Annotated in this window: 99 protein-coding genes and 3 pseudogenes (1 of these 102 cut by a window edge); 43 read left to right on the top strand and 59 right to left on the bottom strand. The window is 63.0% G+C overall.

The annotated features are described in order from the left end of the window. A pseudogene (locus tag F6X42_RS12480) lies at nt 1–375 on the top strand (calcium-binding protein); the annotation flags it as partial. 827 nt (nt 376–1202) lie between these two features. Here the strand turns inward: F6X42_RS12480 and pcaC are convergent. From pcaC to F6X42_RS12455, 5 genes are all read right to left on the bottom strand, one after another. Further along, nucleotides 1203–1613: a 4-carboxymuconolactone decarboxylase gene (gene pcaC / locus F6X42_RS12475; RefSeq protein ID WP_187634502.1), complete on the bottom strand. Its 411-nt coding sequence runs from the start codon at nt 1611–1613 to the stop codon at nt 1203–1205. Further along, a complete protein-coding gene (gene pcaD, locus F6X42_RS12470; RefSeq protein WP_187634501.1) occupies nt 1610–2401 on the bottom strand; it encodes a 3-oxoadipate enol-lactonase in 792 nt (263 codons plus the stop codon). Before pcaD ends, pcaC begins: the two co-directional genes overlap by 4 nt. Nucleotides 2402–2406: 5 nt before the next feature. After that, nucleotides 2407–3786, bottom strand: a complete 1380-nt coding sequence (locus F6X42_RS12465; protein ID WP_187634500.1) for a 3-carboxy-cis,cis-muconate cycloisomerase — start codon at nt 3784–3786, stop codon at nt 2407–2409. A 289-nt stretch (nt 3787–4075) separates the two neighbouring features. Beyond that, nucleotides 4076–4735 carry a 3-oxoacid CoA-transferase subunit B gene (locus F6X42_RS12460; RefSeq protein ID WP_187634499.1) on the bottom strand — a complete coding sequence of 220 codons (660 nt, stop codon included), beginning with the start codon at nt 4733–4735 and terminating at the stop codon, nt 4076–4078. A 13-nt stretch (nt 4736–4748) separates the two neighbouring features. Then, the gene (locus tag F6X42_RS12455; RefSeq protein ID WP_187634498.1) at nt 4749–5456 is read right to left on the bottom strand and encodes a 3-oxoacid CoA-transferase subunit A; all 708 of its coding nucleotides are present in this window, start codon (nt 5454–5456) and stop codon (nt 4749–4751) included. Between the two features lie 408 nt (nt 5457–5864). On the opposite strand from F6X42_RS12455, the gene F6X42_RS12450 reads away from it, so the two are divergent. The 3 genes from F6X42_RS12450 (at nt 5865) to F6X42_RS12440 (ending at nt 8945) form a co-directional block, all read left to right on the top strand. Continuing rightward, nucleotides 5865–6794 carry a LysR family transcriptional regulator gene (locus tag F6X42_RS12450; protein ID WP_187634497.1) on the top strand — a complete coding sequence of 310 codons (930 nt, stop codon included), beginning with the start codon at nt 5865–5867 and terminating at the stop codon, nt 6792–6794. Between the two features lie 138 nt (nt 6795–6932). Next, nucleotides 6933–7571: a GTP cyclohydrolase I FolE gene (gene folE / locus F6X42_RS12445; protein WP_187634496.1), complete on the top strand. Its 639-nt coding sequence runs from the start codon at nt 6933–6935 to the stop codon at nt 7569–7571. 252 nt (nt 7572–7823) lie between these two features. Then, nucleotides 7824–8945: a VTT domain-containing protein gene (locus tag F6X42_RS12440; RefSeq protein ID WP_187634495.1), complete on the top strand. Its 1122-nt coding sequence runs from the start codon at nt 7824–7826 to the stop codon at nt 8943–8945. Nucleotides 8946–9051: 106 nt separating this feature from the next. Here the strand turns inward: F6X42_RS12440 and F6X42_RS12435 are convergent, their stop codons facing one another. After that, nucleotides 9052–9897 (bottom strand): CHAD domain-containing protein, encoded by an 846-nt coding sequence (locus F6X42_RS12435; protein WP_187634494.1) that lies wholly within the window; start codon nt 9895–9897, stop codon nt 9052–9054. 225 nt (nt 9898–10122) lie between these two features. Between F6X42_RS12435 and F6X42_RS12430 the strand changes: the two genes are divergently transcribed. Then, the gene (locus tag F6X42_RS12430) at nt 10123–10716 is read left to right on the top strand and encodes a short chain dehydrogenase (protein ID WP_187634493.1); all 594 of its coding nucleotides are present in this window, start codon (nt 10123–10125) and stop codon (nt 10714–10716) included. Between the two features lie 238 nt (nt 10717–10954). Further along, nucleotides 10955–12541, top strand: coding sequence for an inorganic phosphate transporter (locus F6X42_RS12425; RefSeq protein ID WP_187634492.1), 1587 nt, complete (start codon nt 10955–10957; stop codon nt 12539–12541). A gap of 98 nt (nt 12542–12639) precedes the next feature. Here F6X42_RS12425 and ppk2 read toward each other — a convergent pair whose 3' ends face one another. Next, nucleotides 12640–13566, bottom strand: a complete 927-nt coding sequence (ppk2, locus tag F6X42_RS12420; RefSeq protein WP_187634491.1) for a polyphosphate kinase 2 — start codon at nt 13564–13566, stop codon at nt 12640–12642. A 163-nt stretch (nt 13567–13729) separates the two neighbouring features. Further along, complete coding sequence (locus tag F6X42_RS12415; RefSeq protein WP_187634490.1) at nt 13730–14128, bottom strand: VOC family protein; 399 nt, start codon at nt 14126–14128, stop codon at nt 13730–13732. Between the two features lie 170 nt (nt 14129–14298). On the opposite strand from F6X42_RS12415, the gene F6X42_RS12410 reads away from it, so the two are divergent. Continuing rightward, the gene (locus tag F6X42_RS12410) at nt 14299–15348 is read left to right on the top strand and encodes a S1C family serine protease (RefSeq protein ID WP_187634489.1); all 1050 of its coding nucleotides are present in this window, start codon (nt 14299–14301) and stop codon (nt 15346–15348) included. Nucleotides 15349–15397: 49 nt separating this feature from the next. Here F6X42_RS12410 and ggt read toward each other — a convergent pair whose 3' ends face one another. Then, nucleotides 15398–17143, bottom strand: a complete 1746-nt coding sequence (ggt, locus tag F6X42_RS12405; protein ID WP_187634488.1) for a gamma-glutamyltransferase — start codon at nt 17141–17143, stop codon at nt 15398–15400. A 38-nt stretch (nt 17144–17181) separates the two neighbouring features. Next, nucleotides 17182–18585, bottom strand: coding sequence for an MFS transporter (locus tag F6X42_RS12400; RefSeq protein ID WP_187634518.1), 1404 nt, complete (start codon nt 18583–18585; stop codon nt 17182–17184). Between F6X42_RS12400 and F6X42_RS12395 the strand changes: the two genes are divergently transcribed. After that, nucleotides 18527–18706 carry a hypothetical protein gene (locus F6X42_RS12395; RefSeq protein ID WP_187634519.1) on the top strand — a complete coding sequence of 60 codons (180 nt, stop codon included), beginning with the start codon at nt 18527–18529 and terminating at the stop codon, nt 18704–18706. The genes F6X42_RS12400 and F6X42_RS12395 overlap by 59 nt on opposite strands. 261 nt (nt 18707–18967) lie before the next feature. Continuing rightward, nucleotides 18968–19399 (top strand): hypothetical protein, encoded by a 432-nt coding sequence (locus F6X42_RS12390; RefSeq protein WP_187634487.1) that lies wholly within the window; start codon nt 18968–18970, stop codon nt 19397–19399. A gap of 6 nt (nt 19400–19405) precedes the next feature. Here F6X42_RS12390 and F6X42_RS12385 read toward each other — a convergent pair whose 3' ends face one another. After that, nucleotides 19406–19942: a hypothetical protein gene (locus F6X42_RS12385; protein WP_187634486.1), complete on the bottom strand. Its 537-nt coding sequence runs from the start codon at nt 19940–19942 to the stop codon at nt 19406–19408. Between the two features lie 693 nt (nt 19943–20635). Here F6X42_RS12385 and F6X42_RS12380 point away from each other — a divergent pair. Together F6X42_RS12380 and F6X42_RS12375 are read left to right on the top strand one after the other, a co-directional pair. Then, the gene (locus F6X42_RS12380; RefSeq protein WP_187634485.1) at nt 20636–20989 is read left to right on the top strand and encodes a hypothetical protein; all 354 of its coding nucleotides are present in this window, start codon (nt 20636–20638) and stop codon (nt 20987–20989) included. 139 nt (nt 20990–21128) lie between these two features. After that, nucleotides 21129–21641 carry a metal-dependent hydrolase gene (locus tag F6X42_RS12375; RefSeq protein ID WP_187634484.1) on the top strand — a complete coding sequence of 171 codons (513 nt, stop codon included), beginning with the start codon at nt 21129–21131 and terminating at the stop codon, nt 21639–21641. Between the two features lie 35 nt (nt 21642–21676). Here the strand turns inward: F6X42_RS12375 and epsC are convergent, their stop codons facing one another. After that, nucleotides 21677–22603 carry a serine O-acetyltransferase EpsC gene (gene epsC, locus F6X42_RS12370; RefSeq protein WP_187634517.1) on the bottom strand — a complete coding sequence of 309 codons (927 nt, stop codon included), beginning with the start codon at nt 22601–22603 and terminating at the stop codon, nt 21677–21679. Between the two features lie 167 nt (nt 22604–22770). After that, nucleotides 22771–23004 carry a hypothetical protein gene (locus tag F6X42_RS12365; RefSeq protein WP_013092363.1) on the bottom strand — a complete coding sequence of 78 codons (234 nt, stop codon included), beginning with the start codon at nt 23002–23004 and terminating at the stop codon, nt 22771–22773. Nucleotides 23005–23337: 333 nt separating this feature from the next. On the opposite strand from F6X42_RS12365, the gene F6X42_RS12360 reads away from it, so the two are divergent. Continuing rightward, nucleotides 23338–23790 carry a DUF3005 domain-containing protein gene (locus F6X42_RS12360; RefSeq protein WP_187634483.1) on the top strand — a complete coding sequence of 151 codons (453 nt, stop codon included), beginning with the start codon at nt 23338–23340 and terminating at the stop codon, nt 23788–23790. 182 nt (nt 23791–23972) lie between these two features. On the opposite strand, the gene araD is transcribed toward F6X42_RS12360, so the two are convergent. The 7 genes from araD to F6X42_RS12325 all read right to left on the bottom strand — a co-directional run bounded on the left by araD (nt 23973) and on the right by F6X42_RS12325 (nt 32165). Beyond that, nucleotides 23973–25709, bottom strand: coding sequence for an L-arabinonate dehydratase (araD, locus tag F6X42_RS12355; RefSeq protein WP_187634482.1), 1737 nt, complete (start codon nt 25707–25709; stop codon nt 23973–23975). A 31-nt stretch (nt 25710–25740) separates the two neighbouring features. Further along, nucleotides 25741–26682 (bottom strand): ABC transporter permease, encoded by a 942-nt coding sequence (locus F6X42_RS12350; protein ID WP_187634481.1) that lies wholly within the window; start codon nt 26680–26682, stop codon nt 25741–25743. Continuing rightward, on the bottom strand, nt 26682–27569 hold the full coding sequence (locus F6X42_RS12345; protein WP_187634480.1) for an ABC transporter permease: 888 nt from the start codon (nt 27567–27569) through the stop codon (nt 26682–26684). The genes F6X42_RS12350 and F6X42_RS12345 overlap by 1 nt, the downstream gene beginning before the upstream one ends. After that, a complete protein-coding gene (locus F6X42_RS12340; protein WP_187634479.1) occupies nt 27566–28645 on the bottom strand; it encodes an ABC transporter ATP-binding protein in 1080 nt (359 codons plus the stop codon). The genes F6X42_RS12345 and F6X42_RS12340 overlap by 4 nt, the downstream gene beginning before the upstream one ends. A 171-nt stretch (nt 28646–28816) precedes the next feature. Beyond that, nucleotides 28817–29986 (bottom strand): extracellular solute-binding protein, encoded by a 1170-nt coding sequence (locus F6X42_RS12335; protein WP_187634478.1) that lies wholly within the window; start codon nt 29984–29986, stop codon nt 28817–28819. 248 nt (nt 29987–30234) lie between these two features. After that, the gene (locus F6X42_RS12330) at nt 30235–31179 is read right to left on the bottom strand and encodes an SMP-30/gluconolactonase/LRE family protein (protein WP_187634477.1); all 945 of its coding nucleotides are present in this window, start codon (nt 31177–31179) and stop codon (nt 30235–30237) included. Next, nucleotides 31176–32165, bottom strand: a complete 990-nt coding sequence (locus F6X42_RS12325; protein ID WP_187634476.1) for a dihydrodipicolinate synthase family protein — start codon at nt 32163–32165, stop codon at nt 31176–31178. Before F6X42_RS12325 ends, F6X42_RS12330 begins: the two co-directional genes overlap by 4 nt. Before the next feature lie 583 nt (nt 32166–32748). Here F6X42_RS12325 and F6X42_RS12320 point away from each other — a divergent pair. Continuing rightward, complete coding sequence (locus F6X42_RS12320) at nt 32749–33453, top strand: helix-turn-helix transcriptional regulator (protein ID WP_187634475.1); 705 nt, start codon at nt 32749–32751, stop codon at nt 33451–33453. Here F6X42_RS12320 and F6X42_RS12315 read toward each other — a convergent pair. Beyond that, nucleotides 33437–33754, bottom strand: coding sequence for a helix-turn-helix domain-containing protein (locus tag F6X42_RS12315; protein WP_187634474.1), 318 nt, complete (start codon nt 33752–33754; stop codon nt 33437–33439). The genes F6X42_RS12320 and F6X42_RS12315 overlap by 17 nt on opposite strands. 154 nt (nt 33755–33908) lie before the next feature. Here F6X42_RS12315 and F6X42_RS12310 point away from each other — a divergent pair, with 154 nt between their 5' ends. Further along, a complete protein-coding gene (locus F6X42_RS12310) occupies nt 33909–34502 on the top strand; it encodes an acyl-homoserine-lactone synthase (RefSeq protein WP_187634473.1) in 594 nt (197 codons plus the stop codon). A 55-nt stretch (nt 34503–34557) separates the two neighbouring features. Here F6X42_RS12310 and F6X42_RS12305 read toward each other — a convergent pair whose 3' ends face one another. Then, nucleotides 34558–35247, bottom strand: a complete 690-nt coding sequence (locus F6X42_RS12305) for a FadR/GntR family transcriptional regulator (RefSeq protein WP_187634472.1) — start codon at nt 35245–35247, stop codon at nt 34558–34560. A gap of 19 nt (nt 35248–35266) precedes the next feature. Continuing rightward, nucleotides 35267–35446 (bottom strand): hypothetical protein, encoded by a 180-nt coding sequence (locus F6X42_RS12300; protein WP_187634471.1) that lies wholly within the window; start codon nt 35444–35446, stop codon nt 35267–35269. 81 nt (nt 35447–35527) lie between these two features. On the opposite strand from F6X42_RS12300, the gene F6X42_RS12295 reads away from it, so the two are divergent. The 9 genes and pseudogenes from F6X42_RS12295 to arsN2 all read left to right on the top strand — a co-directional run bounded on the left by F6X42_RS12295 (nt 35528) and on the right by arsN2 (nt 41616). Continuing rightward, a complete protein-coding gene (locus F6X42_RS12295) occupies nt 35528–35995 on the top strand; it encodes a universal stress protein (RefSeq protein WP_187634470.1) in 468 nt (155 codons plus the stop codon). A 324-nt stretch (nt 35996–36319) separates the two neighbouring features. Beyond that, complete coding sequence (locus tag F6X42_RS12290; RefSeq protein WP_187634469.1) at nt 36320–36976, top strand: helix-turn-helix domain-containing protein; 657 nt, start codon at nt 36320–36322, stop codon at nt 36974–36976. A gap of 125 nt (nt 36977–37101) precedes the next feature. Continuing rightward, nucleotides 37102–38400, top strand: a complete 1299-nt coding sequence (locus F6X42_RS12285; RefSeq protein ID WP_187634468.1) for an SUMF1/EgtB/PvdO family nonheme iron enzyme — start codon at nt 37102–37104, stop codon at nt 38398–38400. A gap of 103 nt (nt 38401–38503) precedes the next feature. Then, entirely contained in the window at nt 38504–38839 is a 336-nt protein-coding gene (locus F6X42_RS12280; protein ID WP_187634467.1) for an ArsR/SmtB family transcription factor, read from the top strand. Then, the gene (locus tag F6X42_RS12275; RefSeq protein ID WP_187634466.1) at nt 38836–39318 is read left to right on the top strand and encodes an ArsI/CadI family heavy metal resistance metalloenzyme; all 483 of its coding nucleotides are present in this window, start codon (nt 38836–38838) and stop codon (nt 39316–39318) included. The genes F6X42_RS12280 and F6X42_RS12275 overlap by 4 nt, the downstream gene beginning before the upstream one ends. A gap of 28 nt (nt 39319–39346) precedes the next feature. Beyond that, a complete protein-coding gene (locus F6X42_RS12270; protein WP_187634465.1) occupies nt 39347–39841 on the top strand; it encodes an arsenate reductase ArsC in 495 nt (164 codons plus the stop codon). Between the two features lie 23 nt (nt 39842–39864). Beyond that, a complete protein-coding gene (gene arsB, locus F6X42_RS12265; RefSeq protein WP_187634464.1) occupies nt 39865–40935 on the top strand; it encodes an ACR3 family arsenite efflux transporter in 1071 nt (356 codons plus the stop codon). 20 nt (nt 40936–40955) lie between these two features. After that, nucleotides 40956–41176, top strand: a pseudogene (locus tag F6X42_RS43985) (ArsC/Spx/MgsR family protein); the annotation flags it as partial. 2 nt (nt 41177–41178) lie between these two features. Further along, the gene (gene arsN2 / locus F6X42_RS12260) at nt 41179–41616 is read left to right on the top strand and encodes an arsenic resistance N-acetyltransferase ArsN2 (RefSeq protein ID WP_187634463.1); all 438 of its coding nucleotides are present in this window, start codon (nt 41179–41181) and stop codon (nt 41614–41616) included. A 155-nt stretch (nt 41617–41771) separates the two neighbouring features. Here arsN2 and F6X42_RS12255 read toward each other — a convergent pair whose 3' ends face one another. Both F6X42_RS12255 and F6X42_RS12250 read right to left on the bottom strand, forming a co-directional pair. Further along, on the bottom strand, nt 41772–42083 hold the full coding sequence (locus F6X42_RS12255; RefSeq protein ID WP_187634462.1) for a DUF4148 domain-containing protein: 312 nt from the start codon (nt 42081–42083) through the stop codon (nt 41772–41774). Nucleotides 42084–42317: 234 nt separating this feature from the next. Next, a complete protein-coding gene (locus F6X42_RS12250; RefSeq protein WP_187634461.1) occupies nt 42318–43172 on the bottom strand; it encodes a PA4780 family RIO1-like protein kinase in 855 nt (284 codons plus the stop codon). Nucleotides 43173–43887: 715 nt separating this feature from the next. Between F6X42_RS12250 and F6X42_RS12245 the strand changes: the two genes are divergently transcribed. Genes F6X42_RS12245 through F6X42_RS12230 form a run of 4 tightly spaced genes read left to right on the top strand, consistent with a single transcriptional unit; the run spans nt 43888 to nt 48505 of the window. After that, complete coding sequence (locus F6X42_RS12245; protein ID WP_222945562.1) at nt 43888–44487, top strand: hypothetical protein; 600 nt, start codon at nt 43888–43890, stop codon at nt 44485–44487. Nucleotide 44488: 1 nt separating this feature from the next. Next, on the top strand, nt 44489–45154 hold the full coding sequence (locus F6X42_RS12240) for an ABC transporter ATP-binding protein (RefSeq protein WP_187634460.1): 666 nt from the start codon (nt 44489–44491) through the stop codon (nt 45152–45154). Beyond that, nucleotides 45147–45842, top strand: coding sequence for an ABC transporter ATP-binding protein (locus F6X42_RS12235; RefSeq protein WP_187634459.1), 696 nt, complete (start codon nt 45147–45149; stop codon nt 45840–45842). The genes F6X42_RS12240 and F6X42_RS12235 overlap by 8 nt, the downstream gene beginning before the upstream one ends. Next, nucleotides 45839–48505 carry an ABC transporter permease gene (locus tag F6X42_RS12230; RefSeq protein WP_187634458.1) on the top strand — a complete coding sequence of 889 codons (2667 nt, stop codon included), beginning with the start codon at nt 45839–45841 and terminating at the stop codon, nt 48503–48505. The genes F6X42_RS12235 and F6X42_RS12230 overlap by 4 nt, the downstream gene beginning before the upstream one ends. Nucleotides 48506–49293: 788 nt before the next feature. Here F6X42_RS12230 and F6X42_RS12225 read toward each other — a convergent pair. The 3 genes from F6X42_RS12225 to F6X42_RS12215 form a co-directional block, all read right to left on the bottom strand. After that, the gene (locus F6X42_RS12225; protein ID WP_187634457.1) at nt 49294–50388 is read right to left on the bottom strand and encodes a phosphoserine transaminase; all 1095 of its coding nucleotides are present in this window, start codon (nt 50386–50388) and stop codon (nt 49294–49296) included. Between the two features lie 29 nt (nt 50389–50417). Further along, the gene (locus tag F6X42_RS12220; protein WP_187634456.1) at nt 50418–51656 is read right to left on the bottom strand and encodes an ATP-grasp domain-containing protein; all 1239 of its coding nucleotides are present in this window, start codon (nt 51654–51656) and stop codon (nt 50418–50420) included. Between the two features lie 81 nt (nt 51657–51737). Further along, nucleotides 51738–51935, bottom strand: a complete 198-nt coding sequence (locus F6X42_RS12215) for a hypothetical protein (protein WP_187634455.1) — start codon at nt 51933–51935, stop codon at nt 51738–51740. Between the two features lie 595 nt (nt 51936–52530). On the opposite strand from F6X42_RS12215, the gene F6X42_RS12210 reads away from it, so the two are divergent. Next, complete coding sequence (locus tag F6X42_RS12210) at nt 52531–52980, top strand: hypothetical protein (protein WP_187634454.1); 450 nt, start codon at nt 52531–52533, stop codon at nt 52978–52980. Nucleotides 52981–53202: 222 nt separating this feature from the next. Here the strand turns inward: F6X42_RS12210 and F6X42_RS45285 are convergent, their stop codons facing one another. The 3 genes and pseudogenes from F6X42_RS45285 to F6X42_RS12200 all read right to left on the bottom strand — a co-directional run. Next, nucleotides 53203–53466, bottom strand: coding sequence for a heme-binding protein (locus F6X42_RS45285; protein WP_312892645.1), 264 nt, complete (start codon nt 53464–53466; stop codon nt 53203–53205). Between the two features lie 71 nt (nt 53467–53537). Continuing rightward, on the bottom strand, nt 53538–53927 hold the full coding sequence (locus F6X42_RS45280) for a heme-binding protein (RefSeq protein WP_281393957.1): 390 nt from the start codon (nt 53925–53927) through the stop codon (nt 53538–53540). 383 nt (nt 53928–54310) lie between these two features. Beyond that, nucleotides 54311–54710: pseudogene (locus F6X42_RS12200) on the bottom strand (DDE-type integrase/transposase/recombinase); the annotation flags it as partial. A 111-nt stretch (nt 54711–54821) separates the two neighbouring features. Between F6X42_RS12200 and F6X42_RS12195 the strand changes: the two are divergent. Next, nucleotides 54822–55172, top strand: a complete 351-nt coding sequence (locus F6X42_RS12195; RefSeq protein ID WP_246530063.1) for a helix-turn-helix domain-containing protein — start codon at nt 54822–54824, stop codon at nt 55170–55172. Nucleotides 55173–55276: 104 nt separating this feature from the next. Here the strand turns inward: F6X42_RS12195 and F6X42_RS12190 are convergent, their stop codons facing one another. The 8 genes from F6X42_RS12190 to F6X42_RS12155 all read right to left on the bottom strand — a co-directional run bounded on the left by F6X42_RS12190 (nt 55277) and on the right by F6X42_RS12155 (nt 64854). Continuing rightward, nucleotides 55277–56278, bottom strand: a complete 1002-nt coding sequence (locus tag F6X42_RS12190; protein ID WP_187634515.1) for a LysR substrate-binding domain-containing protein — start codon at nt 56276–56278, stop codon at nt 55277–55279. A gap of 240 nt (nt 56279–56518) precedes the next feature. Next, a complete protein-coding gene (locus F6X42_RS12185) occupies nt 56519–58012 on the bottom strand; it encodes an aldehyde dehydrogenase (RefSeq protein WP_187634453.1) in 1494 nt (497 codons plus the stop codon). A gap of 17 nt (nt 58013–58029) precedes the next feature. Beyond that, a complete protein-coding gene (locus tag F6X42_RS12180; protein WP_187634452.1) occupies nt 58030–59361 on the bottom strand; it encodes an NAD(P)/FAD-dependent oxidoreductase in 1332 nt (443 codons plus the stop codon). A gap of 8 nt (nt 59362–59369) precedes the next feature. Continuing rightward, on the bottom strand, nt 59370–60257 hold the full coding sequence (locus tag F6X42_RS12175) for a dihydrodipicolinate synthase family protein (protein ID WP_187634514.1): 888 nt from the start codon (nt 60255–60257) through the stop codon (nt 59370–59372). A gap of 73 nt (nt 60258–60330) precedes the next feature. Continuing rightward, on the bottom strand, nt 60331–61626 hold the full coding sequence (gene glyA / locus F6X42_RS12170) for a serine hydroxymethyltransferase (RefSeq protein WP_187634451.1): 1296 nt from the start codon (nt 61624–61626) through the stop codon (nt 60331–60333). Between the two features lie 100 nt (nt 61627–61726). Beyond that, entirely contained in the window at nt 61727–62608 is an 882-nt protein-coding gene (locus F6X42_RS12165; protein WP_187634450.1) for a glycine betaine ABC transporter substrate-binding protein, read from the bottom strand. A gap of 78 nt (nt 62609–62686) precedes the next feature. After that, a complete protein-coding gene (locus F6X42_RS12160) occupies nt 62687–63568 on the bottom strand; it encodes an ABC transporter permease (RefSeq protein WP_187634449.1) in 882 nt (293 codons plus the stop codon). Continuing rightward, the gene (locus F6X42_RS12155) at nt 63565–64854 is read right to left on the bottom strand and encodes a quaternary amine ABC transporter ATP-binding protein (RefSeq protein WP_187634448.1); all 1290 of its coding nucleotides are present in this window, start codon (nt 64852–64854) and stop codon (nt 63565–63567) included. Before F6X42_RS12155 ends, F6X42_RS12160 begins: the two co-directional genes overlap by 4 nt. Nucleotides 64855–65376: 522 nt before the next feature. On the opposite strand from F6X42_RS12155, the gene F6X42_RS12150 reads away from it, so the two are divergent. The 3 genes from F6X42_RS12150 to F6X42_RS12140 all read left to right on the top strand — a co-directional run bounded on the left by F6X42_RS12150 (nt 65377) and on the right by F6X42_RS12140 (nt 68108). Continuing rightward, on the top strand, nt 65377–65967 hold the full coding sequence (locus F6X42_RS12150) for a dimethylsulfonioproprionate lyase family protein (RefSeq protein WP_187634447.1): 591 nt from the start codon (nt 65377–65379) through the stop codon (nt 65965–65967). Nucleotides 65968–66138: 171 nt separating this feature from the next. Beyond that, complete coding sequence (locus F6X42_RS12145; RefSeq protein WP_187634446.1) at nt 66139–67338, top strand: GGDEF domain-containing protein; 1200 nt, start codon at nt 66139–66141, stop codon at nt 67336–67338. A 77-nt stretch (nt 67339–67415) separates the two neighbouring features. Continuing rightward, nucleotides 67416–68108, top strand: a complete 693-nt coding sequence (locus tag F6X42_RS12140; protein ID WP_187634445.1) for a cytochrome b/b6 domain-containing protein — start codon at nt 67416–67418, stop codon at nt 68106–68108. Between the two features lie 44 nt (nt 68109–68152). Here F6X42_RS12140 and F6X42_RS12135 read toward each other — a convergent pair whose 3' ends face one another. Both F6X42_RS12135 and ilvD read right to left on the bottom strand, forming a co-directional pair. After that, nucleotides 68153–68614 carry a CHRD domain-containing protein gene (locus F6X42_RS12135; RefSeq protein WP_187634444.1) on the bottom strand — a complete coding sequence of 154 codons (462 nt, stop codon included), beginning with the start codon at nt 68612–68614 and terminating at the stop codon, nt 68153–68155. A gap of 438 nt (nt 68615–69052) precedes the next feature. Then, a complete protein-coding gene (ilvD, locus tag F6X42_RS12130; RefSeq protein ID WP_187634443.1) occupies nt 69053–70915 on the bottom strand; it encodes a dihydroxy-acid dehydratase in 1863 nt (620 codons plus the stop codon). 330 nt (nt 70916–71245) lie between these two features. Between ilvD and F6X42_RS12125 the strand changes: the two genes are divergently transcribed. Further along, entirely contained in the window at nt 71246–72637 is a 1392-nt protein-coding gene (locus F6X42_RS12125; protein WP_187634442.1) for a short-chain fatty acid transporter, read from the top strand. Between the two features lie 67 nt (nt 72638–72704). Here the strand turns inward: F6X42_RS12125 and F6X42_RS12120 are convergent, their stop codons facing one another. Both F6X42_RS12120 and F6X42_RS12115 read right to left on the bottom strand, forming a co-directional pair. Then, nucleotides 72705–73685, bottom strand: a complete 981-nt coding sequence (locus F6X42_RS12120; RefSeq protein ID WP_187634441.1) for a substrate-binding domain-containing protein — start codon at nt 73683–73685, stop codon at nt 72705–72707. Next, a complete protein-coding gene (locus F6X42_RS12115; protein ID WP_187634440.1) occupies nt 73682–75079 on the bottom strand; it encodes a leucine-rich repeat-containing protein kinase family protein in 1398 nt (465 codons plus the stop codon). Before F6X42_RS12115 ends, F6X42_RS12120 begins: the two co-directional genes overlap by 4 nt. Nucleotides 75080–75380: 301 nt before the next feature. Between F6X42_RS12115 and F6X42_RS12110 the strand changes: the two genes are divergently transcribed. After that, the gene (locus tag F6X42_RS12110; RefSeq protein ID WP_187634439.1) at nt 75381–76004 is read left to right on the top strand and encodes a methylated-DNA--[protein]-cysteine S-methyltransferase; all 624 of its coding nucleotides are present in this window, start codon (nt 75381–75383) and stop codon (nt 76002–76004) included. A 134-nt stretch (nt 76005–76138) separates the two neighbouring features. Next, the gene (locus F6X42_RS12105) at nt 76139–76444 is read left to right on the top strand and encodes a panthothenate synthetase (protein ID WP_187614207.1); all 306 of its coding nucleotides are present in this window, start codon (nt 76139–76141) and stop codon (nt 76442–76444) included. 8 nt (nt 76445–76452) lie between these two features. Here the strand turns inward: F6X42_RS12105 and F6X42_RS12100 are convergent, their stop codons facing one another. The 3 genes from F6X42_RS12100 to F6X42_RS12090 are packed head-to-tail and all read right to left on the bottom strand — an operon-like array spanning nt 76453 to nt 78606. Continuing rightward, the gene (locus tag F6X42_RS12100; protein WP_187634438.1) at nt 76453–77694 is read right to left on the bottom strand and encodes a Zn-dependent hydrolase; all 1242 of its coding nucleotides are present in this window, start codon (nt 77692–77694) and stop codon (nt 76453–76455) included. 4 nt (nt 77695–77698) lie between these two features. Then, nucleotides 77699–77890, bottom strand: a complete 192-nt coding sequence (locus F6X42_RS45870; RefSeq protein WP_376776363.1) for a hypothetical protein — start codon at nt 77888–77890, stop codon at nt 77699–77701. 8 nt (nt 77891–77898) lie between these two features. Then, on the bottom strand, nt 77899–78606 hold the full coding sequence (locus F6X42_RS12090) for a dienelactone hydrolase family protein (RefSeq protein ID WP_187634437.1): 708 nt from the start codon (nt 78604–78606) through the stop codon (nt 77899–77901). Between the two features lie 775 nt (nt 78607–79381). Between F6X42_RS12090 and F6X42_RS12085 the strand changes: the two genes are divergently transcribed. Then, on the top strand, nt 79382–80890 hold the full coding sequence (locus F6X42_RS12085; RefSeq protein WP_187634513.1) for an MFS transporter: 1509 nt from the start codon (nt 79382–79384) through the stop codon (nt 80888–80890). Nucleotides 80891–80939: 49 nt separating this feature from the next. Here F6X42_RS12085 and F6X42_RS12080 read toward each other — a convergent pair whose 3' ends face one another. The 4 genes from F6X42_RS12080 to F6X42_RS12065 form a co-directional block, all read right to left on the bottom strand. Further along, nucleotides 80940–81737, bottom strand: a complete 798-nt coding sequence (locus F6X42_RS12080; RefSeq protein WP_187634436.1) for a peptidylprolyl isomerase — start codon at nt 81735–81737, stop codon at nt 80940–80942. A 137-nt stretch (nt 81738–81874) separates the two neighbouring features. After that, nucleotides 81875–84148 carry a beta-glucosidase family protein gene (locus F6X42_RS12075; RefSeq protein ID WP_246530062.1) on the bottom strand — a complete coding sequence of 758 codons (2274 nt, stop codon included), beginning with the start codon at nt 84146–84148 and terminating at the stop codon, nt 81875–81877. A 512-nt stretch (nt 84149–84660) separates the two neighbouring features. Further along, on the bottom strand, nt 84661–86010 hold the full coding sequence (gene gudD / locus F6X42_RS12070) for a glucarate dehydratase (RefSeq protein WP_187634434.1): 1350 nt from the start codon (nt 86008–86010) through the stop codon (nt 84661–84663). 130 nt (nt 86011–86140) lie between these two features. Next, nucleotides 86141–87472: an MFS transporter gene (locus F6X42_RS12065; protein ID WP_187634433.1), complete on the bottom strand. Its 1332-nt coding sequence runs from the start codon at nt 87470–87472 to the stop codon at nt 86141–86143. A 413-nt stretch (nt 87473–87885) separates the two neighbouring features. Between F6X42_RS12065 and F6X42_RS12060 the strand changes: the two genes are divergently transcribed. Then, on the top strand, nt 87886–88596 hold the full coding sequence (locus F6X42_RS12060) for a FadR/GntR family transcriptional regulator (RefSeq protein ID WP_187634432.1): 711 nt from the start codon (nt 87886–87888) through the stop codon (nt 88594–88596). 57 nt (nt 88597–88653) lie between these two features. Here the strand turns inward: F6X42_RS12060 and F6X42_RS12055 are convergent, their stop codons facing one another. The 3 genes from F6X42_RS12055 to F6X42_RS12045 are packed head-to-tail and all read right to left on the bottom strand — an operon-like array spanning nt 88654 to nt 91649. After that, nucleotides 88654–88959 carry an AtuA-related protein gene (locus tag F6X42_RS12055; protein WP_187634431.1) on the bottom strand — a complete coding sequence of 102 codons (306 nt, stop codon included), beginning with the start codon at nt 88957–88959 and terminating at the stop codon, nt 88654–88656. A 1-nt stretch (nt 88960) separates the two neighbouring features. Next, nucleotides 88961–90319: an acyclic terpene utilization AtuA family protein gene (locus tag F6X42_RS12050; protein ID WP_187634430.1), complete on the bottom strand. Its 1359-nt coding sequence runs from the start codon at nt 90317–90319 to the stop codon at nt 88961–88963. Nucleotides 90320–90344: 25 nt separating this feature from the next. After that, nucleotides 90345–91649: a CitMHS family transporter gene (locus F6X42_RS12045; protein WP_187634429.1), complete on the bottom strand. Its 1305-nt coding sequence runs from the start codon at nt 91647–91649 to the stop codon at nt 90345–90347. 98 nt (nt 91650–91747) lie between these two features. Between F6X42_RS12045 and F6X42_RS12040 the strand changes: the two genes are divergently transcribed. Continuing rightward, the gene (locus F6X42_RS12040; RefSeq protein WP_187634428.1) at nt 91748–92644 is read left to right on the top strand and encodes a LysR family transcriptional regulator; all 897 of its coding nucleotides are present in this window, start codon (nt 91748–91750) and stop codon (nt 92642–92644) included. 361 nt (nt 92645–93005) lie between these two features. Beyond that, nucleotides 93006–93233, top strand: coding sequence for a hypothetical protein (locus F6X42_RS12035; protein WP_187634427.1), 228 nt, complete (start codon nt 93006–93008; stop codon nt 93231–93233). A 175-nt stretch (nt 93234–93408) separates the two neighbouring features. Here F6X42_RS12035 and F6X42_RS12030 read toward each other — a convergent pair whose 3' ends face one another. From F6X42_RS12030 to F6X42_RS12005, 6 genes are all read right to left on the bottom strand, one after another. Further along, nucleotides 93409–95637: an NADP-dependent isocitrate dehydrogenase gene (locus tag F6X42_RS12030; RefSeq protein ID WP_187634426.1), complete on the bottom strand. Its 2229-nt coding sequence runs from the start codon at nt 95635–95637 to the stop codon at nt 93409–93411. 336 nt (nt 95638–95973) lie between these two features. Next, on the bottom strand, nt 95974–96669 hold the full coding sequence (locus tag F6X42_RS12025) for a response regulator transcription factor (RefSeq protein WP_187634425.1): 696 nt from the start codon (nt 96667–96669) through the stop codon (nt 95974–95976). A gap of 31 nt (nt 96670–96700) precedes the next feature. Continuing rightward, nucleotides 96701–98083 (bottom strand): sensor histidine kinase, encoded by a 1383-nt coding sequence (locus F6X42_RS12020; RefSeq protein ID WP_187634424.1) that lies wholly within the window; start codon nt 98081–98083, stop codon nt 96701–96703. Nucleotides 98084–98133: 50 nt separating this feature from the next. After that, on the bottom strand, nt 98134–99174 hold the full coding sequence (locus F6X42_RS12015; protein ID WP_187634423.1) for an ABC transporter substrate-binding protein: 1041 nt from the start codon (nt 99172–99174) through the stop codon (nt 98134–98136). Between the two features lie 124 nt (nt 99175–99298). Then, entirely contained in the window at nt 99299–100684 is a 1386-nt protein-coding gene (locus F6X42_RS12010) for a sensor histidine kinase (protein WP_187634422.1), read from the bottom strand. 2 nt (nt 100685–100686) lie between these two features. After that, on the bottom strand, nt 100687–101364 hold the full coding sequence (locus tag F6X42_RS12005) for a response regulator (RefSeq protein WP_187634421.1): 678 nt from the start codon (nt 101362–101364) through the stop codon (nt 100687–100689). A gap of 292 nt (nt 101365–101656) precedes the next feature. Here F6X42_RS12005 and F6X42_RS12000 point away from each other — a divergent pair, with 292 nt between their 5' ends. The 4 genes from F6X42_RS12000 to F6X42_RS11985 all read left to right on the top strand — a co-directional run. Next, nucleotides 101657–102676 carry an ABC transporter substrate-binding protein gene (locus tag F6X42_RS12000; RefSeq protein ID WP_187634420.1) on the top strand — a complete coding sequence of 340 codons (1020 nt, stop codon included), beginning with the start codon at nt 101657–101659 and terminating at the stop codon, nt 102674–102676. A 43-nt stretch (nt 102677–102719) separates the two neighbouring features. Continuing rightward, nucleotides 102720–103514 carry an ABC transporter ATP-binding protein gene (locus tag F6X42_RS11995; RefSeq protein ID WP_187634419.1) on the top strand — a complete coding sequence of 265 codons (795 nt, stop codon included), beginning with the start codon at nt 102720–102722 and terminating at the stop codon, nt 103512–103514. Between the two features lie 16 nt (nt 103515–103530). Next, complete coding sequence (locus tag F6X42_RS11990; protein ID WP_187634418.1) at nt 103531–104394, top strand: ABC transporter permease; 864 nt, start codon at nt 103531–103533, stop codon at nt 104392–104394. A gap of 285 nt (nt 104395–104679) precedes the next feature. Further along, nucleotides 104680–105370: the 5' portion of a tetratricopeptide repeat protein gene (locus tag F6X42_RS11985; protein ID WP_187634417.1), read on the top strand. The gene runs 785 nt beyond the window's last position; 691 of the gene's 1476 nt are visible here — the first part of the coding sequence; it begins with the start codon at nt 104680–104682; its stop codon lies beyond the right edge, outside the window.

Below are 105370 nucleotides of genomic sequence, written 5' to 3'. Positions count from 1 at the left end.
CGTGGTACTGCTATCTGGAAGAGCAGCTCTCGTTTCCATTCGAGGCCGGCATTCGCCAGGCAATGGCCTCTTCACCACTGCACCCGGGTGAACACGTCTCGGTCACCGGACTCGCTCATGAAGACCTGTGTCGGGTTGGCATCTTCGTCTGGGCGCGGTAGGGCCAACGTGACGTGGTGGCACCCCTGGCTCAGATCGTCCCGGTGAACAGCGATAAACCGACACGACTCGCCGTCGCTGACTGGCACTACTGGCACGATCAAGGTTACGCGTTCTGACATCCAGAGAGCCGTCGCACTGTCGCAGCGGGATCTCGCTCACCTCGTCCTGATCTCTCGCGGCGTTGTTGGTCTCGTACTATATTCCAACTTCTGACGGGTTACGCTGACGGATACGCTGTCCCTTCCCGCATTATGCCTGGCGGAACCCGGATCATACCCGCCATGCGGCGACGAGTTTCCGGCCTATGTGGCCCAGATGGCGCTAAGAAAAACTGACATCCTCTCGCTGGATTTCGACGCCACGAAAACCAGGGCGGTGCGACTCGCGTTCGAGAAGATCGGCAAATATGAGGATGGCGAACCAATGTGGCGCGGGGTCTATCAGATTACCTTTGAGGAGCGAAACGGAAATAAGATCAAGGTGGTTGCCTGCGAGCGGCGCGTCGTAGAGCCCCTGCCTCGCTCTGCTTCAGTCATTACACACCTTGCCCGCGCGGCTTGTACGTCGGGTTCAGGTCTATCTGTAGGCTTCGACGCGATAGTCGCCAGGGCGGGCAATCGATCCGATACCGCTTCCGGCGCGAAAGCGCGTTGCGGGCCGCATGTAACCATCGCCCTCCCAGACTTCGCACGAGTCGGGTACGGCCTGCTGCGTGGTGCGGAAGTGTCTGGCTGCCTCCCGCACGGTCGGATACGAGCTGGCGGCTGGGCATTGCACGCGCCACCTACCCGCAACTGAAAACCACCACCCTGAAAACCGTGCGCGACTGGATGCCGTCCTCGCTCGGGGACATCAAGCTCGCCGCGCCGATGGAAGTGCCGTTCAGATTCTCGCTGGCGGACGGCGCGCGGGTGCAGTTTGAACTGCTGTTGGTCGCGCTTGAGGATGAGCGCGACACCATGCGCGTCGACGGCCTCAGCGCGACGAAGACGTCCGTCGCGCGTTTGCTGAATGAAGCGGAAAACTACAGCGCCCGGTCTTTACGACTTCGCCGCCGCCGCGGCCGCGGCCGCCGCATCATCCTCGCGGAACAGCTTGTCGGCCAGGTGGAACGCGGAGTTAGCCGCCGGCACGCCGCAGTAAATCGCGGTCTGCATCAGCACTTCCTTAATCTGCTCGCGCGTCACGCCGTTGTTTTTGGCGGCGCGCAGGTGCAGCGCAAGTTCTTCGCTGCGATTGAGCGCAACCATCATCGCGATCGTCAGCAGGCTGCGCGTATGACGCGGCAGACCTTCACGCGTCCAGATCTCGCCCCACGCATAGCGCGTGATCAGGTTCTGGAACTCCTCGGTCAGCTCGGTGCGGTTCGCGAGCGAACGGTCGACGTGCGCGTTGCCCAGCACCGCGCGACGCACCCCCATGCCGGCTTCGTAACGATCTTCGTCGTTCATTTTTGCTCCGTCAGGAAGTCGAGCACGGTCTTCGTGAACTCGCCGACCTTTTCGATGTTGGAAATATGCGAGGCGTCGAGTTCGACGTAGCGCGCGCCCGGAATCGCCTGGGCGAGTTCGCGGCCTTGCGCGGCCGTGGCGGCCAGATCGTGCGTGCCGCTGATCACCAGCGTCGGCAGCTTGATGCCCGGCGCTTCGGGGCGCAGATCAGCGGCGTCGATCGCGTCGCAGTTCGATGCGTAGCCTTCCTTGTCGGTGTGCACGAACACGTCGCGGATCATCGCCAGCACGACCGGCTCACGCTCGATGAAGTCCGCGGTGAACCAGCGCGGCAGCACCGCGTTGGCGAGCGCGAACATGCCTTCGCTGCGCGCCTTCGCGGCACGCGGCACCCACACTTCCGGCGAGCCGATGCGCGCGGCCGTGTTGGACAGCACGACGCGCTCGAAGCGGTCGCCGTGACGCGCGGCGAGCGCGATGCCGGTCAGCCCACCCATCGAGATACCGCAAAAATTCGCGCGCGCGATCTTCAGCGTATCCATCAGGCCGAGCACGTCGCCGCTCAGTTGCTCGATCGTGTACGGACCCTTCGGCGCTTCCGAATGACCGTGGCCGCGCGTGTCGTAGCGCAGCACGCGGAAGTGCTTCGACAACGCCGCGACCTGCGGCGTCCACATGGACATATCGCAGCCGAGCGAATTCGACAGCACGAGCCACGGCGCGTGGCCGTGACGATCGCCGTCGATGCGATAGTGAAGCTCGGTGCCGTTGACTGCGGCGTAGGGCATGCCGGTTACTCCTTGGAATGGGCGCGCTGCGCGCGCGTGGTGTGAAGCGCCAGCGCGGCGTCGACATATGCGTGCGCCTGGCCGACGTATTGAGCGGGATCGAGCAGTTGCTTCAGTCGCTCGAGCGGAACATGTTCGGTGACGGCCGCGTCGGCGGCGAGCACGTCGTACAGCGACTTGCCGTCGCGGATCGCCCCCTTCGACGCGCGCTCGACCAGATGATGCGCGTCGAGCCGGCCGATGCTGTCGCCGAGCGCGAGCATCACCGCTTCGCCGAGGATCAGGCCGTGCGTGACGTCGAGATTCGCGGCGAGGCGCGCTTCGTTGACGTTCAGGCCCGCGGCGATCTGTTCGATGTTCGCGAGCGCGCCGCCCGCGAGGCGCGCGAGATCCGGCAGCGCGTCCCATTCGGCCTGCCAGCCGCCGAGCGCGCGCTCGTGCTCCTGCACCATGCCGGCGAACACGGTCGCGACAAGCCCGGGCGCGCGGGTCGCCGCCGTCAGCACCGCCGCGCAGCCGACCGGGTTGCGCTTGTGCGGCATCGTCGATGAACCGCCCTTGCCGGCCGCGGCAGGTTCGGCGAGTTCGTCGATTTCGGTTTGCATCTGCAGCGAAACATCGCGCGCGATCTTGCCGAGCGTGCCGATCAGCATGCCGAACAGCGACGCCGTTTCGGCGATGCGATCGCGCTGCGTATGCCACGGCAAGGTCGGCACCGCGAGGCCGAGTTCCTTGGCGAGCGACTGCGTGACCTGCGGCGCCGCCTCGCGCAGACTCGCGAGCGTGCCGGCCGCGCCGCCGAATTGCAGCACTAGCACGCGCGCGCGCAACGCATCGAGCCGCTCGCGATGACGCAACAGCGCGTCGAGCCATTGCGCGAACTTCAAACCGAGCGTGATCGGCAGCGCCTGTTGCAGCCACGTGCGGCCGATCATCGGCGTCGCGCGATGGGTGGTCGCGAGTTTCGCGATCGCGTCGCAGGTGGCTTGCAGGCCGCTGTCGAGCAGGTCGAACGTGTCGCGCAGTTGCAGCACCGTCGCGGTGTCGATGATGTCCTGGCTCGTCGCGCCCCAATGCACGTATTTGGCCGCTTCGGCATCGGCGGCTTTGACGCGTGCAGTCAGTTGCTTGACGAGCGGAATCGCGAGGTTGCCGCCGAGCGCGGCCTCGCGTGCGAGCGCGTCGGCGTCGAGCTGATCGGCCTGGCAGGCGGCTTCGATCGCGGGGACGGCGGTTTCAGGAATGACATGGTGCGCGGCCGAAGCGCGCGCGAGCGCGGCTTCGACGTCGAGCATCCGCTGCAGCGTGGCACGCGACGCCCAGATGTCGTTCATCGGCTGCGTGCCGCAAAGAAGGCCAGTCAGGCGGGCGCTGGAGTCGAGCATGGTGACGTCGATGTTCGAGGGAATCGGAAGTGAAGTAGCGGCGCGGCGTGCGGCGGCTCGAAGCAGGCGACGCGGCGGCGCAGTGCCCTGCTTGTGCCTCGTTTATGCCGCAGTAGGTGCCGGGGTATTTTGCGCCAAACGCGGCCCGAGCGTCGCTGAAGTTGTCAGGCCAGCGCTGACGAGGGGTCTGCCGCGTCGGCGCTGGCCCGTTCGCGTGATGCCGCCTTCACACGGGAGACCTTCGGCGCGGCCGCAACGCAGACCGCCGCGGCGACGCCTCAATCAACCATCAGGCCGTGCGCGCAGACTGCGTGCCGTCGGTCATCGGCACACCGGTCAGCTTCAGCAGTTCGTCAAAGCCGATGTCCGAGAAAATCTCGCGCACGACGAGGCCTTCCTGCGTGACGTCGATCATCGCGAGGTCCGTATAGATGCGGTCCACGCACCCGATACCGGTGACCGGGTACGAGCACTCGGCGGCGATCTTGCTTTCGCCGTGCTTGGTCAGGTGCTCCATCATCACGTAGACCTGCTTCGCGCCGATCGCGAGATCCATCGCGCCGCCGACCGCCGGAATCGCGTCGGGCGCGCCGGTGTGCCAGTTCGCGAGGTCGCCCTTCGCCGACACCTGGAACGCGCCGAGCACGCAGAAGTCCAGATGGCCGCCGCGCATCATCGCGAACGAATCCGCGTGATGGAAGTAGGCGCCACCCGTCAGCAGCGTGACATGCTGCTTGCCGGCGTTGATCAGTTCGTCGTCTTCCTGGCCCTTCGCCGGTGCCGGGCCCATGCCGAGCAGACCGTTTTCGCTGTGCAGGAAGATTTCCTTGTCGGCGGCCAGGTGGTTCGCCACCAGCGTCGGCACGCCGATGCCGAGGTTCACGTAAGCGCCTTCAGGGATGTCCTGGGCAACGCGCTTGGCCATTTCATCGCGGGTCAGTTTCTTCATGTCAGTCTCCGGGTCAGGCAGCAGCGTCGTGAGGATTGGGCGTCGGCGCATGCGCCGCTTGCGGCACCGCGATCACGCGTTGCACGAAAATGCCGGGCGTGACGATTTCTTCCGGATCGAGGCCGCCGAGCGGCACCACTTCCGACACCTGCACGATCGCGGTCTTCGCGGCGCTCGCCATGATCGGCCCGAAGTTACGCGCGGTTTTGCGATAGATCAGGTTGCCCCAGCGGTCGCCCTTGTACGCCTTGATCAGCGCGAAGTCCGCATGCAGCGGCGCTTCGAGCACGTAGTGACGGCCGTCGATCAGGCGCGTTTCCTTGCCTTCGGCGAGCCTGGTGCCGTACGCGGTCGGCGTGAAGAAGCCGCCGATGCCGGCGCCCGCCGCGCGGATGCGCTCGGCGAGATTGCCTTGCGGCACCAGTTCGAGTTCGATTTCGCCGGCGCGATAGAGCGCGTCGAACACATAGGAGTCGGTCTGGCGCGGGAACGAGCAGATGATCTTGCGCACGCGCTTGGCCTTCAGCAGCGCCGCGAGGCCGATGTCGCCGTTACCTGCGTTGTTGTTGACGATGGTCAGCTCGCGCGAGCCCTGCTCGATCAGCGCGTCGATCAGCTCGGATGGCATGCCGGCCGTGCCGAAGCCGCCGATCATGACGGTCGCGCCGTCGTGGACATCGGCGACCGCCGATTGAAGTGTCTCGAAAATCTTGTTGATCATGTCGAATTTCCTTTGGGGGCGCTATGTGCCGCTGGGCTGACAGCCGTAACCGGCAAGGCTCGCGCGGAAACAGTCTCCGGGCATGCTGGCGACGGCTCGCGAGGGGGAGAGCGGGCTGGCGCCTTCGATTGCTTCGCTGCTGAATTGTTCGTTGCGTGAACAGTGATTCGTTTAGCGAACGCTTCGGCGATTATGGTTGTCCGGTGGGCGGATTGTCAAGGCAGGGAAACCCCCTTCATCATAGGTCGCCGCGCGCGGCGGCGAAGGTCTGAGTCGCGTTCGCGCTGCGCGCGAAAAAGCCGGCCGCGCAAAATCCCACTATGCTTACGGGCGATTTTTCAACTAGGCTCTATAGCGATACGGCATAGACACCGCATCGCCCCGCCCGACCCGCAACCCATAACGAGCATGGCCGACACACAACTGGATCTGAACCTGATCCCCTATCTGGTCGCAATGGAAGACACGCGCAACGTGAGCCGCGCCGCCGAGCAGCTCGGCGTGAGCCAGCCGCGCGTGAGCACCGCACTTGGCCGCCTGCGCGAATACTTCGACGATCCGCTGTTCGTGCGTACGTCGAAAGGCATGGAGCCGACACCGCGCGCGCTCGCGATCCTGCCCGCCGCGCGCGACGCGCTGCTGCGCATCGAGAAAGGCATGCTCGACGTGCAGGATTTCGATCCCGCGACGAGCACGCACACGTTCTCGATCGCGCTGTCCGACGTCGGCGAGATCGTGTTTCTGCCGCGTCTTTTGCAGATGTTCGCCGAGCGCGCGCCGTCCGCGAATCTGCGCTCGGTCACGCTGTCGCCGTCGCAGGTGGAACGCGGGCTCGAATCGGGCGACGTCGATCTCGCCGTCGGTTATTTTCCAGACCTGGCGGGCAACAACTTCTTCCAGCAGCGGCTCTTCACGCATCGCTTCATCTGCCTGATGCGCAGCGGACATCCGCTGTCGAAGGGGCCGCTCACGCTCGAGCAATACGTGGCGTCCGGGCATGCGGTCGTGCGCGCCGAGGGACGCAGCCAGGAAGTGCTCGAGCAGTACCTCGAAAAGAAACGCATCAAGCGACGCGCGGTGCTTGAAACGCCGCACTTCATGAGCCTGCCGTTCATCCTGGCGCGCACCGATCTGCTCGCGACCGTGCCGCATGCGATCGGCTTTGCGTACGTGTCGGAGCATGCGTCGATCATGCTCGTCGAGCCGCCGCTGCCGCTGCCGCGCTTCGACCTGCGCCAGCACTGGCACCGCAAGTTTCACAACGATCCGCGCGGCAGTTGGCTGCGCGGCGTGGTCGCCGAGCTATTCAACGATGCGATGGACGAATGGCCGAAGTAGCCGTGCGCAGCACGCCCGCGACTGCCCCGGCCGCGAAAGGGGCATCGGCATCTTCGGCGCAAAACATGGAACAATGACCTCAGTTACTGACCCCGCGCGCGCCGCGCAGCGTCGACGCGCGATCCAGGAGAGCGACGCATGACCAGCAGCAAGGCAAAGAAGACCAAACCCGGAGCGGCCGCCGAACGCCCGAGCCGCGAAGAAGCTGAGGCGGCCGTGCGCGTGCTGCTGCGCTGGGCCGGCGACGATCCGCAGCGCGAAGGCCTGATCGACACGCCGGCACGCGTGACGCGCGCTTACGAGGAGTTCTTCGCCGGCTACCAGGTCGATCCGCGTGAAATCCTCGCGCGTACCTTCTCCGAAGTGGACGGCTACGACGAACTGATCGTGCTGAAGGACATCCGCTTCGAAAGCTATTGCGAGCACCATATGGTGCCGATCATCGGGCGCGCGCACGTCGCGTATCTACCGAATCATCGGGTGGTCGGCATTTCGAAGCTCGCGCGTCTCGTCGATGCATTCGCGAAACGACTGCAGATCCAGGAAAAGATGACGGTGCAGATCGCCGATACGCTGAACGACGTGCTGCAGCCGGCCGGCGTCGGCGTCATTCTCGAAGCCGCGCATCAGTGCATGTCGACGCGTGGCGTGCATAAGGCGGGCGTCACGATGGTCACGTCGCGCATGCTCGGCACGTTCCGCACCGATCCGTCGACGCGGCGGGAGTTTCTGTCGATCGTCGGGAATCCGGGCGTGATGACAGTGCCCAATAGCTGACGCGGTACACATAGCCGGGGCGGGTTGCGGTTCCGTGGCGATGCCGCCCCTTCCCCTGCCGCTGCGAAGCCGGCGTGCGGCCCCCGCGCGCAATTTCTTCGACGTCGCCCGCAACGTTGCGGTAGGCTCGCGGGGTTGGCTGTTAGTTGCGTATTAGAGATTTAGGCGAACGCCACCGCAGGCGCACATCCACGCAAGGCCGCGCACGCATGCTGGCCAACAGCAGCAACAGGAGCAACAGGAGCGCCTCAATTGGTCGAGTTTCCGTTGTCGGCGGTTTCAACCTGGGGCAGCGCGATCGTGTTCGTCAACGTCCTGCTGACGCGACTCGGCGTACCGATTCCGGCCGTGCCGATGCTGCTATTCGCGGGCTCCGCGATCGCCGCGGGCACGCTGTCGTTCTGGCCGATCCTCGGCGCGGCAGTGCTAGGCGCCTTGATCGGCGACGGCACCTGGTTCGCGGCCGGCCGGCTGTATGGCCGCAAGCTGCTCGCGTGGCTTGGCCGCCTGTCGCCCATCGTCGATACAAGGCTCGAAACGGCGCGCTCGCTGTTCGAACGCTATGGCGTGCCGCTCGTGTCGATTTCGAAGTTCGTGCCGGGACTCGGCCTGATCACGCCGCCGCTAATGGGCACGACTGCCGTCGACATCCGCATCTACGCGCTGTGGGAACTCGCCAGCGTGATCGCGTGGGCGGCCTTCTGGCTGCTCGGCGGGGCGGCGGTGGAACGCGAGTTGCACATGCTGCGCGCGTTCGTCGAGCAGCGCGGCGGCACACTCGCCGACATGCTTCTTGCGGTGGCGCTCGTCTATCTGCTCTACCGGCTGTCTCTGCGATATCACGAACGGCGCCGGTTCGCGCGGGCCGCGTCGGCCTCAGCCACGCCGATGCCGGCCGCGCCGACGCACGCTTCACCGACGAGCGCCGCGTCGAGAATGCTGTGGCGCTGGCGACGCTCGGCTCGCATGGGCCGCATGGCGCCGTCCCGCGTGCTCGATGCGCGGCCCGGCGCGCCGCTGCTCGATCTGCGACGCCAGATTCCCGACGCGCTCGCGCTCGATCCGCATTCGCCCGAGCAGATCGACCGCGCGCTGCGCACGCACGACATGGTCATCTATTGCATCTGCCCGGACAGCGCGACCGCGCTCGAAGTCTCGCTACATATGCGCAACAACGGCTACACGCGGATTCGCGCACTGCGCGGCGGGCTCGATGCCTGGCAGCGGCGCGGCTTTCCGGTGGGCTTGCTGGCTTATGCGGACGGTTCGGCGGACGGTTCGGCTGCCGATCAGCCGCGCTCAGCGTGGCAGGGCGAAACATCAGCGGCGGTGACGTTGCGCGGTTTCGCGCCGCGCAGCGCGGAGCGCGTCTGAATCGCGCCGCGTCGCGACACTATGAGCCGCGAAAGCGCTCATCTGAACATCTGGCGCCAAAGCGCCGCCCCCTTGCGCGACGCTAGCAAGGATCGCACGCGCACGATCAGCCGAGTAGCTGCGACGCCGCGCGCAAGCGCCGTTTGCGTTTCCTGTCGAGCCAATCCAGCGTGGACTCGATGTGATCCGCGTCGGCAAGCGACGCGGCATTGTCGCGCAACAGCGCTTCGCTGGCGACGGCATCGTTGAGCATGCCGAAGCGCTTCTGAATTTTTTTCAACCGCTTGAGCGTGCGCTTATGGCCGCCTTGAAGCACCGGCCCGAAAAACTCGAACAGATAGCGCAGTTTCTTGCCCCCTTTTCTGACATCGTGAAAGGCTGCGTAATTCGACCGTTTCGCACGGCGTGCGCGTTTGATGCGCTTTTTCAACGAGCGCTCAGATGCCCCGATGCGCCGAGCGGCAAATTTGCGTAGCGCAACATCGGATTCGTGCGCGGCGTGCAGTTCCGCGGAAGTCGTGGCCAACGCATCGCGCAGCAGATGTTTGACGTCGGCATTCACTAACGTCGCCCGGCTGGTCGCCTGTGTGTCGCGGCGCGCCTGCTCGAGCTTCGGCATCAACGCTTGCGCGCCGCTGTCGTCTTGCCTGAGCAACCCGATCAGGATGTCCCAGTCGCGCGTTTTACCCGCCGCGGTGGCGAGAAACTTGAAGACCGCGCGTTGGCGGGTGTTTTCGCCCTTGTCGACCAGCGGCGCGAACGCCCACCACAACGACCGCAAGCGCCGCAGCGACACGCGCAGTTTGTGCAGCGCTTCGGGGGATGCGTCGTCGTGAACGCCTTTGGCTAGTCCGATCGCCTGATCGACCAGCGGCGCGGCGTACGACTTGAAGGCCTGCTGCGCCGGTGCTTCGCCTACCGGCTCGTTGACTGTCTCGCTCGCCTGCTTCATCGACGCTCCCTCGAAACGTGACCTTGGTTCCAGCGCAGCAAAGATGATGCCCAACGGCGATTCGCGGCGCATCCCAGCCCGCCGTCCGGTCACGCGTTGGCGCGTCGCGTCCGCAACGTCTATCCTCGACCGTAGGGCCGCGTATCGCGTGATGCGGCGAATGCTGTGGATTGACGATGCAATGTGCAGCGCGGCAAATGCCACCAACAGACCGTAGGAGGATGTATGCGAATACTCGTTGTCGGTGCGACGGGCCTGCTCGGCTCGCACATCGTGAAGCTGCTCGCCACCGAGCATGACGTGGTCGGAGCGAGCCGCAAGGGCTCCGAACTGCACGTCGACCTGTCGGACAAACGCAGCATCGAAGCGATGTATGCGCAAGCCGGCAGCTTCGACGCGATCATCTGCGCGGCGGGCGCGGCAAAATTCGCGCCGCTCGCGGCGCTTCGCGACGAAGACTTTTCTTTTAGTCTTGCCAACAAACTGATGGGCCAGGTCAATCTGGTGCGCTGCGGCGCCGGGCATGTTTCGCAAGGTGGCTCGTTCACGTTGACGAGCGGCGTGCTCGCGCAACAGCCGATGGAAGGCAGTGCCGCGGTCAGCATCGTCAATGCGGGTGTCGAAGCGTTCGCGCGCTCGGCCGCGCTCGAGTTGCGCGGCAAGTCACGCGTCAATGTGGTTAGTCCGGGATGGGTCGCGGAAACGCTCGAATCGATGGGCCGCGATCCGGCGCAAGGCGTACCGGCCGAGATCGTCGCGCAAGCCTATAAACGCTCCCTCGGCGGCAGCGCGAGCGGCGAAGTGATCAGCGCATCCTGAGGGCAACCGCTGCGCGGTCGCCGACCCCGTTTTAGTCATCGACTTGTCTAGTCCGCTTCGGACATCCTACCGCCCCCGACCGCCAGCCGGCGTAGTATTGACCGGCTGGAGCGGCGTAGCATAGGCCGCGCCGCGTCTTGTTTATGCGCCCCAATGCCGTCACGCAGTTGTCATCATTGCGACACGTGACGAAAGCAGCATCGAAAACTCTGCGACCTACTTTTTTGGGGCTCACGTCATGCCGGAACTTTCGTATCCGCAACCAGGCGCTACCAGCAGCAAAGGGCGGAATGCCGGCCTGTTCATTTTCGTCGCCCTGCTCATCGCCGGCGTCGTTTACTGCGGCGTGCACCTGATAGACGATCTGCAGCCTGTGCGCGAAAGCTCGGTGCTGCCTTATCTGTTGCTCGGCGTCGCACTGCTGATCGCGCTCGGTTTCGAGTTCGTCAACGGCTTTCACGATACCGCCAACGCGGTCGCCACCGTAATCTATACCCACTCGCTGACGCCGAATATCGCTGTGGTTTGGTCCGGCGCGTGGAATTTTCTCGGCGTGCTGACGTCGACCGGAGCGGTCGCCTTCGGGGTGCTGCAACTGCTGCCCGTCGAGCTGATCCTGCAAGTTGGCAGCCGCGCCGGCTTCGCGATGGTGTTCGCGCTGCTGATCGCCGCGATCATCTGGAATCTCGGCACGTGGTCTTTGGGCCTGCCGTCGTCGAGTTCGCACACGCTGATCGGCTCGATCATCGGCGTAGGGCTGATGAATCAGATGATGCATGGTTCGAACGGCACGAGCGGCGTCGACTGGAATCAGGCGCTCGGCGTCGGCAAGTCGCTGCTGTTTTCGCCGATCGTGGGCTTTTTGCTCGCAGGCTTGCTGCTGCTGATCCTGAAGGCCGTCGTGCGCGTGCCCGCGCTGTATGCCGAGCCGAAGGGCAAGGAGCCGCCGCCGTTCTGGATTCGCTGCCTGCTGATTCTGACCTGCACGGGCGTGTCGTTCGCGCATGGCTCGAACGACGGCCAGAAAGGCATGGGCCTGATCATGCTGATCCTGATCGGTACGGTGCCCACCGCCTATGCGTTGAACAAGGCGGTCACGCCGGCGCAAACACAGAACTTCGTCGCGGTCGCGCATCAAACCGTGGCGACGCTGTCGCGTTACACGCAGGGCGCAGCGCCCTCCGCGGATCCGCGCGCCGACGTCGAGGCATTCGTGCGCACCCGTCAGCTGACGCCCGCCACGCTGCCGGCGCTGCAGCAACTGGCCGAGCAGATCGGTCGCCAGGTCGGCGAATCGGGCTCGATGGCCGCGGTGCCGCAAGGCATCGTCGATAACGTGCGCAACAACATGTACGTCACGTCCGAGGCGATCCGTCTGATGCAGAAGTCCAATCAGCCGCAGTTCTCACCCGAAGACGCGAAGGTCATCGCCAACTTCAGAACGCAGATCGATCACGCGACCAAGTTCATCCCGCCGTGGGTCAAGGTGGCGGTCGCGATCGCGCTGGGTCTCGGCACGATGGTCGGCTGGAAGCGCATCGTCATTACCGTGGGCGAGAAGATCGGCAAGCAGCATCTGACGTACGGCCAGGGCGCGGCGGCGGAACTCGTGGCGATGGTCACGATCGGTGCCGCCGACGTCTACGGTCTGCCGGTGTCGACGACGCACGTGCTCTCTTCCGGCGTGGCCGGCACGATGGCGGCCAACGGCTCGGGCCTGCAATGGGCCACGGTGCGCAGCCTGATCCTCGCATGGGTGCTGACGCTGCCCGCGTCGATCGCGCTCGCCGGCGGCCTGTACTGGGTATTCCGCTCAGTATTCTGAGTTCGCTGATCGGGCGGAGCGAAGTATAAAAAAAGCGCGGTACGTTCATGGACGTACCGCGCTTATTCGTTGGCCAGCTATTTCCTACGCTCCGCTCTTTAATAGACCTCAGGCACGATCATCGACTGAGGCACTGGCTGGCGGCTATAGTCCTCGTGATAGACACGCGGCGGCAATTCGATATGCGGATGCTCGATCTCGTGATACGGCATCTGGCTCAGCAGATGGCGAATGCAGTTCAGGCGCGCGCGTTTCTTGTCGACGGCCTGCACGACCCACCAGGGCGCCTCGGGGATATGTGAGCGCTGCAGCATCACTTCCTTTGCCAGCGTATACGCTTCCCAGCGGCGCCGGCTTTCCAGATCCATCGGACTCAGCTTCCACTGCTTGAGCGGATCGTGAATGCGGTTCTGGAAGCGGATTTCCTGCTCTTCGTCGGTGATCGAAAACCAGTACTTGAGGATCTGCACGCCACTGCGCGCCAGCATCTTTTCGAATTCCGGCACCGAGCGGAAAAACTCTTCGTACTCATCGTCAGTGCAAAAGTTCATCACGCGCTCGACGCCCGCGCGGTTGTACCAGCTGCGATCGAACAGCACCATCTCGCCGCCCGCCGGCAGATGCGATACATAGCGTTGGAAATACCATTGCGTGCGCTCGCGATTGTTCGGCGCGGGCAACGCGGCCACGCGGCACACGCGCGGATTCAGCCGCTGCGTGATGCGCTTGATCGCGCCGCCCTTGCCGGCCGCGTCGCGCCCCTCGAAGATCACGACGAGCCGGTGCCCGGTCGCGACGATCCAGTCCTGCAGTTTGACCAGTTCTCCCTGCAGCCGGAACAGTTCGCGGAAGTATTGCTTGCGCGCCTCGCGATGCTCGGGCGTAAAGCCGGTCGGGCCGTCGATGATGCGGTCATCGACTTCCATTTCGAGCTCTTCGTCATAGGCGTCGATCAGGTCTTCCTCGAAACGGCGTTGCCGCTCCGCCATCAGTTCGGTATCGGTTCTCGGGTCCGGCTCTTTCATTGCGGCTCTCCTCGCAACTGGAATGGGATGGCGCGCGGCGGCTAGCGCGACGCGGTCGCGTTCGATTATCAAAGCGCGAGGTGTCACCCGTGTTACCGCGCGGGCGGCCGCTGCACTTGCATGGCAATCCCCATGATAGCGAGTTTTGTCCGGTCGTCCGCCGCTAGCGCAGCGGCCGCGCGAAGCTCAGTTCGTGGCCGTCCGGATCGGTGATATGGAAATAGCGCTCGCCCCACGGCGCATCCGACGGCGCGCACGACGGCTGCAGACCCGCCGCCAGCGCCTTGTCGTAGATCGCATCGACGTCCGAGACGTAGAGGATCACGCGCCCCCACCAGTTGACCGGCGCGCGGGCATCGGCGATCAGGTTCAGATACGAGCCGCCGAACTCGAATGACGTGAAGGCCTCGCGCGGACCACCGAACTTCAGCGGGAAGCCGAGGGCTTGATAGAACGCGACGGCGCGCTGCATGTCGCTGGTGGCGAGCGTGATCGCGCTGAGGGATTCGATGCGGGGATCCGGCCGCGGGGGTTGCGGCGCTGAAGCTGTCGATGCGGACATGAAGGGGGCTCCGTGGCGCGAGCGAGCGACGGCTCGCGTGGGAAAGTGTCTCACACGCGGGCGCCACCAGTTTGGCGTCGGCGGGCGGAACGCCGCCGACGCCCCCCGGGTGGCCTTGAAAACCCGCGCGGCGCCCCGCATCTCGCAGCCCGTCTATCCGGAGCATCGTTATGGGAAGCCGCCCACGCTTCATCGATGACCTGTCGAGCGCCGCATCCGACGCCCCCGGGCCCCAATCCACCGACCTTTTGACTCTCGACGACGACGCGCTGCTCGACGCCTACTCCCGCACCGTGATCGGCGCACTGGAGCGGGTGCAGCAGGCGGTCGCGTTTATTGCCGTCGAACGCCGGCAGCCCGGCGAAGCGTCCGCGCACGGGCGCGGCGCGCGCGGCGGCACCGGCTCGGGCTTCCTGTTCACGCCCGACGGCTACCTGCTGACCAATAGTCACGTCGTACATGGCGCGACGCATATCCAGGTGACGCTAGCCGACGGCGCGAAGTTCGACGCCGATCTGGTCGGCGACGATCCCGGCAGCGATCTCGCGGTGCTGCGCATCGGTTCGCCCGAGCCGCTGCCGCATGTCGAACTCGGCGAATCGTCGAAGCTGCGCGTCGGGCAGATCGCCATTGCGGTCGGCAATCCGCTCGGGCTGCAGCAGACCGTGACGACCGGCGTCGTTTCGGCGCTCGGCCGTTCACTACGCTCGAACTCCGGCCGCATGATCTACGACGTGATCCAGACCGACGCGGCTCTGAATCCGGGCAACTCGGGTGGGCCGCTGATCAATTCGGCGGGTCAGGTGATCGGCGTGAATACCGCGATCATTCCTGGCGCGCAGGCCATCTGTTTCGCGACCGCGATCGATACCGCGAAGTGGGTCATCATGCAGATCTTCGCGCACGGCCGCGTGCGACGCGCGTATATCGGCGTGGCCGGCACGACCTCGCCGCTGCCGCGGCGCGTGCAGCGCTACTTCGGGCTCAGCGTGCAAAGTGGCGTGCACGTGATGGAGATCGTCAAAGGCAGTCCGGCCGCGCTCGGCGGCTTGCGCACCGACGACACGATCGTCGCGATCGACGCGCAGCCGGTGCAGGATGTGGATGGTCTGCAACGCACGCTCGACGCTTCACGTATCGACAGGCCAGTCAGCGTGACGGTGTTGCGCGGCGCGCAGCGGGTGGAGTTGACGGTGACGCCGGTGGAGCAGGCGGGGTGATGGAGGACGTCGCGTTGGATAGCCATGCGTGGAGGCCCAACGCGAAACCCTACCGAACCAGCCGCGTCGTCCCTCGCCCACGCGGATCGGCCGCCGGCTCCGGCGTGTCCCCGTCGATCCTGATGACTTGAACATCACCGGTGAAATCCTGCCTTTCCAGCTTGTAGCCCTTCGCCTCGAGCTGCTGCGCGAGTTCGCCCTCGATCGGCTTGTACGGCTCCGAATAGATCGTATTCGGCGGCAATAGCTGGTGATGGAAACGCATCGCGGCGAGCGCATCCGGCAGTGGCATGCCGTAGTCGTAGATATTGTTGATCACCTGGAAGATCGACGTGAAGATGCGCGATCCGCCCGGCGTACCGATCACGAGCGCGACCCTGCCGTCTTTCGTCAAAATCGTCGGCGCCATCGACGACAACGGGCGCTTCTTCGGCTCAATCGCGTTCGCGTCGCTGCCGACCACGCCGAACATGTTTGCGGCGCCCGGCTTCGCGGAGAAGTCGTCCATCTCGTCGTTCAGCACGATGCCGGCCCGATCCACGACGACGCCCGAGCCGAACGCGCCGTTCAGCGTGTACGTGTTCGACACCGCGTTGCCCCATTTGTCGACCACCGAAAAATGCGTGGTCTGCGCCTTCTCCGGCATCGATGTTCCGAGTCCAGGTTGAATGCTCCGTGTGTCCGACGGCACATTCAGATCGATTTCTGCCGCGCGCTTCGCCAGATACGGGTCGTCGATCAGTTGCGCGACCGGCACCTTGTAGAAATCCGGGTCGCCGAGATACTGCGCGCGGTCCGCGAACACGCGCTTTTCGAGCTCCGCGATCAGATGCACGTATTGCGCGGAATTGAGCGGCACGTCCTTGAAGTCGGGCGCGAGATCGGCCTTCATCTTCAGCAGTTGCACGAGCCCGACGCCACCCGAACTCGGCGGCGGCGCGGTGATCACGCGATAGCCGTTCCAGTCCGCCTGCACCGGTTCGCGCCACACGGCCTTGTACTGCGCGAGATCGGCCTTCGTCATCAGGCCGTGGCCGCGCATCGAAGCGGCGATCAGATCCGCGGTCTTGCCCGTGTAGAAATCTTTCGCGCCCTGGTCGGAAATGCGCTGCAATACCGCGGCAAGGTCAGGCTGTTTGAAGGTGACGCCCTGCTTAAGATTGCCGAAGTAGGTGTCGAAATTGGTCTTGCCCGCGAAGTCCCTTGCCGCATCGTCGCGCAGCTTCTGCAGTTGCGGGGCGACCACGAAGCCGTCGCGCGCATAGTGAATAGCCGGCGCGAGCACCTGCTGCCACTTCAGTTTGCCGAAACGGCGCTGCGCTTGCCACATGCCGTCGACGGTGCCCGGCACGCCCACCGCGCGATAGCCGATCAGGCTCATGTCCTTGATGACCTCGCCCTTGTCGTCGAGATACATGTTCTTCGTCGCGGCGAGCGGCGCGCGCTCGCGATAGTCGAGGAAATACGGCTTGCCGCCGACATACAGCGTCATGAACCCGCCGCCGCCGATGTTGCCCGCATCCGGGAGCGTGACCGCAAGCGTGAAGGCGATCGCGGTGGCCGCATCGACGGCATTGCCGCCCTCGTTGAAGATCTGCTCGGCGGCATCGGCGCTGTACGAGTCGGGCACCGCGATCGCCGAATCGGCAAGCACGACCGGTTGCGTCTTCGCGGGCGCTTTCGCGACGGCAGGCACCGGTTCGAGAAAAGCGGTCGAAATGCAGACGAGCGCGATCAGTGCGAAACCGCTGATCGAAGCGCTGGCTGAAGCTTTGACGTTGCGGAACAAGTTCATGTCCTCCTTATCGATGACGCCTGCATCCGTACCATTGCTTACGCTCTCCCGCGGCTGCCGCGCGCAATCTCATCACCCGCGTCTCGTGGCAGGCGCCGCGTAATCGGGATCGACAGGCACGAGAATAGACCGACGACGACAAACGCCGGCCAGAAATCGGAGAACACGATGGTCGGATGCCCTTGCACCTGATGCGAAATCTGCAGCACGATGCCCGAGATGGTCACGCCGAGGCCGAGCGACATCTGCTGGATGACGCTCGCGACACTCGTCGCGCGACCGACGTCGCTGCCCGGAATATCCGCATAGGCAAGCGTATTGAGCGACGTGAATTGCAGAGACGGAAAGAAGCCGCCCACCAGCACGATGCACCAGATCACCCAATGCGGCGTACCGGGAAAGAACAGTCCGTACACAGCGATCGCGAGACCCGCGCACGCGGCGTTGACCATCAGCACCGTACGAAAGCCGAAGCGCTCGAGAATGCGCGACGCCATCGTCTTCATGAATATCGAGCCGAACGCGGACGCGCACGTGATCGCGCCCGCTCTGAATGCGGTCATGCCGAGCCCTTCCTGCAACGCGAGCGGCAACAGGAACGGCACGGCGCCTAGACCGATACGGAACAGCGAACCGCCGATGACGCTCGCATGAAAACTCGGAATACGGAGCAGACGCAGGTCGAGCACCGGCAGCGCGACGCGGCTCGCATACAGCACATAAACCACCAGCAGCACGATGCCGGTCACGCACATGCCGACCGATTCTCGCGTCGACACGAGTTCGCCGCCGACCAGCGAGAGCCCGAGCATGAACAGCGAAGCTCCGCTCGCCGAAAGCACGAAACCGAGCCAGTCGAGCCGGCCCGGATGCGGCTCGCGTGTATTGGCGATGTACTTGTTGGTCAGCCAGATGCCGAGCAGGCCGATCGGCACGTTGATCACGAAGATCAAACGCCAGTGCAGATAGGTTGTGATAAAGCCGCCGAGCGGCGGCCCGACCACCGGACCGAGCAACGCCGGCACCGTCAGATAGTTCATCGCGCGAATGAACTCCGACTTCGGCAGCGAACGGAAGATGATGATGCGGCCCACCGGCACCATCAGCGCGCCGCCGATGCCCTGCACGAAGCGCGCGAGCACGAAGGTACCGAGCGAAGTGGAGGCCGCGCACATCAGCGAGCCCGCCATGAAGACGCCGATGGCCGTGCGGAACACGGTGCGAGAACCAAAGCGGTCGGCGACCCAGCCGCAGATCGGGATGAACACGCCAAGGCCGATCACATACGCGGTGACCGCAAGCTTCAGCGTGATCGGATCGTGACCGAGGTCGCGTGCCAGAACCGGCAGCGACGTCACGATGACCGTGCCGTCCACGTTTTCCATGAACATCGCGCACGCGACGATCAGCGGAACGATGAAAGCGCTTGGAGCAAGCAGCATTGTCATGGCGACGGGCGGCCAGCCATCAATGGAAAGCGTCGATTATGGCATCGCGGCGGCAACAAATGTTGTCGCGCGAGCGGATTTTGCCGTGCGCCGCCGTGCATCGGCGGCACGTTGATTGGAGGTCCGGGTTGCGAACTCATAGGGCGCAAAATATACGGGATTCTGAAAGCTTGCTTTCATACCGCAGGCTTTTTGCAGCTTGAAATGCCGTTCGCGTTTCCGTCACAGAGCGCAACTCGCTGAATCGCTGTACAGTGCGAATCCAGTTGCGCCAGTCACTCGGAATCTTTCGATGTGCGGCACCGCTCGCGCCCTCCGAGGGATGGCGCGGTGGTTGCTAATCCACGACATCGATTGTGGACGCCCGCCTACGCTCATGAACCGTCTTGTTGCCCCACTGCTGTTTGCCGCAGTCGCCGCGCTGCCGTTGTCTTCGTTCGCCGTGGAGCTCGGCGCGCCACTGGTATGCAATGAGAGCGGCCACCAGTTCATTGCTGATCTGATGCAGCAGCAGTTGATCAACCCGAAGCCGACGCACGTCGAAAGCAACTCGATCAACGCGTTCTCGCCGATGCCTGACGCGCATCTGACCGCGTTCGGTTTCCGCGTATTCGCGGTGGTGGGATTCGAAAAGGACGACCCGATATTCCGGGTCGGCGACGGTGAACCGGTCGCGCAGTCCGCGTATGGGGTCGTCGTGTTCGGCAGCGACGACAACGTGAAAAGCGCGCTCGCGAACGCCGGCAGTACGGCGATCGTGCATCACGTCGCGCCGCTGATCACCGCGATTTTTTGCAAGCGCAGCTAACCCGGTTCATCCCGGTCGACGAAATTCGTTCGCCACCCACGCCGCGGCGCTCGCGTTGCTGAGCTTGAACGTCGGCGCAACCTGTACTTGCGCGATCTGCTCGCCGAAAACATCGAGCGCGCTCAACAGTGCGTACGGCTCGTCTTCGTCGGGAATGATATCGAGAGTGATGTCGAGTTCGTCGTTGCCGTCCGCGCTCGTCACGCGCACCGCCTTATGCAGCTGCGCGCGCAGCTGCTGCTCGTGACGACGCAGCACTTCCGCCGCCGTTTTTACGAGCGTGTTGAACGCCGCTACGTCGAGCGGCTTTGGGTCCTTCTTGTTGCGGCCCATCGTCCACGGTCCGACGAGCGCCGGCTCCGCCTCGCCGTCCTTGATCATTTCGACGGCCCAGCCCTCGTCGTCTTCGTTCTTGACGATGCGCGCGGTCCAGCCGTTGTCGCGCCACAGACGCGCTTCATGCACGCTGTCTTCCGGTCCGGAAGAATCGTCGGTCAAGAACTCGGCAGGGGTGTCGGACGAGGAAAAGGGCATGTCGTTCATCACAGGGTCACTCACTTCGCGGGGCGCACAAACAGATTTTGAACCTGCGATTCTACCTGCCCTGCCCGCTTCGCCCTGCTCGCTCTGACGAACGGACAAGGCGCGTTCGGAACGGCGAAGCACGGTCAGCGGGCGAAAAGTTTGACTTGCCCGTATGCGACGATCTGTAAATCGGCTTCGAAAATCACATAAAAAAACGCGGCCCGAAAGCCGCGTGTAAAAATGAAAAAGACTCCCTTTGGTCAAAGGGGTCTATCGAAATTATAAGTGGCATTTCACCGCGATTTGAGGCTTTCTCTGGAAGACTGCATTGCGCAAAACAGAGGGAATCAGCGCACACGGCGCCATCCGCGTCCCCTTGCACGGGTCCCGAAAGCCTTTATCGGATTTAACAGCGCATCTACCCATTCATCTTAAAAATAATTTCCTTTTCCAGACCTCCACTTACGCGATTAATTCACATAATCCGGAATTTGAAAAATGGATTGCTGTAGCGCGTAATTAAATATCGAATGAACGCATGGCCGCGCCAGTGACGACGTCGACGCATGCTCGGTATACTGCCCCGGCCGCCGTGCGACGCCGCGAAATCGCGTCGCCCGCACAGCGGCTTCGTCGCGAAGCATCGCGCTGTACGCCAGCGCTTCGCCCGCGCCTCACCTTCCCATGAACGGGACCGCCGACGATCTGATCATGAAAAGACCTCTGCTGCTTGCCACCGCTGTCGCCTTCACTGCCACCCTCACCGCTTGCGGTTCGTCGGGCGGCCCCGCGCGCGATGCGTCCGCGCCGCTCGTGTATGTCTCGTCGTCACGCACGCCTGCCTCCATCGCCGCCTGTCTTGAAGAACGTCTGCCGCGCGTGCGTACGTCGCACGCCGGTGCCGCGACCGAACTCGCGGTCGGCTCCGATTCGCATAATTCGTATTTCGTCACGCTGACGCCGCTCAACGGCAGCACGGTCATCAAGGTCATGCGTCCGGCCGATGCGCCCGACGATCCACCCGAAGAGGAGATGCGCTTCGATGTCGCGCGCTGCGCGACCTGAGCGGCACGCCGCACGTGAACGCGATGTGCCAAGGCTGATGCGCGAATTTTTATCGCGCGCATCGGCTATTTTTTTATCCGCTCATCTGCGAACATGGCCGCCCTTTGTTTTTCGCGCGGCACGCGTGCCGCGAGTTTCGATGGCATCCAGCAAAGCGCATCATGCGACCGGTTTCGCAGCCGGCATCATCGCGGCGGCGATCGTCGCGCGCAGCGGCGGCGGTCCGTTTCATCCGGCCGTGTTGCTCAGCTTCATCGCCGGCGTGGCCGGCAGCACCGCGCCGGACTGGCTCGAAGTCGCATGGTGGTCGCGCGCGCGGCGGCTGTGGATCACCCATCGCACGTTGACGCATTGGGGCATCGGCTGGCTCGCGCTGCTCGCGGTGTCGTATCACACGCTCGGACATTCGATCTACGCCGCGCCCGCGTTCGGCTTCGCGTGCGGCGGCCTGATGCATCTGCTCGCCGACTGGCCGAATCCGCTCGGCGTGCCGTGGATCGCCGGGCGGCATTCGTTGAATCTATGGAATAGCGGGCACTGCGATCTGATCGTCGTCGCGGCGTCGTGGGCGGCCGCATGGTTGATCGGCGAGCATGTGTGGCTGCACAGCATGCATGCGTTGCCATGGTTGCGCCATTGGCCGATCAGCTAGGCGCGGCGATGCATCCGGCCGCCGCTAGCTGTGTGTCACTGCCGCCCGTTGTCGGTGCGCTCTCCTTCGCGGACCTTGCCTTGCGATACGCTGCTGCCAGGCGGCACGCTATGCGTGAGCCACACGTTGCCGCCGATCACCGAACCGCGCCCGATCGTCACGCGTCCGAGGATCGTCGCGCCCGCGTAGATCACGACGTCGTCCTCGACGATCGGATGCCGCGCGTTGCCCTTGATCAGCGTGCCGTCCTCGTCGGCCGCGAAGCTCTTCGCGCCGAGCGTGACCGCCTGGTATACGCGCACGCGCTCGCCGATGATCGCGGTCTCGCCGATCACCACGCCGGTGCCATGATCGATGAAGAAGCTCGGCCCGATCGTCGCGCCCGGGTGAATGTCGATGCCGGTCGCCGAGTGCGCGATCTCGTTGATGAAGCGCGCGAGCAGCGGTACGCCGAGCCGGTGCAACGCATGCGCGAGACGGTGATGCGTCATCGCCCACACGCCCGGATAGCACAGCAGGATTTCGGTGATGTGCTGCGCGGCGGGGTCGCCGGTGAACGCCGCCTGGATGTCGCTGACGAGCAGCGCGCGGATGCCCGCCAGTTGCGTCGCGAACTCGCGCGCCACCGCGAACGCGCGCTCCCGCAATTCGGCGTCAGGCGTCGCGCCGAACTCGGGCAGAAAGCGCAGCGCGCGGCGAATCTGTTCGGCGAGCAGGCGCAAGGTGCTTTCGAGCGTATGGCCGACGTAGTAGTCGACCGTCTCGTCGGTTAGATCGGGCGCGCCGTAATGCGTCGGAAACATCGCGGCGCGCAGGCCAGCCACGATATTGACCACCGCTTCACGCGATGGCAACTCGCGAATGCCGAGCGGATGCCGCGTGCGATGCAATTGTTCGCGCGAGGCGCGCAGATCGGCGACGATCTGTTCAAGGCCCCAGTTGTGGGAAGGCACGTTGGGCATAAGGGACGGCGCCATGCGGCGCTTGCGGTTCAAAGTGGGGATGCAGCAGAGATTACCGCGTTTTAACGCCGCCCGCGCGGCAGCGCGGAGGTCGGCTCGAATTGACTGCGTCGCCTTGCCTTGACTCGCGTTCGCTTGCGGCGGAACGCACGCACCGTTCCCTGATTTCAGATAGTCAGACTGCTCGCGTCGATCCAGCGCACGGCCCAATCGCGCGCGTGCGCGATCGCGGCGGCTTCGTCGGAGAAGCGCAGTTCCGTGGGGAAGAAACGGTTGGCGACCAGTTCGCCGTCGCTCGAGCGCGAGATCACCACATACGGTTGCCAGGAGCCGTCGCCCGAGCGCGCCGGTTCGCAATTCAGAAGATAGCCGCGATGTGTGAATGCAGCATCGAAGTGCATGAGTCACCCGCCCCTGAAGCCCCGTAACATTTTCTCAGTCGCGCGACCATTTGTTTGTTCGCTTTTTCCGACCATGCTGAAACAGCCGAAGTATTGCCGCCAATTTAACCGCGCATCGCTCGCAGGAGTAAGATGATACTCTGTAGAAAATACGCGTCCATTAAAAAAAAACGAAGTGAATCGCGGAGTTCATCGCCACTCAATCGCGAGGCAACGCCACTCGCATCGGAGTATGGCGGAGAACGCATCGCGAAGCCCGCGCATAGCGGCGCCGTGCCAATCGGAACGGCTTTTGCTCCCTTCTTCGACCATGTCCTCCCAGGAGAATGCACGATGAACAGCGCGATTAGCAAACCGGAAAACGCCGGTACGAAACCGGACCCGAAGGACCCACGAAGCACGGACGTGCACAACGACCGCACTCACGACAGCACGGTCGACACCGACGGCAAGAACCGCGAAGCGGCCCGTCTCGCGGGCCACGGCGCGATCTCGCCCGACGCGATCACGACCAGCAATGCGACGCTCGAGAACAGCGTGCCCGAGTCGCTCGACGGCATGGCCGGTTTCGACAGCCGGGTCGGCGGCAATCATCTGCTGCTCGCGCTCGAGCCGGGCTACGCGGTCATCGACAAGGGCATGGCCGAGCCGGTTGGCGACTACTCGGCCGACCATCAGTACGACGACCCGCGTCCGGTCGGACAGCGCCAGGAGCGTGGCCGCATTCACTACGCGCTCAATCATTTGCGGCCCGCGCGCGTGATCGAATTACATCGGGTGAAATAGGCGGGTGTGCGTATCATCCCTTTATACGCGCGCGTTCGACGTTCGAGAATCACCGTGCATATTCCGATTAATCAGGCAATGACGTGGCACGCACCGTTTAATTCTGGTGCGTGCCTTGCTTTGTTTAATATCGGTTCGCTTAACGGAGTTGCGGATGAAAATATCGCGTGAGGTACTGAGCGTCAGTGAATCTCCGGCTCGCCAGAGCCATCGGGACTCGCGCCGACGCGCCGCAGGAAGTCGAAATCGCAGCCTTGATCAGCCTGCATCACGTGCGCCTGGTGCAGGGCGCCATAGCCGCGCTCGAAGCGCGCCGCCGGTTTGACCCACGCGGCCTTGCGGCGCGCGAGTTCTTCATCCGATACCAGCACGTTCAGCCTGCGGCGCGGCACATCGAGTTCGATCAGATCGCCGCTTTCCACCAACGCGAGCGGTCCGCCGACGAACGCCTCGGGCGCCACGTGCAGCACGCACGCGCCATAGCTCGTGCCGCTCATCCGCGCATCGGAGATACGCACCATGTCGCGTACGCCTTTTTGCAGCAGCTTGCGCGGAATCGGCAGTTGGCCCCACTCCGGCATGCCCGCGCCGACCGGCCCCGCGTGCCGCAGCACGAGCACGCAGCTTGCGTCGATGTCGAGCGAGTCGTCGTCGATGCGCGCGGCCATATCGTTGTAGTCGTTGAACACGACTGCGCGGCCCGTATGCACGAGCAGATGCGGCTCGGCCGCGCCGGGCTTGATCACGGCGCCGTCGGGCGCGAGATTGCCGCGCAGCACCGCGAGGCTACTGTCACGCAGCACCGGATTCGCGCGGCGGCGAATCACGTCGTCGTTGAAAATGCGCGCGCCAGCAAGGTTCTCGCCGAGCGTGCTGCCGTTCACGGTTTTCTGCGAGCCGTCGATCAGTTCGCCCAGTTCCGCGAGCAGCCCACGCAAACCGCCCGCGTAGAAAAAGTCCTCCATCAGGTAAGCGCCGGTCGGCCGGATGTTCGCGAGCACGGGCGTACGGCGCGCGATCTCGTCGAAGCGATCGAGCGTCAACTCGATGCCCGCGCGCCGCGCCAGCGCGATCATATGCACGACCGAATTGGTCGATCCGGACAGCGCGACGCAAGTCGTTACCGCGTTATCGACCGATGCCGCCGTGATCAGGTCCGACGGCTTCAGATCCTCCCACACCATCTCGACGATACGCATGCCGGTTTTCGCGGCCATCTGCGCATGACGCGAATCGGGCGCGGGAATCGACGCGAAGCCGGGCAGCGTGAAGCCCAGCGCTTCGGCCGCGCTCGTCATCGTCGACGCGGTGCCCATCGTCATGCAGTGCCCCGGCGAACGCGCGATGCCACCCTCGACGCCCTGCCAGTCATCCGGCGTCAGCGTGCCCGCTCGCAGTTCGGCCCAGTACCGCCATGAATCGGAACCCGAGCCGAGCGTCACGCCGTTCCAGTTGCCGCGCAGCATCGGTCCGGCGGGCAGAAAGATGGCCGGCAGATCCATCGAGATCGCACCCATCAGCAACGCGGGCGTGGTCTTGTCGCAGCCGCCCATCAACACCACTCCATCGGCGGGATAGGAGCGCAGCATCTCCTCGGCTTCCATCGCGAGGAAATTGCGGTACAGCATCGTGGTGGGCTTCTGGAACGGCTCGGACAGCGTATGCACCGGCAGTTCGATCGGGAAGCCGCCAGCCTGCCAGATGCCGCGCTTCACTTCCTCGACGCGCTGCTTGAAATGCGTATGGCACGGATTGATCTCGCTCCACGTGTTCAGAATCGCGATGACCGGCTTGCCCGCGTATTCGTCGCGGTCGTAGCCCATCTGCGCCGTGCGCGAGCGGTGGCCGAACGAACGCAGATCGTTCGCGCCGTACCAGCGATGACTGCGCAATTCCTCGGGGGTCTTTCTCTTCGTCAACGTCTACTCCACGATTGCCGCCGACCATGGGTCAGCGCCTCTGTTCTTTCACGCGGGACACGATCTGCGTCGGGCTCACGAATTGAAGTGCGATCAGCACCCAGATCAACGTGATCGCCATATAGATCATCGCCATCGCATCGATCGATTGCGGCGCTCGCACGCCGGTGGAAAACACTGCGTAATACAACGCGACCACTAGCGTTTGCGTCGCCGGACCGGCCGTAAAAAACGTCAGCTCGAACATGCCGATCGTGCGCACCAGCACGAGCAGGCCTGCCGCCAGCATACCCGGCACGAGCAGCGGCAGCAGCACATAACGGAAATAGCGGAACGTGTTCGCGCCGAAAATGCGCGCGGCCGCCTCGAGATTCGGATCGATCTGCTCGATGAACGGCGTCATCACGAGAATCACGAACGGCAGCGCCGGTACCAGATTCGCGAGAATCACGCCCCATAACGTGCCGGCGAGTCCGACCTTGTACATCACGGTCGCCATCGGAATGCCGTAGGTGACGGGCGGCACCATCAACGGCAGCAGAAAGATCAGCATCGCGAGGCGCTTGCCTGTGAATTGCACGCGCGCGAGCGCATACGCGGCAGGCACGCCGAGCAGCACCGACAGCAGCACGACCGCGCCGACCACCTGCACGGTCACCCACAGCACGCTCGCGAGCTGAAAGTCGCTCCACGCCTGCGCATACCAGTGCAGCGTGAAGCCTTGCGGCAACGCGGTGCCGAACCAGCGCGTCGCGATCGAATTCACCGCGACGGTCGCGATCAGCAGCACGACGTTGATCAGGAAGAACGCCATCACGGCCCACACCAGCGCCTGCCAGATACGGCCCGGCAGGTTCGCGCGCTGACGGGCGTGCTGCGCGGGCTCGCGCGCGCCGTCGCCCGGCTGAGGCGCGGCGGAAGCGGAGGTTGACGCGGACCAGTCGGGCTGCGTCGCGCGGCGATCGGTCGTCATCAGCCTTTGCCTCCCGTTGCGGGACCACGATAGAACCAGCGACGCGCGCCGAGCAGCGCGGCGACCACCAGCAGTTGCACGAAGCCCATCACCATCGCGATCGCCGACGCAAGCGAATAGTCGTAGCTCTCGAACGCGGCTTCGGCCGCGGCAATCGACATCACGCGTGTCGGACCCGCGGGCGCGCCGAGCAGCACCGCGGACGGAAACACCGAGAACGCCTGCACGAACGACAGACACGCGGCCATCGTAAGCCCCGGCACGAGCAGCGGCAGATAGATGCGGCGAAACTGCTGCCAAGGACTCGCGCCGAGCGTCGCGGCCGCGCTCGCGAGCGTGGGATCGATGCCGGTCACGTACGACAGGGTCAGCAGAAACGCGAACGGAAAGCCCGACACGATCAGCGACAGCAGCACGCCCGTGAAGTTGTGCGTGAGCCGCACTTCGCGCGTGTACAGATGCAGCGCCTGCAACGCCTGCGGCAACCAGCCGTGCGGACCGAAGTACGTGAGCATGCCGTCGGCGATCAGCACAGTGCCGAGCGTCACCGGAATCACCAGCAGCGTCGTGACGATCTTCTGATAACGCGAGTAGCGGCGCAGCGCGAACGCGACCGGCACCGACACGCCGACGTTGATCAGCGTGGCCGGTACCGACAGCTTCAGCGTGACGAGGATCGTCGGCCACATCGACATGTCGGTGAAGAACGTCAGATAGTTGGCCCATACCCCGCCGCCGTTCATCGGCCGGAACGACAGCGCGAGACCATACGCGAACGGATAGATGAACAGCGCGACGATAAAGAGCAGCGCGGGCGCGACGAGCCAGGCCTTGGCATCGCGCGGCGCGCGGGACCTAAGCGGGGGGACAAGCGTCGGCGTGTTCATGCGGCCTCGGCGTCGTAGACGAGCACGCACGACGGCCGCACGCGCAGCGTGATGCGCTCGCCCTCCGCGCATTCGCCGGTCACGCGCGCCCACACGTCGCCGAACGCGGTCTTCGCGCGCAGCAGCGAATCGTGGCCGCCGTATTCGACCGCGTCGATCAGCGCATCGAACGCGTTGTCGGCGCCGGGCTCGGCGCGCTCCATGTCTTCGGGACGCAGCGCGACACTGACGCGTTTGCCGTCGAAGCCCGCCATCGGCGTGCCGAGGAGCCGCACGCCGTCCGCACTGACCGCGACACCATCGCCTTGCGTGCCCTCCAGCGTGAACTCGGCCACATTGCGATAGCCCATGAAGCGCGCGACGTGCAGATTGCGCGGCCGCGTATAGACCTCCTTCGGCGTCGCGACCTGCTGCACGACGCCCTCCCTCATCACGACGATGCGATCGGCCATCGACAGCGCTTCGTCCTGATCATGCGTCACGTACAGCGTCGCGCGTTCGAGTTGGGTATGGATGCGGCGAATCTCCGCGCGCATTTCGATGCGCAGCTTCGTATCGAGATTCGACAGCGGCTCGTCCATCAGGATCAGCGGCGGCTCGATCACGATCGCACGCGCGATCGCGACTCGCTGTTGCTGGCCACCGGACAATTGGCCGGGCAGCTTGTGCTCATGACCGGTCAGTTGCACCAGTTGCAGGGCCTCGCGTGCACGGCGCGCGATCTCGCTTCTGCCGACGCCGCGCATCTTGAGCCCGAAGCCGACGTTGTCCAGCACGCTCATGTGCGGGAACAGCGCGTAGTTCTGGAACACCATGCCGAAGCCGCGCTTTTCCGGCGGCAGCACGTCGATGCGCCGCGCGTCGAGCCAGATGCCGCCGCCGGTGAGCGGCTGCAATCCGGCGATGCAGTTCAACGCCGTCGATTTGCCACAACCCGACGGCCCCAGCAGCGCGATGAATTCGCCACGCCGGATCGTCAGATCCAGACCCTGCAGCGCGGCGATCGCGTGGCCTTGCGCGTTCGTGAAACTGCGGCTCACCGAATCGAGCCGCAACTGCTCAAAGTGATGCTTCATGGCGTTTCCTGGTTCGCGTGGGGCGACGGATGTCGCGAGTGCCGCGCTTGCGGTACGCGCGGCACATCAGGCAGTCAAGCCGAGGCGCGCGTGATCGCTGAAAACACGCAGCGCGGCGGGACCTCACGCCGCGCTGCGTTTCGCCTCGTTTTCCGTCGCAATGGTGAAGGCCTAACGGGTCTTCTGCGCGCCGATGTCGCTATCCCACTTCCTGAAGGCGGCGACCATCGCCGCTGCGTTCAGCGGCAAAGCATGCGGACGATCGGCCAACATCTTCGCGTATTCGGGCCGGCCATACTTTTGCAGTACCTCCTGGCTATGCGCGGGCGCCTGCTCGACGGTGACGCCCTTGATCGCCGGACCCGGATAGAAGTAGCCGTCGTCGTAGGTCAGCGCCTGCTGCGCGGGCTCCAGCATAAAGTTCATCATCTTGTACAGCACGTCGAGCTTTTCCTTCGGCACGCCCTTCGGGACCACCATGTAGTGCGCGTCGTTGACCCACGTCATGTTGTCGAACGGCTGTACGCGGAATTCGGCCGGCACGATGCCGAGCGCGCGCGGATTGATGTCCCAGCCGGTCACGGTCACGGTCATGTCGCGCGTGCCTTCGCCCAGTTCCTTCATCACCGCCGAGGTGCCGCCTGGATAGTACGGAATGCAGTCGTTCAACTGCTTGAGGAACGCCCACGTCTTGTCCCAGCCATGCACCGGGTCCTGCGGGTCCTTGTCGCCAAGCACGTAGGGCAAGCCCATCAGGAACGTGCGGCCAGGACCGGAATTGGCCGGGCGCGCGTAGATCAGCTTGTCGGGGTGGGCCTTGCACCATTGCAACAGTTGCTCGGGCGTCTTCGGCGGATCGCTGACCTTGGCCGGGTTGTATTCGAGCAGCGGACCGGCCGGCATATACGCGACCACGAGCCCATAGCCTTGCGCGAGGTCCTGCATCTTGCGGGGGCCCGGCGCGTACTTGTCGAGCGCACCCGGGAACTGCGCCGCGTTGTCGGGCAGCAGCTTGATCCACAGGTTCTGTTCGATGCCCGCCGCGAGCGCGTCGGTGCCAGTCAGCACGAGGTCGATGTCCGAGCGGCCCGCGGCCTGCATCGCCTTGATCTTGCCGGGCAATTGCGGCGCGGGCGCGTTCGTGAACGTGGTGTTCGCGACGAGATTCGGATACTTCGCCTTGAACGCCTCGAAGCCCTTCTGCGTGAGTTGAAGATCGCCGGCTACGTCGACGATATTGATCGTGACCGGATCGGCCGCGTGCGCGGCAACGGAGTACACCGCGCTCGCGGCGATACATACGGATACCAGCTTGAACGACAACCTGCGCGAAACAGTCATTGCGTCTCCTCGCTTCTTGGTATGGAAGCCCACCGGTCGATGCGGTGCGGGCGGTGTCTTTCTACCAATGGAACATAGCGAAGCGCAACAGCCGATGTCAAGCAAATAGTCGAGCGTGCGGGTGGTGCGCGAAAACGGCTTGTTTTACGTGAAATCCTTGCTGCTCAACGCCTGGCAACGCGCGTTAAGGGCAAACCCGAGCACCCGCCGCAGTTGCAACACAGGTTGTTTGGTAAGCGGACAACTGCTCAGCCGCCGCGCACGCCCTGGGTATTCACGAACAGCGAATACAAGCCGTGACTTGCCGCCATGAACAGACGGTTGCGATGCCGTCCGCCGAAGCACACGTTCGCGCAACGCTCCGGCAGCGCGATATGGCCGAGCGGTTCGCCCCGCGCGGTGAACACGCGCACGCCGTCCAGCTCGTCGGTGCCCATGCCCCAGCCGCACCACAAGTTGCCGTGCACGTCGACACGAAAACCGTCGGGTGTGCCCGGACCCGCGTCGATCAGCACGCGGTTGTTCGACAGCGTCGTGCCTTTGCCATCGGCCTCGACATCGAATACGCGGATCTTGCGCGGCTCGCCGCGCGATTGGACCACGTACAGCAGCGATTCGTCCGGTGAAAACGCGAGACCGTTCGGACCGAGCACGTCGTCGATGACCATCGACACCTCACCCGACTGGCCGTCGATCCGATACACGCATGCTTTCAGCTCCGACTGCTGCTGCTCGCCCTCGTAGAAACCGTCGATGCCGAAGCTCGGGTCGGTGAACCAGATCGAGCCGTCCGACTTCACGACCACGTCGTTCGGCGAATTGAAGCGCTTGCCCTGATAGCGATCGGCGAGCACGGTGATCGAGCCGTCGTACTCGGTGCGCGTCACACGCCGCGTCAGGTGCTCGCAACTGACGAGACGCCCTTCGCGATCGCGCGTATGGCCGTTCGCATTGTTCGACGATTGACGGAACGTGCTGACCGCGCCCGTCGTTTCGTCCCAGCGCAGGATGCGGTCGTTCGGGATGTCGCTCCACAGCAGATAGCGTCCATCGCCGAACCACACCGGTCCCTCCGACCAGCGCGTGCCCTGATACAAGCATTCGACCGACGCCGACGCGAGGATCAGCGACTTGAAGCGCGAATCGAACACGCGGATGGAGGGATCGGGATAACGTCGGCTGTGGTCGGTCATGCGGTGGTCTGCCTGTCGGAGCGGTTCGATTGGGTGCGCGCGAACTCGCGCTCGAGCGCGAGTAGCGTGCCTGCGGTCTGCGCGATCTTCGCATGATGCTCGCGCGGTGTCGAACTGAGCAGCGGCAGCAGCGGCCCCATGTCGGCGAGGCCCGTGAACGAGATCGCATCGTGCAACACGCGGATTAGCGAGATGTCGTTGCGCAGGGTTTCGAGCGGCATGAACGCATCGTACAGACGTTCGGCGGTGTTGTTGTCAGCGCGACCGGCGCTCTGCCCGCTCTGGCCGCTCTGCACCGCGCGCAGCAGCGCCATCACCATGCTCGGCGCGATGCAGCCGCTACCGGTCGTCCAGGCGGCGAGTCCAAACTCGCGCAGATGCACGAGCGCCGGCCGCTCGCCCATGCCCGACACGATCTTCGTGGCCGGCACGCGTTGCAGCAGCCGGCGCAGATACGGATCGTCAGCGGGATTGTCGCGCGGGATCGCATATTTGACGGCGCTCAACGTACCGCGCTCGACGAGCCGCGCGAGCGTATCGACATCGACGTAGTTTTCGCTTTTGAGATACACCGTGAGCGGCATGCCGGCCGTGTCGGCGACCCGCGTGAGGCCGGTCTCGACCCCCTCGAACGTGGTAAAGCCGCCGAGCGGCAGCACCATCGCGGTGCGGTAACGCGTCTGCGCGAGGATGCGCGCCTGATCGAGCATCTTGCCGTAGTCGGGACCGAGCGCCGGAATCACGCGAGTCCCGGGGCTCGCTGCGTCGGCGAGCAGCTCCAGCAGCTCGCGGTATTCGCTGAGCGCGACGTGATAGAGGTTCGCGTTGCCGCCATACAGTAGCGTGCGCACGCCGCCCGCTTCGATGTGGCGGATCAGCGCGAGATTCTGAACCGGGTCGAGCGTGTAGTCGGCGCGCCGCGCGAGCGGCGGCACGGCCATGACCGACGCGGCGAACTCGGCGTCGCGAAGCGGGGATTCGTTCATGATGGTCGACGCGGAAACGTACAAGGCGGAGGTTTCACGGTAGCATCGGCATCACAATGTTGTCAAACAACTTGCGCGTAACGATAGCCCGTCGTGGCGGCCGGCGTCGAATTGCCCGGCGCAGATCACCAAATTTCCTTTTGTATAACAATGGAGCCGGCCGGCACGCCGTGTGGCATCGGCGCCGCAGCCTCTTTTTGCGCGAGCAGGACGCGCGGCGAGCAATAACCCGCTTTCCCAGATAATCGGGTAAATGGGATTAATTCAAAGAGTGTGACGGAAATAATGCTGTCAATCGAACACCTTAAAATGCGATCGCGGGGCGCCGATTAGCCGCACTATTCGCCCGGAATCCCGGGCGGGCTAAAGATTATTTCAATCAGCATAATGATGGGCAACGCCGCCGTTCCTGTCACGCGGCGGCTATCGTTTACCCCGCAGAGCGTCGGCGCATTGCGCCCCGGTTTTTAGTGATAGATTATGCGGACCAAAAGAGCGGACCGCAGTGCCCGCCAATAACCGCGAACGAGATGTTTGCGAGCCCGAGAGAGCCAAAAAATTGTCGCTACACTTTATCGAGCAGATGGCACCGCTACTGGACGCCGCCGACGAGGCGGAATGGTTCGGCGCGATTTCGGGCCTCGCCGAAACGTGGGGCTTCGACAGGATTCTGGTCGCAATGCTGCCGCGGCCGACCATGCGTCTCGAGGACGCTTACCTGCGCAGCACTTACGCGCCGGCATGGCGCCAAGCGTATGACGAGCAAGGCATGGTGCATATCGACCCGACGGTCGCGCACTGCCTGTCACGCTCCGCGCCGCTGATCTGGACGCCAGAGATTTTCGCCACCCCGGCACAGCAATCCCTGTACGAGGAAGCTCGCTCGTTTGGCCTGGGCGCCGGCGTGACGCTGCCGATTCACGGGCCGAATCAGGAAGCCGGCATGATGTGCTTCGTCAATGACGACAACCCGTCTGACGGGTTCAGGCGTCATGTGAACGCCGCCTTGCCGAACCTCGTGCTGTTGCGTGACCTGGTGATCGACACCAGCAAACAGCATCTGAATTCGCACGCACAGACCCTGATGCCGAAGCTCACGCCGCGCGAGCGCGAATGTCTGAAATGGACCGCACGCGGCAAATCCACCTGGGAGATATCCCACATCCTGAGTTGCTCGGAAGCCGTCGTGAACTTCCATATGAAGAACATCAGGGCGAAATTCGGCGTGAATTCGCGGCGCGCGGCAGCCGTGATCGCCGCGCAGCTAGGGCTTATTGACCCGGGTTGAGCAGCGCGGCCGCATCGCGGCTGTACATCACGCGCTCAGCGCGGCCCAGATCGGCGTCCGACACGGTCTTGGTGAAGTACAGGCCAAGCAGGATCGACACCGGCGCCGGGATCTCAGCGCCCGACTCGAAGCGGCTGCCGCGCGACTGCGTGACGCCGAAGCGAGCCCAGAATCGGCGCTGGCTCTCTTTTTTCTTCTTCCGGTAGGCAATGATCAGAACGCGATCCACTGCCGAAGAGACCTCCGAAGGACGCGCCTGGAGGTGGGTTTGCGGTTGCCAGTGATTGTCGAGGAATTCCATTTCGGAGCCTTGTAGGTTGGGGGCGGATACGTGTTTGAATTTTGCGATACCCGATAAGCATCCACACCTATCCAGGTAGGTAGGTGGCACAAAGATTCAGAATGCATAAGTTTTCCTGCGTAACTGGCACCCCCAACACGTACAGGAGAGCGTCATGCAAACCACGATCCGAATTGGACTCCGGCAGGAATTCGACAATCAGCTGATCAATGAGATGTACCGCCTGCGAGCCCGGGTCTTTCACGGCCGGCTCGGTTGGGAAATTCCGACCATCGCGGGGATGGAGATAGACGGCTACGACGCGCTCGGGCCGTACTACATGCTGATTCAGGGCGAAGATCAACGGTTGCGCGGGTGCTGGCGCCTGATGCCGACCGAAGGTCCGAACATGCTGAAAGACACCTTCCCGCAGCTGCTGCATGGCGCGGCCGCGCCGGTCGGGCGGCACATCTGGGAGCTGAGCCGCTGGGCGATCGAAACCGGCGGTGAGGAACAGTCGTTTGGTTTCACGGATATGACGATCCGTGCAATTCAGGAAGTGATGCGCTTCGCGCAGCGCATGGGCATCACGCATTACGTCACGGTCACCACCACGCCGATCGAGCGGATGCTGCGCCGAGCCGGCCTCGACATCAGCCGGCTCGGGCCGCCGCTGCAGATCGGCGTCGAGCGGGCCGTCGCGCTCGACGTCGCGGTGAGCGCCAAGACACTGACCTCGCTGTTCGGGCCGGTCGCCGTCGCGGCTTGAACGGCGCCGGAGCGCGGCCTCACGAAAGTCGCGATGCGCTGACCCGCGCGCGGGCTCAGGAGCCGAACATCCGTTCCAGCGCGTTCTCGAGATGCGCGCGCATCGCGGCACCCGCGGCCGCCGCGTCCTTGCGGCGGATCGCGTCGAGTACCGCCATGTGCTCGGCCTGCACCAGCCTCTGCCGTTCCACCGTTTTGACGAGCGACAGATTGCGCGACAGGTTCATGCTGAACAGGATCTGTTCCTCGATGAACGACATCACCGTGATGAAAAACGGATTCTTCGACGCGCGCGCGACCGCCTGGTGGAACAGGAAGTCGTCCTTGGCGCCGATCCCCTGCGCCTCGATGATGCGCTCGAGTTCGTCCCACGCATGCTGGATCGCCGCGATGTCGTCGGCATCGGCCTTCAGCGCCGCCTGCGCGGCCGCGCCCGCCTCGGTCACGATGCGAAATTCATAGCAGCGGCGAATATCGGACAGCGTCTCCAGCGGCGCGAAGCGGCGCACATCCGGATCGGGCCGCCGCTCGACGGTCGTGCCCGAGCCGTGCCGCGTCGAGATAATGCCGTCGGCCCGCAATCGCGCAAGCGCTTCGCGCACGGTCGGCCGGGACGTGGCGAAACGTTCGGCCAGCGCGTGCTCGGTCGGCAATCGCTCGCCTTCCTTGTACTCGCCTTCGAGGATGCGGTTGAGAATGTCGCCGTAGATCTGGTCGGGTAAGCCCTTAGTTTTTCGATCGTTCATCAGCGGACTGGCCAACTTGTCAAATATGGCCTGATTGTAAGGCCAACCCTGTTTCGGCTTCAGCAAAGTTGTGCGGTTGTAAGCAAACGAGGCCGCTCGCGCGCGCCGCCGCCGCGCCCGCCAGTTTGGCGGCGGGCGCGGAATATTTGGCAAATGTTTGATTTACATCCTGGTGCGGTGCATCTTTTCCGGCCATCATCTAAGCTTCATTGGTATAAAACATCAATAATTCCTGCCGCGGCTAGCAAAGTGGCAGACGCATTTTTGACGCGGAGCCGATATGTACACACGCATCCTTGTAGCGGTCGACGGCAGCAATACCTCGCGCCGTGCGTTCGCAGCGGCGCTCGATCTCGCCAAATCGAATGGCGCGGTGTTGCGGCCATATTATGTCGTCGAAAATACGCCGATGTATTTCGAGGCGCCCGGCTACGACCCGTCGATCCTGCGCAACCGTCTGATCGAGGAAGGCCAGGAGTTGCGCGCCGAGTTTTCGAAAGCAATGGCCGAGCAAGGTGTGCAAGGTGACCCGGGGGTCTCCGAGGCTTCGTCGCTCGGCGATGTCGCCGACATCGTGCTGCAGGCCGCGGCCGAATTCAACGCCGACCTGCTCGTGATGGGCACGCACGGCCGACGTGGCTTTCAGCGGCTGATTCTCGGCAGCGTCGCCGAACGCTGCGTGCGCCAGGCCACGCTGCCGGTTCTGCTGATACCGTCCGCCGCGGGCACCGACAAGGAACCCGCCTGACTCTTTCATCATGCGCAGGGCGGCGCGCCACTCATCGACGCGAGCCGTCGTCTTCACCCACGGCGACTCACCTTCCCACTTTCGCAAGAGCACGTGCCGTCGCTCGGGACATCCGAGCACCGCAAGCGTCACTTTGCCGCCAGCTGCGTGTCATAGCCGGTGGGACAATTTCACTACTACGATAAGCGCGCGCAGAAGATGCCGACTCCTACTGCTGTTACCCGTTCCTCGACCCGCTCCGCCGGCAACGCCGAGCGCGGCAGCCGCGAGGCCGTGGCGTCACGCGCAACCGCACGCACCGCCGCGCGCTGCTCGAGCTGTTCGATGCGTCAGATCTGCATGCCGCAGGGGCTGTCGGCGGAGGAACTGCCGAAGCTCGAAACGCTGATCTGCTCGGCGCGCTCGGTGCCGCGCGGCGAAGCGCTGTATCGCAGCGGCGAGCGCTTCGACAATATCTACGCGGTGCGTTCGGGTTCGATGAAGACCGTGATGATCCATCGCGACGGCCGCGAACAAGTCACCGGGTTGCGTCTCGCCGGCGAGCCGCTCGGGCTCGACGGCATCAGCGCGGACGTCCATGCATGCAGCGCCGTCGCGCTGGAAGACAGCACGGTGTGCATCGTCCCCTATAGCGCGCTGAAGCTGCTGTGCCGCGAAATCGGTTCGATCCAGGAGCGCATGCACAAGCTGCTGGGCGCGCAGATCGTCAGCGAGGCCGCGCAGATGATGGTGCTCGGCTCGCTGTCCGCCGACGAACGCGTCGCAGCCTTCCTGCTGGACGTGTCACAGCGCAATGCGCAGCGCGGCTACTCGTGGTCGGAATTCAATCTGCGCATGACTCGCGAAGACATGGGCAGCTATCTCGGCATGACGCTTGAAACCGTCAGCCGCACCCTGTCAAGATTTCAAAAGCGCGGCCTGATCGACACGCAGGGCAAACATATTCGCATCGTCGATCTCGAAGGGTTGCGGCAGGTCTGAGCGAGCGGGCTGGCGGGCTGGCTGGCTGAGCGGTTGTGCCGTTCGTCTTGGCACGCCGCCTGCGAGGGGGTACAGTTTTCCGATCGTTCCCCCACGGCAACCGTGTTGCATGGAGACCCGGCCCAATGAATCGCGACCCTGTCCCGCATCATCCGCTCGTGCAGCGCCTGCTCGACGCGCGCCAAGTCACCGACGACCTGTTTGCGATCGTCAAACCCGACTACCTCTATGAACGGCCGATCCGCGAGCGTCACCGCGTCGTGTTCTACATCGGCCATCTCGAAGCGTTCGATCGCAATCTGCTCGACCAGCGTCTGTTCGATCTGCCGGCTTTCGCGCCGGAACTCGACCAGCTGTTCGCCTTCGGCATCGATCCGGTAGACGGCGGCTTTCCCACGGATCAACCCGGCGATTGGCCGTCGCTCGACCGCGTGCGCGAGTATGCGACGCGCGCGCGACGGCAAATCGACGCCGCGCTCGGCGAATCCGGCAACCCGGCGCGCGACGAGGCGGCCGTGCAGTTGCTGAACGTCGCGATCGAGCATCGGTTGATGCATGCTGAAACGCTCGCCTACATGCTCCATCAGTTGCCGCTCGCGCAGAAGAACACCGCGTTGCGCGAGCCGGTAGTGACACGCGCGGAGCGGCGCGACGCGTTGTCGTCGATGGTCAGCGTGCCAGCCGGCAAAACGGTGCTCGGCATGCCACGCGAGGCCGGCCGCTTCGGCTGGGACAATGAGTTCGGCGAATTGGGCGTGGACGTGCCCGCGTTCGAGATCGATCGATACATGGTCACCAACGGTGCGTTCCTCGAATTCCTCGAAGACGGCGGTTACCGCGAGCCGAAGTGGTGGTCGCCGAAGGACTGGGCGTGGAAGGAAGCGGAACACATCGAACACCCTGCCGGCTGGTCGCAACGCACGGCGCAGGACGGTCGCGCCGCATGGACGCTGCGCACGATGTTCGACGACGTGCCCTTGCCGCTCGACTGGCCGGTCTACGTGAGCCACGCCGAAGCGAGCGCCTATGCGCGCTGGGCCGGCAAAGCGCTGCCGACGGAGGCGCAATGGCAACGCGCGGCGCACGGTGCGCCGCAAGCGACATCGGGGAATTTCGATTTCCGCAGTTGGGATCCACGGCCCGTCGACGCGCATCCGGACAACGTCAGCGCGTTCGGCGCGGAAGGTCAGTTCGGCAACGGCTGGGAATGGACCTCCACGCTATTCGAAGCGCTGCCGGGCTTCGAAGCGTTTCCGTTCTATCCCGGATATTCGGCCAACTTCTTCGATGGGCAGCATTACGTGCTGAAGGGCGGCTCGGCGCGTACCGCGCTGTGCATGCTGCGGCCGGAGTTTCGCAACTGGTTTCAGCCGCACTATCAGTATGTGTACGCGGGATTTCGGTGTGTGCGGGGTTGTGACTAATAAAGCGGAAGCTGAGATCTTTCTTCGTCTTCCGCTTTATTAGTCAGGAAGGTCAAGCGGGTAATTCTTGTCATCTCCTCCATATTTCGACTAATATCGAAATATGGAAACAAACCAGACCATCGCCGCTCTAGCGGCACTCGCGCACGAGTCGCGGCTCGCCGTCTTTCGCGCCCTGGTGCAGGCCGGCCCCGAAGGCATGCCCGCCGGCCAGATCGCCACGCTGCTGGATGTCGCGCCGTCGTCCCTTTCCTTCCACCTGAAGGAACTGTCTCATGCGCAGCTCGTCACCAGTCGGCAGGAAGGCCGGTTCGTCTACTACTGCGCAAACTTCGAAACTATGAACGGCCTGCTGGTCTATCTCACCGAGAACTGCTGTGGCGGCAACCCCTGTTCGCCGGCATCAGCGTGTTCTCCCTCCAGGAAGAGGCAGTCATGAAGCGCTTTCACATTCACATCGCCGTCACGGATCTCAATGCGAGCGTCCGCTTCTACTCAGCGTTGTTTGCGGCCGAACCGACCGTCGTCAAGAGCGACTACGCGAAATGGATGCTCGACGACCCGCGCGTCAATTTCGCGATCTCGCAACGCGGCGCCACGCCAGGACTCGACCATCTGGGCGTTCAGGTCGAAAACGAAGCCGAGCTGGACGAGATGCACTGCCGGCTCGAAGGCGCCGCGTTGCCGGTCGACGCGCAAATCGGCACGGCCTGCTGCTATGCGAACTCGGACAAGTACTGGACCGTCGATCCGCAGGGCATCGCATGGGAGTCGTATCACACTTTGAACGACATTCCGGTATTCGGCGAGTCACGCAATGCGCAGAACAGTGCACCTGCTTCTGAGGTCGCAGCGTGCTGCGCTCCGTCGTCGGGCAAATCGGTCGGTGTCCCGGTCGGGTCTTCGTCGTGCTGCTGAGTCCGGCGCGCAATTCAATGAGGAGCGTATGACGACCAACGTCTTGATCCTGTGCACGCACAACTCGGCGCGCAGCGTGCTCTCTGAAGGGATGCTCAACCACTGGGCACGCAAGCTCGGCAAGGACGTGCGCGCGTTCAGCGCTGGCAGTACCCCGAGCGGCCGCATCAATCCGTTCGCGCTCGAAGCGCTGACGAACGCCGGCATCGATACCGAAGGCTATCGCAGCAAGAGCTGGGATGAATTCGCGCAGGATGGCGCGCCGCCCATGCGCATCGTCATTACGACGTGCGACACCGCGGCTGCCGAGCAGTGTCCGTTCTGGCCCGGTGGTCCAGTCAAGGTGCACTGGGGCTATGCCGACCCGTCGAACGCACCCGGCGGCGACGAAGGCAAACGTCAGGCGTTCGAACTGACACGCCAGGCAATCGGCTATCGCATGCTACAGCTGCTTGAACTTCCCCTGGACCGTCTGGGCAATGCCGAGCTTCAGCAGGCACTCGACGACATCCTGCAAAGCTGAACCCTTTTCCATCGATTTGCCCCATGAATACCCCCAACATCGCCGCTGCGCGCAAAAGCGCGTCTAAACCGGCCATCAGCTTCTTCGAGCGATACCTGACCGTGTGGGTCGCGCTGTGCATTGTCGCGGGCATCCTGCTCGGCCAGGTGCTGCCTGGCGTCTTTCAGACGATCGGGCGCATGGAGTACGCCCAGGTCAACCTGCCGGTCGGGCTGCTGATCTGGGTGATGATCATCCCGATGCTGGTCAAGGTCGATTTCGGGTCGCTGCATGAAGTGCGTCAGCACATCAAGGGCATTGGCGTCACGCTCGTCGTCAACTGGCTCGTCAAGCCGTTCACGATGGCGTTCCTCGCGTGGCTCTTCATCAAGCACCTGTTCGCGCCGATGCTGCCCGCCGCGCAGCTCGACAGCTATGTGGCCGGGCTGATCCTGCTGGCCGCCGCGCCCTGCACGGCGATGGTGTTCGTCTGGAGCCGTCTGACGGGCGGCGATCCGCTCTTCACGCTCTCACAGGTCGCGCTCAACGACAGCATCATGGTGGTCGCGTTCGCGCCGCTCGTCGGCCTGCTGCTCGGCATTTCCGCCATTACTGTGCCGTGGGCGACGCTGCTCATGTCGGTCGCGCTCTACATCGTCATTCCCGTGATCCTCGCGCAGATCCTGCGCAAGGTGCTGCTCGCCAGTGGAGAGGCTGCTTATGAGGCAGCAATGGCGAAAATCGGTCCCTGGTCGATCACGGCGCTGCTCGCTACGCTGGTGCTGCTGTTCGCCTTCCAGGGCGAAGCCATCCTGAAGCAGCCGCTCGTGATCGTGTTGGTCGCCGTGCCGATCCTGATCCAGGTGCTCTTCAACTCGGCGCTGGCGTACTGGCTTAATCGTGCGGTCGGCGAAAAGCACAATATTGCCTGCCCGTCTGCCCTGATCGGCGCATCGAACTTCTTCGAGCTGGCCATCGCCACTGCAATCGCTTTGTTCGGTTTCAATTCCGGCGCCGCGCTCGCGACTGTCGTGGGCGTGCTGATCGAGGTGCCGGTCATGCTGCTTGTTGTACGCATCGTCAACCGCTCGAAGAACTGGTACGAGTGCGCCTGAAGGTTACGGAAAACAATCACATGAACGAAGTCATCATCTATCACAACCCGCACTGCGGAACTCGCGAAACACGATCGCGACGATCCGCAACGCGGGCATAAAACCCACCGTCATCGAATACCTGAATCGTCCGCCGTCCCGCGAAAGGCTGGTCGAGCTCATCTGCCAGTCGAGGCTGGGCGTGCGCGACTTGCTGGGTAAGAAGGGCACTCCCTACGCCGAACTGCCTCTGGACAACCCGTCATGAAAATAAGAGCTGCCGAAGATGACGATCTCGTCGGGATCAGAAGCCTGCTGGCAACGTGTGCGTTGCCGACTGAGGACGTCCCAACTGTACCGGTACCGGGGTTTCTCGTTGCCGTCGACGAAGGAGGAGCGATAGTTGGAAGCGTCGGTCTGGAACCTTTGGGCGCTGATGCGTTGCTCAGATCGCTGGCTGTCGCTTTGCATCTGCGTGCAACGGGTCTCGGCACGTCTCTGCTCCTGGCTATTGAACGGGAAGCCAAGGCGTGCACCTATGCCAGCTTGTGGTTGCTCACAACGAGCGCGCGACAATTTTTCGAACATCACGGCTACAGCGCAGTCGAGCGGGTCGACGTGCCGGATGAAGTACGCGAAACGGCACAATTCATGCGGCTCTGCGCGTCTACCGCCGTGTGCATGAGGAAGCACATCGCATGAGCAATCACACCGCGCGCCATTGCACGTGACGATCGGCTCTTCGACCGCGTTCAATGTCTGTTGATAGATTCAAACGAGCCTATCGAACACAATATGATCAATGAGTGCAAGTGGCCCCGCGGTGACATCCGGGGTCGGTCCTCGATCTCTCTATCTCAGCCGGGTTGAAGGTGCTGGCACTCGGTTTGGAACCAATAGTCGACCAGGCGCTGTGCCGCTTGTAGATCATCCGGGTAATACGGATCATCAAACCACGGTGACGGGTCGTAGCCCGCTTTCCTCAAGGCAGCGAGTTCGCTTTGGTGCTGCGCCATCGTAGGGGGCGCGTTTGTCTTGAGCGCCGCCAGGTCGCGGCACTCTGTCGGAGTGAGGTGCGGCCCGGTATACGGCATGCCACCAGCGACACACCCGGCGAGCAAAATCACCAGAGCGGGAAGTATTGACTGCGTTCCAGGCCGAATTCTCATAGTAGGTCTCCTTCCCTGCGCGCGCCATGAACCAACTCGTAGTGCGCACGCTTGCCGTTGCGTGCGGGTGGAAAATGCTCGCCTTCGACGCATGTCACTTCGAAGCCGGAGCCGGCGTCGCCTTCTCTCACCACCTTGTAGATGCCAGACGTCTGAACCTTCTCGCCCGGTTTGTGCCCTTCATACTACGAAGTTCTTCTTCAGTGCCATCTCCGGCGACATCGAACGCGGTTACTAGCCTGCGCTCAGTTCCTGCTGTCGCCGCAATCGCGCGTCTTCCTCAAGACGTGTCGCTTCGATCTCCTGCAGCACACCATCGAGGTCGACAACTCGCGTGTCAACTTCGATGTGGCCTGTCAATTCGACATCGACATGCAGTCGGCCTGCTTCGAACAGCGTCCAGATTTCCGCGCCATAGCTCGTGGTGAGTATTTCCGGTGCGAACCGTCCGAAGTACACGGCCAGGTTGTCGACGTCACGCTTGAGCATCGCAGCCGCGTCGTTGTTGCCGGCCGCATCAACGGCTTGAGGCAGATCAATAATCACCGGCCCGTCCGCTGCCAGCAGGATGTTGTATTCCGACAGGTCGCCGTGAATCACGCCCGCACAGAGCATTCGGACAACCTGGTTGAGCAGCAGCGCGTGCAGTTCCAGGGCGCGCGCTTCGGTCAGATCGACGTCGTTCAGGCGTGGCGCGACGTCACCCATCCCGTCGACCACCAGTTCCATCAGCAACACGCCATCGGTACAGATATAGGGTTGCGGCACGCGCACGCCCGCGTCGGCGAGCCGGAACAGCGCGTCGACTTCGGCGTTCTGCCATGACGCTTCCTGCATCTGACGGCCGTAGCGCGTCCCTTTTTCCATCGCACGCGCCTGCCGGCTGTTCTTGACCTTGCGGCCGTCCCGATACGACGCGGCCTGCCGAAAGCTGCGCTGCTTCGCGTCCTTGTAGACCTTTGCACAACGCGTCGAGTTGCCGCTGCGCACGACGTAGACTGTTGCCTCCTTGCCGCTCATCAACTGGCCGATAACTTCGTCGATGAGGCCTTCTTCGAGAAGCGGCACAAGCCGTTTGGGCATTTTCATACGACCGCCAGGTGCGGCTCGCGGGGCGTGTACTCCGCGTGCGTGCGTGACGAATAGCCCGCTGAGGTATGTGCGATGAACGAACCGATGAACCGAGTGCCGAGTGGCACCGTTCGTAAGCTTGCTGCGTGGGAAATGGATGGAGTCATGCCGGATTATAAGGGAGGGCGAGGACGAGGCGGCGCAAATCTCCGGCGCAGATGCGTTGCCGGCGCAGCTCCAAGGCGCTCGCCGCTTGCCGCGACGGACCGCCCTCGACCCGCTCCGGACGCTCGACCGCGTTTCACCTCAATGGCGGCTCTCCGGGTCCAGCGGTCATTCATCTTTTGGAGTCAGGCGGCAAGTCTTTCGCAGTCGTTCAACTAGCACAGCACTTGTCGGTCAGGCGGAGCAGGAGTCGGACACGCGGACATTCAAGCATGCGGTCTCGACAGCTGGTTTTGCGAGCAGCGACACGAAAAGCGATGCGACGCTCTTCATCACAAAGAGAAAGTTGCTATAGATCGAGTTACCGGTTCGACACGCGGCTTTGGCTTCTCAGGCCTGTGTGAACGTACGCAGATAGCCGAACGTCGCCCCACGTCCAACGGACGCGGAGGGAGCAGCTAAGCGTTTCCTAAGGTTCGCGGAGCATGGTATAGGTAGTTCGGTGCATGCGAACCAGTGGTTCCTTCAGGAAGAGTCGCCCTGCACGGATGTGAAGCAGGGAGGGATCGTGATACCGCATCTGACCTGTCAGCGCTTACTGCGGAGTTCGGCCATTGTGCTGGCGTTCGCCGCCTCGCCCTGCACGCTGGAAGCCGCCGCAAACGTCTTGGCGACAACCGAGCAGGCTGCCACGCCCGAAAAGAGTCCGCCGGGCGACATTCCGGACACGCAAGTCTTCGTAACCTACCAGTCTCCGGCGGGCTTTTCCCTCAAAGTGCCCGAAGGTTGGGCGCGCACGGAACGCCGCGACGGGACGCGCTTTGCCGATAAGTACAACGTCGTCGAGATCAGTGTTGCACCTGCTGCGAGCGCGCCGACGGTATCGTCCGTTACTGCGCGCGAAGCCGCCGAACTCGCCAGGACCGGTCATGCAATCAGGATTGGTGCCATCAAAAACGTCCGGCTGCGCAGCGGGGCAGCCGTGCTGATTACCTACACGTCGAATTCCGAACCGAACCCGGTCACGAACAAGCAACTTCGTCTTGAGAATCATCGGTATTTAATCTATCGCGGCGGCACACTTGCGACGCTCGAGCTCTCCGCACCGCTTGGAGCCGACAATGCCGATCAATGGAACCTCATGGCCAATTCGTTCCAATGGCGCTGATTTGCCTCGGCTCGAAGCGTTCGAACTCTACCGCTTTTACCACAGCGGAGACGACGAGACCGCCGCGCTCAGGGGCGTCTCACTGCAACTGTGCGCAGGCGAATTCGTCGCGTTGCTGGGACCCTCCGGCAGCGGCAAGTCAACGCTCCTCGCGTGTCTTGCTGGACTGGAGGAACCGGACGGCGGCCATGTCGATGTGATGGGCCAACGCCTGTCGCGCCGGCCCGAAGCGGTGCGTGCGGCCTTACGGGCGCGCCACATCGGCTTGCTGATGCAGTCGGCCAACCTGTTCGAGCACCTTACCGTCGAGGGCAACATGACGCTGCAGATGTCGCTCGCTGGCAAGAACGATCGCGACAAACTCGACGCACTGCTTGATGTGACCGACCTGGCCGCGCGACGCCGCGCGTATCCGTCGCAGTTGTCCGGCGGCGAAGCGGCGCGCGCCGGGCTCGCGGTGGCGCTCTCGGCCGAGCATAAGGTGCTCCTAGCGGACGAGCCCACCGCCGAAGTCGATGCCGCAACCGAAACCGTGATCGTGAGTCATCTGGTCGAGCGATGTCACGGCAACGGCGACATGGCGCTAGTCGCGACGCACAGCGAGGCTCTGGCTGCGCGCGCTGACCGCGTGCTCGTCATCCGCGATGGGAGGCTCGACGATGCGTGACGTGCTGATCGAAGCCCGATCGCTCAGCCGCACCTATCGGCATGGCGAGAGGCAAGTCGTGGCGCTCGCCGCGGCCAGCTTCGTCCTCAATCGAGGAGACCGGATCGCGCTGGCGGGCCGTTCGGGGAGTGGCAAGACGACCTTGCTGCACCTGATGGCAGCGCTCGATACGCCGACGAGCGGCGTGATCGATTGGCCCGCGCTCGGTGCGCGCGAGACGCTGCTGCCCGCAAGGATCTCGCTCGTGTTCCAGACGCCGAGCCTGCTGGAGCCTTTGACGGTGAGCGAAAACGTTGCGTTGCCGCTCCTGATAGCCGATGCGGCCGATCCCGCCGACCGCGCGAGCGGTGCCGAACGCGCTGTGGCCGCTGCGCTTGCCAGGTTCGGTCTCGAGGCGCTTGCGCAGAAATTGCCAGAGGAACTCTCGGGCGGACAGATGCAGCGCGTGGCGATGGCGCGCGCTACGGTCGGACGACCGCTCGTCATTCTCGCCGACGAGCCCACGGGCCAGCTCGATCAGGCCACCGGCCAGGCCTTGCTCGATGCACTCATCGCGCATCTCGCCAACACGCCGACGGCGCTCGTCATCGCCACTCATGATCCAGCCGTTTCAGCACGGATGAACGCAGTCTGGCGCATGGAGCGCGGCGTGCTCACCGAAGCCGGGCCGACATCGGGACAGCCATGATCGGCCTTTGGCTTATCGGACTTGTCAGGCAACGCAGGGGCCGGCTCGCGGGCATGGCGGCTGGCGTCGCGGTGACGGTCGCGCTGGTCGCATCGCTTGGCGCTTTCATCGCGCGAAGCACCGCTTCGATGACACAGCGTGCGAGCGCGAGCCTGCCCGTCGATTGGCAGGTGCAACCAGGACCGGCGACGATGGGCGCGCTTTCGGTCCACGAAGTGGCAGCAGCCGTCGCAAAGGCCGCGCGGGTCACGAAACAGCAAGCTGTCGGTTATGCCGATGTCGATGGCTTCGAAGCGACCACAGGAGAAACCGTACAGACGACCGGACAGGGCAAAGTGCTCGGTCTTGAAAGCACGTACTTCCAGGACTTTCCGGCTCAGTTCCGGCTGCTGCTGGGTAATCTGGATGGCGCTCTGATTGCTCAGCAGACCGCCGCGAACCTGCATGTGACCATCGGCGATACGGTGAATATTCATGGTCCAGGCGTGGCTGCGGCCAATGTGCGGATTGCCGGCATAGTCGATTTGCCGAACGCCGATGCGATGTTTCAGGCGATCGGCGTCGCGCCTGTCGCAGCGCCGCAAGCGCCTCCGGACAATGTGCTTCTGCTTCCGATGGACGCGTGGCAACGCCTGTTCGGCGCAGAGGCGTCAGCCGGATCGCGTCGGTCGCGCATCCAGCTTCACGTCGGACTCGCGCATGACGGTTTGCCGGGCGATCCCGAAGCCGCCTTTGCTCAGGTGCAGGGCGCTGCAAGGAACCTCGAGACGCGCATTGCGGGCAATGCGCTCGTTGCCGACAACCTTGCCGCGCGGCTCGACGGTGTGCGCAGCGACGCGCTTTACGCAAAGGTGCTGTTTCTGTTTCTGGGCGCACCCGGCGCGCTTCTCGGCGCGTTCCTGACGATCGGAGTCGTTGCGGCAGGTTCCGGACGGCGACGCCGAGATCAGGCACTCCTGCGAATCCGTGGCGCATCGCGCGCCCAGATCATGAAGCTGGCGGCGGTCGAAGCGATGTGCGTTGGCGTCAGCGGTACGCTTGTTGGGTTGGTCCTTGCCGCGTTGTTGTCGCATCTGTTTCTCGGCGCTGGCTATTTTGGGGCTTCGTCGATGCGCTGGGTCGCCTGCGCGGCCATAGCGGGCGTCGTGCTGGCGAATGCGGCGATTCTCGTGGCAGCATGGATCAGTGCAAGCACGACGCCGGTCACGAGCGCCCGCCGGCTGACGGGTTCCGAGTGTCCGCGCCTCTGGCAACGGGTCTACTTCGATCTTGTCCTGCTCGCACTGTCGGCCATCATCTTCTGGCGGACCTGGAGCACCGGGTATCAGGTCGTGCTGGCTCCCGAAGGCACGCCGTCATCGTCGATCGATTACGTCGCCTTTCTCGCGCCCGTCCTGACCTGGGCAGGATGCGGCCTCCTGACCATCAGGCTCGGTCTCGAGGGATTGCGGCGCGGGCGCGGCGCGCTCGCCATCTGGCTTCGTCCGCTTGCGCATTCGCTTGCCGGCGTGGCCGCGGCGGCGATGAGCCGGCAGCGCAATCGAATGACGCAGGGCATCGCGCTTATCGCGTTGGCGTTCGCGTTCGCGACGTCCACGGCCGTGTTCAACGCAACCTACAACGCGCAGGCACGCGTGAACGCGGAACTCACGAACGGCGCAGACGTGACGGCGACCGGGACTTCGCAGGCGCCCGCGTCAGCCAGATTCGCCGAACTTGCTGCATTGCCCGGAGTCAGCGCCGCCCAGCAGATGCAGCACCGTTTCGCCTACGTGGGCACGGACCTGCAAGACCTGTATGGCATCGACGCCCGCCACATCGGACAAGCGACGCGCATGGCCGACGCCTATTTCGAAGGCGGCAATGCGCAAAGGTCGCTCAACTTGCTCGCGCAATATCCGAACGGCATCCTCGTGTCCGAAGAGACCGTGAAGGACTATCAACTGCACCCGGGCGACGAGATCAACCTTCGCCTTCAGAGCGCAAGCGACCATCAATATCGCGTGGTGCCGTTTCGTTTTGTTGGCGTCGTGCGCGAATTTCCGACCGCGCCGCGCGACTCATTCCTCGTCGCGAATGCCGACTACATCGCGCGGAAAACCGGCACGAGCGCGGCGGAAATCGTGTTGCTGAAGACAACGGCGCCGCCTGAGCAGGTGGCCTTGGCCGCGCGCGGCACGGTTGCGCCGTTTGGGGCAGTCAAGATCACCGACATCGGGCAGGCGCAGCGCGTGATCAATTCGAGCCTGACAGCCGTCGATTTGCGCGGGCTCACGCAACTCGAACTCGGGGCCGCGGCGTTGATGGTCGCCGGCGCAACCGGACTCATCATTGCGCTGGGTTTCTTCGATCGGCGGCGCACGTTTGCGATTCTGACCGCGCTCGGTGCCAAGCCGCGTCAGCTTGGTGCGTTCTTGTGGAGCGAGGCGCTCGTGCTCCTGTTGGGCGGGGCGGCCATCGGAACGCTGACGGGTTTTGCACTGGCGTGGATGCTGGTCAAGCTGCTGACCGGTGTGTTCGATCCTCCGCCCGAGCGCCTCACCGTGCCTTGGGTCTTTCTGGCTTTCCTCGCCGGCGTGGCGGCGCTGTCGGTGGTGATTGCGGTGATCGCGGCTTTTCGCGAGACGCGCGAGTCTGCTGTCCAGCGCATGCGTGAGCTGTGACACCAGCGAGCATGCATGCTCGACGGCTTACGCCCGCACGGCGCCGCCTCGATCCGCGTTGCCTTGTAGCGTTTGACACGACAGAGGGAAAGCACGTTCTCCCCCAAAACAATTGGTAGCCTCAGCAAGAGGTATCCGAAGCGCTCGCAGCGCCCGCGTTACGACTTCCTCTATTATCGGCCGAGACGTAGCGGCTTCTACGACGCCCGATAAGTGACGGCGAACTGGAGACGATTTCGACGCAGTTCGTTGAGCCATCGACCGCGACCTCGATCGCAGTAGGCATCGCCATTATTCCGGAAGCACGCCAAGTGAGCTGGCATCATTTACCGCCCGGTGGAAAGCGAAGAGCGCGTCTGCCAGTCAGCCGGCGCCGTGTCGAACGCGCCGACGTCTATCTTCGCGAACCAACCCGCGCAGTGCGAGGCGCAACGTGTTACAGGTTTCCCCAAGGTGCGAAGGAATACACCTGGAGACCGCCCGACCTGTATATGTGCAGGTCGCGAATGGCGATCGCGGGTCGTGAACGAGCGTTCAATCTTCTCGTCAGCGGCCAATCTCTCCGATCGAGACCGACATGTATGACCGGAAGCTGAATTACTGCTGCCAGGGAGGACCCGACGTTCAAATGTCCGCGCAACCGCCCTCTGCCTGACGGCGATCGGCGGCACGCGACCCACTCCGGACTCTAAACCAGACGCCACCTCAATCGGCAGCTTTTTGGGGTGCAGCGGTCATTTATTCCTTCGAGTCGCACGGCACGTCAACGTGAGAACCGGCATTGCTGTTCAGGCCCGTTGCATACTGAATTCCGTTAGTGCGTCTGCCAGAATGTCCACGGCTTGCTCTGTAACGGCGTTGTATAGAGACGCACGCAACCCGCCAATTGAACGGTGCCCCTCTAGTCCAACGATACCCTGTTCACGAGCCGCCCCGATAAACGCATCGCCGAGCCGAGAATCACCGAATTTAAAAGCCACGTTCATTTGTGAGCGCCAGCGACGGTCCGCGTGGACGGTCACGACCCCCTCCAAAGCGTCCAGCGTGTCATACAGCCGCCGCGCCTTTCTCTCATTGATGCTTTGCATCGCGTGCAGACCGCCAACATCGAAGCGCAGCCAGCGCGTAATCAACGTCAGCACATAGATCGCGAATACCGGCGGCGTGTTGTAGTTGGAACCGTGCGAGACGTGGGTGCGAAAATCGAGGATCGCCGGCAAGCCGTCGGGGATCCGTTCAAGCAGCGAACGCTTGATTACCGCTACCGTTACCCCAGCCGGACCTAGGTTCTTCTGGGCGTGGGCATAAATCATCGAGTATGCGTCTGGCCGAATGGGCTTCGACAGAAAATCGGACGACATGTCCGCAATCAGCGGTACCTGCGTCGCCTCTTCCCAAACCGGAAATTGCAAACCTTCCACGGTCTCGTTCGACACGTAATGCAGATAGGCGGCAGAGCCGGAGATGTCCAGTTTATCGAGGGCGGGCAGCTGCCGGTAGCCCGTCGCGTGGCCGTCCCACGCAACTTTCCTCTCAGTCACCTTGGCCGCCTCCGAGGTCGCCCGACCGCTCCAGTAGCCGGACGTCACATATTCGGGCGGCGCGAATCCTTTCGCGGCAAAATTCATCGGAATCATCGCGAACTGCAGACTACTGCCGCCCTGCTGAAAAGTAATGGCGTAGTCGTCGGATATACCGAGCAGAACGCGCAGATTCTGTTCCGCTTCGTCCAGTATGGAGCGAAACCAGTCCGAGCGATGGCTCATGCCGAGTACGGAGATGCCGGTTTCCGGTAACGCGGTAATCGCTATGCGCGTCTGTTCCAGCACCGTTTCAGGGAGCGCTCCGGGACCACCGGAAAAATTCAATGCATTGGACTTCACTATGCCTCCGAGGCCAGCCGTTGGATTTTCTATGCGTTCGCAGCCGCGCGGCGCAGCATTTCATGAAAGGCGTCAGCAACCCGGCGAATTTGCGGAACCTTATAAGGAAAGATGCTCTGGTCGTCCAAGTCATGCACAACCATGCCCGTCGCGATCTCGAATATGAGCAGCCGGCCATCGCTCGTTTCAGCGCAATCGAATCCTACGTAATCGAGGCCGGTCAATTCCGCGACGTTGCGAAACGCCTCGCGGTGACGCACAGCAAAATCGGTGTCAAAGCTCGCCATCAGGTGCGATTCTTCCTCTCGCCGGTCGGGATGCGTCGACATTTCCGCGTAAGGGTAGTGAACCATCCATTCCTTCGAGATGCCCATATGGCACACGAATGGCGTTCCCTCAATCATCACGATCCGGTATTTGCGAAACAGACCGTCGGCGCTGCTGTAGTCGATAAAAGGCGCCATGTAATATTCCACGGCGTCAGACTCAGCCATGTAGCGCGCGAGTTCCTGAGCGTCAGACACTTTTGCCAGACCTTGTCCGGCGTGCGATCCTATCGGCCGTATGATGAGCGGATAGTTTGCGCCGAGTACCTCGGACAACTGCAACGCTCCCGAAGCCGCTTCGTCGACCCGCTCACGGGAAAGGCGCACCGTGTGGGCCATACAGATACCGGGGGCAGCGCCCAGCAGAGCATAGGCGGTGTCACGCATTGTCTTCGCAATGTGTTCGGACCGGTTTAGTACGCGGCAACCCGTCCCGCTCGTCAGCGACGCGATTTGGGCAAGAACGCCCACGGTTTCATCCGACGCGCATGCCGCAACGAAGATAACGTCGTGCTCGGGCAACTCGGCATTCCCCAGCGGCCGCGCGTCGACATACAGGACCTCTATCTGCAGGTCGGCGTTCTCAAGCAGGCACTCAAAAGGCGTGTTCGCCATCAGATCGCCCGGAGCCTTGAGCACCAGCACCTTCAAGGGAGTCTTGATCGTCTGGGCGCTCTTTAACCGATAATGTCTGGTCATTTGAAGCGCTTGCTGCTGGACGGCGAGAGCGGCCGCTTTCTGGTATTTCAATTGCAACACTAGCGACAAATCAAGCAGAGCGTACGGGTCGTCATGGCGCTTTACGTGCTCGAGCAGGCTTTCCCCCAGCGGCGTCAGATCGCTCCCAGCCGTTGCCGCCCGGAGCAACGCAGCCAGTCCCAGTGGCTGATGCATCGATGGCAGGCCGGCATCACCCGTTAATTCAGTTCGAACAGTATTCATGAATGGCGCGTTTCAGTGGAGCGATACCCGGGGCGAAAGAATGCGCTCGCCGGCATTACTTTTACGTGAAGTTCACTCAGGTCATTGACGGTGGGTGTCAGTCGGGATGCGGGTACACGCCGGCATTTCGCCGATGTAGCCGACTTCTTCCTCGAACCATGCTTCTGGCGTCGGCCCGGATGTCGTTGCTTTACAGTCCGCGGGAATCGCGACAGCACTCGATTTGTTGGTTACGAGGAACAATCTGGCCGAGCTCGCGCGTCGCTTTGCAATTGACATGTATCTTTTCCTTCGATAGAAACGTCAGGATTTTGTAACCCACAACGGGTCCGACATACTGCATTAACCCCAATGTGCAGCCCATGATACGAGCTTGGGGCTGAACCAAACGAGGGAAAAGAGGGGCGATTGACCACCTATTCAGAGGATTTTGAGGCGACGACAGGTCAACGGTGACCGTTTTCCGTCCTTAAACTCAAGCATGGTTCACGACCCGCAGTGTGAATCTCACGGGGCTGACCGCTGTTAGCGGCAATCCGGAATAAACGGGTGGATCTGCGGCTTCCCGGGCGACTTCCCATGCTGTCCAACCAATTGAGAAGGGCGACGGCACGTTGGGCGTCGTCGAAACGCAAAGTCCGGTACCTAGGGCGAAGCCGACATTCAAATGTCCGCGCGGGAGCGCGAACGATCGTCCGCAGATGGCCGGTCAGCGACGCTCATCAATGAGCAGACCGATTCGCTCCACCACCTGTGTACGACGGCACTCGATCCTGTCCGGCAATCCTCCAGGTTCCGCGGCAATCACGCTCTGGCCTCCTCACCTGGCGCCCTGTTGCGCTCGATAGCCGGTTCTCGCCGAGCCGGACACTATGTGACAACTAAAATTGTAGCTGCGGCAGCAATACTGACATGGGAGAAAGAAGCGGTGCGCGAGGAATCGTCAAACATCTTACGGGAAAGATACCCGCTCATATTCGCCGTCACCCCGGCAGTCACCGACGATCCGGATGCCGTGCCAACGGTATTCTCTGTGTGGGGATTCGAGTGCGGAGACGGCTGGTTCGATCTGATCGATGTATTGTGCGCGAAGCTGCAGCTTTGTACAAAGCACGGCGCTCCGCAGGTGGTTGTGATGCAGGTCAAGGAAAAGTCCGGAACGCTGCGCTTCAGTGCTTCGGGCGCTGATGCGCGACAACGCGCCGTGATCGAACCGGCGGAGATGATGGGCGGTCGGCTGTGCGAGCTATGCGGCAAGCCGGCGGAAACGATCAGCACCGGCTGGATGCGAGCCAGATGTCAACACCACTCGGCGAGAAGCTGACCAGTTGCATCGATCGAACAGGCCATCGACGGTCGACGGCCCCTGGAGTCACCTGAGGACATTCAGCAGCGCTGCACCATTTCATGCCTCAAAAAAATCGTGATTTCGCAAGTCGTTGGCCACACGCGGTCTGAATATCTCCATCTCCAGTCAATACGTTGCTGATGCCCTTGCAATTAGCCATAGCGTGGGATGGCCAACCGCTGCGGGTCAACACGTTGACTAATGTGTGTTCTCAATGGCAGCGGCGCTCAGGTCGGTCGGAAAGCAATGAGGGTGCTCAAAGCCGATCGGAGACCCGCTTGTTGAATATATGATGTTATCCGTGTTATTCGGGCCTTCGCCGGCGGGTACAGTTCCGAGCCCCGCCAGCTTGCGCATGCGATACGCGATCGCATGATCGGCGCAGGCGCTATCGCCGCTCACCCCTAATCCTCCTATGACTTTCCCACCCGCATAAAGTGCGACACCGCCGCCAAAGGTAATGATGCCACCAAGCGTGTGTCCGATGCCGCTGCCCTGTTCGAGGAAGCGCGCGTCAAAAGGATTCGAATTATTCAGCCCGTACAGAGACCCGCCCGGCTGGGTGGCCGCATAGAGGTTGCCGTCGATAGAGCGAGTGCATCGTTGCTGAAACCGTTCGCAGTATAGGCCTTCGCAATTGCGATGGCCCGACTACCCGGCCAGGCATCCCCAGTCACGATCACCGAGCAGAGGTGCCCTTCCCGATCGACAATGGCCGCCCACATCCGATTGGGCTTGAAGATCCCCCCATTGCCATCGGCCAGATTGACTACCGTACTCAACTGCTTTTCCACCAATGCGACCGTACCTTGTGGCAACTTGCAACGTCCTTGTGGAACGTCATCATCACCAGACGCACGACTTTCATGCGAAAAGGACGCAATGCAGAAGGCTGCGACAGCGACGATGAGCATCTTACGCATGACGTTTCTCCTGACGATCTATTTCAAAGCAAACACATTGCGGGCTGGAATTAGACCTATCAATAGGATACCGAATGCACAAAATCTGCTAACACCCTTATGGCAAGGTGTGAAGGTTTCCCCGGAGTTCGCAAGACCGCTGGTGACAACGAACAGACGTTTCAAAGCGACACTCCATGCATTGTCAAAACTCGTCGCCGTCGAATGCCGGCGGCGAACCCCCACAGCGAACATATGTCGCCCCATTGGACGCCTTTAAATAGTGAAGACCATTACTCAAAGGTCATTGGCCAAAACAGAGTTCCCGTCAGCCACGGGGCAGGTCAGAAAGGCGTTGTCGACTTACGGGAGTTCGGCGATGAGATGCATAAGGCCACTATGACTCAGAAAGCATTCGACGGAGTTTGGGTGACGTTGGTAAATTCGCACCATGCGGCGAACCGGGCCGTGAGTTGTCTGCGATAGAGTGAAGCGCGCAGAAGATGCCGCTTCAGTGCGAAATGCTGCCGAATTGGACCGAAGCTGGACAGGAAGGTCTGTGCGCTTTGGGTCGCGAAAGCCTCGCATACACCGCTCGCGCTCCCGCGTGGGTTGATGGCTGTTCTCTGTCCGGTTGTTGATACGGACCGCAGCCTTGACGAACACATGCTTCACGTTGACCAACTCCGGGACGTCGACGTTCGCCGCGGGATAGCTGAGCAACTGATCGGTGACAATCTTGCGTGGCACCGGGTTCGAGCGCAACACACGCTTGAAAAAACGTTTGGCGGCGGCACGGCCGCGATCGATCTGATGCTGGACGTCATCGCTCGCGCGCATAACCATCGGCTTGCGGCCGATGTCGCCGACCAGTTTCTGCATACGCGTATTCGTGCGTCACAGGAGAGCCAGAAGATGGCGATTCAGTGGCGCCATGGGATAGAGGATCGGCGCATCGTCAACGCGATCACGCTGATGGAGCAGAACATTGAACGCCCCGTCCCCGTGCAGACGCTCGCTTCGCTAGTCGGCATTTCGCCTCGCCAGTTCGAGCGCATGTGGCTCAAGCATTTCGGCATGGGACCCTCGCAGTTCTATCTCGGCGTGCGCCTGAAGACGGCGCAAAAGCTCCTGCATGAATCGACATCGTCCATTTTCGACATCGCGATGCAGTGCGGGTTTGCCAGCGCCTCGCATCTGGGGCGGTGTTATCGGAAGCTCTTTGACGCCACGCCCGGACAGGAACGTGCCGCCAGGGGCAAGTGAAGCTGCCATTGCGATAGGGCTGACTTCAACGACATTTCAGAATGGCCTCGACACCCTTCGCACGCGCGCTGACCGCGCGTTTCAATATGCCATGACCCGTTACGCTAGCCTGTGGTGGCAACACCGGTGTCGATCCAGTCCCGCATCATTGCGCCGGCTTCCTCGTTGAGCCAGTCCCGAAACTGCAGATACTCGGTTCGGGGCCGTGCGTTCCGGTGCGTAATCAAATAGTGATAGCGGTCTTTGAAGACAAGCGCGTCCGGAACGGGCCGCATCAGGCGCCCTTGTTCGATCTGCAGGTGGACAAGATGGTGCCAACCAAGCAGCGTCCCTTCGCCGGCTTCCGCTTGCGCGACGAGGAGCCGATAGTCGTTGCTCTCCAGGCGCCTGTTGTCAGCCAGTATGTCGGTGCCGTCGCCTTGCTGGAACCAGTTGCGCCACACTCGCCAATCCACGTGTTCACACACCTGGGCACGCCCCAGCAACGACAGATTCAAGGTGGGTTGCGATAGCAGATCGAGCGGTTTGAGCTTCTTGTCACGAAAATGCCGTTCGTAAAATGTTGGGCTGCAAACCGGGTAGACGACATCATGGAACAACGGCTCGACATCGTATTCCGGCTCGCGCGGCGGATTCTTCGTGATGATGATGTCCGGCTCCATCAGCTCGTCCAGTTCCATGAAGTGCTCGGTGACCATCACATGCAACTGGATACTTGGAAATCGCTCGCGAAACGCCGGCAGCCGCGACGACAACCATAACGCCGCAAACGTATGCGACACGCAAACGGTTAACGCGTGCCTATCCGTGCGACGCACCGCCTCCGCCGCTTCGGCGATATTCATGATCGACAGATACGACGCGTTGTACAGAATGCGCCCTGCGTCGGTCAGTGCGATGTGCCTGCCGGTTCGCTCGAACAGCGCGACGTCGAGCGAATCTTCGAGTTCTTTGATTTGTCTGCTAATTGCGGCCTGCGTCACGCAGAGGACCTCCGCCGCCTGAGTAAAGCTCTCGTATCTCGCCGCCGTCACGAAGCATTTGAGTGCCCGCAGTGACGGCATCTGGGCGAGAAGTCTGTCTGCGAAAGGCTGCTTCTTTAACATGGCTTGCGCTCTCTGAATGGGTGCTTGCATCGCGGATGGTCGTGTCGCTCGCCCGGGCTGTCCGGCCGCCAATGGCGAGCGACGCTCACGCCACCAACCCCGAAGGGATTCGGATCAGAATAGCTTGCAAGTCCGCCTGCCTATTGACAAGTGATGTGAACCATAAGCCGCCTGTTAGATACGGTACCGCGCGGCATAAAAGCTCGCCACGGGCCCGTTCGCCCGCTTCCCGCTGCGAACTCAACCTAGCTTCAACCAGGTGGTCTTCAGCTCGCAATACTGATCGTGCGCATAGACAGACTTGTCGCGCCCGCCAAACCCCGATTGCTTGAAGCCTCCGAATGGCGTCGAAAGGTCTCCCTCGCCAAAGCAGTTGACCGTGACCGTACCGGCACGAATACGCGCCGCGACTTGATGAGCGCTGTTCACACTATCGGTCCACAAAGAGGCTGCGAGTCCGTAACACGTGTCGTTCGCAATCCGGATGGCGTCCTCCACGTCATCGTATTCGATAAAACACACGACTGGCCCAAACACTTCCTCTCGTGCGATGGCCATATCCGGCTTTACCTGATCGAATATCGTGGGCTCGACGAACCATCCGCCGGTCTCGGTCAGCGCGGCACGTCCGCCGCAAATCACGCGCGCGCCCTGCTCCTTTGCCTTCTCGATGTGCGCGAGCACCTTCTCATAGTGCTTGTGCTCGATCAGCGCGCCGAGCTTCACGTCCGGGTCGAGCGGATCACCCATTTTCCAGCCCGCAAGAACGGACTGGACTTTCTCGACCAGCTCCGCCCGCTTGCTCGAATGAACGAGAATCCGCGAGCCAGCGCTGCAGTTCTCTCCCATGTTCCAGAACGCGGCGGCAACGGCCTGTTCGGCCACCGCATCGAGGTTCGACACATCGGGAAGGATCACCTGTGGATTCTTCCCGCCGCATTCGAGCACCACACGCTTCAGATTGGTGTCCGCGGAATAATGCAGAAAGCGCTTGCCCGTCGAAGTCGAGCCGGTGAACGCGACGAGGTCGACGTCGGGATGGCGACCCAGCGCCTGTCCCGCGCCTTCGCCAAAGCCCGTCACGACGCTGAACACTCCCGCGGGCACGCCAGCCTCGAAAGCGAGATCCGCGATGCGCAACGTCGACAGTGACGTCTGTTCCGCGGGCTTCACGATCACGCTATTGCCGACGGACAAAGCCGGTCCGATCTTCCAGGCAAGCATCAGTGCGGGGAAATTCCAGGGCAGCACGGCGGCAACCACACCGATCGGTTCGCGCGTGATCATGCTGACGACCTCGGGTCCCGAAGGCGACAGCGCGTCGTAGCGCTTATCGGTCACTTCGGCGTGCCAGCGGATGCAAGCCGCCGACTCGGGAATATCCAGCCCGAGGCATTCGCTGATCGGCTTGCCCGCCTCCAGTGCCTCGAGGAGCGCCAACTCGTCCGCATGCTCGTCGATCAATTGCGCGAGGCGAAGCAGGATCGACTTGCGGTGAGCCGGCGCGGCCTTCGACCACACGCCCGATTCGAACGCGCCCCGAGCGGCCGCGACCGCGCGATCCACATCCTTGTCACCGCACTTCGCTACTTCCGCCAGCCCCTTGCCTGATGCGGGATTGAGCGTGACGAACGTCTCGCTCGACGCCGCCCGACACCGCTCTCCGGCGATGAATGCCCGCCCGTCGAGCGGCAGTTCGTCGGCTTTCTGCTTCCACTGCTGATGCGTTGTCATCTCGTGTCCTTGGATGATTAAAGTTCGGCCCCCGCCGACATTTCCTTTGCCCAGATCGTCGCAGATACCGCCACGTCAACGATCGGTCGAACCGGCAGCGAGCGCGGGTGCGGCTGGTTCAGCCGCTGGCGCACCAGTTCGTTGCTCTGGCCCAGCGCGTATTCGGCAATCAGCTTGCCTGACGAAGACCCTCTGCTCAGCCCGAGGCCATTGCAACCCACTGCTTCGAAGATCCCGTCGTCGCGACGGCCGAACAGCGCGCCGTTGTTCGCGGACAGACACAGCGGACCACCCCACGTGTACTCGAGCTCGACGCCTTCGAGCATCGGGAATCGCCGGTCGAACGAGCGTTGATGCAGCGCTTTCGCCTTCGCGAGATCGGCATGGGACACCTGCAGCCCCGGCCGGAACGCGAAATGATTACGCACGCAAATCCGGTCCGTAGCCAGCCGGCGCACGGTCGTGCCCATCGGGTCGGCCGGAATCAGCGACCACGATCGTGTCCCGGCCAGTCGGTCGACCTCGTCGGCATGCATCACGCGAGTCATCGATGCGAACGTGTAGACCGGCAGCAAGCCATTCGGATGGGTACCGAACGTCGCCGCGTAGGCATTGGTGCAGAGAATCACCTGTTTGGCCACGATCTTTCCGCCGGCGAAATGCAGGATTTTCTCGTTGCCGCGATGATCGATTTGCGTCACCGCGCTCGCCTCGAAAACCGTCACGTTGGCGGGCTGCGTGGCCGCCAGACCGCGCATCAGCGCGGCCGGTTGCACGGTGCTGCAGCCCGGCGTGAACAGCGCGCCCTGAAAAAAGTCCGTTCCCGTCACCGCGCGAATCGCCGGTTGATCGAGCCACTCGAATGCTTCGTCGATGCGCGTCAATCCATCCGCAAAGTGTGAGAGCGCATCGAGGCCCTTCTTGTTGACCGACGCGTGGAATTTGCCTTCGTCGCGCCAGTCGCAGTCGATGCCGTGCTGGCGTACGATCGAGCGCACATAATCGATCCCGTGCCGCTGAAACTGCACGTCGGCCTTGTCCTCGCTCACAGTGCGGGAATAGGTTTCACTGCTGATATCGTGGGGCAAATCGACGAAGAATCCGGAATTGCGTCCGGCCGTCGTGCGCCCGATGCGATCCGCCTCGACGAGCGCGATCGACGCTTCGGGCGCCAGCTCGGCAAGCCGGCGAGCGGCGCAAAGCCCCGTGATACCACCGCCGACAACGACCCAATCGTATCGATGCGCGGACGACACGCTGTTAGCCGGCGCCGCGGGCGGCAGACTCTCCCACCATCCGTTGACGCCGTCTGGCGCCGGAAACCGCGCGAATTCCAGATTGGAGACCATTTTTGCTGTTACTGCGCGTTGCGAATCAGAGGTTTCACGAGTTGCGCAAACGCGCCGCGCTCCTGGTCCGTCAGCGAGCCGAGCGGTGCGCGAGCAACGCCCACCGGCAGTCCCGCGAGTTCGCAACCGTAGCGGACGTACTGAATGAATTTGCCGCTGCGCTCGAGCAGTTCGAGCACCGGCAGCAATTGCGCCATCAGCTTGCGGCCGAGAACGAAATCGTTCTGCTTCACGCATGCATCGAAGAGCGCCGTGTGCGCTTCGGGCAGGAAGTTCGACGCGCCGCCAACCCAGCTCTTCGCGCCCCATGCGAAGAATTCGAGTGCCTGGTCGTCCATCCCGCAGCTCAGCACCAGCCGGTCCTTGAAGTGCGTGATCAGATGGTGCAGATGCGAAATGTCGCCGGTGCTCTCCTTCATCGCGACAAAGTTCGGACGCTCGAGCAGCGTTGCCAGCACGCCGTCGCTGATTTCCGTTCCGGTGCGGGCCGGGAAGTTGTACAGCATGATCGGCATGTCCAGCGCGTCGTCCACCTTCAACAGATGCGTCAGCAGTTCTTGCTGGGTCGGCTGCGTGTAGTACGGTGCGGCAACCAGCAACGACGATAAACCCGCCCGCTTCGCCTCGAGACCCAGGCGAATCACTTCCCTGGTCGTGGTCGCATTGATGCCGGCGGTCAGATACGTTTTTCCACCCGCTGCGTCGGCAACGGTGGCGAACGTCTTGACGCGTTCGTCGAAGCTCAACGCGTAGTATTCGCCCGTAGTGCCACCAATCCCGAGCCCTGAAACGCGGCCAGCGAGGTTAGCTGCATGCTTGCCCAGCAAAACATGGTCGATTTCTCCGTCTTCGCTGAACGGAGTGACCAGCGGAGTATGTACGCCCTCGAAGCTCATTTCGATTCCTCTCTTCATTGATCTTCAAACTGATAATCAGGTCTTCCCTACACTCGCGGCCTGGGCGCCCGGCTTACGCCAACGCGTCGGCGTGCGAGTAAATCGGAAACTGGTTGCACAGGTCTCTCACGCGGCTACGCACTGCGCGTTCGATCTGATCGTCGCCGCCGGACTCGCGCTCCAGCCCCGCCAGAACTTCAAGAATCATTTCGCCAATCTGCTCGAACTGCGCGGCGCCGAAACCGCGCGTCGTACCGGCAGGCGTGCCAAGCCGGATGCCGGAGGTCACGGTCGGGTTTTCGGTGTCGAACGGGATGCCGTTCTTGTTGCAGGTGATGCCCGCGCGCTCGAGAGCCTTCTCGGCCTGGGTCCCCGTGATCCGTCTGGAACGAAGATCGACGAGCAACAGATGGTTGTCGGTGCCGCCCGTGACGAGCGACAGCCCGCCCGATTGCAGCGTATTGCCCAGCGCGTCGGCGTTACGCAGCACCCGGTCGATGTAGCCTGCGAACTCCGGACGCAACGCCTCGCCGAACGCTACCGCCTTGCCCGCGATGACATGCATCAGCGGTCCGCCCTGCAAGCCGGGGAACACGGCCGAATTGATCTTCTTCGCGATGTCGGCGTTGTTGGTGAGGATGAAGCCGCCGCGCGGGCCCCGAAGTGTCTTGTGCGTGGTCGACGTCACCACATCCGCGTACTTGATCGGGTTCTCGTGGCGCCCGGCCGCGACGATGCCGGCGATATGCGCCATGTCGACCATCAGCAGGGCTCCAACGCTGTCCGCAATCTCACGGAAAGCCGCGAAGTCGAGCGCCCGCGGATAAGCGGAGTAACCCGCGATGATGAGCTTCGGCCGATGCTCGTGCGCCAGCCGGCGGACCGCGTCGTAGTCGATCCGGCAGGTTTGCGGGCTCACGCCATATTGGACCGCGTTGAACCACTTGCCGGAGAGTGCGGGACGCGCGCCGTGCGTGAGGTGGCCGCCCGCGTCCAACGACATACCCATGACCGTGTCACCAGGCTTGACGAGCGCAAGCATCACAGCGCCGTTCGCCTGCGCGCCGGAATGCGGCTGGACGTTCGCATGCCCGGCGTCGAACAGCGCCTTCACGCGATCGATGGCGAGCGCCTCGATCCGGTCGACGTGCTCGCAGCCGCCGTAATAGCGCTTCGACGGATATCCCTCCGCATATTTGTTGGTCAGCACCGTACCTTGCGCTTCCATCACCGCGGCCGAAACGATATTTTCGGAAGCAATCAATTCGATCTGCGTTTGCTGCCGGCGCAATTCGAGCGCGATCTCCGATGCAATGACCGGATCACGGCTCTGAAGCGTTTCAGAAAAGAAGCACGTGTTTTCGCTCACAAGTCACCCCAGGAAGTAATGGTCTCAAGCAGTCCCTGCAAAATCATGAAATCGCGTGAGGCAGCGGACCTTTCTGCCCCCGTGGATCCGAACGTCCCGGTTACTGCTGCAGCCAGGCTTGCAGTTTGTCCGGGTGCGCATCGACGAACTTCTTCGCGGCGGTGGCATAGTCGTTCGTACTGTTTCCTTCCAGTTCGATCGCTTCGATGTCAGCCAAGGTCAGTTTGAAATGCTTGAAGAACACATCGGCGCGAGGAAACTTGCTGGCAAACTGTTTGGACGCGAACGCGTGGACCTGCTCCTCGCCGCCCAGCGTTCCTTTCGGGTCCTTCAGATAGCGCATCTGCCACTTCTGCCAAAGCCAGTGCGGGCTCCAGACCGTCGCAACCACCCACTGCCTTGTCTGATACGCGCGTGATACCGCGGCGAGCATTCCGGCCTCGCTCGACGACTGCAGGTTGTAGCCGGTCAGGTCGTACGCCTGAACGGATTTCGCCGATGCCTGCATCAGCCCCGACCCCGGCCCGATCCCTTGAATCGTGCTGTCGAGCTTGCTCTTGACCTCCGGCTTGCTCAGATCCGCAATCGACGAAACTTCGGACTCCGGCACGTATGCGGGCACGGCCCAGCCGTTTCTACCGCCTGTGTAGATGACGCCGACATCATCCAGATCGTTCTTGTACTTTGCGTAGTAGACGGCATGCGTCACCGGCAGCCAGCCGCCCACCATGATGTCGAGGTCGCCGCGCGCGACGCCCTGGAACTGGATGCCGATGTCCGCGTTGACGAACTTGGCCGGCTGATTCAATTTGGCTTCGAGCACGTATCTGGCGACATTGGCCGTCGCCAGAACGTCTGCCCAGTCGGTGATCGCCAGCTTGATCGGCTCGGCTGCCGAGGCAGACCCGACGCCGACGCCCAACGCGACGACCGTCGATACCGCCACCTTCGCCACCAGTGATTTGAGACTATTTCTAACCATGTCAGTACTCCGTATTTATATTGACACTACCCATTCCGTCACGGATGCCACGCCTCGTTCAGGCTGGCCTTCGCGTGCTCAACTGCGGGCCGCTTCGGCGGCGCCAGCCTTGCTGACTTTCGTGACGGGTCCCCTCTTCTTCGACTTCACGCCAAAAGTCTCCGTCAGCCGATCCAGCACGATCGCCAGCAGCACGACACCCAGGCCACCCTCGAAACCGATGCCGATGTCAAGACGCTGGATGCCGCTCAGTACGTACTCGCCAAGGCCACCCGCGCCGATCATCGACGCAATCACAACCATCGACAGCGACATCATGATCGTCTGGTTCACGCCGGCCATGATGGACGGCAATGCGTTCGGCAGCTGGATTTTCCACAGCAGTTGCGCGTCATTGCTGCCGAACGAGCGGCCCGCTTCCAGCAATTCCTCGCGAACCTGGCGGATGCCCAGCGTCGTGAGTCGCACGACAGGCGGCATCGCGAATACCACGGTTGCGATCACCGCTGGGACACGCCCCAAGCCGAACAGAATCACGGCGGGGATCAGATAAACGAACGCGGGCATCGTCTGCATGAAATCGAGCAGCGAGCGCAGGATCATCTCGACCCGCTTGTTGCGGGCGCCCCAGATACCCAGCGGAACGCCGACGATCAGGCTGAATACCGTCGCGGCAACGACAAGCGCGAGGGTCGAGACGGTTTGCGGCCACAGGCCCATGTAATGAATCAGCAGCAACGCGATACCGACGAAAACCGAGAACGCGATGCCACGGCGCCACAATGCGAGCGCCACGAGGATGACGAGCATCGCGACGAACGGAATGGCCGCAAGGCCGTTCTCGAGCAGTTTGACGACCGCGCCCAGCGCGGCGGAAAAAGCGTTGAAGCCGCCCTGGAAATGATTGAACAGGAAATTGACGGCGTTCTCCGCGAACTTGCCGATGACTGAGGAATTCATGCTGCCCTCCGCTCCATGACCTGCTTGAGTATCGTTCGGCACGACACGACGCCCCTGAGTTGGCCTGCCGAATCGGTCACCGCTACGTCGTGCTGCTGGCTCAACGCGATCGCCGAGAGTTCGTGCAGATCGGTGTCCAGCGAGACTGTGCTCAAATCCTCGAGCAATGCTTCGCGCAGGGGTCGGCCTCCCGTCCTGTGCAGCGACGCGGGGGTGACGCAGCCCTGGTAGCGGCCGGACTCATCACACACGTAGCCACATTCAGCGCCGCTGTCGATCAGTTGATCGAGGTAACGCTCAGCCGGTGCGCCGACATCGCCGGAAATCAGTCCGCGCTCGACCGGGGTCAGCAGGCTGTCGGCTTTCAGAAAGCGCGAAACATCGACGTGACGGAAAAAGTCCCGTACGTAGTCGTCGGCCGGCGACTGGATGAGTTCGGCCGGCGTGCCCACCTGAATCAGGCTCCCATCCTTCATGATGCCGATACGCCCGCCGATCTTGATGGCCTCTTCGATATCGTGCGAAATGAAGACGATGGTGCGCTGCTCTTCCTTCTGAAGCCGCAGCAGTTCGGTCTGCATCTCGAAGCGGATCAGCGGATCGAGCGCGGAGAACGCTTCGTCCATCAGGAGCACCGCGGGATTGACCGCGAGGGCGCGCGCCAGACCGACCCGCTGCTGCATGCCACCCGACAGTTCGCTGGGTAGAAGTTTGTCGTACGAGTCGAGACCCACACGCTTGAGCGCGGTCCGGGCGATCTCATAGCGCTCGGACTTCTTCATGCCGGCGACCTCGAGGCCGTACGAAATGTTGTCGATCACCGTGCGGTTCGGCAGCAGCGCGAACGACTGGAACACCATCGCCATCTTCTTGCGGCGCACTTCCCGCAGTTCCGGCGTGGACATCGGCGCAATGTCGCGGCCTTCGAGAACGACCTGGCCCGACGTCGGTTCGATCAGGCGGTTGAGCAGGCGCACCAGCGTCGACTTACCGGAACCCGACAGTCCCATGATGACGAAAATCTCGCCGGCCCTGACGTTCAGGCTGACGTCGTTGACCGCCAGCATGTTGCCCGTGCGCTTGAACACTTCATCGCGTCCGAGGCCCTGCTTGACCAATTGCTCGGCTACTTCGGGCTTCGGGCCAAAGATCTTCGAAAGGTTTTTCACCGTCAGAATGTCCGTGCCCGAGATGGCGACCGGCCGGGTCGCCGATGGCACGGACGCCGTGTTGATTGCGCCTGGAGGTATCACGTCTTCCGGCGCGAACGTCAGATTTGGGCTCATTCGGTCTTCCCGGCTGGCTGGTTAAAGAATTGCCGATGGCGAAACTCCGGCTTGACCGTGAGTTCGTGCGTGGCGGCTCAGCTAGCATCAGCGCTCACTCGACTCCGAATTCGATACTCCGGTGAATCCGGTTTTGGTGCGGCAGTTGATGATGTGATTGCAGCGTATCAATTCAAATTGCGGCCTCCAGCTACATTTTCTGGGCTCTTTTCCATACCTTTGGTAATGCATGCGAGGGCCGCGTCGGGCGACGCAAGCTTCGGCGAATTCGCGGGCGACGCGCGGCTCCGCTGCAGACGGGGCTTCGCGGGCAATTGCGGGTCGCGACGCGTCCCGCCTGGCGAGCATTTATGGATTAATCGAAATGCGGCGAGCCAAGGGAATGTCCTGACAGGGTTTATTAGGACAGATATGGAACCATTACACCGGTCATCACGCAGCTGATTGAATGGCTGGGAGAAGACGCAGCGCCGCGCTGATCTCTGACGACGTCAACGCTACCAACGGATTCCTGGAGGGTCTATGTATACGCGACATGACGATCTCGCTAATTTCATCCGCATTGCCCAAAGACTGTTTCAAGCGCAAGCGCTGCCAGCCGCAGCTCGCCAACTGGCTGTGAAAGTATTCGAGCGTATCGAGCAGCCGTCCGACGATGGGCGCCGCAACAGCCAGCGTTACCCTGCTTGCGACCTTCTCGACTCCGCGTTGGCGCCGCTTCTGGATGACCCATCTGATCTGGGTGCCGCTGCGCGGGCGATCAAGTCGCTCGAAGCCTCGATCGGTTGGCAACGTCGAACTTCAGGATCGAATGGAAGCGATGATTATGTCGCAAAGCACGTGCACGGCATGATTTGCGGCCCCGGTGGTATGGAAAGCCGCTACGACGTCCAACTGGGCTTTTCTTTGCTTGCACCGCTGACCCGGTACCCCGATCATCGACATCCGCCGGAAGAGGCCTATGTACTGCTGAGCGCTGGGGAATTCTGGCAAGGCAACGGACACTGGTTCGATCCGGGTATCGGCGCAGGCCTCCACAACCCACCAAATAGCCCGCACGCAATGCGCTCGGGAACCACTCCGCTCTTCGCGATATGGTGTCTGCTGGTTTGAAATCGCCACGCCGAATGTATCGGCCGATTTGCGTCGGCAATCTCCAGGCTTCGAGTCTCCCCGCGCTGCCCCTTCCGTTATCATCTCGCAAGGATGCGCGGCATTTGCCGTTACCTGGTGTTGTGTCTTCAACCTTTTCCCCGTTGTGAAGGGGCCGCTCCGAAGTCAGCGATGAAAGTCGATCTAGCCACCCTTTACCTTCTTGTGATCGGAACTCTATTGGCCAGTTCCGCCATGATGTATTGGGAACACCTGTCCCATCCCAAGCGCGGCAAGGAATTGCGAATGCTGGCGGCTGGATATGCGACCCTTGGAATCGGTTGCGCGGCGGCTGCGTTTCGGGTTCAACTGCTCGGTGCCGCTGGACCCGCCGTCAGTAATCTCGTGATTCTCGGCGGCTACCTGCTGGTGCTGGACGGTATCGCGATGTTTAACGGCCGGCGGTATCTCGCAAGCTCGGTCGGCTTGCTCGTGCTGATGGGGCTCACGTGGGCGCTCGCGGGCGTGCGTTGGCAGGCTGCGGTCTGGATCTATGTGAGCGCCATCCCGATCGCACTGGCTTCCGCCATGACATCGCTCGAACTGATGCGAGGCGATGGAATGCCGGCGGTCCAATCCCGACGCGTCGCCGTGGCGGTGACGGGCATCCACGCGCTGTTTTACGCCGCCAGAGCTTTCGTGCTGCCATGGCTGGTCCCGATCTTCGGGCCGCACATTCTGGCTGTTTCGAGCGAAATCACGATGTACGAAGGGGTGCTGTACTCAGTCGTTTTGCCGATGACCCTGCTCCGCCTAACCAGGGAAGAGATTCATGGTGAGCTTTTGCAGGAGTCGCGCACGGATTACCTGACTCGCCTCGGTAATCGAAAGTTGTTTTTTGAAGAGGGGGAGTGGGTCATCAGCGAGCACGGCACACACCGGCGACCTGTCACGCTCCTTGCCTTCGACCTCGATCACTTCAAGAGAATCAACGATCGCCATGGGCACAAGACTGGCGACGAGGTTTTGAGGTCATTCGCGCAAACCGTTCGAGCCGTGACGGATGCGGACGCGATCGTTGCGCGCATCGGCGGTGAAGAATTCGCCGCGCTGCTGCCGGGCTACGACAGCCAACGCGCAAAAGAGCTAGGCGAGACCATTGCCAACCGGTTTGCCGCGATGTCGCATGGTGCCGACGGCGACCGAATTCGCGCCACCGTCAGCATTGGGCTCGCCGAGTCAGGTCGCGAAACGGCTAGCGTCACCGACCTGCTCTCAGCCGCCGATCAGGCGTTATATCGAGCCAAGTCGCTAGGCGGTAATCGGCTTGAACAGACGCCAACGGCTGCGCCTCCCTTCGCCACTTGCGCCTCGAGTGGAAATCCGAATTAAGCTCCTTGCAGATAGAGCGTGGGTCGAAGGAACCACGCCAATTTCGCCCCAGCCGATCGCGCACGTAGGCACGACACATGGATGCTCCCGAACCCGTCACGCGGCCCACCCAGCCCATCACCCGCCCGGTGCTGGTCTGGGACGCGCCGGTGCGGCTGTTTCACTGGCTGGTGGTGGTGCTGGTCACGGCCGCTTATATCACCCTGAAGCTGAACTGGATCGACTGGCACGTGCGGGTCGGCGAGACGCTGCTTGCACTGGTGATTGCCCGGCTGCTGTGGGGCTGCTTTGGCAGTGAGACCGCGCGCTTTCGCAGTTTCGTCGCATCGCCCGCGGCCGCGCTTCGTCATTTGCGCCGCCTGTTTCGTCGCGAGCCGGACGTGCAGGTCGGCCACAATGCGGCCGGCGGCTGGATGGTTCTGTTGCTGCTCGCCTTGCTGCTGACCGAGACGCTGAGCGGGCTGTACGTCAACAACGACATCGCCGACGAAGGGCCGTTGAGCGAACTAACGCCCGTGTGGCTTGCCAACGCAATCTCGGCACTGCACGGGCTTGTCTGGTACGTGCTGCTCGCGGCGGTGGCGCTGCACGTGCTCGTGATTGCCCTCTATGCAGTAGCGAAGGGACACAACCTGCTGCGTCCGATGCTAACCGGCCACAAACCGCTGCCCGCGTCCGTCGACGCGCCTCGGCAGGCGCCAGCGCTGCTGGCGCTGCTTCCACTCTGCGTCGGGGCTGCCGTGGTGGTGCTGCTGGCGGCTTATCTGTGAGCTTGCCGCAAACCTGAGTTCGGGGCGCCGCTATGGGACCTGCTTCAGTCGCCCTTCGGCGGCATCACCTGGCCGCGAATCTCGCCGTTCGGATTGTTCTTGGTGTGAACGTTGATGTACATGTCACCGGCTTCGAACATCTTGGCGTCGTCCGGAGATAGCGTGGCCTGACCGGTGATCGGGCTGGTCGCCTCCATCTTGCCCTTCTGCGACAGCCAGACCTTTACGTCCGCGTTTTTACCGGCCGGAGCGGGTCCGTGGAAATGCGCCATCGTGGTCGGACTCGTCAATCCGCTGAACGTGATGTTCCAGGTGACGACCCGCGTGCTGGCGTCGTACGTGAGCTTGGCGCTGCCGCTGCCGGGAGTCTGCACCGGCGGAACCTGTTGGGCGCCCGTCAAAGGTACGTTGAATGAGACCGGCGCCGCTTGCGCCAAGGTCAGCGTACCCGCTAAGGCCAAACCACCGAACACCATGAATGCGCGCTGCGAGATCGATCGTGACATCTGGTTTTCTCCTGTTGGTTTTGCCCTTGGTGGGCAGGCGATTATTGAACACTGCGGAAGACCTCGTCGGCGCTGTTGGCAGCCGAAGACGTGAGACAAGGATAGACGCAAGCCGCCCGTAAAGCGAAGTTTGCGTAAGGTCGAACTCGTGCCTATGCATGGGGACGCCTCGTGACGTCGACGCAAGATCTGTTGGACAGCGATTCGAAAGGAAACGGTTGCGCGAAGGGGGTTGACAATTTGACCTTCGGATTGCACTAGCGCGGAAAATTCTTCCGGTACGTCACGGCGACACGAGACGGCTGATCGACCGTCCATTCGCCGCTGCCGCCGCAAAAAAAACCGGCATGCAGTTGCCCGCATACCGGTCTCTATTGGGTCGCACACGCGGGCCCCACACGCGTCACCGCGAATAGGACCGCCACGCTGATCCGCGCTTTACTTGCGCTTCAATTGCGAAATGTCGCGTACCGCGCCGCGATCGGCCGAGGTCGCGAGCGCCGCATACGCCTGCAATGCCTGCGACACCACACGCTCGCGATTCGTCGGCTGCCATGCGTTGTCGCCGCGCGCTTCCATCGCCGCGCGACGGCGTGCGAGCTCTTCGTTTGACACCGCGAGATGCATCTTGCGCTGCGGGATGTCGATCTCGATCACGTCGCCGTCTTCGACCAGCCCGATCGTGCCGCCTTCCGCCGCTTCCGGCGACGCATGGCCGATCACGAGGCCCGACGAGCCGCCCGAGAAACGGCCATCGGTAAACAATGCACAGCTTTTGCCGAGGCCCTTCGACTTCAGATACGAAGTCGGGTACAGCATTTCCTGCATGCCCGGACCGCCCTTCGGACCTTCGTAGCGGATCACCACGACGTCGCCCGGCACGACCTTGTCACCGAGAATTGCGTCGACCGCGTCGTCCTGGCTTTCGAACACGCGCGCGCGGCCCGAAAACAACCACTGCGATTCGTCGACGCCCGCGGTCTTCACGATGCAGCCCTTCTCCGCGAGGTTGCCGTACAGCACCGCGAGGCCGCCGTCCTTCGAATACGCGTTCTCCTTGCTGCGGATACAGCCGCTCTTGCGGTCCGTGTCGAGCGTCGCGAAGGTCGCCTCCTGGCTGAACGCGACCGTGGTCGGGATGCCGCCCGGCGCCGCGCGGAACAACTTCTGCGCTTCGTCACCCGCGTCGCCAGCGATGTCCCACTTCGCGATCGCGTTGCCGAGCGTGCCGCTATGCACGTTGCCGCACGACAGGTCGAGCAGCTCAGCGCGCGCGAGCTCGCCGAGAATACCGATGATGCCGCCCGCGCGGTGCACGTCCTCGATGTGGTACTTGTCGGTCATGGGCGCGGCCTTGCACAGGCACGGCACGTTGCGCGAGATGCGGTCGATGTCCGACATCGTGAAATCGACGCCCGCTTCCTGCGCGGCGGCCAACAGGTGCAGCACGGTGTTGGTCGAGCCGCCCATCGCGACGTCGAGCGCCATCGCGTTCTCGAACGCCTGCTTGGTGGCGATGTTGCGCGGCAGGACCGAGGTGTCCTCTTCCTGATAGTAGCGGCGGCACAGATCGACGACCAGGCGGCCAGCCTGCTCGAACAGGCCCTTGCGCCATGCGTGCGTCGCGACGATCGTGCCGTTGCCCGGCAGTGCGAGGCCGATCGCTTCGGTCAGGCAGTTCATCGAGTTCGCGGTGAACATGCCCGAGCACGAACCGCAAGTCGGGCACGCGCTGCGTTCGACTTCGGCCACTTCGGCGTCGCTGGTCTTCGGATCGGCGGCCTTGATCATCGCGTCGATCAGGTCGATCTTCGCGATCACCTGGCCATCGCTCGGCGACTTGACCTTGCCCGCTTCCATCGGACCGCCCGACACGAACACGACCGGAATGTTCAGGCGCATCGCGGCCATCAACATGCCGGGGGTGATCTTGTCGCAGTTCGAGATGCAGACCATCGCGTCCGCGCAGTGCGCGTTGACCATGTACTCGACCGAGTCCGCGATCAGTTCGCGCGACGGCAGCGAATACAGCATGCCGCCGTGGCCCATCGCGATGCCGTCGTCGACGGCGATCGTGTTGAATTCCTTCGCCACGCCGCCGGCCGCTTCGATCTGCTTCGCGACCAGCGCGCCGAGGTCGCGCAGATGCACATGGCCCGGCACGAACTGCGTGAACGAGTTCACGACCGCGATGATCGGCTTGCCGAAGTCGTCGTCCGTCATGCCGGTCGCGCGCCACAGCGCGCGGGCGCCGGCCATGTTGCGGCCGTGAGTCGAAGTGCGTGAGCGATAGTTGGGCATCTGTATCCTCAGGTATTGCTGTTTTCGGTTTTGATGAGCGCCCGCGCGGGCGTGGGGATCGCAGCGCGGATTCTGCGCTGGGGACGAATAGTGCAAGAACGCCACTAAGACGTCCAATATATTTTTTCGGCGCGATTAGGTCGGGAAAAGTATTAAACGCTGCCGCGACCGCTCAGCCGATCTCACGTTTTCTTGACACCGCCCGCGCCCACGCCGAATAATGTAGCGTTCGTTTAACGAAACCATGTTCACACTAAGAACATGCGCCGGCGCGCCGAACCCGCCCTTCCGCGCCCAGCACATGGCCGGGCACTACACAGAGTCACACACATGAAGCGAGACACTCCCCCTCACGCCGCCGGCCGACCGGCCACTTCGCGCGGCATCGTCGAAGGGCTGGTTTATGTTTTCGAGCAGGTCATGCCTGACCCGTTCGTACTGTCGATCTGCCTGACGTTCTTCGTCGCCGTGCTGGCGATGCTGATCGCCCCGACCGGCACACTGCCGACGCTGCTCGATTCCTGGTACACCGGCACGTTCGGCATTCTGGGCTTTGCGCTGCAGATGATCCTGATCCTCGCGACCGGCTACGCGATCGCGGAAGCGCCGATCGTGCAACGCGGTTTGCGCGCGCTCGCGTCGCATGCGAACTCGCCGACGCGTGCCGCGCTGCTCGTATTTCCGGTCGTCGCGGTTGCCGCGTGGCTCAATTGGGGGCTCGGGCTCATCGTCGGCGCGTTGCTGTCGCGGGAAATCGCGCGACGCGTCGACGTCGATTTCGCATGGCTCGTCGCGGGCAGCTATTCGGCCTGGTCGATCTGCAACAGCGGGCTGTCGAGTTCAATCGCGCTATCACAGGCATCGCACGGCAATGCGCTGAATCTCGTCGAGAAAGCGACCGGCCACGTGGTGCCGCTCAGCGAAACCATCTTCGCGCCGTTCGTGTTCATTCCGACCGTGCTGGTCGTCGTCGTGATGACCGCGATCTTCATCAAGATGCATCCGAAGGCGGAGAACGTCGTCGCGTTTCGTCAGAGCGGCGAAGCAGCCGCCGACGCGCCGAGCGACGACCCGCATGCCCGCGCGAGCAGCGAGGCATCGCTCGCGGCGCGCCTCGAACAGTCGATGCTCGGCACACTGCTGATGCTCGCGCTCGGCATCGGCTATCTGGCGATGACGTGGCACAAGGAAGGATTCGATCTCGACATCAACAACACGATCCTGATCTTCCTGATGATCGGTCTCGCGCTGCAACGCACGCCGATCGCGTACGCGAATTCGATTCGCCGCGCCGCGCGTCAGACCGGCTCGATGCTGCTGCAATATCCGATGTACGGCGGGATCATGGGCATCATGAAGGGCACGGGTCTCGCATCGATGATCGCGAAGGCGTTCGTGACGATCGCGTCGCCAGTCACGCTGCCGCTGTGGAGCTATCTGAGCTCGCTGATCATCACGCTGCTGGTGCCGAGCGCCGGTGGCCACTGGGCGGTACAGGGTCCGTTCGTGCTGCCCGCGGCGCTCAGCCTGCATGCGTCGGTGCCGCGCACCGCAATGGGCGTCGCAATGGCCGAGAACGTTTCGAACATGCTGCAGCCGTTCTGGGCCGTGCCGATCGTCGCGATCGCGGGTATCCGGATTCAGCGCGTGATGGGCTATACGGCGGTGACGTTCGCGGTGTCGCTGGTGATTTACGCGGCGGCGTTGTGGCTCGTGCCGTAACTGCGATGACCTGAGTCGAACGATTTCGCTACCATCAAAACAAAGGGCCGATAGCGCGCGCGCCGCCTCAACGTTTCGTGGCCGTCACCAGTTGCAACGGCGTCTCGATCACCGTCGACAGCTCGCGCTGCTTGCGCTGCTCGGTGACCGCCTTCAACGCGAAGTCGATGCCGAACACGGTCTGGCGGCCGGCGAACTGGTTCATCGTCGCGAGCACGCGGCCGTCGGCGAGTAGCGGCTTGATCGCATCGATCGCGTCGTAGCCGGTGACATAGACGCCGCCGCCGCGACCCGCGTCGCGAATCGCGTCGACCGCGCCCATCGCCATGTTGTCGTTGCCGCATAACAGCGCGCGAAGCTGCGGATGCTCGGCCAGCATTTTCGCGGCCACGTCGCGGGCCTTGCCGTACTCCCAGTTACCCGACTCGACCGCGACGACCTGCACGCTCGCGGCATCCATCGCATCGCGGCTGCCGGCCGTGCGCTGCTGCGCATTGCTGCTCGTCGGGACGCCTTCGATGATGCCGACCTGATCGCCGGGCTTCAGCCACCTCGCCAGATAATCGCCGACCTGCTTCGCGCCCTTGCGATTGTCCGGCCCGACGAACGGCACCGAGATGCCAGCGGCGGCTTGCGCGGCGTCGTCGAGCGGGTTGTCGATCGCGATCGTGATGATGCCGGCCTTGATCGCTCGGGCGACCGCCGGGGTCAGCGCGCTCGAGTCGGTCGGCGCGATCACGATCGCGTTCATCCTGGCCCTGATCATCTCGTCGACCATGCGGATCTGCGCGGCGGTGTCGGTCTGTTTGGCCGTGCCGCGAATCGTCAGGCTGAATTGCGTCGAGAAGTGGTCTTGGTAATTGCGCGCGGCGTCGACCATCGCGACCGTGAACGGGTCCGTCATCGATTTGAGCACGAGCGCGATCTTCGGCTTCGTGCCGGGCAGCAGTTCGGCGCGGGCGTCGTCCCCGAACAGCGCGACGCCGGTAAGACCGGTCGCGGCCAGCGCGCCCGCGAGCAGCATGCGGCGGCGCATGTTCTGCGTCATGGCTTGACTCCTTCGCGGAGGTGCCGGTTGCGGACGTGCCGGTTGCGGACGTGCCGATCGAACGACGCGACGCTGGCGGCGATTTCGTCGAAGAGCGGCCGGCTGTCGATGTCTTCGCTCAGACAACGCGTCTTCAATGCGGCGAGTGGCGCGGCGATGTCCGGTTGTCCGTGGAGCCCACCGGGCGCAGCGCAACGCTCGAGCAGTTCTTCGAGCAGACAGCCATACGCTCTCACTTCGAGCCGCTGCAACGCGATACCGAGCTCGCGATCGCCGGCGTCAAAAAACGACGCCGCGCCGAAGTCGCCGAGCAGCGCGCGCCCCGCGCCGCCGTGCAGGATATTGTGCGCGTATAGATCGCCATGCATCACGCCACGCCGATGCAGATGACTCGCGACGTTCGCGATGCCGCTCGCGATGCCGAGCACCGTCGCAAGGTCGAAGCGCGCGTCGTCGCGATAGACGTCGCGCGTGCACGATGCGAGGCTCGGCGGACCAGCGAGGTTGGAGAAGCGCGGATCGATCAATCCCATCACGAGGCCATGCGAGTCCGACGGATGCGCGATCACCTTGCCGAGTACCGGGATCAGGTTCGCATGTTCGCCGCCGCGAATGCAAGCAGCCATTTCGCAGTCGGGCAAACCGTCGCTCGTCACCGCGCCCTTGAACAGCTTGACGGCGACCGCACGCGGCGCAGGCTCGCTTTGAGCGTGCAGCGTCGCGCGATGGATCACGCCCGATGCGCCCTCGCCCAACGGCTGTTCGAGCCGCAATGCATCCCAGCGAATGCCGCTGATCGGCGCGTCGACGAGTGCCGCCTGTTCGAGCGCCGCGTTGAACGGATTGCCCGCATACGCGAGCCACGAAAGCCGCGGCAGACGCAGCAGGCAACGCGGCAATGCGTCGAAACGATTCGCCGCGAGCCGCAGCAGTTCGAGCCGCGTGCAGGCGGCCAGCTCCTCGGGCAGCGCGCGCAGCCGGTTGCCGGCGAGCATCAGCTTCTGCAGTTGCGTGCAGCGGCCGAGCTCCGCGGGCAAGCGTTCGATGTCGTTGTCGGTCAGTATCAGCCAACGCAGCAGCGGCGGCAGCGCACGCGCCGGCACCGCGCGGATGCGATTCGACTTGAAGCCGATCATGCTCAGTTGCACGCATTCGCCGAGCACGCCGGGCAGCTCGGTGAACGGGTTGTTGGATGCGAACAGGATGCGCAGTTTGCGCAGACGCGGCAGATCGTCGGGCAGCGTCGTCAGTGCGTTGTTCGACAGGTCGAGCACTTCGAGCGTATCGGCGAGATCGAAAATCTCGCGCGGAAATTCGCTCAGGCCGCACGCGAGTTTGAGTTCGCGCGCACCCGCCAGTTGCCCGGCCCGCAGTTGTTCTAAAGTCGTCGTCACAGTCGTGGGAAAGAAGATCAGGTAGCGCCCGCAATGCGTCGTACCGAAGCTGTCGATTTTACTGAGTCGAAGGTCATCTGGGGGTTCTCTGCGGTACAGTGATGCGAGCGTTGCGGGGGTCACGGCCGTCGCGGCCATGTCGAATGCGAATGAGACAGCAATATCTGGAGCGCGTTCAGGCCACGCAAGCGACACACTATCGGATAACGGCGCAGCCTTCATGCAGTTTTGCGCGTCCGGTCGTCGAAACGCCGCGGCCTCGCAAGTCCTTGCGCCTCCATCCTGTCAGGAGCCTGAGAAAGTGACGTATGCATACAAGTTGATCGATTCGCCGGTCGGTCAATTGAAGCTGGTGGCGAAAGGCGAATGCCTCGCCGCGATTCTGTGGGAGCACGACAAGCCTGAGCGCGTGCGACTCGGCGAGATGAGCGAAGCGAACGAGCTAGCGGTGCTCGTCGAGACCGCGCGGCAATTGCACGAGTACTTCGCGGGCACGCGCGAGGCCTTCGATCTGCCGCTCGACTTTCAGGGCACCGAGTTCCAGAAGCAGGTCTGGCGCGCGCTGCTGACCATTCCGTTCGGCCAGACGCGCAGCTACTCGGAGATCGCGCAGCAGATCGGCAACGTCAATGCGGTGCGCGCGGTGGGCGCGGCAAACGGCCGGAATCCGATCTCGATCGTCGCGCCGTGTCATCGCGTGATCGGCGCGTCGGGCGATCTGACTGGATTTGCCGGCGGCCTCGCTAACAAGATGCTGCTGCTTTCGCTGGAGGCGGGGCAGACATCGCTCGAAGCAGCGGCGGACCACGCGCAAAGGCAGGCGTCTGAGCGGGGAGCGGCGCAAGCGGTCAAGCACGATGCGCCCGCGAAACCGGCGCATCGTCAGCCGAGCCGGGGAACGCAGGGTTCGCTGTTCGGTAGCTAAAGCAGCGCACACCCGGCACGGCGCGCCACCCATCGGCCGTAATCGCCGATGCTTCGTCCGCGATCAGCACCATCGGCCGCGCATGCAACACCTATCCTTAAGATGCTCTTTGGAGTATCGAACAGGAGAATGACATGCGCATGCTTCTCAACATACAAATACCGAACGAACCGTTCAGCACACTCGTGCGCGAAGGCCGAATCGGCGACCTGATGAGAAAGATCCTCGATGACATGAAACCAGAAGCCATCTACTTCACCGAGCAGCAGGGCAAACGCGGCGCGGTGGCGGTCGTCGAGGTCGCCGATGCATCGGCGATCCCCGCGCTTGCCGAACCGTGGTTCCTGACGCTCGACGCCGACTGCGAGCTGCGCATCGCGATGCTGCCCGAGGATCTGATGAAAGCCGGGCTCGACGCGCTCGGCGACAAGTGGAAGTAGCGCGGCCCTCAGGAATGCCCAGCCGATAGCTCCAGCAGCATCGAAGCCGCGGCCATCGCCGCGATCTGGCAGCCGAGCACGATATGCTCGTCGGCCGTGTCCTCGATAAAGTCGTGACTCACGCCGCCGATGCTCGGCACGAACATCATGCAGGCCGGCATGCAACGCGCGATCACCTGCGCGTCGTGCGCGGCGCCGCTCGGCATGCGCAGCCACTGGCCCGGCGCGAGTGCTTCGGCGGCTCGCGCGATGTGCTCCGCGAGCGTGGCGTCCATGCTGACGGGTTCGATCGGCTCGTCGAGCGTCTGCAATTCGACGCTCACCGCGTCGTGCGCGTTGAAGTCGCGCACCAGTTCCGCGAGCGCGCGTTCCATGGCCTGAAGCCGTGCCGGGTTCGCATCGCGGAATTGCAGGTACATGTCGGCCGCGCCGGGCACGACGCTCATCGAGCCCGGATCGAGATCGATGCGGCCCACGGTCCAGACGGTATACGCGTCCGCCAGCTGCCCGAACGCGTCGTTCATCCGCGCGATGAACGCGACCAGCGCCGCGCCGGCGTCGCGGCGGATCGACATTGGCGTCGTGCCCGCGTGGTTGCGCTGACCCGTGAAGCGCAGCCGCGATTCGCGCAGCCCGACGATCGTCGTGACGACGCCGATCGCTTTGCCGATCGCTTCCAGTCGTCCGCCCTGCTCGATATGCGGCTCCAGATACGCGACCTGGCGCCCGGCCTCGAAACGGGCACGCGGCCGGCCCGCCAGTCCAGCGGCCTCGAGTACGTCGGCCAAGCGTTCGCCCTGCCGATTCGTCGCGCCGCGAATCGATTCGTCGACCGCCTCGCCGACGAAGCTGCGACTGCCGAGCAGGCCCGAGAACGTGCCCTCCTCGTCGATCCACGACGCGACGTCGACGGCGAGGTGCCGCGTCGCGTCGTGCTCCGCTAGCGCGCGGGCGATTTCGAGCCCGTACATCACACCCAGTGCGCCATCGAGCCAGCCGCCGGTCGGCTGCGTGTCGGTATGCGAGCCGATCACGAGCGCGGGACCGCTATTGCGCGAGCGTCCGAACACGGTGCCCACGCCGTCGATGCGCGCGTCGAGTCCCGCCTCCGTCATCCGGCCGGCCAGCCATTCGCGCGCCGCCAGATCGACCGGCGACAGCGCGAGCCGGACCACGCCGGGACCGGTCGCGCCAAAACCGCGCAGCCTTTTGAGGTCGGCCATCAGCCGGTCCGGATCGATCTTCACCACGTTGTCATCTCCATGAATTGATTGCCGATGCCGCCGCGCGAAAATCGCCCGGCGTCATATCGTGCGCACGTCTGAACGCCCGATTGAAATCCGACGCGCCATTGAAGCCCCAGCCGTACGCGATGTTCCGCGACAGTTGCGACACCGCCAGCACGCTGTCGACCGTCAGAGCGGACGAGCCGTCCGCTTGCGTCATTCACCAGCTCATTTCCACAGCGTGCGGCCAAAGAATGTCAGCGTCCGATCCCACGCCTGTTGCGCCCAGACCGGATCGTATTGCGTCTTCGCGATGCGCCCCGGCCCGACCGCCGCTTCGTTCGCGAACGCATGACGCGCCAGATACCGATGAAACTCGGTGTCGACCTTCGCGTCGGTGAGTTTCTTTTCGAGCGCGTCGACCGTCTCGGCGGCGAAGAACTCGTCCTGCAGAGCCCAATGGCCCATCACCGGCATCCTGATCTTCGATGCGTCGATATAGTCGAGCGGAGGAAAGCCATACCAGACGACGCCGGCCGCCAGTTCGGGCACGTTGCACAGCGCAAGTAACGTCAGCGCGCCGCCCATGCAATAGCCGGTCACGCCGACCTTCGCCGCGTGCTGCTGCAGATACTGGACCGCGCCGCGCACGTCCTGCGTCGCGGCGTCGCCGAAATCGAGGCCGCTCATCAGATGGTGCGCCTCGTCCTCTTCGACCGTCGACCTGCCGCGATACAGATCGGGCACGAGCGCGAAGTAGCCGGCTTTCGCGAGGCGGTCGGCGACGCCGCGAATCTGGTCGTTCAAGCCCCACCATTCCTGGATCACGACGACCGCGGGCGCGCCTGCGGTTTTTTCAGGCTTCGCGAGATAGCCTTGTAGCTGCTTGCCGTCGGGACGGTTGAACGTGATCATCGAACCTGCGGGTTGGGTCATCGGTCGCTCCTCGAGTGAACAAAACCGCTAGCATAGCGCCCCTACCCCGTCTTCTGTTCTATCGGAATCGTGTCAGCGCGAGCGCGCTCTCGCTGAATCTGCGCGTTATGTGAATCCGACAATATGGAGACAAACATTAACGAAAAATTCATTAATTAATTCGCCGACGCTCGGTTCCACAAGTCGATTGACGACGTTATACTCGCCGCCATGCTTTCTGGATCAACATCCGATCGATCAACGATCGGCGAAACACGTCCCCAGTCGTTTGCTGTTGGAAGCTGCTGTCAAGCAGCAACTCGGCTTTGCGGCTTCATGTCTCTCAGGTTCTGGCAATCATCCTCGGACGCCAGAATCTTTAAGCCGACACATTGTGTCGGCTTCTTTTTTATACGTGACGCTTTTGCAATTTCGATTCACGCAATAGCTTGTCAATTCGCGGCCGCATCAAAATTGCGTATGCCGATTAATCATGCCCGCGCGACGCGTAATTTCACGCATACATTTAAGCGCTCTTTATCCAATTAGTGGGTTGGGTGGACTGAAACTTGACGTATTGCGACGCGTTGTTTTTCGGGCGACCCATAGTTTTGACCAGGGAAAACCCCGTATAATCCATAAGAAGTCAGACAACTTGCCTAGAATCGCGGTGGTCCTGACCGCGATCCGCCGTGCAGCGCCCACCCCCGAACCGCTTTCTGCCCGATCCGTGAATTCCACCGCCTCCGCCAGTTCCGCCGCCCCCGCCCTGCCGTTTCGCCACGCGCTTTACGCGATGCTCGGCATCGGGCTCGTCAACATGCTGGTCGCGCTCGACCAGACCGTCGTCAGCACCGCGCTGCCGTCGATCGTCGCCGAGCTCCACGGCTTCGAATATTTCGCGTGGATCGCGAGCGCGTACCTGCTCGCCTCGGTCGTCACCGTGCCGGTGTTCGGGCGGCTCGGCGACTACTTCGGCCGCAAGCGCTTCGTGATCGCCGCGGTGATCACGTTCACGGTCGCGTCGGTGTTGTGCGGCCTCGCCAACAGCATGCTGTTTCTCGCGATGGCGCGCGGGCTGCAAGGCGTCGGCGGCGGCATGATGGTGGGCACCGCGTTCGCGTCGATTCCCGATCTGTTCCCCGACGCGCGCACCCGCGTGCGCTGGCAGGTGGTGCTGGCCGCGGCCTACGGCATCGGTACCGCGGCCGGCCCCTCGCTCGGCGGCTGGATGAGCGAACACCTCGGCTGGCGCTCGACGTTTCTCGTCAACCTGCCGGTCGGCGCGGCGGCACTCTATTTCATCTGGATGCATCTGCCGAATTTCCGGCGGCCGCATGTTGGCGAGGTGAAGATCGACTGGCTCGGCGCGGGGCTCGTCGCGGGCGTGCTCGGCGGCTTGCAGGCGTTTATCGAAGCGGTGCCGAAAAATGGCCTCACGGTGGGCAACCTCGTGTTGGGCGCATGCGTAATCGCCGGCACGGTCGCGCTGTTCAGGTGCGAAAAGCGCGCCACGCATCCGATCATTCCGCTCGATCTGTTCAAGGACGCGCAACTCGTCACGCTATTCACGCTCGGCATGCTGTCCGGCTTCGTGATGTTCTCGCTGATCTTCTTTGCGCCTTTGCTGCTGCAAGGCGGCTTCGGTCTATCACCGCAGCAGGCCGGCCTGCTCGCGACGCCGATCGCCGCGTGCATCGCGCTCGGCAGTCTGCTGAACACCCGCATCGTGATTCACATGAAGAAGCCGACACGCATCCTGACGATCGGCTTCGGGCTGCTGATGTTCGCGTCGATCGCGCTGGCGTTCGCGAATCCGGATACGCCGCACGTGCGCATCGTGCTGCCGATGGGCGCGGTCGGCATCGGCCTCGGCTTCATCCTGAACAACCTGAACGTGTTCGGCCAGGAGATCGCCGGACGCGAACGTTTCGGCATCACGACCGCGCTCCTGCAATCGACGCGCATGGTCGGCGGCATGCTCGGCACCAGCATCGTCGCGACCGTCGTGCAGCATCACTATCGCAACGTCGTCACGCGCACGATGAGCGTTCTCGGCGAACCGGCCGCATCGCAATGGCGGCCGCGTATCGTCGATCTGCGCATCCTGATCGACGACGCGTCGCGCACGCAATTGATCACGGATATGAAGACATCGGGGCTCGATACGCTCGCGCTGATCGATAGCGCACGCGATGCGCTGGTGCAGTCGATTCACATCGGTGTGTGGCTGACCGCGGTGGCATCGCTGGCGGCCGCGCTTCTCGTGCAGCGGATCTCGCACGTGGTGTTTCGTAAGAGCTGAGCACCCGGATCAATCGAGCGAATAAAAAACTCGAACGTGATTCGGCCGCTTACTGAATGGTGGCTTTCGCTCTAAGATTCTTCACCATTGTGTCGACGCGTTCCGCCTGTGCCTGCTGGTACAGCATCGGCTTCATGTCTGCGAACGACGGAACCTGCAAAGGGCGAGTGTCATCGACTTCGATAACATGAAAGCCGTATCCGGTCTTGACCGGGGTCTGCGTGTATTCGCCCTTCTGCAAATGCGAAACCGCGTCGGCGAACGGCTTGACCACTTTGCTGGAAGTTATCCAGCCCAGATCTCCGCCGTTGTATCTGGTGTCGGAATCGATCGATTCCTTTGCGAGTTCGCCAAACGACGCGCCCTTGTTGAGCTTCGCAATGAGGTCTTTTGCCTCGCCTTCATCCTTGACGAGGATATGGCGGACTTTATATTCGGTGCTGCCGCCTTTCGCTTTCATGTCGTCGTACATCGCCTTCAGTTGAGCGTCACTGACAGGGTTCTTTTTTAGAAAGTCCTGCATGTACGCTCTGACGATTTCGATCTCCCACGTCGCCTGCGCCTGCACGAGAATCTTTTGCCGGGCGGCCTCGGCACGTGCCGCGACTTCCGGGTTCCGGTCGAAGCCGACCTTGTGCGCTTGCTGGAAGAGAACTTCGCGGCGAATCAGTTCATCCCGGACATGGTCCGTCAATTGAGGCGAATCGGAAAAGCCTTGGGCGTGCGCCTGTCCGATATACAAATCGGCGTCTGCCTGAGAGACCGGTTTGCCGTTTACCGTGACAAAAGGCTTCTCTGCTGCGCTCGTAACCAGGCAGAGCGTTGCACCGAGCACGAGTGCCAACATTCGTCGTGATAGTACTTTCATTAAGCGGACCGATTACGTTGGTTCGAGCATTTAGCGAACGATCGCCAAAGGTCTGTGTGTAGCGCCAGGTCTGATCAGGAATCGGACCTGATCAGACGCTGGTGCCCTACGCGCCTCTATCGGGTGATGGTTCCCGCAAGAGTCAGGCTGCGTGACGAGTTCCCGATATACACAGAGTAGGAACCGGTCGGGATCGTCCACTGCTGCGAATCTTTATTCCATGTGCTGAGCGGATGATTCGGCGCGGCTGGATCGATCGAGATCGACACCGTCTGCGTCCCGCCAGCGTTCAGGCTCACCTTCTGGAACCCCACCAGACGCCTGGGCGGCTCTGCCGCAGAGGACGGCAGCGCGATATACACCTGTGGAACTTCGGCGCCCGCCACGGAACCCGTGTTCTTCACGACTGCGGTAACCGTGTATGTGCCGTTCGCTCCGGTACTAACGGTCGGGTTGCTAATCGTGAAGGTCGTGTAAGAAAGACCAAAGCCGAACGGGAATGCCGGGCTCTTACCCATCGCGTCATACCAGCGATAACCGACATTCAGCCCTTCCGAATACGTCACCGTCGGGCTTCCGTTGATCGACACGCCAGGGTATTGGAAAGGCGTGATCGAATCCATAAAACCCTGGCCGATCTGTGGGAACGTCACCGGCAGTTTGCCGGACGGATTCGCCACGCCCCACAGCAGATCCGCGACGATGTGCCCATCTTCCTCGCCAGGGAACCAGGTCTCGAGAATCGCGCTCGCCGCGGATGTCCCTCCGCTGAGGATCGAAGGATCGAGCGCTTCGGCGGCACTGTCCTTCAGAACGAGCACGGTGTTGCTGTTTGCCGCGACGATGGTCTGGAGCAACGCGAGCGTGTTGCTGTTTTTGGCGGAACTCGAGGTCGTAATCGAACTCGGCTTGGGCGCATACCAGTCGAGCGTATTGAGGTATTTGCCGGTGTCGAGCGTCAGGCCCGTCGAGTCCGTGAAGCTCGCCTGGTCGGCCCCTTCCTCCGACATGGAGCCAGCCATGAAGATGACGGCGTCGGCACCGGTGGCTGCCGTCTTGACGTCGGCGATGGTTGCGGCCGCGCCGTCAATCGTGCCGGTCGAATTGTTGTCGTCGACGAGCGCCAGATAAACCTGAACGCCGGTATTGCCGAGATTGGCAAGCGTGTCCTTGATGCCCTGCACCGGTGTAACGGTGTACAAGGCGACGACGTCGGAGCTGCCGCCTCCCGAACCCATCGGATGACCGACAGAGCTGCCTCCAGCAACAGCTTGCTGAGCATAGACCTGCGTCGTTTTGCCGACCACGAGTACGTTTCGAACCGTCTTGTTCAGCGGCAAGGTCCCGTTGTTCTGCAGCAGTACTGCCGACTGCTCGCCGATCTGCTTCGCGACCGTACCGTCAGCCGTTGCGTTGATAGCGCTCTGCGCAATGGGCCGATCGAAGATACCCGCGCGGAACATCTGCGTATATCGGCGCAGCAGCGCATTGTCGATATCGGAGGTCTGGATCTGCCCCGAGGCCAAGGCCGCATTCAGGTTCGCCAGCGACCAGTTCTGCGGAAGCGGCATCTCGTTGTCCATGCCCGCCAGCATGGTCGGCGCGGTGCTATGCGCCGCAAAGAAGTCCGACTGCACGTAGCCTTTGAAGCCCCATTGTCCGCGCAGGACATCGGACAGGATGTGCTTTTGCTCGCACATCGAAAAGCCGTTCACCGAGTTGTACGAACACATGACGGCGCCGACGTTTCCTGCTTTCACCGCCATCTCGAACGGCAGCAGATAGAGTTCGTGCAACGTTTGATCGTCCACGCTCTCCTGAATCGTCATGCGGTTCGTTTCCTGCTCATTCGCCACCAGGTGCTTCGCCATTGCGATCATGCCGTGCGCTTGCACAGCCTGGATTTCGGCGACCCCCATCGTCCCGGTGAGATAGGGGTCCTCGCCCATGTATTCGAAGTTGCGTCCCCCCACGGGCAATCTTGCCAGGTTCATACCCGGCGCTTCGAATACGTGCAGAGCCAGATTTCCTCCCTCTACGCCAACCACGTTGCCAAACTGGGTCGCTACGGAAGGATCGAACGAAGCAGCCATGGCGATGGCTGACGGAAGGGCGGTCGCCTTGGCGGAACTGGAATCCGTATAAGCGGCGAAGCCCGATACGGAAGGAGAAACGCAGTCATTCTGGCCGATACCGACAGGCCCATTCGTAATCCGCAGCGTCGGAATCGCGTATTTCGCGAGCCCAAGAATGTGCCGGGCACCGTAGCACTGCGGCAACTCAGGCAGGATGCCTGGATTCGAACCGGTCAATTGCTCTTCCTTGTCGGCAAGCGCCATTGCAGGAACGAGCAGTGCAGCGCGTGCTTCGGGAGAAAGTGACGTATTCATCCAGGGCATCGCGGATGTCGGCGTCGAGGTCGGGCTTGAGGCTGGGTTAGAAGCCGCTGTCGTTGGGTTGGGACTATTACTTCCTCCGCACGCCGCCAGAATGAACACGAAACTTGCGGCGGCGGCCGTTCTCCTCTGCATGAATCTCACAGACATTGTCTTTCCTCGATTTGTTATACGCACCAATGCGCGATGGGCATCGGTCGTTCTGATGTGAAGGACTGTTATCTCGTTAATTGCCAGCGTTCCGTCCGCTGTTTCTGCCGCCCTGCTCTGCTCTGCTTTCCAGTGAAGACATCGTAATGTTTAATTGGTCATCAGACAACTAGGGTTTACGTCGAATCAATAAAAACAGTGACTTATGGCAATGCACGGACGTCTGATGAGCTTACAGAATTCACAATTCGCGTATTCGAGCCAAGTCGTGGCGGTTCTGAAACCAAACAAAAAAAGCCTGACGGACCGCACTGTTCGTGCAGCCCGCCAGGCTCTGCATGCAGGTTGAAGCGTCTTTAACGCACGAGGCACGGACGCTTGTTATCGAACTTCCAGTTCGGAATCAGATATTGCATCGCCACGCCGTCATCGCGCGCGCCAAGGCCGTGCTGCTGATACAGCGCGTGCGCCTTCTCGAGCGCGTCCATATCGAGTTCGACGCCGAGGCCCGGCTTCTGCGGCACCTTGACCTTGCCGCCGACGATCTGCAGCGGATCTTGCGTCAGGAATTGACCGTCCTGCCAGATCCAGTGCGTGTCGATCGCGGTGATCTTGCCTGGCGCTGCAGCCGCGACGTGCGTGAACATCGCGAGCGAAATGTCGAAGTGGTTGTTCGAATGCGAACCCCACGTGAGGCCCCAGTCGTTGCACATCTGCGCGACCCGCACGGAGCCCTGCATGGTCCAGAAATGCGGATCGGCGAGCGGAATGTCGACCGATTGCAGCTGGATGGCGTGACCCATCTGGCGCCAGTCGGTCGCGATCATGTTGGTCGCCGTCGGCAGGCCGGTCGCGCGACGGAACTCGGCCATCACTTCGCGGCCCGAGTAGCCGTTCTCCGCGCCGCACGGATCTTCCGCGTAAGCGAGCACGTCGTGCTGGTCACGGCACAGGCGTACCGCTTCCGCGAGCGACCACGCGCCATTGGGGTCGAGCGTCACGCGCGCTTCGGGGAAGCGCTCGGCGAGTGCCGTCACGGCCTCGATTTCCGCGTCGCCGGCGAGCACACCGCCTTTCAGCTTGAAGTCGTTGAAGCCGTAGCGCACCTGCGCCGCCTCCGCGAGCCGCACGACCGCTTCCGGCGTCAACGCGACTTCGGTGCGCACGCGCTCCCAGTCGTCACACGCGCCGGCGTTGTTCGCGTACGGCAGATCGGTCTTGTTGCGATCGCCGATATAGAACAGGTAGCCGAGCATTTCCACTTCGTCGCGCTGCTGACCTTCGCCGAGCAGTGCCGCGACCGGCACGCCGAGATGCTGTCCGAGCAGGTCGAGCAGCGCCGCTTCGAGCGCGGTCACCGCGTGAATCGTCGTGCGCAGATCGAAGGTCTGCAGGCCACGCCCCCCAGCGTCGCGATCGGCGAACTGCGTGCGCACCTTGTTCAGGATCGCCTGCAGATTGCCGATCGACTGACCGACCACGAACGGCCGCGCGTCATCGATCGTCTTGCGGATGTTCTCGCCGCCCGGCACTTCGCCGACGCCGGTATGGCCCGCGCTGTCGCGCAGAATCACGATGTTGCGCGTGAAGAACGGACCATGCGCGCCGCTCAGATTCATCAGCATGCTGTCGCGGCCGGCGACGGGCACGACGCGCAGTTCGGTGACGACCGGCGTGGCGATCGATTCGGTAGGTTTCGTGGACATGGGAAAAGCACCTGTGTGATGAAGTAAGCCGGCCGGCGGAAGCCGCCGCGCGCCGCGTGCGCGTTCGAGCGGACCGGATGAAAACTCGAATCCAGAAAAATCGACGGCCGCATGCGAGCCGTCAGTGTAGTCAATGCGCGTTGCCGTGCGCCGAATCAGGCAACGGGTCGCGATTGCCGGGCCGGCGGCGCGTCAGGAAACCCGCCGCCGCCGCGAGCAGCGACGCGACGCCGAGACCGTACAGCCCGCCCGTGAACGAGCCCGTGTGCTGCTGCAGATAGCCGAAGGTGGCCGGCGCGAAGAAGCCGCCGAGATTGCCGAGCGAATTGATCAGCGCGAGCACGCCGGCGGCGACGCGCGCATCGAGGTAGCCCTGCGGGATCGGCCAGAACAACGACGACGCTGCCTTGAAGCCGATCGCCGAGAAGCAGATTGCGACGAACGAGAACACCGGGTTGCCCGACGTCGACGCGAACAGGCCAACCGCCGCAATGACGAGCGCGACCGCGAGCCAACCCTGCTGATGACGCCATTTCGCCGACACGAGCGCGAAGCCATACATCGCGACCATCGAGATCAGCCACGGAATCGCGTTGAACATGCCGACCTCGAAGTCGGACAGGCCGCCCATCTTGCGGATGATCGTCGGCAGCCAGAAAGTGGCCGCGTAGATCGTCAGTTGGATCGCAAAGTACAGCAGGCAGAACAGCGCGATCTGCGGGTCCTTCAGCAGCTTGAACGTCGGCAGATGCGCGCCGCCCTGCGCTTCGCGCGCGGCCTGTTCGGCCGCGATCGACTGTTCGAGCACGCGCTGCTCTTCGGCGGTGAGCCAATGCGCGTCGCGGATGTGCGACTTCAGCATCATCCAGCTGACGGCACACAGCACGATCGAGAACCCGCCTTCGATCAGAAACATCCACTGCCAGCCTTGCAGGCCGAGGCCGCGAATCGACAGCAGCGAGCCGGTGATCGGACCGGACAGCACTGACGCGAGCGCCGAGCCCGACAGAAAGATCGCCACCGCCTTACCGCGCTCTTTTTGCGGCAGCCACTGGGTGAAGTAATAGACGACGCCGGGAAAGAAGCCCGCCTCAGCAACGCCGAGCAGGAACCGCAGCACGTAAAACGACGTGTCGTTCCAGACGAACGCCATCGAGCCCGCCACCAGCCCCCAAGTGCCCATGATGCGCGTGAGCCACACGCGCGCGCCGAACTTCTGCATCAGCACGTTCGACGGCACTTCGAACAGCGCATAGCCGATGAAGAACAGACCGCTGCCGAGCCCGTACGCTGCCGCGCCGATGCCGAGATCGGTCTTCATGTGCGCGTTGACGAAGCCGATGTTCACACGGTCGATGTAGTTCGCGATGAACATGATCAGGAAAAGCGGTAACACGTTGCGCTTCACCTTCGAGACCGCCGATTCCAGCGGGTCGAGCGCGGTGGTCAAAACTGATGTCAAGATTTGTCTCCCCTGTCGGCCGCATGGCCTGTTGGAACGCAACGCGGCGCAGCTAGGCGGAGGACCCTGCGATACGCCTGACACGTTGTCTGACGACAGTCTACCGTGTTATTTTCGTCAAATCCAGTTGGGTGTTTACCCGGCATGTCTGGCCAGCCCGCGCCGAAAGAGCAGCAGCTTCACGGCCGTCTACTTTATTGCCCGAGCTTGGATCGGGTGATAGATAAGACGTCTGATGTCTCGTATTTTTCAGGATGCACAAGGCAGCCGATGTGCTTGCGCAACTGTCCGCCGCGTCCCCGTCCCACCGCGCGCCGGCACGCAAAAATAGCCCGCGCCGATGCCGCCGAACACGGCAGAATCGAGTACAGTCCTGTGCGATACTTTGCAGGATCAGTCAACCAGCCACAAAAATGAGCAGCCTAACTGAAAAGGTGGTGGCCACCCTTTCCGATGAAATTCGCCGCGGCGCGCTGAGGCCAGGCGACCGCATCCCCACCGAAGTCGCCATGATGAAGCAGCTATCCGTGAGCCGCTCCGTGGTTCGCGAGGCGATTTCGCGTCTGCAGGCGGCGAGGATCGTCGAGACGCGTCACGGTATCGGCACGTTCGTGCTCGCGCCCACCGCCGAAAAGCCGATGCAGTTACCCGCCGCCGACCTCACGAGCATGCTCGACGTGATGGCGATCATCGAGTTCCGGATCGACGTCGAAGCCGCCGCGGCCGCACTCGCGGCATCGCGGCGCACCGAGCAGAACCTCAAGCAGATTCGCACCGCGCTCGATCGCTTCGAGTCGGAACTGGAGCGCGGCAGCACCGACACGCTCGCGCACGACATCGAGTTTCATCTGCAGATCGCGCGCGCGAGCGGCAATCGCTATTTCTTCGACGTACTCAGCCAGCTCGGCCGCTCGGTCAGCCCGCGCACGCGGCTTGGTTCGGCCGAGATCGCGGAGCTCGACCATATCGAGGTGTTGCGTAGCGTGCTCGGCGAACACCTGATGATCTATCGCGCGATCGAGCGTCAGGACGCCGACGATGCGCGCGCCGCAATGCGCATGCATCTGAGCAACAGCCGCGAGCGACTGCGCCGCGCGCATGAGTTGACGAAGGCTGGCGTGTGACGACATGCGGGGCGGATCGGCTGCCCCGCAATACGAAACGCCACCAGCATCGCCCGCTCACTCTCCTACTTCGAGATCCAGCAACGCCGAGCTCAGCGATTTGCCATGCGCATCGAGCGCGAGCGAACGCGTAACGCCGCCGCCGAGCGCGTCGCCGAGCACGAAGTTGAATGCGGCGATGCCCGGCAACTCATGACGTACCACGTCGCCGCACACCACATCGCGCAGATGCGTCTTGACGCGCTCGGGCGTCAGCACATCGCGCAGGCGCTCGTAATGCCGCGCGTCGTAGCAGATCACCGAGATATTGAGCGTATTGCCCTTGTCGCCAGTGCGCGAGTGGGCCAGTTCACGTAGTTTCATCTCAAGCCTCCACCAGCGAGAAAGCCGGCGTCGCATGCTCGCGCGGCAGCAGCACCGACTGCACCGCGACCACCTCGCGCGCCGCCTTCGTCACGCCGCCGCCGCCCGCCGGTCCGTTCGTGTACAGCGTCTCGACCTCGTTGCCGACGCGCACCGCCTCCGCGAGCGACGCCGTGCGCCCCGCCACGCGCGCGCGCACCTCGTACGGCTCGCCATGACCGACAGCCACCGTGTCGCCGTGCAGCGCGTTCAAGCCGATCAGATCGAAGCGCAGTTCATGCGTCTGTACGCCGGTCAGCGCCAGCCGTTCGCGCACGATATCGAGCGCGAGCCGCGCCCGCGCGAGCGCGCCCGGCCCGCCGTACGAAATCTGCCCCTCGCCGATATAGCCATCGAAATACGCAACCGACACTTTCAGCGTAGCGGTGCGCTCCGCACCGCTACCGCCAGTGACACGCACGCGGTCCGGGGCTTCCTGCTCGACACGCACCTGCGAGAAATCGGCGACCACGTCGGGCTGCAGATAACGACGCGGATCATGGATCTCGTACAGCAACTGTTCCTTGCAGGTCGCCTCGGTCACGAGCCCGCCACTTTGCGCGAGCTTCGTGATCACCACCGAACCGTCCCGCGCAACTTCGGCGATCGGAAACCCCAGCCGCGCGAGATTCGGCACGTCCTTGAAGCCGGGGTCCGCGAAATAGCCGCCGGTGATCTGCCCCGCGCACTCGAGCAGATGGCCGATCACCGTTGCCCGGCCGAGCATCGGCCAGTCGTCCGTGCGCCAGCCGAACTCGTGGATCAGCGGCGCAACGAACAGCGACGGATCGGCGACGCGCCCGGTCAATACGATCTGCGCGCCGGCCGCGAGCGCCTCGACGATCCCGCTCGCGCCGAGATACGCGTTGGCCGAAATCAGCCGGTCTTTGTAGGCGGCCACCGCCTCGCCCGATTCGACGAAATGGCAGTCGCCCGCGCGCACGACGTCGAGCACGTCGTCGCCGGTGACCGCGGCAATCTTCAAGCCGCCGAGACCCAGCTCGCGCGCGATCTGCGCGGTTCTGCGCGCCGCCGCGAGCGGATTGGCCGCGCCCATGTTCGACACGATACGCACGCCGTTGCGCGCCGCGACGGGCAGCACCGCGCGCATGCGCGCTTCGAGCAGCGGGTCGTAGCCGAGTTGCGGGTCCTTGCTGCGCGCCTGCTGCGCGATTGCGATCGTGCGCTCCGCGAGGCATTCGAACACGAGATAGTCGAGCTGGCCGTGTTCCGCGAGTTCGAGCGCGGGTTCGATGCGGTCGCCCGAATAGCCCGCGCCCGCGCCGATGCGCACGATGCGTTGAGGTTCAGTGGCAGTCATGGTGCTCCCGTGCGTTCAGTGAAGCTCACAGTGGAAAGATCCCGAGCACGACGCACGCGATCGTCATCACGACCGACGCGCCGAACAGCAGGGGAAACGTGAATCTCTGATGATCGGCCAGATCGATCCCGCACAGGCCGACCACGAGGAACGTCGCGGGCGTGAGCGGGCTGACCGGAAAGCCGGTGGTCATCTGTCCAAGCAACGCGGCCTGGCCGACGTGCACCGCCGGCACGCCGAGCTGGCCCGCCACCTCCGCAATCACCGGTAGTACGCCGAAATAAAACGAATCGGGATCGAACAGCATGCTGAGCGGCATCGACAGCAGGCCGAGCACGATCGGAATATGGCTGGCCATCGCCGGCGGCACGAACCCGACCGCCGCCTGCGCCATCGCCTTCAGCATGCCGCTGCCCTGCATCACGCCGGTGAACACGCCGGCGGCGAGCAGGATGCCGGCCATCATCAGCGCGGCGCGCGCATGCGCGTCGATCCGTTTGCGTTGCATGTCGACGTTCGGATAGTTGACCATCAACGCGACACACAGGCCCACCATGAACATGATTGCCGGCGGAATCTTCTCGCCCATCACGACCATCGTGCCGAGTACGACGAGCGTCAACACGATGTTGAACCAGAAGTTTTGCGGGCGGCGCAGCGCCTGTTCTTCCGGCGTCAGCTCGCGTTGCGGCATCGGCACCGTGCCGCTCGCGGCACTCAGGCCGAGGCGCTTCTCCTCGCGCCGCCCGAGCCAGTACGCCATCGAAAACACGAACACGAGGCCGATCGCCTGCACCGGAATTAGCGGATTGAACAGCGCCGAAATCGGCAGATGCAGCGACGCGGACGCGCGAATCATCGGCCCCGTCCACGGCAGGAAGTTGATGCCGGCCGCCATCGATACCGCGGCGGCGAGCACACGCCGGTCCATCTTCAGGCGGTCGTAGAGCGGCAGCATCGCGGGAATCGTGACGAGGAAGCAGACGGCGCCGGAGCCGTCGAGGTGGATCAGCAGCGCGAGCAGCGTGGTGCCCATCACGATGCGCGTCGGCCGCGTGCCGACCGCGCGCAGGATGCGCTCGATGATCGGGTCGAGCGTGCCGGCGTCGGTGATCGTGCCGAAGTACAGGATCGCGAATACGAACATGCAGACGACGGGCGCGAGGCTCTTCAAACCGTCGACGACGAACTTGCTCGTCTGCAAGCCGAACCCGCCGAGCAGCGAGGCCGCGAGCGGCACGATGATCAGCGCGACGAGCGGCGACATGCGTTTTGACAGGATCGCGCCGAGCAGCACGACGATGGTAGCCAGCCCCAGCATTGGCAGCATGAGCTTGTCTCCAGGTTGTTTTTTAGTGCCATCGAGCGTAAGTTCGGAGCAGCAATAAGGCAATTGAAATGAATTGATTGCAGCCATCACAAATCATCATGGATCTGAATCTGCGGGACATCCGCGCGTTTATCGCGGTCGCGCAAACGGGCAGCTTCACGCGCGCGGCCGCGCGGCTGCATCTGTCGCAGCCGGCGTTGACGGTGCAGATTCGCCGGCTGGAGGATACGCTCGGCCTGCGCCTGTTCGATCGCAACAGCCGCAACGTCGCGCTGACGCCGACCGGCCGCGAGTTACTGCCCGTGCTGCAGAAATCGCTGCACGACATGGAGCACGTGCTGCACGATGCGCGCGCGCTCGGCGAAGGCGCGAGCGGCACGGTGCGCATCGCGTGCTTGCCCACCTTCGCGGCGAGCCTGCTGCCCGAGCTCGTGCAGGCGCTGAGACAAGCCGTGCCGCGCGTCGGCTTCGAGGTGCGCGATGCCGTCGCGAGCATGGTCAACACGCTGGTGCGCAACGAGGAAGCTGATATCGGGCTCACCGGCGGCGAGCTGAACGACAGCGGGCTCGAGGTGCTGCATGCGGGCATCGACCGGCTCGTCGCGGTGTTGCCGAAGCAGCATGCGCTCGCGCGGCGGCGCCGACCCGTCACGCTCGCCGATCTCGCGAACGAGCCGCTCGTGCTGACCGCGCAAGGCACGAGCGTGCGCGCGGTCGTCGATAGCGCGTTCGCCGACGCGCAATGCGTGCCGCGCATCGCCTGCGAGCCGACTTACATAATGAGCGCGGTGGCGATGGCGCGCGCCGGGCTCGGCATCACGATCCTGCCGGCGTCGGCGCGCGAAGTGCGCGCGGAGCCCGAATTGGTCGCGCGGCCGATCGACGAACCGGCGTTCACACGCCGCATCGCGCTGATCAGAAAGCGCGGCCGCACCCTGCCACCGGTCACGGAGACTTTTGTCGCGATGCTGATCGAACGGCTCGGCCCGGCATAGGGCCGCACAGTGCCGTTTCGCGCGTGGCGCGCAGCCCCTAATTTTCACGATACGAAACGATGCCGCGCGTCGTAAAAAACCATGGTGCGCGGCACAAACCGGGCGTTTCACGATGCCCGGCGCCGTTGCACATCGTAAAATGAAACGCACAAGGCATTGTTTTTAATCGAATATTTTTAATATAAGGAACGATTTGACGCCTGCTTGCACGACGATTCGCTGACGTAGACTCTTTCACAAGAGCACGCGCTTCACGTAGTCGGATTCGAGGGCCTCACGACACGGGCCACCCAAATCCCACAGATTGCGAAGAAGCCGTCACGAATCGCGGCATTTTCTATTGGCAACTGGGAGACTAAAAATGAAAGGCTTTCGCTTTGGTTCGACGCAGGGAGCGTTCTACATTCTGCCGGGTCAGGACGGCTGGGAAGCCACCTACGGCAACGAAACACTCGGAGAATTCTCAAGCGCGCAACAGGCCGCTGACGACCTCGCGCGCGGCCTGAGCTGCGAGCATCTGTCCGAGCTCGATACGTCGACGCTCGAAATTCCGGAGAAGCTCGCCGATTGGGAAATCGTTCACGTATAAGGACGGGTATGAGCGACGGCGACGTAGCAGTGAAAGCAGAAACGACAATGGCGCCCTAAGGCGCCATTGTCGTATTTGGGGTCCTGCTCGCGGCCGCAATGCGTGGTTACGGTATGGCTTTCGGGGCCATCGCAGCCTCTGAGGCAGCGATTACCGCCTCAGCGCCTGCCTGACTTCAGGCCACCGAATCGACGATCGCGTTCAGCGTCGCGCTCGGGCGCATCGCCTTGCTGGTCAGCTCGACGTCCGGGCGGTAGTAGCCGCCGATATCCACCGGCTTACCCTGCGCCGCGCCGAGTTCCGCGACGATCTTCGCCTCGTTGTCGGCCATTGCCTTCGCGACGCCCGCGAACTGCGCCTGCAGCGCCGCATCGTCGGTTTGCGCGGCCAGTGCTTCGGCCCAGTACATCGCGAGGTAGAAGTGGCTGCCGCGATTGTCGATGCCGCCGACCTTGCGCGCCGGCGACTTGTCGTTGTCGAGGAACTTGCCGGTCGCCTGATCGAGCGTCTTCGCGAGAATCTGCGCCTTCGGATTGTGATACGCGGTGCTCAGATGCTCGAGCGACGCCGCCAGCGCGAGGAATTCGCCGAGCGAATCCCAGCGCAGGAAGCCTTCCTCGACCAGCTGCTGCACGTGCTTCGGCGCCGAACCGCCCGCGCCGGTTTCGAACATGCCGCCACCGGCCATCAGCGGAACGATCGACAGCATCTTCGCGCTGGTGCCCAGTTCCATGATCGGGAACAGGTCGGTCAGGTAGTCGCGCAGCACATTGCCGGTGACCGAGATCGTGTCCTTGCCGGCGCGGATGCGCTCGACCGAGAACTTCGTCGCTTCGACCAGCGTCATCACGCGGATGTCGAGACCGTTGGTGTCGTGATCCTTCAGGTACTGCTCGACCTTCCTGATGATCTGCGCATCGTGCGCGCGCGCCGCGTCGAGCCAGAACACGGCCGGCGTGTTGGAAGCGCGGGCGCGGTTCACCGCGAGCTTGACCCAGTCGCGGATCGGCGCGTCCTTGGCCTGGCACATGCGGAAGATATCGCCCTGTTCCACCGGCTGCTCGAGCAGCACCGCGCCGGCTTCGTCGGTCACGCGGACCACGCCGTTCGCCGGGATCTGGAACGTCTTGTCGTGTGAACCGTATTCTTCGGCGGCTTGCGCCATCAGGCCGACGTTCGGCACCGTGCCCATCGTGACCGGGTCGAACGCGCCGTGCTTCTTGCAATCTTCGATCACCGCCTGGTAGACACCGGCGTAGCAACGGTCCGGAATCACCGCCTTCGCGTCGTGCAGCGCGCCATCGGCGCCCCACATCTTGCCCGACTCGCGGATCATCGCCGGCATCGATGCGTCGACGATCACGTCGCTCGGCACGTGCAGGCTGGTGATGCCCTTGTCCGAGTTGACCATTGCGAGCGGCGGACGCTGTTCGTATTGCGCCTTGATGTCGGCTTCGATCGCCGCGGCCGTTTCCGCGGGCAGATCCTTCAGACGCGCGTACAGATCGCCGATACCGTTGTTCGGGTTGAAGCCGATCCTGGCCAGCGCGTCTGCATGCTTGTCGAGCACGTCCTTGTAGAACACCGACACCACGTGACCGAAGATGATCGGGTCCGAGACCTTCATCATCGTGGCCTTCAGGTGCACCGAGAACAGCACGCCGTTCGCCTTCGCCTCGGCGATCTGCGCTTCGATGAAGCTGCGCAGCGCGTTCTTGCCCAGCACCGACGCGTCGATGATTTCGCCCGCCTGCACCGGCGTCTTTGCCTTCAGGACCGTGGTCGTACCGTCGGCGGCGGCCAGTTCGATCTTCACGCTACCGGCTTGAGCGACCAGCGCCGACTTTTCGCTGCCGTAGAAATCGCCGTCGCTCATATGCGCGACGTGCGACTTCGAGTCCGCGCTCCATGCGCCCATCTTGTGCGGATGCTTGCGTGCGTAATTCTTCACCGACAGCGGCGCGCGGCGGTCCGAGTTGCCTTCGCGCAGCACCGGGTTCACCGCGCTGCCCTTGATCTTGTCGTAGCGGGCCTTGACGTCCTTCTCGGCGTCGGTCGTCGCGACATCCGGGTACGACGGCAGCTTGTAGCCCTGGTCGCGCAGCTCGGCGATCGCGGCCTTCAGTTGCGGCACCGACGCGCTGATGTTCGGCAGCTTGATGATGTTCGCTTCCGGGCGCGTGGTGAGTCCACCGAGCTCCGCCAGATCGTCGGAAGCCTTCTGTTCCGCGCTCAGGTAGTCCGGAAATGCGGCAATGATCCGGCCGGCGAGCGAGATGTCACGCGTTTCGACGAGCACGTCGGACGAGCGCGTGAACGCCTTGACGATCGGCAGCAGCGAGTACGTCGCCAGTGCGGGCGCTTCGTCGGTCAGGGTGTAGATGATCTTCGGCGGTGTGGACATGATTGATGCTTTGCTAGGAAGTGATAGACAGAGCGTTGGCAGTCGAAGCCAGCGCAAATCGTGCCGCGACGGCGACGGCGTCAGTTCGGCGCGACGCAATCCCGCGACCTTCGTGTTGCGATACGACCGAGAGTATATGCGCGTTTTCCACGAAATGTGACTAAACAAACAGGTCGGGAGACGCTGCGCAAAGGGGGTGATCCACGACTGGCAAGGGTTTGCGGCCGATTACCCAGGTCTTAAGACAGATATCTTATAGATGACCTGCGACGTATTATTTTTGGCTAAATGCGAATTGATCGCATTGATGAGCCGCGCTGTTATCGCGCTTTCAAGTCAGGCAGACGCAAATGCCTCGCGCGGTTCTTCTTCGCGCAGAATGTAGCCGAGTCCGCGCAGCGTCATGATCTTCGCTGTCGATGTCGCGAGATGCTTGCGCAGTCGGTGAATATAGATATCGATCGCATCGGCGCTCGGCTCTTCGTCGAGCGTAAAGATCTTGTCCATCAGCGTCGCCTTCGAAACGGTCTTGCCCTGCTTCAGCATCAGCGCTTCGAGGATCGCGTGTTCGCGGCGGCGCAACGGCAGGCGTTCGTCTTGCAGAGCGAATTCGCGTGAATCGAATAGATAACGCAGATTGCCGCATTCGATCGACTGCCCTCTGTCTCCCGAGGCCTGACGGCGAATCAGCGCCTTGATGCGCGCCACCAGTTCGCGCGCATCGAAGGGCTTGACGACATAATCGTCGGCACCGGCCGAAAAACAGTCCACCTTGTCGTCGGTCGAGCCATTCGCCGTCAGCATCAGCACCGGCACGTTGTCGCGCTTGCGCCGCAACCTCGCGAGCACCTCCTTGCCGCCCATGCCGGGCAGGCGCAGATCGAGCAGCACCGCGTCATAGCATTGCAGACCGAGCAGCGTCTCGGCGCATTCGCCGTTTTGCGCCCAGTCGATCGCGAATTGCTCGACCTGCATCAGGTTCATCACCCAGCGCGCGAGGTCCGCATCGTCTTCCACGAGCAGCAGTTTCATCGTTGTCTTCTCCTTTGCGACTCGCGCGACGTCAGATTGCGCCGGTCCATAAGCGCATCTCGACGGTCGCGACGAGGCCTGCGCCGCCTTGATTCGATTCGAGCGTCACGCTGCCGCCCTGGCGATGCGCAATCTCGCGCACGATCGGCAGCCCGAGTCCAGTCCCTTCCGCATAGCTCGACGCGCGATAGAAGCGCTCGAACACCCGTTCGCGTGCATCGGCCCTGATGCCGGGTCCGTTGTCGATCACGCGCACGATCGCCATCCCGTCGCGCCGCTGTGTGTGCACCGTGACGCGACCGCCCGCCTGTGTATAGCGCAGCGCATTGTCGACCAGATTGGTCACGAGCGCCGCGGTCAACGCTTCGTCGCCGGTCACGTACAAGCCGTCTTCCAGTTCCGCGCCCAAATCGATTTCTCGCGACTGCGCAAACGCGATCAGTTCTTCGAGCACGCCCGCGATCAACCCGCTCAGATCGATCCGCTCGCGCACGTTCACCGGCGCGGCCGACTCGGCCTGCGCAAGCAGCAACAGCTTGTTGGTCAGCGTGGTCAGCTTGCGGCTGCTCTTGTGCATGCCCGCAAGCGCTTCGTCAAGCGGGGCGTCGCGGCTATCGCGCTGCCGCGCGAACTGGATTTGCGCGGCCAGCAACGCGAGCGGCGTGCGTAACTGATGCGCGGCATCCGAGATGAATTGTCGCTGCGTCGCGGCCTGCTGGCCCATTCGCGCGATGCACTGGTTGATCGCCTCGACGATAGGCCGCAGTTCGACGTGCAGACGCGCAACGCGAATCGGTTCGAGTTGCGACGCATTGCGATCGGCGACATCGTCCTTTACCTTCATCAGCGGCAGCAGTTCGAAGGTCAGGCCCAGGTAGACGAACACCATCGCCAGTATCAGTGTCAGGACTTCGCCTGATAATTGCGGCCGCAGCAGACGCCACACCATCGCATCGCGCGAGCCCTCGGTCTTCGCGACCGCGACGATCACTTCCTCGGTATGTCCCGAATCGTAGAGCTGCCGCGCATAGGCGACCGCGCGCGCCGCGCGGCCATCGGCGAAATGCGTGGAATAAAGCGTCGGACTGTCGCTCACGTGCGCCGGCAGCGGCAAGTCGGGGATGCCCGCAAGCAGACGATGGTCGCTTGCCTCGACGCGATAGAACACAGTGTCCTGTTGCGGCGATTCGAACAGTTCGAGCGCGGCCGGCGGAATCTGGATCGACACCGAACCGTTGACCCAGTCGATATCCTCGCCGATGATCCGCATCGACGAAAGCAGCGCATCGTCCTGAACCAGGTCCGCGGTGTTCTGCGCGAACCGGTATGAGATGACGACGGAAATTGATACGAATGCCGCCAGCGGCAATAGCAACCACCATAACAAGCGTCCGCGCAAACTGCCTGAAAACACGATATGCCGATCCTTTTGTGCTCGAAGCAACCCGCGCGGTCAGCCCGCTTTCAAGGCTTCACGTCATTGACGAACTGATTGGTAAACGTGCGCGACAGGTCGATATGCCGCCCGATCACCGCCGGATTGAAACTCGACAGTACCTTGAGCACCGTCTGCGGACCGTCGGCGGGCATCTTGCCGTCGACGGTGTACATCGGCAGCGAGGCCTGCAACGCGCTGATATACAGCGCCCTGTCATTGCCGATGTCTTCGTTTGGCATCTGCGCGGCGATCTGTTCCGCGCTATGGGTGTGCATGTAGCGCAACGTTTTGACGAATGCACGCGCGAGTTTCGCGGCTTCGTCGGGATGCGCGTCGAGCCACGTGCTTTGCACATAGAGGCTCGACGCCGGATACATTCCCCCGAGCGCGGCGCGCGTGCCGTCGACATTGCGCATGTCGACCAGTACTTTCGCATCGCCCGCTTTCAATAGTTGAGTGACGGTCGGCTCGGTCGTCATACCCGCGTGAATGCGTCCTTGCCGCATCGCCGCGATGAAACTGCCGTCCGCGCCGACCGGCAGCAGCCTGTATTGCGTGGACGGCACGCCCGCGCGCTGCGCGAGGTATTGCGTCAGAAAACTCGTCGACGAGCCGAGCCCGGTTACGCCGAGCGTTTTGCCGCGCACGTCGGCCATGCTGCGGATCGAATCGGCCGATTTCGCCGCGACCAGTTGCACTTCACCGGGCACCTGGCTGAACACGACGATCGTCTTCACTTCCTTGCCGCGAGTCTGCAGATCGATCGTGTGATCGTAGAAGCCGACCACGCCCTGCACCGCGCCGGCGAGCATTTCGTTTTCGCCGTCGATGCCGGTCGGCTGTGACAGCAGTTCGACGTCGAGCCCTTCCGCCTTGAAATAGCCGAGCTGTTCGGCAAGCCGCGCCGGCAGGTAAATCAGCTTGTTGATGCCGCCCACCATGATCGCGAGTTTCTCTGGCGCGGCGGCTTGCGCAGGCGTCGCGAGTCGCGCGAGCGCGCCCAACGCGAGCGACGCCGCGACGGCGGCATACGCCGCGCGCGAGAAACGCGTCAGGGGAAGCTTCATTGCGGGTGTCTCCGTCATCTTGTCTGGGCGCCGCGCGGGTCGCCTGCCCGTGATTCTGAAGGGGCGAACCCTTCTCGATGCTTTCAGCGCGGTGTATGTTGCACGAACCTCGGGTTTATCCCGATCACTTCGGTGCCGCGCGTGGAAATGTCACGGCGATATGCACGCCCTTGCCGCCCTCGCCCGACTTCAGCGCGATCTCGCCGTGATGCGCGTCCGCGATTTCGCGCACGATCGCAAGGCCGAGGCCGGTGCCCTCGGTATCCGTCGACGCCCGAAAAAACGGCTCGAACACGCGGCTGCGCGATTCGGCCGGAATGCCGGGGCCGTTGTCGGTCACGCTCACGGTAACCGTATCGCCATCGGCATCTGCGCTCACGGCAACCGTCACGTGACCACCGCAGCCCGTATAGCGGATCGCGTTCTCGGCGAGATTCGCAACCAGTGCCAACAACAGGCCGCGATGTCCGAGCACCGGCGCCGCGCCGTGCAATTCCGCGCCCAGATCGATTTCACGCGCCTGCGCGAGCAGCCCGAGATCTTCGACGACCTCCATCGCGAGCGGCACCAGATCGACGCTTTCCAACGCCAGTTGCGAGTAGTCGGCGGCCTCGGCCTGCGCGAGCAACAGCAGCTTGTTGGTGAGACCGACCATCGAGCGATTGCTGCGATGCATCGCGGCAAGCGCCTCGTCGAGTGCCGGATTGAGGCCTTCCTGCTGCCGCGCGAACTGCAATTGCGTGCCTAGCAGCGTGAGCGGCGTGCGCAACTGATGCGCGGCGTCGGCAATAAAGCGCCGCTGCGCGGCCACCTGCACGCCGAGCCGCGCGATGCACTGATTGATCGCATCGACGATGGGCCGCAGTTCCGTATGCAGACGCTCGACGCGAATCGGTTCGAGCTGCATCGGATCGCGGTCGGCCACCTCGTCTTTCACCTTCATCAAGGGCCGCAACTCGAATGTGAGCCCGATGCAAACCAGTGCGACCGCCAGCGCGATCATTTCGAGCTGGCGCACGAGTTGTGGCCGCCATAGCTGTTGCGTCATCGCGTCGCGCGAGCGCACCGTCTTGCCGACCGTCACGCGCACGGGGCGCGCCGCGCCGTTGTCGTACATGAGCCGCACGATGTCGACGGCGCGCACCTGTTGGCCGTGCAACTCCGTGTAGTACGAGTCCGGCACGTCCGGCGCCAACAGCGGACGCCGCGGGAAATCAGGCGTACCCGCGAGCAGTTGTCCATCGTCGACCCGCACGCCATAAAACACCTGGTCGCGATACGGCGACGCGAAGATCTCCAGCGCGGCGGGCGGCACATCGACACGCAGAAAGCCGTCGCTCCATTCGATCTCGCCCGCGATCATCCGCGCCGACGCGACCAGCTGATTGTCCTGCACGAGATTCGCGGTGCTGCGCGCGTTGTCGTACTCGGTCTTGCCGGTCACGAACACATAGAGCGCGAGCGGCACGAGCAGCCACCACAGCAGGCGTATGCGCAGGCTATTGGCCATCGTTACTGGTCGTCTTCCTTCTTGCGCAGCAGATAGCCGAGCCCGCGCAGCGTGACGATCGCGGCCGAGCTGCCGTCGAGCTTCTTACGCAGACGGGAAATGTAGATCTCGACGGCGTCCTCGCTCGGCTCGTCGGCGAGCGTGAAGATCGCATCGACGAGCGCGGGCTTCGTCACGGTCTTGCCGAGGCGCAGGATCAGCGCTTCGAGCACCGAACGCTCGCGCGGCGTCACGTTCAGGGGCGCGCCCTTCAGCGTGAACTGGCGCGTGTCGATGTCGAACGACAAATCGCCGCACACCACCTCGCTCGCTTTCGACGGCGACTGCCGGCGAATCGCCACCTTGATGCGCGCAATCAGCTCGCGCACTTCGAACGGCTTCACCAGATAGTCGTCAGCGCCAGCGCCGAGCAGTTCCACCTTCTCGTCGATGGAGCCGCTGGCGGTGAGGATCAGCACCGGCGTCGCGTCGCCACGCTGACGCAGCCGGCGCAGTACGTTCTTGCCCGAGAGCTTCGGCAGGTTCAGGTCGAGCAGGATCACATCGTAGTGATTGGTGCGCAGCAGGCGGTCGGCTTCGTCGCCGTCCTGCACGGCGTCGAGCGCGAAAGCTTCCTGCTCCAGCATCTTCGCGAGCCAGTGCGCAAGTGTGGGGTTGTCTTCGATCAACAGCAGCTTCATGGCGGCAACGGCAAAAGTCAGGCCGTCGATTGTGCCTTAAAACAAGGAGTCTGCGCGCATGCTGTGCGGTTTGCCGCATATGTACAGCGCCTGCCGCGAGCGCGGCGGCGATTCCGGCGCACTGTCGGGGCATTGGTCGGCGCATTGGTCGGCGCATTCTCGGGTTAACACCCATGGTTTGCCCCAAACCCCGAAAGCTGGCAGAAGGTTTCGCGTTTCTATAATCGGTGCCATTGACCCAGAAAAGCGCCGCGCGCCACAGTCGCGGCGACCAACCTAAGGAGACTGCTTCATGCGTACCTTGCGCCAGATTGCCGCTGTATCAGGTGTTGCGTTCGCGCTTGCCGCCGCTTCGGCCGCCGCTCACGCCGAGAAGATCACGATCATGGTCGGCGGCGCCACCAAGATCATCTATCTGCCGGCCAAGCTCACCGAGCAGCTCGGCTACTTCAAGGACGAAGGCCTCGACGTCGAGATCCTGTCGCAGCCGGCCGGTGTCGATGCGGAGAACGAACTGCTCGCGGGCGCGGTGCAAGGCGTAGTCGGCTTCTACGATCATACGATCGATCTGCAGAGCAAGGGCAAGGAAGTGCAGGCGCTCGTCGTCTTCGGCCAGGTGCCGGGCGAAGTCGAAATGGTCTCGACGAAGGCGGCCGATTCGCTGAAGAGCATGGCCGACGTCAAAGGCAAGACGCTCGGCGTGACCGGCCTCGGTTCGTCGACGAGCTTCCTCACACAGTACCTCGCGCAGCGCGCGGGCGTGCCGTCGACGCAATACACGATGTTGCCGGTCGGGGCGGACAACAGCTTTATCGCCGCCATCAAGCAAAACCGCATCGACGCCGGCATGACCACCGAGCCGACCGTCTCCCAACTGCTGAAGACCGGCGACGCGAAGGTGCTGGTCGACATGCGCAACGTGGAAGGCACGCGCGCCGCGCTCGGCGGCACTTACCCCGCGTCGAGCTTCTACGTGCAGCGCGCGTGGGCCGAATCGCACAAGGACGAGGCCGCCAAGCTGTCGCATGCGTTCGCGAAGACGCTGAACTTCATCGCGACGCATAGCGCCGAGGACATCGCCGCGCAGATGCCGAAGGACTACTACGGCAACAACAAGGACCTGTACGTGAACGCGCTGAAGGCGTCGCAGCCGATGTTCACGAAGGACGGCAAGATGCCCGCCGACGGCCCGGATACGGTGCTCAAGGTGCTCTCCGCATTCAATCCTTCGGTGAAGGGCAAGCATATCGATCTTGCCAAGACCTACACCAACGACTACGTGTCGGCGCCGGTCAAGACCGCGTCGAAGTAACCAACGCTTCCTTAATATTCACAGCACTACGAGGCACCCGCCGATGAATCAACCTATGTCACGCGAGACGCCTGCGATCGAAATGCGCAACGTGTCGTGCCGTTTCATTTCCCCGGACGGCAAGGCCACGGTCGCGCTGCGCGACTTCAGCATGTCGGTGGCACGCGGCGAGTTCGTCGCGGTCGTCGGCCCGACCGGCTGCGGCAAGTCCACCACGCTCAGCATGATCACCGGCTTGCTGAAGCCGACCACCGGCGAAGTGCGCGTGATGGGCGCGCCGGTGGACGGCATCGATCCGCGCATCGGTTTCGTGTTCCAGGCCGATGCGGTGTTTCCGTGGCGCTCGGTGATCGATAACGTCGCGGCGGGTCCGCTCTATCGCGGCCGCTCGAAATCGGCCGCCTACGACGAAGCGAACGAATGGCTGCGCCGCGTGGGCCTCGACAAGTTCGGGAATCACTATCCGCATCAACTGTCCGGCGGCATGCGCAAACGCGTCGCACTTGCGCAGACCTTCATCAACAAGCCGGAAATCCTGCTGATGGACGAGCCGTTCTCGGCGCTCGACATGCAGACGCGCACGTTGATGCAGGACGAGTTGCTGCAATTGTGGGGCGGCGCCGGCTCGGTCGTGTTCGTCACGCACGACCTCGAAGAGGCGATTGCGCTCGCCGACCGCGTGTTCGTGCTGACCGCGCGCCCGGCCACGCTGAAGAAAGTCTACGAAATCGATCTGCCGCGACCGCGTGTCACGTCGGAGGTCCGCTACGACTCACGTTTCATCGAAATTTCGCGCGATATCTGGCACGACCTGCGCGAAGAAGTGCAGATCGGTTAATCAAGGAATGGCAAACATGTCTACACCCTCTCAACAGATGATGCCCTCGGGCATCGACGCCGCTTCGCTCGCTCACGTCGAGCGAATCGCGCAGAAGAAGATCCGCCAGCGCCACGTTCTGGTGATTTCGCTGCGCATTCTCCTGCTCGTGGTCGTGCTCGGCGGCTGGGAACTGTCCGCGCGCCTGAAGTGGATCGACCCGTTCTTCTTCTCGATGCCAACCGAGATCTTCGCGCAGATCGTCGACTGGTTCGTGAACGGTACGTCGCAAGGGCCGCTGCTCACCCAGGTGTGGGTCACGCTCGAGGAAACGGGGCTCGGCTTCATCATCGGTTCGATCGGGGGCATCTTCTGCGGCATCGTGCTCGGCCGCAACAAGCTGCTCTCCGACGTATTCAGCCTCTACATCAAGATCGCCAACTCGATTCCGCGCGTCGTGCTCGGCTCGGTGTTCGTGATCGCGCTCGGACTCGGCATGGCATCGAAAGTCGCGCTCGCTGTCGTGATGGTGTTCTTCGTCGTGTTCGCCAACGCGTTCCAGGGCGTGCGCGAAGCGGATCGCTACATGATCGCGAATGCGCAGATTCTCGGCGCGTCGCGCCGTCAGGTGACGACCTCGGTGGTGATTCCGTCGGCGCTGAGCTGGATTCTCGCGAGCCTGCACGTGAGCTTCGGCTTCGCGTTGGTCGGCGCGGTGGTCGGCGAGTTTCTCGGCTCGAAGCAGGGCATCGGTTTGCTGATCTCCACCGCGCAGGGCGCGTTCAATGCCAGCGGGGTGTTCGCGGCGATGATCGTGCTGGCGGTGGTGGCGCTGGCCGCCGACTATCTGCTGACCTCGGTGGAGAATCGATTGTTGAAGTGGCGACCGAGTTCGGTTTGAGTCGCGGCGACGCGGGTCGCCAAAAAAGTTCTCTTTCAGGAATGCCGCTCAGTCTGCCGGACTGAACGGCATTTTTATTCGCTAGCCGCTTATTCTGTCTCCCGCCGACAAACGCTTTGCGCGAATACGTTTGCGGCGGAGCAACACTTCTTTCTTTCCAATCCCTCACCATAAGCCAACAGGCGGCTACCAGCCAGTTCCGCCAGCTATGGCACGCTCGATGCATACCCACCGCGCAAGTCAGGCGATTGCCAACATCGATCGCGGCTCGAAGCGAGGTGGGTCATGTCGAGTGTACACAGTCAACGCCGATCGACGAACGGGTACAGCCGCCCGTTCATGCGCGCCAACGCAGCGAATCGCCGCCATCGTCCTCATTCGAGCGGATTCGTGCTGTTCGGCTTGCACACCGCCGGTGTGATCGGCCGCGGACCGAAGCGGCTGTGGCCGTATGTATTGCCCTGGGTGTTCGCCATCCTGACGATCGGCTTCTTATGCCTCGTCGTGCGCGGCGTGCTCACGCGTCAATTGCTGGTGCCGCCGGTCGCATCCCCGCAAACGCTCAGCGAACGTGGCTATACGTCGAACTTTCTCGCCGAGCGGATCATGTCGGCGATGAAGGAAATCGGGCAGGACGCCGAATCGATTCCGCACGACACGATGACCGGCAACGATGCGCAACCGGACATCCAGATTCCGGGGCAGGAGATGTCGTACGCGTCGACCGTGCGCTTCCTCAAAGGTGTCCTCAAGCGCAACGATGTCGCCGTACACGTCGGCATTACGAAGACGAATAACAGCGCGGATTCGTACGCTGCGCACGTGCAGATAGAAGGCGGCCCATTCAACGCCCGCGAGAGTATGGTGACGTTCGAAGGGCGCGACCTCGAGAAGTTCGTGCGCGACATTGCGGTCATGGCGATGCGCCTCGCCGAACCGAACATCCTCGCCAGTCATCTTTTCACGCAGGTGCAAA

The sequence above is a fragment of the Paraburkholderia podalyriae genome, from assembly GCF_014397785.1.
GTDB classification, from domain to species: domain Bacteria; phylum Pseudomonadota; class Gammaproteobacteria; order Burkholderiales; family Burkholderiaceae; genus Paraburkholderia; species Paraburkholderia podalyriae.
The sequence above is the reverse complement of the archived record's forward strand: the minus strand, read 5'-3'. Positions and strand labels throughout refer to the sequence as shown.

Coding starts and splice junctions, on each gene's coding strand:
- pcaC (WP_187634502.1), bottom strand. CDS start 1,613: ATGAACGACGAAGATCGTTACGAAGCCGGCATGGGGGTGCGTCGCGCG.
- pcaD (WP_187634501.1), bottom strand. CDS start 2,401: ATGCCCTACGCCGCAGTCAACGGCACCGAGCTTCACTATCGCATCGAC.
- F6X42_RS12465 (WP_187634500.1), bottom strand. CDS start 3,786: ATGCTCGACTCCAGCGCCCGCCTGACTGGCCTTCTTTGCGGCACGCAG.
- F6X42_RS12460 (WP_187634499.1), bottom strand. CDS start 4,735: ATGAAGAAACTGACCCGCGATGAAATGGCCAAGCGCGTTGCCCAGGAC.
- F6X42_RS12455 (WP_187634498.1), bottom strand. CDS start 5,456: ATGATCAACAAGATTTTCGAGACACTTCAATCGGCGGTCGCCGATGTC.
- F6X42_RS12450 (WP_187634497.1), top strand. CDS start 5,865: ATGGCCGACACACAACTGGATCTGAACCTGATCCCCTATCTGGTCGCA.
- folE (WP_187634496.1), top strand. CDS start 6,933: ATGACCAGCAGCAAGGCAAAGAAGACCAAACCCGGAGCGGCCGCCGAA.
- F6X42_RS12435 (WP_187634494.1), bottom strand. CDS start 9,897: ATGAAGCAGGCGAGCGAGACAGTCAACGAGCCGGTAGGCGAAGCACCG.
- F6X42_RS12430 (WP_187634493.1), top strand. CDS start 10,123: ATGCGAATACTCGTTGTCGGTGCGACGGGCCTGCTCGGCTCGCACATC.
- F6X42_RS12425 (WP_187634492.1), top strand. CDS start 10,955: ATGCCGGAACTTTCGTATCCGCAACCAGGCGCTACCAGCAGCAAAGGG.
- ppk2 (WP_187634491.1), bottom strand. CDS start 13,566: ATGAAAGAGCCGGACCCGAGAACCGATACCGAACTGATGGCGGAGCGG.
- F6X42_RS12415 (WP_187634490.1), bottom strand. CDS start 14,128: ATGTCCGCATCGACAGCTTCAGCGCCGCAACCCCCGCGGCCGGATCCC.
- F6X42_RS12410 (WP_187634489.1), top strand. CDS start 14,299: ATGGGAAGCCGCCCACGCTTCATCGATGACCTGTCGAGCGCCGCATCC.
- ggt (WP_187634488.1), bottom strand. CDS start 17,143: ATGAACTTGTTCCGCAACGTCAAAGCTTCAGCCAGCGCTTCGATCAGC.
- F6X42_RS12395 (WP_187634519.1), top strand. CDS start 18,527: ATGAACATCGCGCACGCGACGATCAGCGGAACGATGAAAGCGCTTGGA.
- F6X42_RS12400 (WP_187634518.1), bottom strand. CDS start 18,585: ATGCTGCTTGCTCCAAGCGCTTTCATCGTTCCGCTGATCGTCGCGTGC.
- F6X42_RS12390 (WP_187634487.1), top strand. CDS start 18,968: ATGAACCGTCTTGTTGCCCCACTGCTGTTTGCCGCAGTCGCCGCGCTG.
- F6X42_RS12385 (WP_187634486.1), bottom strand. CDS start 19,942: ATGAACGACATGCCCTTTTCCTCGTCCGACACCCCTGCCGAGTTCTTG.
- F6X42_RS12380 (WP_187634485.1), top strand. CDS start 20,636: ATGAAAAGACCTCTGCTGCTTGCCACCGCTGTCGCCTTCACTGCCACC.
- F6X42_RS12375 (WP_187634484.1), top strand. CDS start 21,129: ATGGCATCCAGCAAAGCGCATCATGCGACCGGTTTCGCAGCCGGCATC.
- epsC (WP_187634517.1), bottom strand. CDS start 22,603: ATGCCCAACGTGCCTTCCCACAACTGGGGCCTTGAACAGATCGTCGCC.
- F6X42_RS12365 (WP_013092363.1), bottom strand. CDS start 23,004: ATGCACTTCGATGCTGCATTCACACATCGCGGCTATCTTCTGAATTGC.
- F6X42_RS12360 (WP_187634483.1), top strand. CDS start 23,338: ATGAACAGCGCGATTAGCAAACCGGAAAACGCCGGTACGAAACCGGAC.
- F6X42_RS12350 (WP_187634481.1), bottom strand. CDS start 26,682: ATGACGACCGATCGCCGCGCGACGCAGCCCGACTGGTCCGCGTCAACC.
- F6X42_RS12345 (WP_187634480.1), bottom strand. CDS start 27,569: ATGAACACGCCGACGCTTGTCCCCCCGCTTAGGTCCCGCGCGCCGCGC.
- F6X42_RS12340 (WP_187634479.1), bottom strand. CDS start 28,645: ATGAAGCATCACTTTGAGCAGTTGCGGCTCGATTCGGTGAGCCGCAGT.
- F6X42_RS12335 (WP_187634478.1), bottom strand. CDS start 29,986: ATGACTGTTTCGCGCAGGTTGTCGTTCAAGCTGGTATCCGTATGTATC.
- F6X42_RS12330 (WP_187634477.1), bottom strand. CDS start 31,179: ATGACCGACCACAGCCGACGTTATCCCGATCCCTCCATCCGCGTGTTC.
- F6X42_RS12325 (WP_187634476.1), bottom strand. CDS start 32,165: ATGAACGAATCCCCGCTTCGCGACGCCGAGTTCGCCGCGTCGGTCATG.
- F6X42_RS12320 (WP_187634475.1), top strand. CDS start 32,749: ATGGCACCGCTACTGGACGCCGCCGACGAGGCGGAATGGTTCGGCGCG.
- F6X42_RS12315 (WP_187634474.1), bottom strand. CDS start 33,754: ATGGAATTCCTCGACAATCACTGGCAACCGCAAACCCACCTCCAGGCG.
- F6X42_RS12310 (WP_187634473.1), top strand. CDS start 33,909: ATGCAAACCACGATCCGAATTGGACTCCGGCAGGAATTCGACAATCAG.
- F6X42_RS12305 (WP_187634472.1), bottom strand. CDS start 35,247: ATGAACGATCGAAAAACTAAGGGCTTACCCGACCAGATCTACGGCGAC.
- F6X42_RS12300 (WP_187634471.1), bottom strand. CDS start 35,446: ATGATGGCCGGAAAAGATGCACCGCACCAGGATGTAAATCAAACATTT.
- F6X42_RS12295 (WP_187634470.1), top strand. CDS start 35,528: ATGTACACACGCATCCTTGTAGCGGTCGACGGCAGCAATACCTCGCGC.
- F6X42_RS12290 (WP_187634469.1), top strand. CDS start 36,320: ATGCGTCAGATCTGCATGCCGCAGGGGCTGTCGGCGGAGGAACTGCCG.
- F6X42_RS12285 (WP_187634468.1), top strand. CDS start 37,102: ATGAATCGCGACCCTGTCCCGCATCATCCGCTCGTGCAGCGCCTGCTC.
- F6X42_RS12280 (WP_187634467.1), top strand. CDS start 38,504: ATGGAAACAAACCAGACCATCGCCGCTCTAGCGGCACTCGCGCACGAG.
- F6X42_RS12275 (WP_187634466.1), top strand. CDS start 38,836: ATGAAGCGCTTTCACATTCACATCGCCGTCACGGATCTCAATGCGAGC.
- F6X42_RS12270 (WP_187634465.1), top strand. CDS start 39,347: ATGACGACCAACGTCTTGATCCTGTGCACGCACAACTCGGCGCGCAGC.
- arsB (WP_187634464.1), top strand. CDS start 39,865: ATGAATACCCCCAACATCGCCGCTGCGCGCAAAAGCGCGTCTAAACCG.
- arsN2 (WP_187634463.1), top strand. CDS start 41,179: ATGAAAATAAGAGCTGCCGAAGATGACGATCTCGTCGGGATCAGAAGC.
- F6X42_RS12255 (WP_187634462.1), bottom strand. CDS start 42,083: ATGAGAATTCGGCCTGGAACGCAGTCAATACTTCCCGCTCTGGTGATT.
- F6X42_RS12250 (WP_187634461.1), bottom strand. CDS start 43,172: ATGAAAATGCCCAAACGGCTTGTGCCGCTTCTCGAAGAAGGCCTCATC.
- F6X42_RS12235 (WP_187634459.1), top strand. CDS start 45,147: ATGCGTGACGTGCTGATCGAAGCCCGATCGCTCAGCCGCACCTATCGG.
- F6X42_RS12230 (WP_187634458.1), top strand. CDS start 45,839: ATGATCGGCCTTTGGCTTATCGGACTTGTCAGGCAACGCAGGGGCCGG.
- F6X42_RS12220 (WP_187634456.1), bottom strand. CDS start 51,656: ATGAATACTGTTCGAACTGAATTAACGGGTGATGCCGGCCTGCCATCG.
- F6X42_RS12215 (WP_187634455.1), bottom strand. CDS start 51,935: ATGTCAATTGCAAAGCGACGCGCGAGCTCGGCCAGATTGTTCCTCGTA.
- F6X42_RS45280 (WP_281393957.1), bottom strand. CDS start 53,927: ATGCGTAAGATGCTCATCGTCGCTGTCGCAGCCTTCTGCATTGCGTCC.
- F6X42_RS12195 (WP_246530063.1), top strand. CDS start 54,822: ATGGCGATTCAGTGGCGCCATGGGATAGAGGATCGGCGCATCGTCAAC.
- F6X42_RS12190 (WP_187634515.1), bottom strand. CDS start 56,278: ATGTTAAAGAAGCAGCCTTTCGCAGACAGACTTCTCGCCCAGATGCCG.
- F6X42_RS12185 (WP_187634453.1), bottom strand. CDS start 58,012: ATGACAACGCATCAGCAGTGGAAGCAGAAAGCCGACGAACTGCCGCTC.
- F6X42_RS12180 (WP_187634452.1), bottom strand. CDS start 59,361: ATGGTCTCCAATCTGGAATTCGCGCGGTTTCCGGCGCCAGACGGCGTC.
- F6X42_RS12175 (WP_187634514.1), bottom strand. CDS start 60,257: ATGAGCTTCGAGGGCGTACATACTCCGCTGGTCACTCCGTTCAGCGAA.
- F6X42_RS12165 (WP_187634450.1), bottom strand. CDS start 62,608: ATGGTTAGAAATAGTCTCAAATCACTGGTGGCGAAGGTGGCGGTATCG.
- F6X42_RS12160 (WP_187634449.1), bottom strand. CDS start 63,568: ATGAATTCCTCAGTCATCGGCAAGTTCGCGGAGAACGCCGTCAATTTC.
- F6X42_RS12155 (WP_187634448.1), bottom strand. CDS start 64,854: ATGAGCCCAAATCTGACGTTCGCGCCGGAAGACGTGATACCTCCAGGC.
- F6X42_RS12150 (WP_187634447.1), top strand. CDS start 65,377: ATGTATACGCGACATGACGATCTCGCTAATTTCATCCGCATTGCCCAA.
- F6X42_RS12145 (WP_187634446.1), top strand. CDS start 66,139: ATGAAAGTCGATCTAGCCACCCTTTACCTTCTTGTGATCGGAACTCTA.
- F6X42_RS12140 (WP_187634445.1), top strand. CDS start 67,416: ATGGATGCTCCCGAACCCGTCACGCGGCCCACCCAGCCCATCACCCGC.
- F6X42_RS12135 (WP_187634444.1), bottom strand. CDS start 68,614: ATGTCACGATCGATCTCGCAGCGCGCATTCATGGTGTTCGGTGGTTTG.
- ilvD (WP_187634443.1), bottom strand. CDS start 70,915: ATGCCCAACTATCGCTCACGCACTTCGACTCACGGCCGCAACATGGCC.
- F6X42_RS12125 (WP_187634442.1), top strand. CDS start 71,246: ATGAAGCGAGACACTCCCCCTCACGCCGCCGGCCGACCGGCCACTTCG.
- F6X42_RS12120 (WP_187634441.1), bottom strand. CDS start 73,685: ATGACGCAGAACATGCGCCGCCGCATGCTGCTCGCGGGCGCGCTGGCC.
- F6X42_RS12105 (WP_187614207.1), top strand. CDS start 76,139: ATGCGCATGCTTCTCAACATACAAATACCGAACGAACCGTTCAGCACA.
- F6X42_RS45870 (WP_376776363.1), bottom strand. CDS start 77,890: ATGACGCAAGCGGACGGCTCGTCCGCTCTGACGGTCGACAGCGTGCTG.
- F6X42_RS12090 (WP_187634437.1), bottom strand. CDS start 78,606: ATGACCCAACCCGCAGGTTCGATGATCACGTTCAACCGTCCCGACGGC.
- F6X42_RS12085 (WP_187634513.1), top strand. CDS start 79,382: ATGCTCGGCATCGGGCTCGTCAACATGCTGGTCGCGCTCGACCAGACC.
- F6X42_RS12080 (WP_187634436.1), bottom strand. CDS start 81,737: ATGTTGGCACTCGTGCTCGGTGCAACGCTCTGCCTGGTTACGAGCGCA.
- F6X42_RS12075 (WP_246530062.1), bottom strand. CDS start 84,148: ATGAATACGTCACTTTCTCCCGAAGCACGCGCTGCACTGCTCGTTCCT.
- gudD (WP_187634434.1), bottom strand. CDS start 86,010: ATGTCCACGAAACCTACCGAATCGATCGCCACGCCGGTCGTCACCGAA.
- F6X42_RS12060 (WP_187634432.1), top strand. CDS start 87,886: ATGAGCAGCCTAACTGAAAAGGTGGTGGCCACCCTTTCCGATGAAATT.
- F6X42_RS12055 (WP_187634431.1), bottom strand. CDS start 88,959: ATGAAACTACGTGAACTGGCCCACTCGCGCACTGGCGACAAGGGCAAT.
- F6X42_RS12050 (WP_187634430.1), bottom strand. CDS start 90,319: ATGACTGCCACTGAACCTCAACGCATCGTGCGCATCGGCGCGGGCGCG.
- F6X42_RS12045 (WP_187634429.1), bottom strand. CDS start 91,649: ATGCTGCCAATGCTGGGGCTGGCTACCATCGTCGTGCTGCTCGGCGCG.
- F6X42_RS12040 (WP_187634428.1), top strand. CDS start 91,748: ATGGATCTGAATCTGCGGGACATCCGCGCGTTTATCGCGGTCGCGCAA.
- F6X42_RS12035 (WP_187634427.1), top strand. CDS start 93,006: ATGAAAGGCTTTCGCTTTGGTTCGACGCAGGGAGCGTTCTACATTCTG.
- F6X42_RS12030 (WP_187634426.1), bottom strand. CDS start 95,637: ATGTCCACACCGCCGAAGATCATCTACACCCTGACCGACGAAGCGCCC.
- F6X42_RS12025 (WP_187634425.1), bottom strand. CDS start 96,669: ATGAAACTGCTGCTCGTGGAAGACGATGCGGACCTCGCGCGCTGGGTG.
- F6X42_RS12015 (WP_187634423.1), bottom strand. CDS start 99,174: ATGAAGCTTCCCCTGACGCGTTTCTCGCGCGCGGCGTATGCCGCCGTC.
- F6X42_RS12010 (WP_187634422.1), bottom strand. CDS start 100,684: ATGGCCAATAGCCTGCGCATACGCCTGCTGTGGTGGCTGCTCGTGCCG.
- F6X42_RS12005 (WP_187634421.1), bottom strand. CDS start 101,364: ATGAAGCTGCTGTTGATCGAAGACAACCCCACACTTGCGCACTGGCTC.
- F6X42_RS12000 (WP_187634420.1), top strand. CDS start 101,657: ATGCGTACCTTGCGCCAGATTGCCGCTGTATCAGGTGTTGCGTTCGCG.
- F6X42_RS11995 (WP_187634419.1), top strand. CDS start 102,720: ATGAATCAACCTATGTCACGCGAGACGCCTGCGATCGAAATGCGCAAC.
- F6X42_RS11990 (WP_187634418.1), top strand. CDS start 103,531: ATGTCTACACCCTCTCAACAGATGATGCCCTCGGGCATCGACGCCGCT.